At 63.9% G+C, this 111,749-nt stretch carries 119 protein-coding genes, 1 tRNA gene and 1 pseudogene (1 of these 121 only partly in view); 65 read left to right on the plus strand and 56 right to left on the minus strand.

All coding sequences use genetic code 11. The features are described 5' to 3' along the window. Positions 1–59: 59 nt before the first annotated feature. Positions 60–536 (plus strand): SH3 domain-containing protein, encoded by a 477-nt coding sequence (locus V474_RS02975; protein WP_059150042.1) that lies wholly within the window; start codon positions 60–62, stop codon positions 534–536. 94 nt (positions 537–630) lie between these two features. On the opposite strand, the gene V474_RS02980 is transcribed toward V474_RS02975, so the two are convergent. After that, positions 631–1,824, minus strand: coding sequence for an acetyl-CoA C-acyltransferase (locus V474_RS02980; protein ID WP_059150043.1), 1,194 nt, complete (start codon positions 1,822–1,824; stop codon positions 631–633). A gap of 480 nt (positions 1,825–2,304) precedes the next feature. Here V474_RS02980 and V474_RS02985 point away from each other — a divergent pair, with 480 nt between their 5' ends. Genes V474_RS02985 through V474_RS03080 form a run of 20 tightly spaced genes read left to right on the plus strand, consistent with a single transcriptional unit; the run spans position 2,305 to position 20,856 of the window. Next, entirely contained in the window at positions 2,305–2,679 is a 375-nt protein-coding gene (locus tag V474_RS02985) for an NADH-quinone oxidoreductase subunit A (RefSeq protein ID WP_043975220.1), read from the plus strand. Continuing rightward, positions 2,676–3,245: a NuoB/complex I 20 kDa subunit family protein gene (locus tag V474_RS02990; RefSeq protein ID WP_043975218.1), complete on the plus strand. Its 570-nt coding sequence runs from the start codon at positions 2,676–2,678 to the stop codon at positions 3,243–3,245. Before V474_RS02985 ends, V474_RS02990 begins: the two co-directional genes overlap by 4 nt. 7 nt (positions 3,246–3,252) lie before the next feature. Continuing rightward, positions 3,253–4,062: an NADH-quinone oxidoreductase subunit C gene (locus V474_RS02995; protein WP_059150044.1), complete on the plus strand. Its 810-nt coding sequence runs from the start codon at positions 3,253–3,255 to the stop codon at positions 4,060–4,062. Then, positions 4,059–5,270, plus strand: a complete 1,212-nt coding sequence (locus V474_RS03000; RefSeq protein WP_082057668.1) for an NADH-quinone oxidoreductase subunit D — start codon at positions 4,059–4,061, stop codon at positions 5,268–5,270. Before V474_RS02995 ends, V474_RS03000 begins: the two co-directional genes overlap by 4 nt. Continuing rightward, entirely contained in the window at positions 5,267–5,617 is a 351-nt protein-coding gene (locus V474_RS03005) for a nuclear transport factor 2 family protein (RefSeq protein WP_059150045.1), read from the plus strand. Before V474_RS03000 ends, V474_RS03005 begins: the two co-directional genes overlap by 4 nt. 13 nt (positions 5,618–5,630) lie before the next feature. After that, positions 5,631–5,834 carry a hypothetical protein gene (locus tag V474_RS03010; RefSeq protein WP_059150046.1) on the plus strand — a complete coding sequence of 68 codons (204 nt, stop codon included), beginning with the start codon at positions 5,631–5,633 and terminating at the stop codon, positions 5,832–5,834. Further along, positions 5,827–6,495 carry a complex I 24 kDa subunit family protein gene (locus tag V474_RS03015; RefSeq protein WP_059150047.1) on the plus strand — a complete coding sequence of 223 codons (669 nt, stop codon included), beginning with the start codon at positions 5,827–5,829 and terminating at the stop codon, positions 6,493–6,495. The genes V474_RS03010 and V474_RS03015 overlap by 8 nt, the downstream gene beginning before the upstream one ends. Then, the gene (nuoF, locus tag V474_RS03020; protein WP_059150048.1) at positions 6,495–7,805 is read left to right on the plus strand and encodes an NADH-quinone oxidoreductase subunit NuoF; all 1,311 of its coding nucleotides are present in this window, start codon (positions 6,495–6,497) and stop codon (positions 7,803–7,805) included. Before V474_RS03015 ends, nuoF begins: the two co-directional genes overlap by 1 nt. Next, positions 7,805–9,823: an NADH-quinone oxidoreductase subunit NuoG gene (nuoG, locus tag V474_RS03025; protein ID WP_059150049.1), complete on the plus strand. Its 2,019-nt coding sequence runs from the start codon at positions 7,805–7,807 to the stop codon at positions 9,821–9,823. The genes nuoF and nuoG overlap by 1 nt, the downstream gene beginning before the upstream one ends. Then, positions 9,820–10,866, plus strand: a complete 1,047-nt coding sequence (gene nuoH / locus V474_RS03030) for an NADH-quinone oxidoreductase subunit NuoH (RefSeq protein ID WP_059150050.1) — start codon at positions 9,820–9,822, stop codon at positions 10,864–10,866. Before nuoG ends, nuoH begins: the two co-directional genes overlap by 4 nt. Continuing rightward, positions 10,863–11,348 (plus strand): NADH-quinone oxidoreductase subunit NuoI, encoded by a 486-nt coding sequence (gene nuoI, locus V474_RS03035; RefSeq protein WP_043975206.1) that lies wholly within the window; start codon positions 10,863–10,865, stop codon positions 11,346–11,348. Before nuoH ends, nuoI begins: the two co-directional genes overlap by 4 nt. 29 nt (positions 11,349–11,377) lie before the next feature. Continuing rightward, positions 11,378–11,995 carry an NADH-quinone oxidoreductase subunit J gene (locus V474_RS03040; protein WP_059150051.1) on the plus strand — a complete coding sequence of 206 codons (618 nt, stop codon included), beginning with the start codon at positions 11,378–11,380 and terminating at the stop codon, positions 11,993–11,995. Next, the gene (gene nuoK, locus V474_RS03045; protein WP_043975203.1) at positions 11,992–12,297 is read left to right on the plus strand and encodes an NADH-quinone oxidoreductase subunit NuoK; all 306 of its coding nucleotides are present in this window, start codon (positions 11,992–11,994) and stop codon (positions 12,295–12,297) included. The genes V474_RS03040 and nuoK overlap by 4 nt, the downstream gene beginning before the upstream one ends. 4 nt (positions 12,298–12,301) lie before the next feature. Continuing rightward, complete coding sequence (gene nuoL, locus V474_RS03050) at positions 12,302–14,413, plus strand: NADH-quinone oxidoreductase subunit L (protein WP_059150052.1); 2,112 nt, start codon at positions 12,302–12,304, stop codon at positions 14,411–14,413. Between the two features lie 4 nt (positions 14,414–14,417). After that, on the plus strand, positions 14,418–15,953 hold the full coding sequence (locus tag V474_RS03055; RefSeq protein WP_059150749.1) for an NADH-quinone oxidoreductase subunit M: 1,536 nt from the start codon (positions 14,418–14,420) through the stop codon (positions 15,951–15,953). Further along, on the plus strand, positions 15,953–17,416 hold the full coding sequence (nuoN, locus tag V474_RS03060; protein ID WP_059150053.1) for an NADH-quinone oxidoreductase subunit NuoN: 1,464 nt from the start codon (positions 15,953–15,955) through the stop codon (positions 17,414–17,416). The genes V474_RS03055 and nuoN overlap by 1 nt, the downstream gene beginning before the upstream one ends. After that, positions 17,413–18,129, plus strand: coding sequence for a biotin--[acetyl-CoA-carboxylase] ligase (locus V474_RS03065; protein ID WP_059150054.1), 717 nt, complete (start codon positions 17,413–17,415; stop codon positions 18,127–18,129). The genes nuoN and V474_RS03065 overlap by 4 nt, the downstream gene beginning before the upstream one ends. Before the next feature lie 22 nt (positions 18,130–18,151). Continuing rightward, entirely contained in the window at positions 18,152–18,931 is a 780-nt protein-coding gene (locus tag V474_RS03070; protein ID WP_059150055.1) for a type III pantothenate kinase, read from the plus strand. After that, entirely contained in the window at positions 18,928–20,553 is a 1,626-nt protein-coding gene (locus tag V474_RS03075) for a ribonuclease J (protein WP_059150056.1), read from the plus strand. The genes V474_RS03070 and V474_RS03075 overlap by 4 nt, the downstream gene beginning before the upstream one ends. Positions 20,554–20,565: 12 nt before the next feature. Beyond that, positions 20,566–20,856: a DUF1467 family protein gene (locus V474_RS03080; RefSeq protein WP_059150057.1), complete on the plus strand. Its 291-nt coding sequence runs from the start codon at positions 20,566–20,568 to the stop codon at positions 20,854–20,856. A gap of 80 nt (positions 20,857–20,936) precedes the next feature. Here the strand turns inward: V474_RS03080 and V474_RS03085 are convergent, their stop codons facing one another. From V474_RS03085 to V474_RS03095, 3 genes are all read right to left on the minus strand, one after another. Then, a complete protein-coding gene (locus V474_RS03085; RefSeq protein WP_169795000.1) occupies positions 20,937–21,452 on the minus strand; it encodes an energy transducer TonB family protein in 516 nt (171 codons plus the stop codon). Between the two features lie 93 nt (positions 21,453–21,545). Continuing rightward, positions 21,546–22,742 carry an IS256 family transposase gene (locus tag V474_RS03090; protein ID WP_007684572.1) on the minus strand — a complete coding sequence of 399 codons (1,197 nt, stop codon included), beginning with the start codon at positions 22,740–22,742 and terminating at the stop codon, positions 21,546–21,548. Positions 22,743–23,179: 437 nt separating this feature from the next. Beyond that, the gene (locus V474_RS03095; protein ID WP_059150059.1) at positions 23,180–25,834 is read right to left on the minus strand and encodes a hypothetical protein; all 2,655 of its coding nucleotides are present in this window, start codon (positions 25,832–25,834) and stop codon (positions 23,180–23,182) included. 69 nt (positions 25,835–25,903) lie between these two features. On the opposite strand from V474_RS03095, the gene V474_RS03100 reads away from it, so the two are divergent. The 4 genes from V474_RS03100 (at position 25,904) to V474_RS03115 (ending at position 29,845) form a co-directional block, all read left to right on the plus strand. Then, positions 25,904–26,206, plus strand: a complete 303-nt coding sequence (locus V474_RS03100; RefSeq protein ID WP_059150060.1) for a hypothetical protein — start codon at positions 25,904–25,906, stop codon at positions 26,204–26,206. Positions 26,207–26,382: 176 nt separating this feature from the next. Continuing rightward, entirely contained in the window at positions 26,383–27,477 is a 1,095-nt protein-coding gene (locus tag V474_RS03105; protein WP_236710573.1) for a hypothetical protein, read from the plus strand. A gap of 35 nt (positions 27,478–27,512) precedes the next feature. Next, a complete protein-coding gene (locus V474_RS03110) occupies positions 27,513–28,469 on the plus strand; it encodes a hypothetical protein (protein ID WP_059150062.1) in 957 nt (318 codons plus the stop codon). After that, entirely contained in the window at positions 28,469–29,845 is a 1,377-nt protein-coding gene (locus V474_RS03115; protein ID WP_059150063.1) for a sensor histidine kinase, read from the plus strand. Before V474_RS03110 ends, V474_RS03115 begins: the two co-directional genes overlap by 1 nt. Before the next feature lie 41 nt (positions 29,846–29,886). On the opposite strand, the gene V474_RS03120 is transcribed toward V474_RS03115, so the two are convergent. From V474_RS03120 to gltX, 3 genes are all read right to left on the minus strand, one after another. After that, entirely contained in the window at positions 29,887–30,087 is a 201-nt protein-coding gene (locus V474_RS03120; RefSeq protein WP_059150064.1) for a hypothetical protein, read from the minus strand. Between the two features lie 148 nt (positions 30,088–30,235). Next, positions 30,236–31,519, minus strand: a complete 1,284-nt coding sequence (locus V474_RS03125; RefSeq protein ID WP_059150065.1) for a citrate synthase — start codon at positions 31,517–31,519, stop codon at positions 30,236–30,238. Between the two features lie 21 nt (positions 31,520–31,540). Further along, on the minus strand, positions 31,541–32,980 hold the full coding sequence (gene gltX / locus V474_RS03130) for a glutamate--tRNA ligase (protein WP_059150066.1): 1,440 nt from the start codon (positions 32,978–32,980) through the stop codon (positions 31,541–31,543). 29 nt (positions 32,981–33,009) lie between these two features. On the opposite strand from gltX, the gene V474_RS03135 reads away from it, so the two are divergent. Next, positions 33,010–35,226, plus strand: a complete 2,217-nt coding sequence (locus tag V474_RS03135) for a ComEC/Rec2 family competence protein (protein WP_059150067.1) — start codon at positions 33,010–33,012, stop codon at positions 35,224–35,226. 124 nt (positions 35,227–35,350) lie between these two features. Here the strand turns inward: V474_RS03135 and lexA are convergent, their stop codons facing one another. The 10 genes from lexA to V474_RS03185 form a co-directional block, all read right to left on the minus strand. Continuing rightward, entirely contained in the window at positions 35,351–36,043 is a 693-nt protein-coding gene (gene lexA, locus V474_RS03140; protein WP_059150068.1) for a transcriptional repressor LexA, read from the minus strand. Between the two features lie 112 nt (positions 36,044–36,155). Next, on the minus strand, positions 36,156–37,376 hold the full coding sequence (locus V474_RS03145; RefSeq protein ID WP_059150069.1) for a molybdopterin molybdotransferase MoeA: 1,221 nt from the start codon (positions 37,374–37,376) through the stop codon (positions 36,156–36,158). Next, the gene (gene moaC, locus V474_RS03150) at positions 37,373–37,858 is read right to left on the minus strand and encodes a cyclic pyranopterin monophosphate synthase MoaC (protein ID WP_059150070.1); all 486 of its coding nucleotides are present in this window, start codon (positions 37,856–37,858) and stop codon (positions 37,373–37,375) included. The genes V474_RS03145 and moaC overlap by 4 nt, the downstream gene beginning before the upstream one ends. A gap of 50 nt (positions 37,859–37,908) precedes the next feature. Next, on the minus strand, positions 37,909–38,700 hold the full coding sequence (trpC, locus tag V474_RS03155) for an indole-3-glycerol phosphate synthase TrpC (protein WP_059150071.1): 792 nt from the start codon (positions 38,698–38,700) through the stop codon (positions 37,909–37,911). Positions 38,701–38,711: 11 nt separating this feature from the next. Further along, positions 38,712–39,704, minus strand: a complete 993-nt coding sequence (gene trpD, locus V474_RS03160) for an anthranilate phosphoribosyltransferase (protein WP_059150072.1) — start codon at positions 39,702–39,704, stop codon at positions 38,712–38,714. Beyond that, the gene (locus tag V474_RS03165; RefSeq protein WP_059150073.1) at positions 39,701–40,312 is read right to left on the minus strand and encodes an anthranilate synthase component II; all 612 of its coding nucleotides are present in this window, start codon (positions 40,310–40,312) and stop codon (positions 39,701–39,703) included. The genes trpD and V474_RS03165 overlap by 4 nt, the downstream gene beginning before the upstream one ends. Beyond that, a complete protein-coding gene (locus V474_RS03170; protein ID WP_059150074.1) occupies positions 40,309–41,112 on the minus strand; it encodes a phosphodiester glycosidase family protein in 804 nt (267 codons plus the stop codon). The genes V474_RS03165 and V474_RS03170 overlap by 4 nt, the downstream gene beginning before the upstream one ends. Further along, positions 41,106–41,654: a YcxB family protein gene (locus V474_RS03175; protein ID WP_059150075.1), complete on the minus strand. Its 549-nt coding sequence runs from the start codon at positions 41,652–41,654 to the stop codon at positions 41,106–41,108. The genes V474_RS03170 and V474_RS03175 overlap by 7 nt, the downstream gene beginning before the upstream one ends. 1 nt (position 41,655) lies before the next feature. Further along, on the minus strand, positions 41,656–43,167 hold the full coding sequence (trpE, locus tag V474_RS03180) for an anthranilate synthase component I (protein WP_059150076.1): 1,512 nt from the start codon (positions 43,165–43,167) through the stop codon (positions 41,656–41,658). Positions 43,168–43,188: 21 nt separating this feature from the next. Continuing rightward, on the minus strand, positions 43,189–45,138 hold the full coding sequence (locus V474_RS03185) for a peptidylprolyl isomerase (protein WP_059150077.1): 1,950 nt from the start codon (positions 45,136–45,138) through the stop codon (positions 43,189–43,191). Positions 45,139–45,536: 398 nt separating this feature from the next. Between V474_RS03185 and tpiA the strand changes: the two genes are divergently transcribed. The 5 genes from tpiA to add all read left to right on the plus strand — a co-directional run bounded on the left by tpiA (position 45,537) and on the right by add (position 50,839). Beyond that, positions 45,537–46,292: a triose-phosphate isomerase gene (gene tpiA / locus V474_RS03190; protein ID WP_059150078.1), complete on the plus strand. Its 756-nt coding sequence runs from the start codon at positions 45,537–45,539 to the stop codon at positions 46,290–46,292. 138 nt (positions 46,293–46,430) lie between these two features. After that, positions 46,431–46,832 (plus strand): preprotein translocase subunit SecG, encoded by a 402-nt coding sequence (gene secG, locus V474_RS03195; RefSeq protein ID WP_059150079.1) that lies wholly within the window; start codon positions 46,431–46,433, stop codon positions 46,830–46,832. A gap of 141 nt (positions 46,833–46,973) precedes the next feature. Next, positions 46,974–48,608 carry a CTP synthase gene (locus V474_RS03200; RefSeq protein ID WP_059150080.1) on the plus strand — a complete coding sequence of 545 codons (1,635 nt, stop codon included), beginning with the start codon at positions 46,974–46,976 and terminating at the stop codon, positions 48,606–48,608. 10 nt (positions 48,609–48,618) lie between these two features. Then, on the plus strand, positions 48,619–49,647 hold the full coding sequence (locus tag V474_RS03205; RefSeq protein ID WP_082699629.1) for an oxidoreductase: 1,029 nt from the start codon (positions 48,619–48,621) through the stop codon (positions 49,645–49,647). Between the two features lie 154 nt (positions 49,648–49,801). Then, positions 49,802–50,839, plus strand: coding sequence for an adenosine deaminase (gene add / locus V474_RS03210; RefSeq protein WP_059150081.1), 1,038 nt, complete (start codon positions 49,802–49,804; stop codon positions 50,837–50,839). Here the strand turns inward: add and V474_RS03215 are convergent. Further along, positions 50,818–51,756, minus strand: a complete 939-nt coding sequence (locus V474_RS03215; protein ID WP_059150082.1) for an AEC family transporter — start codon at positions 51,754–51,756, stop codon at positions 50,818–50,820. The two genes, add and V474_RS03215, sit on opposite strands and share 22 nt — an antisense overlap. A 195-nt stretch (positions 51,757–51,951) precedes the next feature. Beyond that, positions 51,952–52,425, minus strand: coding sequence for an Hsp20 family protein (locus V474_RS03220; protein WP_059150083.1), 474 nt, complete (start codon positions 52,423–52,425; stop codon positions 51,952–51,954). A gap of 169 nt (positions 52,426–52,594) precedes the next feature. Between V474_RS03220 and grxC the strand changes: the two genes are divergently transcribed. The 4 genes from grxC (at position 52,595) to V474_RS03240 (ending at position 54,348) form a co-directional block, all read left to right on the plus strand. Then, a complete protein-coding gene (grxC, locus tag V474_RS03225) occupies positions 52,595–52,858 on the plus strand; it encodes a glutaredoxin 3 (protein WP_059150084.1) in 264 nt (87 codons plus the stop codon). A gap of 5 nt (positions 52,859–52,863) precedes the next feature. Beyond that, complete coding sequence (locus V474_RS03230) at positions 52,864–53,703, plus strand: carbon-nitrogen hydrolase family protein (RefSeq protein ID WP_059150751.1); 840 nt, start codon at positions 52,864–52,866, stop codon at positions 53,701–53,703. After that, entirely contained in the window at positions 53,700–54,206 is a 507-nt protein-coding gene (locus V474_RS03235; RefSeq protein ID WP_059150752.1) for a DUF1178 family protein, read from the plus strand. The genes V474_RS03230 and V474_RS03235 overlap by 4 nt, the downstream gene beginning before the upstream one ends. Positions 54,207–54,271: 65 nt before the next feature. Further along, a tRNA-Arg gene (locus V474_RS03240) sits at positions 54,272–54,348 on the plus strand. A gap of 344 nt (positions 54,349–54,692) precedes the next feature. Here V474_RS03240 and V474_RS03245 read toward each other — a convergent pair. From V474_RS03245 to V474_RS03280, 8 genes are all read right to left on the minus strand, one after another. Further along, positions 54,693–55,967 (minus strand): DEAD/DEAH box helicase, encoded by a 1,275-nt coding sequence (locus V474_RS03245; RefSeq protein ID WP_236710583.1) that lies wholly within the window; start codon positions 55,965–55,967, stop codon positions 54,693–54,695. A 181-nt stretch (positions 55,968–56,148) separates the two neighbouring features. Then, a complete protein-coding gene (locus V474_RS03250) occupies positions 56,149–56,778 on the minus strand; it encodes an NrsF family protein (RefSeq protein WP_059150086.1) in 630 nt (209 codons plus the stop codon). Beyond that, entirely contained in the window at positions 56,771–57,337 is a 567-nt protein-coding gene (locus tag V474_RS03255) for a sigma-70 family RNA polymerase sigma factor (protein ID WP_201785985.1), read from the minus strand. Before V474_RS03255 ends, V474_RS03250 begins: the two co-directional genes overlap by 8 nt. 53 nt (positions 57,338–57,390) lie before the next feature. Then, on the minus strand, positions 57,391–58,641 hold the full coding sequence (locus V474_RS03260; RefSeq protein ID WP_059150087.1) for a protein-disulfide reductase DsbD family protein: 1,251 nt from the start codon (positions 58,639–58,641) through the stop codon (positions 57,391–57,393). Between the two features lie 47 nt (positions 58,642–58,688). Then, positions 58,689–59,246 carry a peroxiredoxin gene (locus tag V474_RS03265; RefSeq protein WP_059150088.1) on the minus strand — a complete coding sequence of 186 codons (558 nt, stop codon included), beginning with the start codon at positions 59,244–59,246 and terminating at the stop codon, positions 58,689–58,691. A 272-nt stretch (positions 59,247–59,518) separates the two neighbouring features. Further along, positions 59,519–60,670 (minus strand): lysozyme inhibitor LprI family protein, encoded by a 1,152-nt coding sequence (locus V474_RS03270; RefSeq protein ID WP_059150089.1) that lies wholly within the window; start codon positions 60,668–60,670, stop codon positions 59,519–59,521. 30 nt (positions 60,671–60,700) lie between these two features. After that, entirely contained in the window at positions 60,701–61,309 is a 609-nt protein-coding gene (locus V474_RS03275) for a TetR/AcrR family transcriptional regulator (RefSeq protein ID WP_059150090.1), read from the minus strand. Between the two features lie 3 nt (positions 61,310–61,312). Next, on the minus strand, positions 61,313–62,452 hold the full coding sequence (locus V474_RS03280) for a sterol desaturase family protein (RefSeq protein ID WP_059150091.1): 1,140 nt from the start codon (positions 62,450–62,452) through the stop codon (positions 61,313–61,315). Positions 62,453–62,845: 393 nt separating this feature from the next. Here V474_RS03280 and V474_RS03285 point away from each other — a divergent pair, with 393 nt between their 5' ends. Continuing rightward, positions 62,846–63,367, plus strand: coding sequence for a DUF1993 domain-containing protein (locus tag V474_RS03285; protein WP_059150092.1), 522 nt, complete (start codon positions 62,846–62,848; stop codon positions 63,365–63,367). Here the strand turns inward: V474_RS03285 and V474_RS03290 are convergent. The 6 genes and pseudogenes from V474_RS03290 to nhaA all read right to left on the minus strand — a co-directional run bounded on the left by V474_RS03290 (position 63,339) and on the right by nhaA (position 69,034). Then, the gene (locus V474_RS03290) at positions 63,339–63,836 is read right to left on the minus strand and encodes a hypothetical protein (RefSeq protein ID WP_059150093.1); all 498 of its coding nucleotides are present in this window, start codon (positions 63,834–63,836) and stop codon (positions 63,339–63,341) included. The genes V474_RS03285 and V474_RS03290 overlap by 29 nt on opposite strands. Before the next feature lie 24 nt (positions 63,837–63,860). Then, complete coding sequence (locus V474_RS24770; protein WP_082699577.1) at positions 63,861–64,010, minus strand: HvfC/BufC family peptide modification chaperone; 150 nt, start codon at positions 64,008–64,010, stop codon at positions 63,861–63,863. Further along, positions 64,007–64,273: pseudogene (locus tag V474_RS26475) on the minus strand (multinuclear nonheme iron-dependent oxidase); the annotation flags it as partial. The pseudogene V474_RS26475 and the gene V474_RS24770, both read right to left, overlap by 4 nt. A gap of 351 nt (positions 64,274–64,624) precedes the next feature. After that, positions 64,625–65,875, minus strand: coding sequence for a DUF2254 domain-containing protein (locus tag V474_RS03300; RefSeq protein ID WP_059150095.1), 1,251 nt, complete (start codon positions 65,873–65,875; stop codon positions 64,625–64,627). 93 nt (positions 65,876–65,968) lie between these two features. Beyond that, positions 65,969–67,774, minus strand: coding sequence for an SLC13 family permease (locus V474_RS03305; protein ID WP_236710586.1), 1,806 nt, complete (start codon positions 67,772–67,774; stop codon positions 65,969–65,971). A gap of 66 nt (positions 67,775–67,840) precedes the next feature. Further along, positions 67,841–69,034 carry a Na+/H+ antiporter NhaA gene (gene nhaA / locus V474_RS03310; RefSeq protein ID WP_059150096.1) on the minus strand — a complete coding sequence of 398 codons (1,194 nt, stop codon included), beginning with the start codon at positions 69,032–69,034 and terminating at the stop codon, positions 67,841–67,843. A 2-nt stretch (positions 69,035–69,036) separates the two neighbouring features. Between nhaA and V474_RS25455 the strand changes: the two genes are divergently transcribed. Genes V474_RS25455 through V474_RS03345 form a run of 7 tightly spaced genes read left to right on the plus strand, consistent with a single transcriptional unit; the run spans position 69,037 to position 74,024 of the window. Further along, on the plus strand, positions 69,037–69,672 hold the full coding sequence (locus tag V474_RS25455) for a hypothetical protein (protein ID WP_148649271.1): 636 nt from the start codon (positions 69,037–69,039) through the stop codon (positions 69,670–69,672). Then, entirely contained in the window at positions 69,672–70,061 is a 390-nt protein-coding gene (locus V474_RS03320) for an EF-hand domain-containing protein (protein WP_148649272.1), read from the plus strand. Before V474_RS25455 ends, V474_RS03320 begins: the two co-directional genes overlap by 1 nt. Next, entirely contained in the window at positions 70,058–70,624 is a 567-nt protein-coding gene (locus tag V474_RS03325) for an RNA polymerase sigma factor (protein WP_236710590.1), read from the plus strand. Before V474_RS03320 ends, V474_RS03325 begins: the two co-directional genes overlap by 4 nt. Continuing rightward, positions 70,614–71,030, plus strand: a complete 417-nt coding sequence (locus V474_RS03330; RefSeq protein WP_059150099.1) for a hypothetical protein — start codon at positions 70,614–70,616, stop codon at positions 71,028–71,030. Before V474_RS03325 ends, V474_RS03330 begins: the two co-directional genes overlap by 11 nt. Then, complete coding sequence (locus V474_RS03335; protein ID WP_059150100.1) at positions 71,027–71,503, plus strand: periplasmic heavy metal sensor; 477 nt, start codon at positions 71,027–71,029, stop codon at positions 71,501–71,503. The genes V474_RS03330 and V474_RS03335 overlap by 4 nt, the downstream gene beginning before the upstream one ends. Further along, entirely contained in the window at positions 71,500–72,882 is a 1,383-nt protein-coding gene (locus tag V474_RS03340; RefSeq protein WP_059150101.1) for a DUF1800 domain-containing protein, read from the plus strand. Before V474_RS03335 ends, V474_RS03340 begins: the two co-directional genes overlap by 4 nt. 2 nt (positions 72,883–72,884) lie before the next feature. Continuing rightward, complete coding sequence (locus tag V474_RS03345) at positions 72,885–74,024, plus strand: DUF1501 domain-containing protein (RefSeq protein ID WP_059150102.1); 1,140 nt, start codon at positions 72,885–72,887, stop codon at positions 74,022–74,024. 50 nt (positions 74,025–74,074) lie between these two features. Here V474_RS03345 and V474_RS24775 read toward each other — a convergent pair. From V474_RS24775 to V474_RS03355, 3 genes are all read right to left on the minus strand, one after another. Further along, positions 74,075–74,907 (minus strand): IS5 family transposase gene (locus V474_RS24775; protein ID WP_236710762.1). Its coding sequence is split into 2 segments (ribosomal slippage): positions 74,075–74,373 and positions 74,373–74,907, totalling 834 coding nucleotides; the frame shifts between segments, so codons are not numbered across the junction. Positions 74,908–75,001: 94 nt separating this feature from the next. Further along, entirely contained in the window at positions 75,002–75,382 is a 381-nt protein-coding gene (locus V474_RS03350; protein WP_059150103.1) for a VOC family protein, read from the minus strand. Beyond that, positions 75,379–76,239, minus strand: coding sequence for an NAD(P)H-binding protein (locus V474_RS03355; protein WP_059150104.1), 861 nt, complete (start codon positions 76,237–76,239; stop codon positions 75,379–75,381). The genes V474_RS03350 and V474_RS03355 overlap by 4 nt, the downstream gene beginning before the upstream one ends. A 198-nt stretch (positions 76,240–76,437) precedes the next feature. Here V474_RS03355 and V474_RS03360 point away from each other — a divergent pair, with 198 nt between their 5' ends. Continuing rightward, the gene (locus V474_RS03360) at positions 76,438–76,851 is read left to right on the plus strand and encodes a winged helix-turn-helix transcriptional regulator (protein WP_082699578.1); all 414 of its coding nucleotides are present in this window, start codon (positions 76,438–76,440) and stop codon (positions 76,849–76,851) included. Between the two features lie 129 nt (positions 76,852–76,980). Further along, on the plus strand, positions 76,981–77,352 hold the full coding sequence (locus V474_RS03365; RefSeq protein ID WP_059150105.1) for a cupin domain-containing protein: 372 nt from the start codon (positions 76,981–76,983) through the stop codon (positions 77,350–77,352). Between the two features lie 10 nt (positions 77,353–77,362). On the opposite strand, the gene V474_RS03370 is transcribed toward V474_RS03365, so the two are convergent. Next, on the minus strand, positions 77,363–78,253 hold the full coding sequence (locus V474_RS03370) for an AraC family transcriptional regulator (protein ID WP_059150106.1): 891 nt from the start codon (positions 78,251–78,253) through the stop codon (positions 77,363–77,365). Positions 78,254–78,388: 135 nt separating this feature from the next. Between V474_RS03370 and V474_RS03375 the strand changes: the two genes are divergently transcribed. From V474_RS03375 to V474_RS03390, 4 genes are read left to right on the plus strand one after another with little or no spacing between them, the layout of a single operon-like run. Further along, positions 78,389–79,132 carry an SDR family NAD(P)-dependent oxidoreductase gene (locus V474_RS03375; RefSeq protein WP_059150107.1) on the plus strand — a complete coding sequence of 248 codons (744 nt, stop codon included), beginning with the start codon at positions 78,389–78,391 and terminating at the stop codon, positions 79,130–79,132. 16 nt (positions 79,133–79,148) lie between these two features. After that, the gene (locus V474_RS03380; RefSeq protein ID WP_059150108.1) at positions 79,149–79,544 is read left to right on the plus strand and encodes a VOC family protein; all 396 of its coding nucleotides are present in this window, start codon (positions 79,149–79,151) and stop codon (positions 79,542–79,544) included. Position 79,545: 1 nt separating this feature from the next. After that, the gene (locus tag V474_RS03385) at positions 79,546–80,535 is read left to right on the plus strand and encodes a saccharopine dehydrogenase family protein (protein WP_059150109.1); all 990 of its coding nucleotides are present in this window, start codon (positions 79,546–79,548) and stop codon (positions 80,533–80,535) included. 20 nt (positions 80,536–80,555) lie between these two features. Continuing rightward, the gene (locus tag V474_RS03390) at positions 80,556–81,122 is read left to right on the plus strand and encodes a DNA-3-methyladenine glycosylase I (RefSeq protein ID WP_082699631.1); all 567 of its coding nucleotides are present in this window, start codon (positions 80,556–80,558) and stop codon (positions 81,120–81,122) included. Positions 81,123–81,143: 21 nt separating this feature from the next. Here the strand turns inward: V474_RS03390 and V474_RS03395 are convergent, their stop codons facing one another. From V474_RS03395 to V474_RS03405, 3 genes are all read right to left on the minus strand, one after another. After that, entirely contained in the window at positions 81,144–81,599 is a 456-nt protein-coding gene (locus V474_RS03395) for a nuclear transport factor 2 family protein (RefSeq protein WP_059150111.1), read from the minus strand. A 111-nt stretch (positions 81,600–81,710) separates the two neighbouring features. Then, positions 81,711–82,184, minus strand: coding sequence for a nuclear transport factor 2 family protein (locus tag V474_RS03400; RefSeq protein ID WP_059150112.1), 474 nt, complete (start codon positions 82,182–82,184; stop codon positions 81,711–81,713). A gap of 126 nt (positions 82,185–82,310) precedes the next feature. Further along, positions 82,311–83,216: a LysR family transcriptional regulator gene (locus V474_RS03405; protein ID WP_059150757.1), complete on the minus strand. Its 906-nt coding sequence runs from the start codon at positions 83,214–83,216 to the stop codon at positions 82,311–82,313. Between the two features lie 533 nt (positions 83,217–83,749). On the opposite strand from V474_RS03405, the gene V474_RS26370 reads away from it, so the two are divergent. Both V474_RS26370 and V474_RS26375 read left to right on the plus strand, forming a co-directional pair. Continuing rightward, positions 83,750–83,941, plus strand: coding sequence for a glutathione S-transferase N-terminal domain-containing protein (locus V474_RS26370; RefSeq protein WP_201785987.1), 192 nt, complete (start codon positions 83,750–83,752; stop codon positions 83,939–83,941). A 128-nt stretch (positions 83,942–84,069) separates the two neighbouring features. After that, the gene (locus V474_RS26375; protein WP_236710592.1) at positions 84,070–84,369 is read left to right on the plus strand and encodes a glutathione S-transferase family protein; all 300 of its coding nucleotides are present in this window, start codon (positions 84,070–84,072) and stop codon (positions 84,367–84,369) included. A gap of 66 nt (positions 84,370–84,435) precedes the next feature. Here the strand turns inward: V474_RS26375 and V474_RS03415 are convergent, their stop codons facing one another. After that, the gene (locus tag V474_RS03415) at positions 84,436–85,278 is read right to left on the minus strand and encodes an AraC family transcriptional regulator (protein ID WP_236710593.1); all 843 of its coding nucleotides are present in this window, start codon (positions 85,276–85,278) and stop codon (positions 84,436–84,438) included. A gap of 205 nt (positions 85,279–85,483) precedes the next feature. Between V474_RS03415 and V474_RS03420 the strand changes: the two genes are divergently transcribed. Then, on the plus strand, positions 85,484–86,443 hold the full coding sequence (locus tag V474_RS03420; RefSeq protein WP_059150114.1) for an SDR family NAD(P)-dependent oxidoreductase: 960 nt from the start codon (positions 85,484–85,486) through the stop codon (positions 86,441–86,443). A 16-nt stretch (positions 86,444–86,459) separates the two neighbouring features. Here the strand turns inward: V474_RS03420 and V474_RS03425 are convergent, their stop codons facing one another. Further along, positions 86,460–87,314 (minus strand): LysR family transcriptional regulator, encoded by an 855-nt coding sequence (locus tag V474_RS03425; protein WP_236710596.1) that lies wholly within the window; start codon positions 87,312–87,314, stop codon positions 86,460–86,462. A gap of 94 nt (positions 87,315–87,408) precedes the next feature. On the opposite strand from V474_RS03425, the gene V474_RS03430 reads away from it, so the two are divergent. Together V474_RS03430 and V474_RS03435 are read left to right on the plus strand one after the other, a co-directional pair. Then, positions 87,409–88,443 carry a bile acid:sodium symporter family protein gene (locus V474_RS03430; RefSeq protein ID WP_201785997.1) on the plus strand — a complete coding sequence of 345 codons (1,035 nt, stop codon included), beginning with the start codon at positions 87,409–87,411 and terminating at the stop codon, positions 88,441–88,443. After that, the gene (locus tag V474_RS03435; RefSeq protein ID WP_059150116.1) at positions 88,440–89,210 is read left to right on the plus strand and encodes an alpha/beta fold hydrolase; all 771 of its coding nucleotides are present in this window, start codon (positions 88,440–88,442) and stop codon (positions 89,208–89,210) included. Before V474_RS03430 ends, V474_RS03435 begins: the two co-directional genes overlap by 4 nt. 64 nt (positions 89,211–89,274) lie before the next feature. Here V474_RS03435 and V474_RS03440 read toward each other — a convergent pair whose 3' ends face one another. Together V474_RS03440 and V474_RS03445 are read right to left on the minus strand one after the other, a co-directional pair. Continuing rightward, on the minus strand, positions 89,275–89,841 hold the full coding sequence (locus V474_RS03440) for a carboxymuconolactone decarboxylase family protein (protein ID WP_059150117.1): 567 nt from the start codon (positions 89,839–89,841) through the stop codon (positions 89,275–89,277). A gap of 91 nt (positions 89,842–89,932) precedes the next feature. Next, positions 89,933–90,826, minus strand: a complete 894-nt coding sequence (locus tag V474_RS03445) for a LysR family transcriptional regulator (RefSeq protein WP_059150118.1) — start codon at positions 90,824–90,826, stop codon at positions 89,933–89,935. 119 nt (positions 90,827–90,945) lie between these two features. Here V474_RS03445 and V474_RS26065 point away from each other — a divergent pair, with 119 nt between their 5' ends. The 6 genes from V474_RS26065 to V474_RS03470 all read left to right on the plus strand — a co-directional run bounded on the left by V474_RS26065 (position 90,946) and on the right by V474_RS03470 (position 95,308). Beyond that, positions 90,946–91,098 carry a hypothetical protein gene (locus V474_RS26065; RefSeq protein ID WP_169795001.1) on the plus strand — a complete coding sequence of 51 codons (153 nt, stop codon included), beginning with the start codon at positions 90,946–90,948 and terminating at the stop codon, positions 91,096–91,098. A gap of 1 nt (position 91,099) precedes the next feature. Next, complete coding sequence (locus tag V474_RS03450; RefSeq protein WP_059150119.1) at positions 91,100–91,732, plus strand: glutathione S-transferase family protein; 633 nt, start codon at positions 91,100–91,102, stop codon at positions 91,730–91,732. A gap of 15 nt (positions 91,733–91,747) precedes the next feature. Beyond that, positions 91,748–92,842, plus strand: coding sequence for an alkene reductase (locus tag V474_RS03455; RefSeq protein ID WP_059150120.1), 1,095 nt, complete (start codon positions 91,748–91,750; stop codon positions 92,840–92,842). A 111-nt stretch (positions 92,843–92,953) separates the two neighbouring features. Further along, complete coding sequence (locus V474_RS03460) at positions 92,954–93,628, plus strand: peroxiredoxin-like family protein (RefSeq protein ID WP_059150121.1); 675 nt, start codon at positions 92,954–92,956, stop codon at positions 93,626–93,628. 52 nt (positions 93,629–93,680) lie between these two features. Beyond that, positions 93,681–94,397, plus strand: a complete 717-nt coding sequence (locus V474_RS03465; protein ID WP_059150122.1) for an SDR family oxidoreductase — start codon at positions 93,681–93,683, stop codon at positions 94,395–94,397. Positions 94,398–94,537: 140 nt separating this feature from the next. Further along, positions 94,538–95,308: an enoyl-CoA hydratase/isomerase family protein gene (locus V474_RS03470; protein ID WP_059150123.1), complete on the plus strand. Its 771-nt coding sequence runs from the start codon at positions 94,538–94,540 to the stop codon at positions 95,306–95,308. A gap of 314 nt (positions 95,309–95,622) precedes the next feature. Here the strand turns inward: V474_RS03470 and V474_RS03475 are convergent, their stop codons facing one another. Then, positions 95,623–96,036: a winged helix-turn-helix transcriptional regulator gene (locus V474_RS03475; protein WP_148649274.1), complete on the minus strand. Its 414-nt coding sequence runs from the start codon at positions 96,034–96,036 to the stop codon at positions 95,623–95,625. Positions 96,037–96,135: 99 nt separating this feature from the next. Between V474_RS03475 and V474_RS03480 the strand changes: the two genes are divergently transcribed. Beyond that, positions 96,136–97,053, plus strand: coding sequence for an NmrA/HSCARG family protein (locus V474_RS03480; RefSeq protein WP_059150125.1), 918 nt, complete (start codon positions 96,136–96,138; stop codon positions 97,051–97,053). A gap of 240 nt (positions 97,054–97,293) precedes the next feature. After that, complete coding sequence (locus V474_RS03485; RefSeq protein WP_059150126.1) at positions 97,294–97,488, plus strand: hypothetical protein; 195 nt, start codon at positions 97,294–97,296, stop codon at positions 97,486–97,488. Positions 97,489–97,716: 228 nt separating this feature from the next. On the opposite strand, the gene V474_RS03490 is transcribed toward V474_RS03485, so the two are convergent. From V474_RS03490 to V474_RS03505, 4 genes are all read right to left on the minus strand, one after another. Then, positions 97,717–98,091: a nuclear transport factor 2 family protein gene (locus tag V474_RS03490; RefSeq protein WP_059150127.1), complete on the minus strand. Its 375-nt coding sequence runs from the start codon at positions 98,089–98,091 to the stop codon at positions 97,717–97,719. A 146-nt stretch (positions 98,092–98,237) separates the two neighbouring features. Beyond that, positions 98,238–98,957 (minus strand): helix-turn-helix transcriptional regulator, encoded by a 720-nt coding sequence (locus V474_RS03495; RefSeq protein WP_059150128.1) that lies wholly within the window; start codon positions 98,955–98,957, stop codon positions 98,238–98,240. A gap of 128 nt (positions 98,958–99,085) precedes the next feature. Beyond that, positions 99,086–99,514 carry a tautomerase family protein gene (locus V474_RS03500; RefSeq protein ID WP_059150129.1) on the minus strand — a complete coding sequence of 143 codons (429 nt, stop codon included), beginning with the start codon at positions 99,512–99,514 and terminating at the stop codon, positions 99,086–99,088. Between the two features lie 54 nt (positions 99,515–99,568). Further along, on the minus strand, positions 99,569–100,324 hold the full coding sequence (locus V474_RS03505; RefSeq protein WP_059150130.1) for an SDR family oxidoreductase: 756 nt from the start codon (positions 100,322–100,324) through the stop codon (positions 99,569–99,571). A gap of 130 nt (positions 100,325–100,454) precedes the next feature. Between V474_RS03505 and V474_RS03510 the strand changes: the two genes are divergently transcribed. Beyond that, entirely contained in the window at positions 100,455–101,348 is an 894-nt protein-coding gene (locus tag V474_RS03510) for an AraC family transcriptional regulator (protein WP_059150131.1), read from the plus strand. A gap of 472 nt (positions 101,349–101,820) precedes the next feature. Here the strand turns inward: V474_RS03510 and V474_RS03515 are convergent, their stop codons facing one another. The 4 genes from V474_RS03515 to V474_RS03530 all read right to left on the minus strand — a co-directional run bounded on the left by V474_RS03515 (position 101,821) and on the right by V474_RS03530 (position 106,642). After that, positions 101,821–102,945, minus strand: coding sequence for an FAD-dependent oxidoreductase (locus V474_RS03515; protein ID WP_059150132.1), 1,125 nt, complete (start codon positions 102,943–102,945; stop codon positions 101,821–101,823). Positions 102,946–103,219: 274 nt separating this feature from the next. After that, positions 103,220–104,215: an LLM class oxidoreductase gene (locus tag V474_RS03520; protein ID WP_059150133.1), complete on the minus strand. Its 996-nt coding sequence runs from the start codon at positions 104,213–104,215 to the stop codon at positions 103,220–103,222. Between the two features lie 2 nt (positions 104,216–104,217). Next, entirely contained in the window at positions 104,218–105,435 is a 1,218-nt protein-coding gene (locus V474_RS03525) for an MFS transporter (RefSeq protein WP_236710599.1), read from the minus strand. Between the two features lie 61 nt (positions 105,436–105,496). Then, the gene (locus tag V474_RS03530; protein WP_059150134.1) at positions 105,497–106,642 is read right to left on the minus strand and encodes an alkene reductase; all 1,146 of its coding nucleotides are present in this window, start codon (positions 106,640–106,642) and stop codon (positions 105,497–105,499) included. Between the two features lie 109 nt (positions 106,643–106,751). Here V474_RS03530 and V474_RS03535 point away from each other — a divergent pair, with 109 nt between their 5' ends. Beyond that, positions 106,752–107,648, plus strand: a complete 897-nt coding sequence (locus tag V474_RS03535; protein WP_059150135.1) for a LysR family transcriptional regulator — start codon at positions 106,752–106,754, stop codon at positions 107,646–107,648. Here the strand turns inward: V474_RS03535 and V474_RS03540 are convergent. After that, complete coding sequence (locus V474_RS03540) at positions 107,579–108,541, minus strand: AraC family transcriptional regulator (protein WP_082699580.1); 963 nt, start codon at positions 108,539–108,541, stop codon at positions 107,579–107,581. The genes V474_RS03535 and V474_RS03540 overlap by 70 nt on opposite strands. A 98-nt stretch (positions 108,542–108,639) precedes the next feature. Here V474_RS03540 and V474_RS03545 point away from each other — a divergent pair, with 98 nt between their 5' ends. Continuing rightward, positions 108,640–109,524, plus strand: a complete 885-nt coding sequence (locus tag V474_RS03545) for an NmrA family NAD(P)-binding protein (protein ID WP_059150136.1) — start codon at positions 108,640–108,642, stop codon at positions 109,522–109,524. 456 nt (positions 109,525–109,980) lie between these two features. Here V474_RS03545 and tnpC read toward each other — a convergent pair whose 3' ends face one another. Continuing rightward, a complete protein-coding gene (tnpC, locus tag V474_RS03550; RefSeq protein WP_059150137.1) occupies positions 109,981–111,582 on the minus strand; it encodes an IS66 family transposase in 1,602 nt (533 codons plus the stop codon). A 41-nt stretch (positions 111,583–111,623) separates the two neighbouring features. Next, on the minus strand, positions 111,624–111,749 hold the final stretch of the coding sequence (tnpB, locus tag V474_RS03555; RefSeq protein WP_059150138.1) for an IS66 family insertion sequence element accessory protein TnpB. The gene runs 228 nt beyond the window's last position; only the last 126 of its 354 coding nucleotides appear in the window; its start codon lies off the right edge, out of view; its stop codon occupies positions 111,624–111,626.

Raw genomic sequence — 111,749 nt, forward strand, 5'->3', positions numbered from 1 at the left:
CAGGGTCAGGGTCAAGAAGCCTTGAAGCGGTGTCTCGCCGCGCGGTATGGGCAGGTGTTATGAACGCCCGCAAACTCCTCTTGCCGCTGCTCGTTCTGGGCATTGCCGCAGCCACTCCCGCCCGCGCCGCGGACGACGACAAGGTGCCGTACTGGGCGTCCGTCGATACCGACATAGCCAACCTGCGGGTAGGGCCTGGCGATTCGTACAGGATCGACTGGGTCTACCGCCGCCCGCATCTGCCGGTGAAGGTCCTGCGCCGCGAGGGGCCATGGCGCCTGATCGAGGACCCGGACGGCGCCAAGGGCTGGATGCGCGACCTTCTGCTCTCTCGGCAACGGGCCGGGCTGGTTAAGGACGGCGGCCTGATCGAGATGCACGCGGCCGGCAGCAGTGCCTCGCCGATGCTCTGGCGCATCGAGCCGGGTGTGGTCGGCATGCTGGGGGCGTGCAAGGACGGCTGGTGCGGCTTCGATACAGCCGGCCACAAGGGCTTCGTGCGTGAGGACGCAGTGTGGGGGACGGGGGCGCCCTGAGCCTCCGAACGCTCTCCGTAGCGATGCGTGCCCCTCAAACGAAAACCCCCGCCGGTTAGGGCGAGGGTTTTCTTTTTTCTGCAGTGTAGAGCGATCAGACCAGTTCGATCGCCACTGCAGTAGCCTCGCCGCCGCCGATGCAAAGCGACGCGACGCCTTTCTTCAGGCCCTTTTCCTTCAGCGCGTTGACGAGCGTCACGATGATGCGCGTGCCCGAGGCGCCGATCGGGTGGCCGAGCGCCGTAGCGCCGCCGTTGATGTTCACTTTGTCGTGCGGGATGCCAAGGTCATGCATCGCGAACATGGCTACGCAGGCGAAAGCCTCATTCACTTCGAACAGGTCGACGTCGGAAAGCTGCCAGCCCACCTTGTCCATCAGCTTGGTGATCGCGCCGACAGGCGCGGTGGTGAACTTGGCAGGTTCATGCGCATGGGCCGAAACGCCGACCACGGTGGCGAGCGGGGTCAGGCCCTTGGCCTGCGCCACGCTGGCGCGGGTGAGGACGACCGCCGCAGCGCCGTCCGAGATCGAGCTGGAACTGGCGGCGGTAATCGTGCCGTCCTTGGCGAACGCGGCGCGCAGGGTCTTGATCTTGTCGGGGTTGCCCTTGGGCGGCTGCTCATCGGTGTCGACGATCACTTCGCCCTTCCGAGTCTTGACCGTTACGGGTACGACTTCGTTTTTGAAGGCGCCGCTGGCAATGGCTGCCTGTGCGCGGCGCAGGGACTCGATCGAATAGTCGTCCTGGCCTTCGCGGGTCAGTTGATACTCATCGGCGGTGACCTGCGCGAAGGAGCCCATCGATCCACCCTCATAGGCGTCTTCCAGCCCGTCAAGGAACATGTGGTCGTACAGGGTGTCATGCCCGGCGCGAGCGCCCGAACGGTGCTTCTTGGACAGGTACGGCGCATTGGTCATCGATTCCATGCCGCCGGCGATCACGACGTCGAGCGAACCGGAAGCCAGCGCCTCCGCGCCCATGATGACCGTCTGCATGCCCGATCCGCAGACCTTGTTGATCGTGGTTGCCTCTACCGATTTAGGCAGTCCAGCCTTGAGCGCGGCTTGGCGGGCAGGGGCCTGGCCCAGACCGGCAGGGAGCACGCAGCCCATGTAGATGCGCTCGATGTCTTCACCGGCGACTCCGGACCGTTCGACTGCGGCTTTGACCGCAGTGGCGCCCAGGTCAGTGGCGGAAACTTCGGCGAAGACACCCTGCAGACCGCCCATTGGCGTGCGTGCATAGCTCAAGATGACGATGGGGTCGGATGCGGAGATCTGGGCCATTAATATGCCTTTCGCATTGGAAATCGGTAAAGCGATTGACGCCCGGATAATGTTGCGATGCGTCAATTGCAATGATGCGACGCCTTGGTGACAACGTCGCGGCAGCGTTCATCGCCCCGCCGCGATTTGCCGCAGGCATCAGCGCATCTGCCCAGCCAAGATGGGATCGCCTCTCGAATTGCCAAGAGATGTCGCGAACGTTTCGCATTAATTACGCAGATGGTTTCGCATTAATTACGCAGATGATTGCGCAAATTGACGATGACGATTGCACAAACCGGCACCATGGCCGCTTTCTCCGGGAAATCCCGTGGGTGAGGACCTTCCCGTGTTGCAATGCAATGCAAATGGGCGGATTTATGCAACCGGACACCTTGCCTGCCGGGGAGGGCTGGCCTAAGAGCGCGCCAACTTGATGGCTCGGCCCATGACCTTTTGCCGAGTCCGTCAACGTCGCATCCGGTATGAGGCAAGAGACCATTGACCGATCTGTCACAATACCTGCCGATCCTGATATTCATCGTGATCGCGGTGGGACTGTCATCCGTTATCGTGTTGCTGCCGATGGGCGTTGCCCGCCTGACCGGTACGCACCAGCCGAGTGCTGACAAGAACAGTGAGTATGAGTGCGGCTTCCCCGCCTTCGAGGACCCGCGCAGCCAGTTCGATGTCCGCTTCTACCTGGTCGCGATCCTGTTCATCGTATTCGATCTTGAAGCCGCGTTCCTGTTCCCCTGGGCCGTCTCGCTCAAGTTCACCGGCTGGGCCGGTTGGCTGACGATGATGGTGTTCCTGGCGGAACTGGCAATTGGCCTCGCCTATGCATGGAAGAAGGGAGCTCTGGACTGGGAATGAGCACGCTCGTCAACAGCGCGGGTCAGCCTCTGGCCCCGACTTCGCCGGTCGGCGGCGCCATCACGGCGCCCGACCAGTCGTTTTTCAAGGATCTGAACCAGGAAGTGTCCGACAAGGGCTTCCTTGTCACCAGCACCGAGGAACTTTTCCAGTGGGCCCGCACCGGCTCGCTGTGGTGGATGACCTTCGGCCTCGCCTGCTGCGCGGTGGAGATGATCCACGTCAACATGCCCCGCTACGACATGGAGCGCTTCGGCGCTGCGCCGCGCGCTTCCCCGCGCCAGTCGGACGTGATGATCGTGGCCGGCACCCTGTGCAACAAGATGGCTCCGGCGCTCCGCAAGGTCTACGACCAGATGTCGGAACCCAAGTACGTCATTTCGATGGGCAGCTGCGCCAATGGCGGCGGCTACTATCACTACAGCTACTCGGTCGTGCGCGGCTGCGACCGGATCGTGCCGGTGGACATCTACGTGCCGGGTTGCCCGCCGACAGCCGAAGCGCTGCTCTATGGCGTGATGCAGCTCCAGCGCAAGATCCGCCGCGTGGGCACTGTCGAGAGGTAAGGACAAGATGCCCGTTCTGCATTCCGCTCCGAAGATCGCGTCCAACGAGGGCGTGCTTGACGCGCTCGTCGCCGCGCTCGGCTCGATGGTCGTGGCCTCGAAGGAGGAGCACGGCGAGATAGTGCTCACCGTCGCCCGCGCCGAGGTCGAGAACGCTCTGCGCGCGTTGCGCGACGATCACGGCTACCAGCAGCTCATGGAGATGGCAGGGGTAGACTACCCGTCGCGGCCTGAGCGTTTCGACGTCGTCTACATGCTGCTCTCGGTGACGAAGAACCATCGCCTGATGGTGAAGGTGACCGCTGCCGAAAACACGCCGGTGCCGACAGTGACCACGCTGTGGCCCAACGCTGGCTGGCTGGAACGCGAAGTGTTCGACATGTACGGCGTGATCTTCGCCGGCAACCCGGACCTGCGTCGCATCCTCACCGACTACGGTTTCGAAGGCCATCCGTTCCGCAAGGACTTCCCGCTCACCGGCTATGTCGAACTGCGCTATTCGGAAGAGGACAAGCGCGTCGTCTACGAGCCGGTAAAGCTGGCCCAGGACCTGCGCAGCTTCGACTTCATGAGCCCGTGGGAAGGTGCCGACTACATCCTTCCGGGTGACGAGAAGGCGGCCGAAGCCGCATCGCCGCCCCCGGTCGCCGACAAGAAGACGACCGAGACCAAGGCCGACACCGGCGCCGGTGACAAAGCGAACGACAAGGCCGCCGAAAAGGCTTCGGCACCTGCGCCCGCCAAGGCGGAAGACGGCAAGGCGCCCGAGGCTCCCAAGTCTACCGACAGCCGTCCTGAGAAGGGAGACGACAAGTGAGCATGCAGCTTGAGACGTCGCCCACCACCGGCGACGAGGTCATCACCAACTACACGATCAACTTCGGCCCCCAGCACCCTGCGGCGCACGGCGTGCTGCGCATGGTCATGGAGCTGGACGGCGAGATCATCGAGCGGATCGATCCGCACGTGGGCCTGCTTCACCGCGGCACCGAAAAGCTGATCGAGCACAAGACGTATCTTCAGGCGCTGCCGTATTTCGACCGTCTGGATTACTGCTCGCCGCTGGCGATGGAACACTCCTACGTTCTCGCGATCGAGAAGATGCTCAATCTGGAAGTGCCGCTGCGCGCCCAGTACCTGCGCGTCCTGTTCGCCGAGCTGACCCGCATCTGCAACCACATGATGAACATGGGTTCGCACATCATGGATATCGGCGCGATGACGCCGAACCTGTGGCTGTTCGAGGTGCGCGAGGACTGCCTCAACTTCTTCGAGCGTGCCTCCGGCGCGCGTATGCACTCGGCCTGGTTCCGCCCCGGCGGCGTACACCAGGACGTGCCGCTCAAGCTGCTGACCGACATCGCCGACTGGCTCGACACGCGTTTGCCCGAACTCTTCGGCGACGCGCTGAGCCTGGTGGTCGACAACCGCATCTTCAAGCAGCGCAACGTCGACATCGCGATCGTCTCCAAGGAAGACGCGCTGGCATGGGGCTTCTCGGGCCCGATGATCCGCGCGGCGGGTATCCCCTGGGACATCCGCAAGAGCCAGCCTTACGACGTCTACGACCGCATGGACTTCGAGATTCCGGTCGGCACCAACTCGGATTGCTACGACCGTTTCATGGTCCGCGCCGAGGAAGTGCGCCAGTCGATCAAGATCATGAAGCAGTGCCTGCGCGACATGCCTGAAGGTCCGGTGGCCTCCACCGACCGCAAGGTATCGCCGCCCAAGCGCGCCGAGATGAAAAGCTCGATGGAATCGCTGATCCATCACTTCAAGCTCTACACCGAGGGCTTCCACGTCCCGGCCGGCGAAGTCTATGTCGCCACCGAAAGCCCCAAGGGCGAATTCGGCGTCTATCTCGTCTCGGATGGCTCCAACAAGCCGTACCGCTGCAAGATCCGGCCTACCGCGTTCAGCCATCTTCAGGCGATGGACTTCATGTCCAAGGGTCACATGCTGCCTGACGCCACCGCGATCCTGGGCGCCATGGATATCGTGTTCGGGGAGTGCGACCGTTGAGCAATCTCGACACCGCCAAGGCCATGATCGCCGCCTACAACGCGCAGGACGCTGATCTGTACGTATCTTTCATGACCGACGACGCCTGCGAAGCGAACTACCGGGGCGCGGTCGTTCGCGAGGGCAAGGAAGGCACGCGTTCGGGGCTTGCCGCCGCATTCGTGCGCTGGCCTGAAAACAACGCCCAGATCGTCGAGGCTTCGCAGATCGGCTGCTATGTGCTGATGCGCGAGCATGTGACGCGCGGCCCGGCAACCGACGGTTCGGAATTGGTCGAGCCGTTCGACGTCGTCGCAGTCTACACGTTCGAGGGCGACAAGTGCGCCCGCGTCGAGTTCATTCGCTAAAGGAGCGGGGCCGATGGTGAAGTTCAACACAACCGAGATGATCCGCATCTGGGCGAGCCTGACGGGGCTGTTTCTCGTCTGTCTCTACTTCGCGGTGATATGGGCAGGGATCGAACCTTCCCCGATGATCGCGATGTTGGCCACCGCCATTGGCGGCTTCGAAATTTTCTTTTTCGGCCAGGATCAATGGCTGAGGCGCAGAGGTAAGCATGGCTGACCGCTATATCGAACCCGATACGCCCGAACTGCGGGCGCGCTGGGGCAATTTCGCCTGGACCGAGGCCAATGCGGCCAAGGCGAAGGAAGTTGTTGCACGCTATCCCGAAGGGCGTCAGCGCTCGGCGGTTATGCCGCTCCTCGATCTGGCCCAGCGCCAGGTCGGTGCAGAGCTGAACACGCAGGGCTGGCTGCCGATCCCGGTGATGGAATTCCTCGCCGAATATCTGTCGATGCCGGTTATCCGCGTGGTCGAGGTCGCCTCGTTCTACACGATGTACAACATCGCGCCGATCGGCCGGTTTCATGTGCAGGTCTGCGGGACCACGCCGTGCATGCTGCGCGGTTCGGACGACATCATCGCCGCCTGTAAGTCGCGCGGGATGAAAAAGGGCCACATCACCGGCGACGGCATGTGGTCGTTCACCGAGGTCGAGTGCATGGGCAACTGCGCATCGGCGCCGATGGTCCAGATCAACGACGACAACTACGAAGACCTGACGGCAGAGCGCATGGACGCCGTGCTCGACGCGCTGGCACGAGGCGAAAGCCCCAAGGCCGGTACGCAGGACCCGGCGCGTCACACCGTTGAACCCGTGGGCGAGCCGACCAACCTGGCGGCGATGGTTTCGGCCAACCATGACTACCGGAGTGAGTGGTAATGGCTCTCGCGGATAAGGACCGCATCTTCACGAACCTCTACGGCTATCAGCCGTGGAATCTGAAGGAAGCGCAGGCGCGCGGCGCCTGGGACAACACCAAGGCCCTGATCGAGCGCGGCAACGCGGCCATCATCGACGAGATGAAGGCTTCGGGCCTGCGCGGGCGCGGCGGTGCGGGCTTCCCCACCGGCATGAAGTGGTCCTTCATGCCCAAGCAGCCCCCGCTCGACCAGAACGGCAACCCGAAGCCCAGCTTCCTGGTCATCAACGCCGACGAATCCGAGCCCGGTTCGTGCAAGGATCGCGAGATCATGCGCCACGATCCGCACCTCCTGCTCGAAGGCGCGCTGGTCGCGGGCTTCGCAATGGGCGCGCGCGCGGCCTACATCTACATTCGCGGCGAATACATCCGCGAAGCAGAAACGCTTTTTGCCGCGCGTGACGAGGCCTACGCGGCCGGTCTGCTGGGCAAGAACGCCTGCGGTTCGGGCTACGATTTCGACGTCTTCGTCCACCGAGGCGCGGGCGCCTACATCTGCGGCGAGGAAACCGCGATGATCGAGAGCCTGGAAGGCAAGAAGGGCCAGCCCCGTCTCAAGCCTCCGTTCCCGGCCGGCGCGGGCCTCTATGGCTGCCCGACCACAGTGAACAACGTGGAGTCGATCGCGGTCGCCCCCACCATCCTGCGCCGAGGCGCGGCATGGTTCTCGTCCTTCGGGCGCGAGAACAACAAGGGCACCAAGCTGTTCCAGATCAGCGGGCACGTGAACCGTCCCTGTGTGGTCGAGGAAGAGATGTCGATTCCGTTCAGCGAACTGATCGAGCGTCACTGCGGCGGCATTCGCGGCGGCAAGGACAACCTGCTGGCGGTGATCCCCGGCGGTTCGTCGGTTCCGCTGGTTCCGGCCGCCGACATCTGGGACGCGCCGATGGACTTCGACGGCCTCAAGGCGGTCGGGTCGGGCCTCGGGACCGCTGCGGTCATCGTCATGGACAAGTCCACCGACATCGTCCGCGCCATCAGCCGCATCTCGTACTTCTACAAGCATGAGAGCTGCGGCCAGTGCACGCCGTGCCGTGAAGGCACGGGCTGGATGTGGCGCGTGATGGAGCGCCTGCGCACCGGCGACGCGCATGTCGATGAAATCGACATGCTCCAGCAGGTGACCAAGCAGGTCGAAGGCCACACCATCTGCGCCCTGGGCGACGCTGCGGCGTGGCCGATCCAGGGCCTGATCAAGCACTTCCGCCCCGAGATCGAGCGCCGCATCGAAGCGCGCGCCGGCTCGCTGCAAGAGGCTGCCGAATAATGCCCAAAGTCAAAGTAGACGGCATCGAGATCGAGGTCCCTGCAGGCGCTACCGTCCTGCAGGCCGCCGAACTCGCCGGTAAGGAAATCCCCCGCTTCTGCTATCACGAGCGTCTGAGCATTGCCGGCAACTGCCGCATGTGCTTGGTCGAAGTGAAGCCCGGACCGCCCAAGCCCCAGGCTTCGTGCGCGCTTCCGGCCGCCGACGGCCAGGAAATCCGCACAGATTCCGAAATGGTCAAGAAAGCGCGGGAAGGGGTGATGGAGTTCCTCCTCATCAACCACCCGCTCGACTGCCCGATTTGCGATCAGGGCGGCGAATGCGACCTTCAGGACCAGTCTGTGGCCTATGGCCGCGGTGGTTCGCGTTACCACGAGCACAAGCGCGCGGTGACCGAGAAGTACATGGGCCCGCTCATCAAGACCACGATGACGCGTTGCATCCACTGCACCCGCTGTGTGCGCTTCTCCGAAGAAGTCGCCGGTGTGGACGAGATCGGGGCGCTCTATCGCGGCGAATCGATGCAGATCACGACGTATCTGGAAAAGGCCGCTCATCACGAGATGAGCGCCAACGTGATCGACCTCTGCCCGGTTGGTGCGCTCACCAGCCGTCCTTACGCTTTCGAGGCGCGTCCCTGGGAACTGAAGAAGACGCTCGGTATCGACGTCTCGGATGCGACCGGCGCCAACATCCGTATCGACAGCCGTGGCCGTGAAGTGCTGCGTGCGCTTCCGCGCAATAACGATGACGTCAACGAGGAATGGATCAGCGACAAGGCGCGCTATCAGGTCGATGGCCTGACCAAGCGCCGGCTCGACAAGCCGTACCTGCGCCGTGACGGTAAGCTGGTCCAGGCCACCTGGAACGAGGCTTTCGCTGCGATTGCTACGCTGAACCCCGGCAACTCGATCGCTGCCGTCGCCGGTGACATGGTCGATTGCGAGACGATGTTCGCCGCCAAGGCGCTTGTCGGTGCGCTTGGCTCGACACTGCTTGAAGGTCGCCAGACCGGCATGGACTATGACACGTCCAGCCTCGCGGCCGTCAATTTCAACACCACGCTGAACGGTATCGAGACCGCAGACGCGATCCTGATCGTCGGCTCGATGGTCCGCTGGGAAGCACCTACCGTCAACGTCCGCCTGCGCAAGGCGGTCAAGCGCGGCGCCAAGGTATTCCTGATCGGGCCGGAGTGGGAAACGACTTTCGGCGGCGAATTCCTGGGTGACGATCTTTCGGCGCTCGGCAACCTGCCCGGCCACGTCGCGGATGCGCTCTCGGGCGCCAAGCGTCCGGCAGTGATCCTGGGCGGCGCGGCGCTGGGACGCGGTGGTCTCGAAGCGGCTCTGGCCCTTTCGGCCCAGTTCAACCTCGTTCGCACGCTTGAGGACGGTTCGGCCTGGAACGGCTTCAATGTCCTGCACATGGCGGCATCGCGCATGGGTGGCCTCATGCTCGGCTACGCGCAGAAGGGCGGCATTGCCGATCTCGTCGCCGCCAAGCCAAAGGTGCTCATCTCGCTCGGCGCCGACGAAGTCGACTATGCGAAGTTCGCCGGCTCGATGATCGTCTACATCGGCCACCACGGTGACAAGGCGGCGCACGCTGCCGACGTCGTGCTGCCTGCCTCGGCCTATACCGAGAAGGCCGGCACTTACGTCAACACCGAGGGCCGTGTGCAGTTCGCCGACAAGGCGGTTTTCGCCCCCGGCGATGCGCGTGAAGATTGGACGATCCTGCGCGCACTGGCCGATGCCTTCGGCGTTTCGGTGGGCTTCGACAGCTTCGACGCCCTGCGCGGCGCAATGATAGCGTCGGTGCCTGCGCTTGGCACCGAGGGCCTCGCCGATTACGGCAGCGCCCTGCCTGCCGGCGGTGGCTCGGTTTCTGGCCAGGTCGCCTATCCGATCAAGGATTTCTACATGACCAACTCCGTCGCTCGCGCCAGCGAGACGATGCAGCGCTGTTCGGCAGAACTGCTGCACGGCGTGGACTTCGCGGAGGCGGCGGAATGACTTCCTTCTTCCAGTCCCTAGGGATGACCCATGACTGGGCGTGGTTCGTCTCGACGATCTGCGGCATCCTGCTGATCGCGCTGCCGCTGATGCTCAGCGTGGCGATGATCATCTACGTCGACCGCAAGATCTGGGCCGCCATGGCGCTGCGCCGCGGGCCCAATGTCGTCGGACCGTTCGGCCTGCTGCAGTCCTTTGCGGACGGCCTGAAGGTTTTCCTGCAGGAAACAATCGTTCCCTCCGCGGCGAACAAGGGCCTCTTCCTGATCGCGCCGGTGCTGACCTTCAGCCTTGCGCTGCTGGCCTGGGCGGTGATCCCGTTCAATTCCAACGCGATCCTGGCGGACATCAACGTCGGCCTGCTCTACATTCTCGCGATCAGCTCCCTGGGTGTCTACGGCACCATCATGGCAGGCTGGGCTTCGAACTCGAAGTACCCGTTCTTCTCGGCGATGCGCGCATCGGCGCAGATGATCTCCTACGAGGTCTCGATCGGCTTCATCGTGATCTGTGTCGTCCTGTGGTCGGGCACGTTCAACCTCAACGGCATTGTCATGGCCCAGAAGGGCCACGTCTTCGGCATCATCAACGGTTTCGTCGCGAACCCGCTGCTCTTCCCGATGTGGGTGATGTTCCTGATCTCCAGCCTCGCGGAAACGCAGCGCGCACCGTTCGACCTTACCGAGGCTGAATCGGAGCTCGTCGCCGGTTACCAGACGGAATATTCGTCGATGGCCTTCGCCGCCTACTGGCTGGGCGAATATGCCAACGTGCTGCTGATGTGCGCGCTCAACGCGACCCTGTTCTGGGGTGGCTGGCTGCCGCCGCTCGACATCCCGATCCTGTACCTCGTGCCAGGCTTCATCTGGTTCCTGCTCAAGGTATTCTTCTTCTTCTTCGTGTTCAGCTGGGTCAAGGCGACGGTTCCCCGTTACCGCTACGACCAGCTGATGCGCCTGGGCTGGAAAGTCTTCCTGCCCGTATCGCTGCTGTTCGTCGTCATCGTCAGCGGCTACCTCATGGCAACCGGACACTTCGCATGACCGTCGCACATCTCATCAAGAGCTTCACGCTCTGGGAGTTCGTGAAGGCGCACTGGCTGACCCTGAAGTATTTCTTCAGGCCCAAGGCGACCATCAACTACCCGTTCGAGAAGAACCCGCTTTCGCCCCGCTTCCGCGGTGAGCACGCGCTTCGCCGTTATCCCAACGGCGAGGAACGCTGCATCGCCTGCAAGCTGTGCGAGGCGATCTGTCCGGCGCAGGCCATTACCATCGAGGCAGCTCCCCGCGTCGACGGTTCGCGCCGCACCACGCGCTATGACATCGACATGACGAAGTGCATCTATTGCGGTTTCTGTCAGGAAGCCTGCCCGGTCGATGCCATCGTCGAGGGGCCGAACTTCGAGTACGCGACCGAAACGCGTGAAGAACTGCTCTACGACAAGGCCAAGCTGCTGGCGAACGGTGACAAGTGGGAGCGGGCTATCGCCGCGAACCTTGAAGCCGATGCGCCGTACCGTTAACCGGCACGCGCAAGGACACAGGGCTTTCCATGATACACGTAATCGCCTTCTATCTCTTCGCGGTGATGACCGTCGCTTCCGGCGCGATCACCATCCTGTCGCGTAACCCGGTGCACTCGGTTCTCTGGCTGATCCTGGCGTTCTTCAACGCTGCCGGCCTGATGATCCTGGTGGGCGCCGAGTTCATCGCGATGCTCCTCGTCATCGTCTATGTGGGCGCGGTCGCGGTGCTGTTCCTGTTCGTCGTCATGATGCTCGACATCGACTTCGCCGAACTGCGCGCCGGCTTCGTACGCTACTTCCCGTTCGGTGCGCTGGTAGCCATCGTGCTGCTGGCCGAGATGGTCCTGGGCATCGGCGCCTACCGCGCCGGTTCGCTGACCCTCGGCACGCCCGACGGCACTGCCGCAGCGCCAGCGGGCGCTTCGAACATCGAGGCGGTCGGCGCGCTGCTCTACAGCCGCTACCTGTTCCTGTTCGAGGCCGCGGGCATCATCCTGCTCGTCGCCATGATCGGCGCCATCGTCCTGACGCACCGTCAGCGCGGGGGAACGCGCGGCCAGAACATCGACAAGCAGAACCGTCGCCGTCCCGATGAGGCGACCTTCAACGTCAAGCCTGAAGTGGGCAAGGGGGTCCAGCTGTGATCGGCGTAGAACACTATGTCGTGGTGAGTTCGATCCTCTTCGTGCTCGGCGTGCTCGGCATCTTCATCAACCGCAAGAACGTCATCGTCATCCTGATGTCGATCGAACTGATCCTGCTTGCGGTGAACATCAATCTCGTCGCGTTCAGCGCCTTCCTCCACGACCTTACTGGCCAGATCTTCGCCATGTTCGTGCTGACGGTTGCTGCCGGCGAGGCCGCAGTGGGGCTTGCTATCCTCGTGATCTACTTCCGTGGCCGCGGCACCATTGCCGTCGACGACGTCAACCGGATGAAGGGATAAGGCCTTGCAGTCGATCCTCATCATCGTTTTCCTGCCACTTCTGGCGTCGATCCTTGGCGGGTTCGCGAACAAGTCGTTCGGGTTCATTCTGCCCAAGGTTCTGACCACCGGCGCGCTTTTCATCGCCTGCGCTTTGTCCTGGCCGATCTTCATCAGCTTCCTCAGCGGTAACGCCGAGGCTACCGTCGTACCCGTTCTCAAGTGGGTGGCATCGGGCTCGATGACCTTCGACTGGGCGCTTCGGGTGGACACGCTGACGGCAGTCATGCTTGTGGTCATCACCTCGGTTTCCGCGCTCGTGCACCTTTATTCGTGGGGCTACATGAGCGAGGAGCCGGATCAGCCCCGCTTCTTCGCCTACCTGTCGCTTTTCACCTTCGCCATGCTGATGCTGGTGACGGCGGACAACCTGGTGCAGATGTTCTTCGGTTGGGAAGGCGTGGGCCTGGCCTCATACCTGCTTATCGGGTTCTGGTTCCGCAAGCCTTCGGCCGGCGCCGCCGCGATAAAGGCCTTCGTGGTCAACCGGGTCGGCGACCTCGGGTTCATGCTCGGTATCTTCGCCACGTATCTGGTGTTCGGCACCGTCTCGATCCCTGCGATTCTCGACGCAGCGCCTTCGATGGCAGGTTCGACGATTGGCTTTCTGGGCCATCGGTTCGACACCATGACGGTGATCTGCCTGCTGCTGTTCATCGGCGCCATGGGTAAGTCGGCCCAGCTTGGCCTGCACACCTGGCTGCCAGATGCAATGGAAGGCCCGACGCCTGTGTCGGCGCTCATCCACGCGGCGACGATGGTCACCGCCGGCGTCTTCATGGTCTGCCGACTGTCGCCGATGTTCGAGCAGAGCGAAACCGCGATGCACGTCATCACTTTCGTCGGCGCGGCCACCTGCTTCTTCGCGGCAACCGTTGGCTGCACGCAGTGGGACATCAAGCGCGTCATCGCCTATTCGACCTGTTCGCAGCTGGGCTATATGTTCTTCGCGGCAGGCTCGGGCGCTTACGGCGCGGCGATGTTCCACCTGTTCACGCACGCGTTCTTCAAGGCGCTGCTGTTCCTCGGTGCCGGTTCGGTCATCCATGCGATGCACCATGAGCAGGACATGCGCTTTTACGGCGGCCTGCGTAAGAAGATCCCGATCACCTTCTGGACGATGACGGCGGGAACGCTTGCCATCACCGGCGTCGGTATCGCTGGCATCGCGGGTTTCGCGGGCTTCCACTCGAAGGATGCGATCCTTGAGGCGGCGTTCGGTTCGGGTACTTCGGTCGGCACTTTCGCATTCTGGATGGGTATTTTCGCTGCGCTGATGACCAGCTTCTACTCGTGGCGTCTGGTGTTCCTCACCTTCTTCGGCAAGCCGCGCTGGATACAGTCCGAACACGTGCAGCATGCCGTCCATGATGCACACGGTCACGGTCATGACGATCATGCTCACGACGCGCACGACGCTCATGCTCATGACGATCACGCGCACGATGATCACGCCCATGCCGCACCTGACCTGGGTTCGCGCGGGCCGGACTATGCCGACCACGGCGACGGTACGGGTGGCTACCACCCGCACGAAAGCCCATTGGTAATGCTGGTGCCGCTGCTGCTGCTGTCGCTGGGCGCGGTCTTCGCCGGCTTCGTGTTCGAGCATTATTTCGTGTCGGACGGCGAGGGCGCGTTCTGGAAGGGCTCGCTGGTCTTCCCCGAACATCTGATCCACGCCATGCACGGCGTTCCTGTCTGGGTGAAGTGGGCGCCGTTTACGGTCATGGCTATCGGTTTCCTGACCGCGTGGTACGGCTACATTCGCAACCTCGACTTTCCCAAGGCGGTCGCCACGCAGCTCGGCCCGGTTTACGCCTTCGTGTACCGCAAATGGATGTTCGACGAACTCTACGACCGCATCTTCGTCCGCCCCGCCTTCTGGCTCGGACAGGTGTTCTGGAAGGTGCTCGACATCGGCGTCATCGACCGCTTCGGTCCTGACGGCGCTGCCTGGGTCGTGTCCAAGGGGTCGACTTACGCGCAGAGGGTCCAGTCGGGCTATCTGTACAGCTATGCTCTTGTGATGCTGCTGGGCCTTGTCGGCGCCATCAGCTGGGTGATCGCGGGATAAGATGATGAGTGGTTTTCCCATCCTCAGCCTGATGCTGGCCGTGCCGCTTATCGGCGCACTGGCCTGCCTCTTCCTAGAAGCCAAGGCGGCGCGCAGTGTCGCCCTGATCGCCACGCTGGTGGACTTCGCCCTTGGCGTCGTCCTCTGGATGAATTTCGATGTGGGCGGCGCCCAGTGGCAATTCACCGAACGTCTCGAGATCTTCTCGGGCTTCTCCTGGGCCCTGGGCATTGACGGCATCGCACTGCTGCTGATCATGCTCTCGGTCTTCCTCATGCCGATCTGCATCGGCGCGAGCTGGAACTCGATCGAGAAGCGCGTCGGTGAATACATGGCGGCCTTCCTGCTCGTCGAAACGCTGATGATCGGCGTTTTCGCGGCCCAGGACATCTTCCTGTTCTACATGTTCTTTGAAGCCGGCCTGATCCCGATGTACCTTATCATCGGCATCTGGGGCGGTACGGACAGGATTTACGCCAGCTACAAGTTCTTCCTCTACACGCTGCTGGGCTCGGTGCTGATGCTGGTGGCGATGCTGTGGATGGTCCACACCGCCGGCACCACTGATATCCCGACGCTGATGGCCTACGATTTCGATCCGCATGCCCAGACCTGGCTATGGCTTGCCTTCTTCGCCAGCTTCGCGGTGAAAATGCCGATGTGGCCCGTCCACACCTGGCTTCCGGCGGCGCACGTTCAGGCGCCGACGGGCGGCTCGGTGATCCTGGCCGGTGTCCTGCTGAAGATGGGCGGCTACGGCTTCATCCGCTTTTCGCTGCCGATGTTCCCTGAAGCCTCGGCATACTTCGCGCCGCTGGTATGGGGCCTGTCGATGGCCGCCGTCGTTATCACCTCGCTGATCGCGATCGTGCAGAGCGACATGAAGAAGCTGATCGCATATTCCTCGGTCGCGCACATGGCGATCGTGACGATCGGGCTGTTCGCCTTCAACACGCAAGGGCTGGAAGGCTCGATGCTGGTGATGCTCAGCCACGGCCTAGTTGCCGGCGCGCTGTTCCTCTGCGTCGGCGTCATCTACGACCGCCTGCATACCCGTGAGATCAGCCGTTACGGCGGTCTTGCCATCAACATGCCGCGTTACGCGCTGTTTTTGCTGCTGTTTACGATGGCTTCCATCGGTCTGCCGGGTACCAGTGGTTTCGTGGGCGAGTTCCTGAGCCTTGGCGGCATCTACCAGGTATCGACGTGGGCGGCGCTCATCTGCACCACCGGCATCATTCTGGGCGCTGCCTACATGCTCTACCTCTATCGCCGGGTCGCCTTCGGGGACCAGAACAACGCCGATGCCGCCGCAATGCCGGATCTCGACCTGCGCGAACTGTTGATGGTGGTTCCGCTTGGCCTCGCGGTCCTGTGGATGGGTATATACCCTGAGAGCTTCCTCGCTCCGATGCGCGCCGACATCGCCGCGCTCGATGCCCGCCTCGCCCGTGCGAAGCCGGTGGGGGACAGCGCGCCGACAATTGGAAAAGTTAAGCCTGCGCACGAAGAATCCGTTGCGCACGGGGGGTCACACTGATGGACTGGTCGCAGTCGCTGCGCCTGATCGCGCCGGAAGAAACGCTAAGCATTGCAGGCCTCGTCCTGCTCCTGATCGCCGCCTGGGGCGGTGACAAGGCAAGCCGCCTGATCTCGATCCTCGCCGTCGCGGTGTTGGTCGGGGCCATGGCGCTCGTCGCACCCGCACTTTGCGGTCAGGCGATGGGACCGGATACCTCGGCCTTCTTCGGCCAGTTCCGGGCCGATGCTTTCGCCAGCTACGCCAAGATCCTGATCTACCTCTCGGCCGCCGCCACCCTGGTGATCGCGCCTGCTTTCTTCGAACGCCTCGGAGCCATGCGTGCCGAATTCCCGGTGCTCGTGGTCTTCGCCGCGCTTGGCATGGGCATCATGGTTTCGGCCACCGATCTGCTCACGCTCTATATCGGCCTCGAGATGAACTCGCTGGCAGCTTATGTCCTCGCCGCGTTCCTGCGCACCGACGGACGTTCGGCCGAAGCGGGCCTCAAGTACTTCGTATTGGGCGCACTGGCTTCGGGCATCCTGCTGTTCGGCATGAGCCTGACGTATGGGTTCACCGGCACCACCTCGTTCAGCGGCATCAACGCTGCTGTGGCGGGCGGTTTGTCGCATGGCGCGCTGTTTGGTGTGATCTTCATGCTGGCGGGCCTGTCCTTTAAGATCAGCGCCGTGCCGTTCCACATGTGGACGCCCGACGTCTACGAAGGCGCACCGGCTCCTGTGACGATGTTCTTCGCCTCGGCTCCCAAGGTCGCGGCGCTGGGACTGACCATGCGTGTCCTGCTCGACGCGTTCGGCGATCAGGCACAGGCCTGGCAGCAGATCGTCGTATTCCTGGCGCTGGCTTCGATTGTCGTCGGCGCAATCGGCGCCATCGGCCAGAAGAACATCAAGCGCCTGATGGCCTACTCGTCGATCAACAACGTCGGCTTCATGCTGGTCGGGCTTGCCGCGGCGAACCAGCAGGGCGCTGCCGCCATGCTGTTCTACCTGACGATCTACGTGGCCATGACGCTGGGCGGCTTCGTTGCCATCCTGATGCTCAGGGACGAAGACGGGAACACAGTCGAGGACATCGCGAGCCTTGCGGGTCTGTCGCGCACTCGTCCGGGTCTCGCGCTCGGCCTAGCTATCATCATGTTCAGCCTTGCCGGCATCCCGCCGCTGTTCGGCTTCTGGGGCAAGTTCCTGGTCTTCCAGGCTGCCGTCGATGCCGGCATGATGCCGCTCGCCGCGATCGGTTTCGCTGCCTCGGTGATCGGCGCCTTCTACTACCTCAAGGTCGTCAAGGTGATGTACTTCGATGAACCGGCGGACGTGGTGAAGGGTGAGAGCGACGTGTGGCACAAGGCGATCCTCGCGGTTTCCTGCCTGTTCATCTCCCCGCTCGGTTACCTGTTGACCAAATGGCTGGGCGGACTCGCCGCCACCGCAGCGATGGCACTGTTTTTCGCGTCTTGATCCATAAGGTCGCGGAAACCGGGTCCACCAACGCTGACCTGGCCGCCCGGATCAAGGGCGGCGACTACTTGCCCGAAGGCGATTGGTTGATTGCCGATCGCCAGACGGCAGGAAAAGGCCGCTTGGGCCGCGCGTGGAATGACGGCTCCGGCAATTTCATGGGATCGACCGCGGTGCGTATCGCACCCGGCGATCCCTTGCCGGCCACCCTCGCATTGCTGACGGGCCTCGCGGTTCACGAATCGCTGTCCGGGTTCAAACCTCAGGGCAGGGGTCTTGTGCTCAAATGGCCCAACGATCTCTTGCTGGACGGCGGCAAGGTCGCTGGTATCCTTCTGGAAATGACCGCCGGCGTCGTCGTCGTTGGCATAGGGGTCAACCTCGCGAGCGCTCCCAAAATCCTCGGTCGCAAGGTTTGCGCTTTGGCCGACTACGGCGCGGTCCCGAGCCGCGATGATTTCGCCCGGGCGCTGGCCTCCGCTTTCGACACAGAACTGCAACGCTGGCGTTCGGTCGGCCTTGCCCCGCTCTTGCGTCGCTGGCAGAGTGCCGCGCATCCGAAGGGAACGCCGCTGACGGTGCTGCCGCCCGGAGAGGACGCGGTGCAGGGCACTTTCGCCGGGCTTGCCGATGACGGAAACCTTCGTCTCGCCCTGGCCGGCGGTTCGGTTCGCACGATCCATGCCGGCGATGTCCTGCTCGCGCAGACCTGAGTGTTGAGGAACGATACGTCCCATGCTGCTCGCAATTGACGCCGGCAATACCAATGTCGTGTTCGCCTTGCTCGATGGCAGCGCCATCCGGGGGCGGTGGCGCATCGCCACCGATCCGCGCCGCACCGGCGACGAATATGCCGTCTGGCTGATGCAACTCCTAGCCATTCGCGGGGTCGAGGCAAAGGCGATCGACCAGATCATCATCTCCACAGTAGTGCCGCGCGCGCTGCATAACCTGGAGATCCTGGCGCGGCACTACTTCGAGATTGAGCCGCTTATCGCCGGCGTCGGCAAGGCAGACTACGGTATCGATATCGACGTGGATGAGCCACGCTCGTTGGGCGCCGACCGCGCGGTGAATTCCATTGCCGCTCATGCCAAGCACGCGGGCGACCTCATCGTCGTCGACTTCGGCACCGCCACTACGTTTGACGTGATCGATTTCAACGGCGCCTACAAGGGCGGCATTATCGCCCCCGGCATCAACCTTTCGCTTGACGCGCTAGTAGGCAATACTGCGAAACTCCCGCGCATCGCAATCCAGGTGCCCAAGAGCGACAGCGTAGTCGGCCGCAACACGGAGGACCAGATGCTCATCGGGGTCTTCTGGGGCTATGTCGCAATGATGGAGGGCTTGATCGCCCGCATCCGTGCTGAAATCGGCCGTCCGGCCAAAGTCATCGCCACCGGCGGGCTCGCCGTGCTGTTTCACGAAGCAACCAATATCTTCGACGCCGTCGATGCGGATCTCACGATCGACGGCCTCGCCATTCTTGCGCAAAGGGCCGCATCTAAGTGATTCCAGGTAATGAACTGCTGTTCTGTGCGCTCGGCGGCTCGGGCGAGATCGGCATGAACGTCAATCTCTACGGCTGCCAGGGCAAATGGCTCATGGTCGATCTCGGCATGACCTTTTCGGGTAACGAGTATCCCGGCGTGGACCTCGTCTTTGCGGATCTCGAATTCATCGAGAACGAGCGGGAAAACCTGCTCGGCATCGTCCTGACCCACGCGCATGAGGACCACATCGGTGCGGTTCCTTATTTCGCGCAGGAGCTGGGCGTGCCGCTCTATGCCACCCCCTTCACCGCCAAGCTGGTCGCGGCCAAGCTTGAAGAAGCGGGCATCCTCGATGAAATCGAGCTGAACGTCGTCGACGATCTCGAACAGTTCCAGCTTGGTGCCTTCGGCATCCGCTATGTGCCGCTGGCGCACTCGATCGCCGAGGGCAATGCACTTGTGATTGAGACGCCGTACGGCCGCATCTTCCATACCGGCGACTGGAAGCTGGACGATGAGCCGCAGGTCGGCACTCCGGCGACGCAGGCGGAACTGACCGCCATCGGCGATGAGGGCGTGCTGGCGCTGGTCTGCGATTCCACCAATGTCTTCAATCCGGAAGCCTCGGGGTCTGAAGGCGAGGTTTATCGCGGGCTGATGGCCGAAGTGAAGCGCCACAAGGGCCGGCGCGTGGTGGTGACTACGTTCGCCTCCAACGTCGCTCGTCTGCAGACGCTGGGCGATGTCGCCAAAAAGACCGGGCGTCAGCTTTGCGTCGCCGGCCGTTCGCTTGATCGGATCATCTCCGTGGGCCAGTCCTGCGGTTATCTCAAGTCACTCCCCGAGATGATCGACGTCGAGACGGCGATGGGGCTGCCTCCCGGCGAAGTGCTGATCGTCGCCACCGGCGGGCAGGGCGAACCCCGTGCCGCTCTGGCCCGCATCGCCGACGGTAACCACCCGATCAAGCTGGCCAAGGGCGACGTGGTGCTGTTCTCCAGCCGTCAGATCCCCGGCAATGAGATCCAGATCGGCCGCATCCAGAACCGTCTTGCGGATGCAGGCATTGTCGTGGTCACCGACCGGCAGAGCCCGATTCACGTTTCCGGCCATCCGGGGCGCCCCGAACTGGAGGCGCTGTACAGCTGGCTGCGTCCGCAAATCCTGATGCCCGTTCACGGCGAAATCCGCCATATGAAGGAACAGGCGCGCCTCGGGATCGCCAGCGGCATTCCTCATGCGGTGTTCCAGAAGAACGGCGATCTTGTTCGACTGGCGCCCAAGCAGCCCGGCAAGTTCGGTGAAGTCCATGCGGGACGCCTGCTGCTCGACGGCGACATCATCTCGGCGGCCAATGGCGAGGCGATCACGATGCGCCGGCGGATTTCGCTCAACGGCGTTGTCTCGGTGGCGGCGAACCGCAAGGGCCATGTCGAAATCTCGGCTCTCGGCCTGCCGCTGGATGAGGACTACGATCAGTTCGTGGCCGAGGCCAAGCGCGATGTCGCGGACGCCCTGGGCCGCGCCAAGAAGGCGGACCGGCCAATCCGCGTCGAGGCTGCGCGCTTGGCTGCCCGCCGTGCCGCAACGCGCTGGTGCGGCAAGAAGCCGCAGGTCCAGGTCCTGCTACTCGAGGACTGACGCGAAATGGCGATGAACTGGACCTCGATGATCGCGATCTACACCCTGTTCTGGGTGCTCAGCGCATTTCTGGTCATGCCCTTCGGCCTGCGCACGCCGGACGAAGTGGAGGGCCACCAGGTCCAGCTCGGCCATGCAACCAGCGCCCCGGTGAACTTCCGGCCCAAGCTTATCGCGATGCGCGCAACGGTACTCGCGGTGGTGCTGTTCGGCGCCTATTATGCGAACTACGCCGAGCAATGGATCACGACCGACGACCTCAACTTCTTCGGCAAGCCGCCGGTGGATGATCTGGGGTACTGACCTCCAACCACGCGCCGCCGCAGCCAAATGCGAAGGGTCGATGCAAGCGACCCTTCGCCATTACGCCGGCGGCTAATACTTCAACTCCCCATCGGTGCGAGTTCCAGCATAGCCACGTTCCCGCTTCTGGTGAACCATGCGTTGTTGCGGGCAGCCTCGGCACGCATCTCAGCGCTTTTCCTTTGCAGATCCTCGGTAGAGTTCGCAAAGAGCACCCGAACGATGTACTTCTGGTTGTTCGAAAGCCCCCTTGGCAGAGGGTGGAGCGTGGAAATGCGCTTTACTGCCCGCATGGTGGCATGATCCAGATCGCGATGGCCAGATGATTTCTGAATTTCAATTCCTACCGGCGCGCCTGTTTCTTCGTTGCAGTTGAATTTTACGGCCACCACTCCGGTATGGGTGGGCATCCCGACGAGGCTCGACGGATATCGCAGGCCCTGGTCCAGATCCTTAAATACTTTTGCCGACCATGCCTCCAGGGAGGGCGAGATGACGACAATCGCATTGTCCCTCGGCGGATTATTGGCAGCAGAGGCTAAACCAGACGACAGTATACTCAATGCCGTCCCAGCCAGAATGATTTGACGTTGCATTTCAGTAACCTCCCAAAGTAGCGCCATCGGCAAACTTCGAGGAATGGCGGGTTGTGTGCGTCAAGTTCTGCAAATTGGCGGTCATGGTGCTGGTCATGCGGCTTTGCGTAGTTCGGTTTTCTTCTGCTCGCGCAGTTCGTCCATATTGAGGTAGCGGTTGGCTTCGAGCCAGTTTTCGTGGGTTTCGACGGCGAGTGCGCGGACCAGGCGCAGGCAGCTGGGGGCGTTGGGGAATATCCGCACGACATAGGTTCGCCGCCGGATTTCCTCATTGAAGCGTTCGAGCATGTTGGTGCTTTTCATGTGCTTGTGATGCCTGCGTGGCAGCCGGTAGAAGGAGAAGGTCTCCTCGATCGTCTCCTCGGCCCAGTCGGTGAGCCTGGGATATTTGGCGCTCCATCGGGCGAGCCACTGGGCGAGATCGGCGCGGGCCTCGGCGAGGTTGCGCCGGTCGTAGAGCCAGCGCAGTTCCTGCAGGCAGTCGTCGTCGGCCTTCCTTGGCAAGTGATCGAGCGCGTTCCTCAGGAAGTGCACGTAGCAGCGCTGGTATGCGGCGCCGGTCAGCACCTCGCGGATCGCCGCGCGCAGGCCGGCATGATCGTCGGCGACGACGAACTCGGTGCCATGCAGGCCCCGGTCACGCAGGCGCAGCAGGAAGTCCTTCCATGACGTGGCGCTCTCGCGATTGGCCATCTCCACGGCCAGTATCTGCCGCCTGCCGTCCCAGTCGATGCCGATCGCGATCAGCACCGCCTGGCTTCCAACCACGCCGCCTTCGCGCACTTTCTCGTAGCGGGCATCAAGGATCAGATAAGGGAACGGCTCGTCGAGGCGGCGCTGGGCAAAGGCCGCCAGGCTGCCATCGAGCTTCTTGTTGATCGCCGAGATCGTCGAGGCCGAGAAGGCATGGCCGCACAGCTCTTCGGTGATCGCCTTGACCTTGCGCGTCGAAACGCCCTGGACATACATCTCGGCCAGCGTCGCCACCAGCGCCTGCTCCGACCGCTGGTAGCGCTCGAACAGCTCGGTCGAGAAGCGCCCGGCACGGTCCTGCGGCACCCGCAGCTCCAGCTTGCCGACCCGCGTCACCAGCGTGCGCGGGTAATGCCCCGAACGGTAGCCGAGCCGCGCATCGCTGCGCTCGCTCTTGCCCGCGCCCAGCGCCTCGTCCATCTCGGCTTCCAGCATCGCCTGCATCACGCTGCGCACAATCTCGCGAAGCGCATCCGGCTCCTGCGCCAGCAACTCTTTGACAGCGGATACAGCAGGCTTAATCTCGGTCCTGGTCATGGCGGGTCTCCTCGGTGACGTTGAACATCACCAGCCTGCCATGACCGCCTCGCTCCTCAAGCGATTTTGCAGAACTTCACGCACACTACCGAATGGCGCAATTACCATGACTGTTATGGTCAATAGTTTAATAGACTCTCGTTGGTGGAGTCGTTGGCGGCCGGATTGCTGATTGGACCCATGTTCAATAAGAGTCTACATCATCAAAACAACTGTGAGTTGTTAATGAAACAAGGCAATGAAACTGCGCCGATGTTTTTTGATATCTTGCCGCGCTCTGTTCGTCTGTCGCAAAGCGGGGCTCTGGCTTCCAGCTATTCGTGCACCGCTTGCGGCGGTAACATTTGGTAAGCCACAGCAAAACGCCTGATCAGTATCTTGGATTGAAAGGCGCGGGAGCGCGAGGGCGTTCGCCCTCACATAGTCCCTTCGGCATTTCAGTTGCGCAAACGCTCAATACCCTGGGCCAAGGCAACATAGAGCTTGCCCATATCCGAGGATAGTAAGGTGACGCCCAGCGCATTGCCATCGCGGGTGGAGAGGACTTGCCTGAGGATCGCTTCAAAGTCGTGAATGTAACGGCTGACGTTGGCGCGGAATGCCTCGTCGCGTTCGAAGACCTGCTGGATCGCCTTGGCCTCGCCCGCATCCAGCAGGCTGACTGCGCGGCGGGTGAAGATGCCGCGGTCGCCGCGCAGATAGGCTGCCCAAGCGGTGTCTGCGATGTCACTGGAAAGCACCGAGGCGATGTCGATCGCGTTTGAATTGAGCGATTCGGTGATGACCGCGACGCGGCGCGAAAAGTCATTGTCGACCTGTTCCTCGGCGCGGCGGCGCGCTTCGGTGATACGGCCTTCGAGGTTGCCGACCAGTTCGTCGACCTTGGCGACTTGCTCGCGCAGCTGCCCGGTCGCTTCGCGGGTAACGCCGGCAGAATGGGCGACGGCCTGTTCCAACTGGCCGGAAATCTCGGCTACCTTGGTACGCATGGCCTTGTCGATGGCCGACGCGCTTTCAGTAGCCAAGGTCTGCGCGACGTGGGCGATGCGGTTGGTGCTGTCGCCTTCGATTGCGGCGACCGATTCGATCAGGCTGCTATCGAGTGCAGCTATGGCCTCACTGAGCACACCCCCGGCCTTGTCGGCTGCGGTCTGGGTGGCCTGGTCGATTTCGGTAACTGTGGTGCGCAGTTCAGTGAGCAGTACGGCATGGTCAGCGCCATGTGAGGCGATATCTGCCTGGGCCTGCGCGAGGCCGGTCATCAGTTTGTCCAGGTTGCGGCCCGACGCGTCGATCCCGGTTGCAACGCTTTCACCGCCTTGAGCTGAAAGATGAAGCTGCGCGATCAGGGCGGCAACGCCTTCCTGCAACCGTGCGATACGGTCTTCGGATAAGGCAAGGGCTTCGGGCAGGGCGGTGTGTGTCTGCCTGGCGCTCGACTGGATCAGCTCGAGAAGGCGCACACTGTCGCTCGTCAGCTTCTCTACGTCGCCGTCGGTGGCGGTAAGAGTGGCGCGCGCAGCGGTCAGACGCTGGGTCAGCGTGCCAAGGCTGGCTGTCAGGCGGCTTTCGGCTTCGCCTGTATGGTGGACGATGGCTTCAAGCCGGGCTTCGAACTCCGAAAGCTCACCGGTAACGGCCGAAGCGCGTTCGGCCAGTGTAGCGGCTTGGATGCGGTGGCGTTCGAGGCGCTCGGCGATAGTGCCGTCAAGTTCGCCCAGCATGTGGTCGATGCGGGCGACGGCATGGCGTTCCTGCTCGATTTGCCGGGATTGACGGTCTTCGGCCTCCATAGACAGGCGCTCAGCCCTCAGTCCGATCGATTCGTCTACCTGCCGCGCCTCTGCAGCGATTGCAGCGACACGGCCGGCCAAGGCGTCAATGGCAGTCTGCTGGGCAGCGGAAATGGCCTGGGTGGTTGCCGCCTGTTGCTGGGACAGCCCGGTCAGCGCCGCGCGAAGCGCTTCGCCGGCACGGTCTTCGGCCTCTCGCAGCGCGCGGCTGACGACATCGCTTTCGTCGCGCAGCGCGACCAAGCGCGCTCGCAGTGAGGTCAGGCTCTCCGCCTCGTGGCGGTCTAACTGATTGCCGGTCTCGTCGATTTCGTCGGCCAACGCCTTGGCACGGGTACGGATTGCGGTAAGCGCCTCCACCTCATGGCCGTCGAGCCGGGTGCGGAAGTCCTCGCTGCGCTGGGCAAGTTCCGCGAAACGGGCGGAAGCCACGACGTCGATCTGCTCGCACTGGCGGGTAAATCCGTCCAAGGTTTCACCCACCTGTTCGCGCAGCATCGCAACCTGCCGGGTACTGGCAGAGCCGAACTCGTTGAGGCGGTTGAAGCCTGAAACCATGTCTTCAAGCTGGGCATGCGCGGTACGACCGGCATTGGCGATATTGTTGGTGACGTCCTTGGCGGAGCTGGCGATGACCGGCAACTGCCCGCGCAGCTTTTCCATGTTCTCGAGCGCGGCGTTGCTGACGGTGCTGATCGAATCGACGCGCAGGCCGTTTTCGCGCACCAGTTCCTGCAATCGCTCGGCGTTGTGAGAGAGCCGCTCGGCGGCGATGCGACCTAGCGATTCAAGGTCTCGCGATTGTGATGCGATGAATTCGCGCGCAAGGCTGAGTTCGCGATTGACCGTGGTCAGGCGTCGTTCGAGCAGCGCGGATTCGCTCGACAGCGTCCTGGCAATCTCGCCGAAGCGGCGGCCTTCTCGGCTGCTGTGGCGCATGACCAGAAGCCAGACGAGGCCGACCAGCAGGACCGGCGCGCACCATTGGGTTACGAGCGCTGGAACCTGGGCGAGTGGCAATCCGGCGCTGAATGCAGGTAGCAGCGCGGCGAAAAACAGCACGGTCCAGGCAATAACCACCGCGCCTGCCACAGCGGGCATGAGGGGTACGCGCGGTGCGGTAGGGGGCGGAACATCGCCATCTTCCTCGGCCGCGACCCAGGCGTCATCCCAGTTTTCCTGGGGTAGCGCGCCGGATGCGGTGTCGACAGGCCTGTCGGTATCGGCTTGCGAATTCTCGCCTCCGGAATTCTTGCCGCTGCCTGCACCTAGTGCGACGATCCTGTTTTCCCCAACCATCGGCGCAGGATATCACGTGGCGAGCGGCAATAAACCCCACCTTAAGACCTTGCCCACTATTCTGGGGAAATGGCGTATGAAGCAGGTGCCCTCGAAGCGACTCTGGCCGCTGCAGCAGGCGGCGATCCCGTGCTTATGGCGGAACTTCGCGGCGCTTTCGTCGAAAGCGTGATGCGGCAGGTTGATCTGCTTGAACGCTCGCGCTGTGACGGCAACTGGGTAGTCGCGGCGATGCGCCTGAAGGGGCTCGCGGCGAGCTTCCATTCGTCTCGCCTTCTGGCGCTGGCCGACAACGCGCTAGACGCTGCCCCCGGTGAGCCGACCGTTATCCGCCGGCTGAAGGCTTATCTCTCAGAGTTTTCCGTCGGCTGATTGTCCGGTTCCGCTTGGCACCCGCCTCCCGCTTGCCTACATCGGGATGTGGGTGCTGGAGTTCTTACTTGCGAATAGCATTGCTTGCCATGACGGAGCCTGCCGGAGCAGGGCAGCCGTACCCGCGCGCGTTCCTGCGTGTTGCGGGGGCGAGCGTTGCGCAGCACCAACTGGGCATGGCGCTGGCGCTCGAATGCCAGCGCGTGATCTGTATGGCGCGTGGGACCTCACCCGAATTGATCGCGCTTCAGCATGATGCCGAGCATGCCGGCCTGCAGTTCACGATCGCTACCGGACCGGGGCAGCTTGCCGGGCTGGTGACGGCTAGCGACGAACTCATCGTGATTTCAGAAGGACTTTTCGCCGATTCCGCGCAGGCAGTTGCTTTGCTGGATGGCCGTGCGCCGGTCGTGCTGGTGCAGCCGGTCGAGGGCGCGCTCGTCGCCGGCTTCGAGAGGATCGATATCAACCGCGCCAGCGCCGGGCTGATGCGGCTGCCGGGCCAGATGCTTGAGCGGCTGCACGAATTGCCGGCCGATTGTGATGTGATATCGGCTCTCACTCGTATCGCGCTGCAAACCGGGGTCGCCATGCGCGAGGTTTCGGCCTCGGCGCGCGCGGGTTCGGGCTGGCGCATGATTCGCAGCGAGGCTGAAGCCTATGCGCTGGAGGACGAATGGTTGCGTTCCCGCTTTGGCGAAGGAAGCTGCAGTTCTCCGGGCCGGGCGGCGGCGCGCTTTGGTGTGCTCAGTTTCGGCACGTCGCTGCTTCATGCGGGCAACGCCAGTAATGCGGTTTCCGCGGCGGTTCTCGTCTGTGTTGCCATCGCGGCAGGACTGGGATGGTTCGGCCTGATTTGGGGCGGGTTCGTCTTCGCCGCGATCGGTTGGCTGCTGGTTGAAGCGAGCCGGCTGCTGCGTGCTGCCGAAAGGCACGCCTTGGGGCAGCCTTCCCCTGCGATTCCGCGCGCGGATGCGATGGTTTGGCTGGTTGACGCCATTTTTGCGGCGCTGATCCTGCTCGCCACACCCCGTTTTCCGGGAGAACCCGCGATCGCCTGGCTATGCGTGCCGGCAATCCTGATGCTGCTGCTGGTACTGTCGCCGCGTATTACCGGCGGCCCGTTCACCGGATGGATCGCAGACCGGGCCTTGTTCGGTCTGATTCTGGCCGTGGCTTCGGGTTTTGGACAAGTGCTGCTGGCCGTGCGGCTGCTTTGTGTAGGCTTGGTGCTTGCGGCGTTGCTGCTGCCGCCCCGGCGGCACGGCTAACTTCGATTTAACCAAATGCCGGTTATACGGGTCAGATGATCGATCAGGCCGCTCCTCCGGCAACCAGCGAAAGCGTAGAGGCCGCACTGCGAGCCGAACTGGCGCGGGCCGACGCCATGGCCGGAACGGCAGCCCCGATCCTGCGGCACCTTGTCGCTGCGCGCGACATTCCTGTCTTCAGTGAAGAGATGCTGGCGCGAATCCGCGCCATGCTGGCCAGTCTCGCGGGGGAACTGCTCGACGCACTAATCGGAGCTGATGGCCGCCGTGCGCATTCACCTGCCGAGGTCGAAGTGCTGGGCGGCGCGCTACTCGATAATCCGGCGCTGCTTGCGCACCTGCATGGATTAGCGCAGGAATGGCAGCTTACCGAACGCCTGCAGGCACGTCTCGCGCTTGATCCGGTGGCATCGCCGATGCTGCGAAGCTTGATCCACGGACCTGACGGGGCGCCCAAGGAACTGGCCATGGCCTTCCTCGCCGCCCAGGCCCGCTGGTGCCAGGCACAGCGGCGGATGGAGTTGCCGCTGGGCGAACTGCCCGCCGACCTGCTGAATGTTGCACTTTACACCCTGCGCACGCTGGCGGGCATCGAACCGGCGCTGGCCGAGCGCGCGGGCGTCGTCGAGGGCAAGGTTCGCCAGACGTATGACGAAAACGCGACCCGTATCGGCCTCGCCGAAAGGCTTGTAAAAAGCCTTGGCGACGGCGTTCATGCGGCGCTGAGGGTCGATAATGCCGGCGCGGCGCTGTTCCTGACCGCGCTCGCGCTGGGCTCGCGGCAGCAGCGTGACGCTGCCGTGCATTCCACCCACGACACCCAGATGGCGCGACTTGCGCTTGGCCTTCGCGCCTCTGGCCTGGGAGCGGTCGCGGTGGAGGAGCAGTTCCTTGCGCTCCACCCCGAAGTGACCTTGCCTGCCGGCTTCGAGCGGCTAGACGCGGAGCGAGCGGCAATGCTCCTTTCGTCGCCTGTGGGATACCGCTCTTGATGTTCGATGACGGCACCATCCTGGCCCTGGCTACAAGCGATGCTGAGGACCGGTTGCTGAGTGCGGACGAGCCACTATCCGGCCTGCAGGTGCGCTGCGGCGGAGAGTTGCCCGGCATGATCGCAGTGCCCGAATTGCTCGAACTGGTGCGCAAGGCCCGTCTGTCGCGCTTCCGCCTTGCCCGGGCGATCAATGCGCAGGATGGTAGCGATGCGATCAGCGCATGGGTCGAATGCGAACCTGCGCAGGACAGTCAGGGCTGCACGATCCGCGTGCGCACCTGGCAGACGGCGCAGATCCTACCCGAGGACGGCGAGATTGCCCAGCAGCGCCGGGCTGTGACGGACCGTCATATCGCCGAACTGTCCGCCTACCTCGACGCAGGCCAGCGTCTCCTCGCGGTGACGGCCGATTCCAGGGAACTGGGCGAAGTTGCAGCAGCCATGGCAAGCGGCACCGGACAGGTCTGGACCGATTTCCTCGCACCGGAGAACGTCACCCACCAGCAGCCGCTCCACTGGCGCCTGCTTGACGGCACGCGCGTGATCGTGCCGGGCTCGCAGCGTTCCTGGCGTGTTTCACTGATCCCGCACATGACCCCCGGCTTCGAGCCCGCTGGCTTCGAACTGCTGCTGCTGTCCGATGAGCCCGCGCCAGAGCCGCCCATCGCAGTGGAGCCGAGCCCGAAAGCGCCACGCCGCAGTCTCGTCGGGCAGGATCTGGCGCCTGTGCTCAAGCAGCCGATTTCGCGTATCATAGCAAATGCCGAAACGATCCGCACGCGCCTCGCCGGTCCTTTGCCCGATGCCTATGCAGAATATGCGGGCGAAATCGCCAGTGCGGGCACACTTCTGCTGGGTCTGCTGGAAGACATGGCCGATCTCGAAGTGGTCGAATCGGACAGTTTCACGACCAGCCCCGATCCTATCGACTTGTCCGAAGTGGCGCGTCAGGCCGCCGGCATCCTGGGCGTACGGGCGCGTGAGAAGAATATATTCCTCGACGTTCCACCGCCGGAATGGACACTGCCCGCCCGAGCGGAGTTTCGCCGCGTCTTGCAGGTGCTGCTGAACCTGATCGGCAATGCCATCCGCTATTCCCCCGAAAATTCGCGCATAGTGATCCAGCTGGAGCATGCGGGCGAATGCGCTCGCATCGCCGTAGCCGACCAGGGTCCGGGCCTGAGCGACGAGGATCAGCCGCGTGTTTTCGACAAGTTCGAGCGACTTGGTCGCAGCGGCGACGGCGGGTCTGGCCTTGGGCTTTACATCTCGCGAAGCTTGGCAAGGGCGATGGGCGGCGATCTGACCGTGCAAAGCATGCCCGGATACGGCGCTCGCTTCATCCTTGAAGTTCCGGCCGACCCGGACGCCTGATTACGCCCTGAAATAGGCATGTAGCCCGTCTCAGCGATCCCCTAGCACCCGCGCCGCGCCAGCCAGACTACGATTCCGCCGACTACTGCCAGCACTGCGCCGCGCACGGCCCAGGCTTTGTCCGCCATCATGAAACTATCGGCTGGCCACCGTACCACCCCGGTTCCTTGTCCGACAAAGAGCAGCCCTGCCGCGATGGCGAGCAGGCCCAAGATCATCGCCATGATTCGAATGAACAGCATTGTCGTCGCGCCCCGTACTTTGCCCAAGGGTGATCTCAGGATGCGGCCGGATTGTGGCGCAGATCGCCTCTGAGCGCCAGCCGCAACAAAAAAGGCCCCCGCTTTCGCGAGGGCCTCCTTCGGATACCGCGACTGCTTGCGGATTTCGTTAACGCTGGCCGATGGCCAGGTAGTCGCGCTGCGTCGGACCCGTGTAGAGCTGACGCGGACGACCAATCTTCTGGCCTGGATCCGAGATCATTTCGTTCCACTGCGCGACCCAGCCCACGGTGCGGGCCAGAGCAAAGAGAACGGTGAACATCGTGGTCGGGAAGCCGATTGCCGACAGGATGATGCCTGAATAGAAGTCGACGTTCGGGAACAGCTTTTTCTCGACGAAATACGGGTCGCTCAGTGCCAGTTCTTCAAGGCGCAGCGCGGTTTCGAAGAGCGGATCGGTAACCTTGAGCGCGTCGAACACCTCGCGCAGAGTCGACTGCATGACCGTCGCGCGTGGATCGTAGTTCTTGTAGACGCGGTGACCGAAGCCCATCAGACGGAACGGATCGTTCTTGTCCTTGGCGCGCTCGATGTAGTGGGGGATGCGATCGGGAGTGCCGATTTCCTTGAGCATGTTGAGCGCGGCTTCATTGGCGCCGCCATGCGCGGGGCCCCACAGGCAGGCGATGCCGGCGGCGATGCACGCGAACGGGTTCGCGCCCGACGAACCGGCAAGGCGCACGGTTGAGGTCGACGCGTTCTGCTCGTGGTCGGCGTGAAGAATGAAGATGCGGTCCATCGCCTTTTCGATGGCGGGGATCACTTCATACTCTTCCGCAGGCACACCGAAGGTCATGCGCAGGAAGTTGCCGGTGTAGCTCAGCGAGTTGTCCGGATAGACGAACGGCTGGCCGACCGAATACTTGTAGGCCATCGCGGCGATCGTCGGCATCTTCGCGATAAGGCGATGCGAGCTGATCTTGCGATGCTCGGGGTCCGCGATATCGGTCGAATCGTGATAGAACGCCGAAAGCGCGCCTACGACGCCGCACATGATCGCCATCGGGTGCGCATCACGGCGGAAACCGCGATAGAACGTCGCCAGCTGCTCGTGCAGCATGGTGTGGCGCGTGATGGTGTTTTCGAATGTGGTGAGTTCGCTTGCGCTCGGCAGTTCGCCGTTGAGCAGAAGGTAGCTCGTTTCCATGAACGAGGAGTGCTCGGCCAGCTGACCGATCGGGTAGCCGCGGTGCAGCAGCACGCCTTCGTCCCCGTCGATGTAGGTCAGCGCCGACTCGCAGCTTGCGGTCGAAGTGAAGCCTGGATCGAACGTGAACTTGCCGGTCTGGGCATAGAGCTTGCGGATGTCGACGACATCCGGGCCAACGCTGCCCTTAAGGATCGGATATTCGAAGTCCGCGCCACCAGCGCTCAGTTTAGCCTGATCACCCACCAGTTATATCTCCTTATGAGGTTACTCGACTGGAACGTCCGCCTGCGCACCGATGCGTGCGAGGCTCTCTTCCCGTCCGAGTAATACCAGTACGTCGAAAATCCCCGGCGAGGTCGTCTGACCTGTCAGGGCCGCCCGCAAGGGTTGTGCGAGCTTGCCGAGTCCCAGTCCCAGTTCTTCGGCCATTGCCTTCAGGTTTGCTTCCAGTTCCTCCAATGTCCAGTCGGTGAGACCGGACAGGCGCTCGCATATCACGCCAAGGCGGCCACGCGCCTCGTCGGACAGGAGGCCAAGCGCCTTTTCGCTCATCGCGAGCGGACGCTTGGCAAACAGGAAGGCGGAGCCCTCTGCAAGTTCGTTGAGGTCCTTTGCTCGGACCTTGAGAACGGGCATGGCGCGCGCAAGCAGATCGAGGTTCGCGTCGGCGATCCCTTCGAGGCGCGGCAGTACCAGGCCGGCAAGGCGATCGTCGTCGGCCTCGCGCAGGTAATGCCCGTTGAGATTTTGAACCTTTGCGAGATCGAAGCGCGAAGGCGCCTTGCCCACGCCGACCATGTCGAACCATTCGACGGCCTGATCGCGGGTGATGATCTCATCGTCGCCATGACCCCAGCCAAGGCGGAGCAGATAGTTGAACAGCGCTTCGGGCAGGATGCCAAGGTCATCACGATAAGAATCGACGCCGAGGGCGCCGTGGCGTTTGGACAGCTTGGCCCCGTCGGCGCCGTGGATCAGCGGCACATGGCCATAGACCGGCACGTCCCAATTCATCGCGTGAATGACGAGAAGCTGGCGGAATGCATTGTTGAGGTGGTCGTCGCCTCGCAGAACGTGGGTTACGCCCATGTCGTTGTCGTCGACTACCACGGCCAGCATGTAAGTCGGCGTGCCGTCACTGCGCAGAATGATGTAATCGTCGATCTCGACGTTCTGGACCGTAACGGTGCCCTGAACGAGGTCCTCGATCGTCGTCTCACCGTCACGCGGTGCCTTCATGCGCACCACGTAGGACTTGTCGGCCGGCCAGGTTGAAGGCGCGGCGTCGCGCCATTCGCTGTTAAGGCGGAACGGCCGGCGTTCTTCCTGTGCCTTCTGGCGACGCTCGGCGAGTTCTTCAGACGTCAGATAGCACCGATAGGCATGGCCACTATCCAGCATTTGCGCGGCAACCTGCGCGTGGCGGTCAGAGCGCGCGAACTGGAATACGGGGGCTTCGTCGCCTTCAAGGCCAAGCCAGGTCAGACCGTCGAAAATAGCCTCGATCGCCGGTTCAGTCGAACGGGCCCGATCGGTATCTTCGATGCGCAGCAGGTATTTGCCGCCATGATGGCGCGCGAAAAGCCAGTTGAATAGCGCCGTACGGGCACCGCCGATATGCAGGAAACCCGTGGGCGAGGGGGCAAAGCGCGTGACAACGGCTTTCGAGCCCGCCGCTCCGCTCGTTGCACTGCCGCTTGCCATCAATACCACCTTACTATCCTAATGCAGCCATGGGGACCCAAGCCGCACCTCTCGAAAATCTGCCTCCGGCCCCCCGGGGAGCCGCTGCATTGCAGCATGGGCCATGGAACAGCGAGAGCCACTTGTCGAGGGGTTTGGCGGCTCTCGAACGATTTCTTTCAGAGGCCGGATTCGATCGTGGCCCGTGGCTCACCGTAGCCTTCGGAACCGGCATAATTGCGTGGTTTGGACTGCCGTCCGCAGGCTGGTGGCTGGGCTTTTGCGGACTGCTCTGCGCACTTGCAGTTGCAAGTTTTGCACTAGCGGCGAGGTGTCGAGCCTATCCGCATGTTCGGAGGGCGATTCTGGTGCTGCCGCTGCTCATGGTAGCCGGGTGTCTGGCGGTATGGGCGCGGTCGGAAATCGTCGGCGAATTACCGTTGGAGCGGCCGATCGCGGGCACGTTCACGGCCAAGGTGCTGGATATCCAGCCTCAGCCCGCGCTTGAGCGCGACCGTTTGATCCTGGCGATGCGTGAGCCGGGCAGCGGACGGGCGATCAAGGTCCGGGTTAATGTTCCGGGTTCGGGTATCGCTTCCCGCGTAAATGCCGGCGATGTCTTGCGGTTCAGAGGGCGTCTGATGCCGCCGGCTCCACCGATGTTGCCAGGCGCTTACAACTTTGCGCGGACCGCCTGGTTCTCGGGCTTGGCCGGAAGCGGCACGGTGACGGGCGAAGTGGAGGTGGTTCAGCGGGGATCGCCGGGCGGTGGGTGGTTATCAGGTTTGCGCCGCAAATTGTCCGCTCACATCCGCACGCGAATCGGAAAGGACGGTGCCGGTATCGCCGGGGCATTGGTGACCGGTGATAGGGGCGGAATCGCCGAGACCGACGATCAAGCCATGCGCGACTCCGGTTTGGCGCATTTGCTGTCGGTAAGCGGCCTCCACGTCAGCGCGGTGGTTGGCGCTGTCTATGTCTTGTTCGTGAGAGGGCTTGCTCTGTTTCCTTGGCTGGCGCTTCGGGTGCGGCTGCCGATCGCGGCTGCGGGCGCTGGCGCGCTGGCTGGGGTCGCTTACACTCTGATTTCGGGGTCGGAAGTGCCGACTGTTCGTTCCTGTATCGGCGCGCTTCTGATCCTGGGTGCGCTTGTACTGGGGCGGGAGGGCCTGTCGCTGAGGATGCTGGCCGTCACGGCATTCTGCGTCTTGTTGCTCTGGCCAGAAGCCGTGACCGGACCCAGCTTCCAGATGAGTTTTGGCGCGGTTCTGGCGCTGGTCGCATTAAGCACAGCCGAACCGATACGGCGGTTCGTCGCGCCGCGGGACGAGTCGCTTGCGATGCGGATGCTGCGTCATGTCGCGATGCTGCTGTTAACCGGCTTTGTGATCGACCTCGTCCTCATGCCGATCGGACTTTTTCATTTCCACCGTGCAGGACTTTACGGGGCGCTGGCCAATGTGTTCGCGATTCCGCTGACGACCTTTATCATCATGCCACTGCTGGCCGGGGCTCTCTTACTTGACATAATAGGCGCCGGTTGGCCGCTTTGGTGGCTCGCAGACGTGGCGATCGACTGGCTGATGGGAATTGCCCACTGGTTCGCGTCCCGCCCAGGCTCGGTCACGATCCTCCCATCGGGCGGGACGGGTGCGTTTCTTGTGTTCGTCGCGGGAGGCATTTGGCTCGGGCTTTGGAATGGGCGGATACGCTGGCTGGGCCTTCCATTCGCCATAATGGGCGCAGGACTTCTGGCCACGGCGATGCCACCGGACATCCTCGTCTCAAGCGACGGCCGCCATGTCGGGCTGGTAGAGTCCGGAGGCGCGCGTCTCTTTGTCCTTAGACAAGGCGGAAAAGGCTATGCGCGTGAGAATCTGATGGAACTGGCCGGCATGGAGGGCGAGCCGGTGGCACTCGACCGTTGGCCGGGCGCGCGCTGCAACCGCGATTTTTGTGCCTTCGTGATAAAGCGAGAAGACGCAAAGTGGCGCCTGCTCATCTCCAGAGGCCGCGATGCCGTGCCCGAACGAGCTTTGGCTGCAGCCTGCGACCGCAGCGACATCATCATTGCCGATCGCTGGCTTCCAAGCAGTTGCCGTCCCCGCTGGTTCAAGGCCGATCGCGATATGTTGCAGCGTACCGGAGGACTCGCGGTGCACCTTTCGTCACAGCAGGTCGATACGGTTGCCGATAGCCAAGGCGCACACGGTTGGTGGCGGCCTGTAACGCCGACGGCAGCAAGATTTTCCCCCGAGCCTCGATAACGGATTATCGAGGCGTTCACCTGGAAGATAACCGTTGCAACCGGATGGAATCTATCCGAGTCGTAAACAGGTGCCGTCTTGCTGCAGCCGGATGTCAGTTCATCCTTGGGGGCAGGCAAAGCCCTCAATGATATCGACGCAGCAGGCCTGCAAGCTTGCCCTGGACCTCGATTTCGTCGGGTCCGTAGATCTGTGGTTCGTATGCAGCATTGGCGGGGTCGAGGCGGACCATGCCGTTCTCGCGGCGCAGATACTTGAGAGTCGCTTCCTCGCCGCGCACCAGCGCGACAACGATCTCGCCGTCGCGGCAGGTGTTGGTACGCTTCACCAGCGCGAAATCACCGTCAAGAATGCCTGCATCGACCATCGAGTCGCCCGACACCTCCAGGGCATAGTGCTCGCCGGATCCGAGAAGTGCGGCAGGCACCGCAAGCGAGGACTGACCTTCGAGTGCTTCGATAGGAACGCCAGCGGCAATGCGCCCGTGAAGCGGAATTTCGATGACGTCATTGGCCGGTTCCGGTGCGAGTTGCGGAACACGAGCGCGGGCGGAATCGTCATTGCTGTTGGCCGGGACAGGGCGCTGGGGTTTGATGCCCGCATCGTCGGGTTGACGCAACACTTCCAGTGCGCGGGCGCGATTAGGGAGGCGGCGTATGAAGCCGCGTTCTTCAAGCGCTGAAATCAACCGGTGAACGCCCGACTTCGACTTGAGGTCCAGCGCTTCCTTCATTTCCTCGAAGCTGGGAGAGATGCCGCTCTCCTCAAGCCGAGCCTGAATGAACCGGAGCAATTCGTGCTGCTTGCGCGTCAACATTGTCGCTGCCTCTTCGTTGCGGCCCGGCAAAGCCAACGCCGACCGGGAATGTTCTTGTTGTGAACATTGAGAGAACAATTAAGCAACGAAATTCATCGCGTCAAGCGAAGCCTCAAGCAATACCGCCATTTTCGAGCAGGAATACACGCACTGGATCACCAACCTGCGCTGCGGGTGCAAAGCTGGGACGGTCGATCAGGACGTTGCTCGCCGCGAGCGCGGCGAGGGCGCCGCTGTCTTGGTTCGTTTGCGGCACGACGTTCTCGCCGTCCCAATTGCCCCGCAGAAATTCACGTCGAGGTCCGTTCGCCCGCAAAGGGGCGGCGAGGTAGGTCGCGATTTGGAGCGGCGTTGCCTGGCTTGAACCGAGCATGCGCCGGAGCAGAGGCATGAGGAAATGATAGGCAGTTACGAAACTTGACACCGGATTGCCTGGCAGTCCGAGGATGATTTGTATCCTCCCGTTCCGCTCGCGGGTGGCGACGAGGATGGGTTTTCCCGGCTTGATTGCCACGCGCCAGAAATCCAGGTTTGCGCCCCAGCCTTCAAGCGCCGGGAGCACGAGATCGTGGTCGCCGACGGAGGCGCCGCCGCTGGTCACGATGACGTCCGAGTCGGCAGCGCCTTCAAACGCCGCAGTTAACGCTGCGAGGGTGTCGGCTACGGGACCGATCCGGCTCGCCGCGATCGGGAGCGAGCGGGCAAGCGCCATTAGCATTGCACCGTTGCTGGCCGGGATCTGGTGAGGCGCGCAGCATTCGGGATCGGCGGCAAGTTCATCGCCGATGTCGATAACGGCGAGGCGCGGTATGCGCCGGACCGGCAGATGCCTGTACCCACAAGCAATGGCGAGAGCCGCCTGCGCCGGGCCGATGCGGATGCCGGCGGGCATAACTTCGCTATTCTCGAAAAAATCCATACCGCAGTGACGGATGTGCCTGTCGGCAGGTTCGGGCGGCTCGCCGGTTAGCGTAAGGTTGGCTGCTTCGCGCGCGAGGTCTTCCTGCAGGATCACTGCTTTGGCGCCCATCGGCAGGATGGCGCCCGTCGAAATGCGCACGGCCTCTCCGCTATGGACAGTACCGGAATAGGGATGCCCGGCAGCGCTTTCGCCGACCACGCGCCAAGGGCCGGAGAGATCGCCAGCGGTCACCGCGTAGCCATCCATCGCCGAAAGGTCAGTGGGGGGGTGGGTCCGGCGGGCATGAAGCGATTGCGCCAGATAGCGGCCGAGACAGCCTTCCGCATCGACGTGTTCGACGGGCAGCAGTGGCGCCAGTGCGAGAAGGCGATCCCGCGCTTCTTCCAGCGTTATGGGCGGAGGCAAGCTCATGCCTGGCAACTCTCAGCGACCCAGTGGCCTGACTTGCCGCCGCGCTTTTCGATGAGGCGAATGTCGCCGATCACCATCCCCTTGTCGAGCGCCTTGGCCATATCGTAAATTGTCAGAAGTGCGATGGAAGTGGCTGTTATCGCTTCAATCTCAACACCGGTCTTGCCGGTGAGAGAGGCGGTTGCGGTGGCACGGATGGCACCTTCCTCAAAGGCGAAATCCACGTTTACCGAGTCAATCATGAGCGGGTGGCACATCGGGATGAGGTCCGACGTGCGTTTGGCGGCCATAATGCCGGCGATGCGGGCGGTGCCGAGCACATCGCCTTTGGGCGCGTCGCCGGCGCGGATGGCGGCGAGCGCCTTGCGGGTCATTGTGATGCGGCCTGAGGCGACGGCGAGGCGAGGTGTTTCCGCTTTAGCGCCGACGTCGACCATGCGAGCGGTGCCGTCTAAATCGATGTGGGTGAGGGATTTGCTCATGTCAGCTTCCAGTCATCACACACCGCAACTTGGCGGCTCAGGTTTGGGTGTCAGGCCCCGGTAAGGAGCATGCGTGTCGCGGCTTCGACGTCGGCTTCGCGCATCAGGCTTTCACCGACGAGGAACGTGCGCGCGCCGCAAGGGGCGAGGCGCAAAAGGTCGTTATGGCTGTTGATACCGCTTTCGCTGACCAACAGCGTGCCATCGGGTGCGAGCGGAGCCAAGCGCTCCGTCGTGGCGATGTCGGTGGCGAAGCGCTTCAGGTCGCGGTTGTTCACGCCGATAAGCCTTGATTTCAAGCGGCTTGCGCGCTCCATCTCAAGTTCATTATGAACTTCAACGAGGCAGTCCATGCCGCGTTCCAGTGCGGCGGACTCGATCTCTGCCATCAGAGCATCGTCCAAAGCGGCGACGATTATGAGGATCGCGTCGGCGCCAATCGCGCGTGCTTCGGCGACCTGCCAGGGGTCGATCATGAAGTCTTTGCGGATCACCGGCAATGTGCAGGCGGCGCGGGCTTCTATCAGGTAATCCTCGTGGCCTTGAAAATAGGGCGCGTCGGTGAGGATCGACAGACAGGCGGCGCCACCTTTCTCATAATGCCGGGCGTGATCTGCCGGGCGGAAGTCGGGGCGGATCAACCCCTTGGACGGGCTGGCCTTCTTGATTTCGGCGATGAGCGCGAAGCCTGTTTGCGCCTTAGCGCGAAGCGCGGCTTCGAAGCCGCGCGGCGCGCTCTGGCGGGCGGCGCGGGAGTCGAGGTCGGCGGTCGTGGCGGCGGCCTTGCGCGCCGCGACTTCCAGGCGCTTGGTGTCGCAGATTTCGGTGAGTTTGTCGGTCATGCTTGTGTCTCTCAGGCGCGCGTTGCCGCGATCCAGCAGTCGAGCAGGGCGTTGGCAAGGCCCTTGTCGATGGTTTCGGCGGCTTCCTCGGCGCCTTCGCTCCAGCTTTCCACCTCGCCCGCGACGAGCAGGGCGCCGGCTGCGTTGAGGATCACCGCGTCACGGTATGCCCCGGGTTCGCCCATCAGAAGCGCGCGTAGAGCCTGAGCGTTATAGGCCGGATCGCCGCCTCGGATGGCGTCGACGGGGGAATTTGCGAGGCCGGCATCCTGCGGGCTGACGCGGCGCATCGACAATTCGCTGCCGCGCACTTCGGCCACTTCGTTGCCGCCGGCAAGGCTCAGTTCGTCGAGGCCTTCGTCGCCCGAGATGACCATCGAATGCTCCGTACCCAGGCGTAGCAGGGCGTCAGCGTAGATCGGCACGTATGCGGGCCGGGCAATGCCAACCAACTGGCGCGAGACTTGCGCGGGGTTGGCGAGCGGACCCATCAGGTTGAATATCGTGCGGCGGCCCAGCGCCTTCCTGAGGGGCATGAGGCGGCCCATCGTCGGGTGATGGCGAGCGGCGAAGAGGAATCCGATGCCGATCTCGGACAGGGTCGATTCGGCGGTTTCCACTGCGCGGTCGAGGTCGAGCCCGAGGGCTTCGAGAGTGTCGGCAGCGCCGGCTTTTGAGCTGGCAGCGCGGTTGCCGTGCTTCGCGACGGGAACGCCGGCTGCAGCGACCACCAGCGAGACGGCGGTGGAGACGTTGAGGGTGTGGAACCCGTCGCCGCCGGTGCCGCACACGTCGATGGCGTTCGCGGGGGCGTTCACCGGGATCATACGTGCACGCATGGCGCGCGCGGCGCCAGCGATCTCGCTGGCCGTCTCGCCCCGGTCGGCCAGGGCGACGAGAAAGGCGGCGATCTTTTCTTCGGGTACTTCGCCGTCGAGGATCGCAGCGAAGGCGGCCTCGGCTTCGTCCTCGGCAATCGGGTGCAGCGGATCGGGGAGCGTCATGCGGCCTTCGCTGCGGAGATTATGCGATCGGGGATGTGGGCATCGATACCGCAGACGCGCAGGAAGTTCGCCAGCATAGCGTGACCATGCTGGGTGGCTATGCTTTCAGGGTGGAACTGGACGCCGTGGATGGGAAGGTCGACATGGCGGAAGCCCATGACGTGACCGTCGTCGGAGCGGGCGTTTACCGCCAGCGCATCGGGAATGTTCTCGACGATGAGCGAATGATAGCGCGCGGCCTTGAGCGGTGAGGGGATGCCCTCGAACAGGCCGGTGCCGTCATGGTCGATCATTGAGGTCTTGCCGTGCATCAGTCCGCCGCGCACGACTTTGCCGCCGAAATACTGGCCGATCGACTGGTGGCCCAGGCAAACCCCCAGCACCGGGATACCTGCCTTCGCTGCCGCGCCGACGAGACCGAGGCTGATGCCGGCCTCATTCGGGGTGCAGGGGCCGGGCGAGACGAGGAAGCCCTGCGCGCCCATGTCCATCGCCAGGCTGACGCTCAGCGCGTCGTTGCGCACGACCTGAACTTCTGCGCCCAGTTCCATGACGTAATGAACGAGGTTCCAGGTGAAGCTGTCGTAGTTGTCGATAACGAGGATCATCTTTTCGCCCCAATTTTCCCGCCCATCGCGCTTTTTTCGACAACGATCAAGGGGCCGAGCGGAGGACCACCATCTACCCGTCCATGTTCGGGATCCCACAAAGAGGAGACGCTGCCGTCGAGGAACAGCGCGTTGGGGCATTTCAGAGTGTCGCGAAAGTAGCGCGCGAGCTTGCCGAACGAGACCGGCTCGTCGGAAATAACGAAGTGGGCGCGGCCTTGGGCATCCACGCCGACGCCGTTGCGCAGCTTCAACGATTTGCCGTCCGCGTCAATGCCAGGATGCAGCTTGCCGGCGATAACAAGCATCGGGCCGGACTGGGTGCCGAAATCGGGTCGGTCGGTGACGTCCTTTTCGAAGTCCTGCGCGGTGCTTACCCGCCAGTTGCCTGTGGCATCGCCGTAGAACACGCCGTTGGGCAGGAGGTGGAAGTTGCCCCAGCCCGGCTTGGTGCTGAGTGCGTGGCGCTTTTCGCCGTTCTCGACGTAGTAGCCGATTGGTAGCCCATTAGCATCGAACATGCCGCCGTTGACCGCGAAGGCGACTTCGTGGCTTTTCGCCGGGCGATCGACCGCAAGCTGCGAAAGGCTGCGATAGGGGGCGCCGTCCTTGGGGCCGAGGACGGTGTGGACGGTGTGGCGACCGGGAACGGCGGTGCAATGGGTGAAACTGACGCCTTCGAACATCGCGCCTTGGCAGGGCGGCGGAGGCGGTGCCTCCGGCTTCGGCGCGGTATCGGCGGAGCAGGCGGCGAGGAGGAGCGAGGCCAGCGCAGCGAAGCTGCCAGCGCGGGTTACCATTTTGTGGGAACCGCGCCGCCGGTTATCGCACGGCGCAAGGTTTCAAGCGTTTCGGCGGCGACTTGTGCCTTGGGGACGGGGTAGAACATCTGGCTGGTGCGAAACAGCAACAGCACACGCTCGTTCTCGGCCCAGCCGGTGAAATCGCTCCAGAGATTGGTGCTCTTGCCGAAGCGATTGCTGCTTTCGATCCCTTCTGGCGAGAAGGTGAACAGCGAATCCACGCCTTCGAACTTGAGTTGGCGGTAGGTCTTTCGCGCCGTGCGGGGAATGCGCCAGAGCAGGGCGAGTGCGCCCAGAGCGGCGGCGACCGCCGCGGAGCCAACTCCGATGGCGAAAGCGAGCGCGACCGACGTGAAATCGATGCTCTTGCCATCGATCAGGTCGATCACGGAGAACAGTACAGCGTAGGCCGCGCTTAGAATGCCGATGAACCGCGCAAGGCCCTTCCACAGCCAGCGGCGGCGGATCATCAGCCAGTTGCAGGCGAGGTAGTCCTCGTAAGACAGCGCGACCGTGAAAGTGCCGCCAGGTTCCGCCATATTACTGGCCGAACCCCGGCTCCCCCGCGACACGCACGGCCTCTCTTGCTGCTGCGAACAGGGCGCCGCTCTTGGCTTCGCATTCGCGCTGTTCGTAGTCCGGGTCGCTGTCTGCGACGATGCCGGCGCCGGCCTGGACGTGGAGAATGCCGTCCTTCAAAAGGCCGGTGCGCAGAACGATGCAGCTGTCCACCGAGCCATCGGGGGCGAAGTATCCAACACCGCCGGCATAGGGGCCGCGCGTTTCGGGTTCGAGTTCGGCGATTACCTGGCAGGCGCGGACCTTCGGCGCGCCGGAGACGGTGCCGGCAGGGAAGCCTGCCAGCACAGCGTCGATCGCATCGTGATGCGCGGTGTCGAGCCGGCCCACCACGTTCGAGACGATGTGCATGACGTGGCTGTAGCGCTCGATCGTGTAGCTGTCGGTCACCTTGACGGTGCCGGCCTCGGCAACGCGGCCGACGTCGTTGCGGCCGAGGTCGAGCAGCATGAGGTGCTCGGCGCGTTCCTTGGGATCGACCAGCAGCGCGGCCTCGTTGGCCTTGTCCTCGGCCGGGGTCTTGCCGCGCGGGCGGGTGCCGGCGATCGGGCGGATGGTGACTTCACCTTCGCGGACGCGCACGAGGATTTCCGGGCTGGACCCGATCAGCGCGAAACCGGGCAGGTCGAGGAAATAGAGGAACGGCGAGGGGTTCACGCGGCGCAGCGCGCGATAGAGCGCCAGCGGCGGCAGTGGGAATTCGCAAGTGAAGCGCTGTGCCAGCACCACCTGGAAGATATCGCCCGCCTCGATGTATTCCTTGGCCTTGAGGGCCATGGCCTTGTAGTCCTCGGGCGCCATGACGGCGGTTCGGACCGGCTCGGGCAGATCGACCTGTGCGGTCGCTGCGGGAGCAGGCGCAGCGAGGCGGCGCAGCGCTTCGTCGATGCGCTCGGAGGCCTTCAGCACGGCCTGTACCGGGCTACCGCTACCGGGCCATACCGGCGCAACGCAGAACAGTTCGTCCGAAAGACGGTCGAAGATCAGGATCAGCGACGGCCGCACGAACAGCATGTCGGGCAGTTCCAGCGGGCTTTGGGCTGCGCGCGGCAGCTTTTCCACAAGGCCGATGGTCTCGTAGCCAAAGTAGCCGACGAGGCAGGCCAGCGCCTTGGGGAGCTGCGCCGGGACATCGCAGCGGCAGCTTTCCACCAGCGCACGCAGTTCGGTCAGGCTGTCGCCTTGGAGCGGAGTGAAAGTCCCGCGGTCTGCCTGCCAGTTGCGGTTGATCTCGCAGGCGGTGCCACTGGCACGAAACACGAGGTCGGGATCGAGCCCGACAAGGCTGTAACGCCCGCGCGTTTCGCCGCCTTCGACCGATTCGAGCAGAAAGTCGCCGCGGCTGTCTTCAAACAGCTTGAGTGCTGCGCCCACCGGCGTTTCGGTGTCGGCGACTAGGCTGCGCCAGATCAGCGCAGGCTTTCCCTGGGCAAGCTGCTCCAGCGCTGCCGAACGATCCGATTCCCGCTCCATGTCCTGCCCCAATCTACGGTGTCAGTTCGCCGACGCGGTGCCGGCGAGCTGGTCGCGCACTGCCTTGATCGCGGCATCGTTGCGCTTCACGCCAACAGCCTTTCGCACGGCATGACCCAGCGCGTCGGCATAGGCCTGGCCCAGCTGCTGGCCGAGTTCGTTCTGTGTGCTCTTCACCATGTCCTCGGATTCTACCTTGCCGGGCACGATGTCCTTGAGTTGCACCACGAACCAGCCGCGCTCTCCCTCAGCCGACTGCACCTTTACGGTAGTCTTGGCCATATGAAACATCAGCGATACCGGCGGCGGTACCTGGCGGCCCGAACGCAGCGCAGCGGCCAGCGTCGCGCGCGACATGGCGACCTGCTGCGGCGGTGGCAGCTTCTTGCCCGAAGCAGCAATGACCTGCTCGACCGTCCTGCCCTTGCGGATATCGGCCTGCATCTTCAGCGCCGCAGCCTTGGCGGCCTTGGATCCGATGTCCACGGCCCATGCCAGCTTCACGTCGTCCTTGATCTGGGCGAGCGGAGCGGGCGCGGAAGGCGCGATCGCGGTCACGTCGTAGATCACGAAGCTCTTGCCGCGCTCGACCTCAGCAACCTGCGGCTGCTCCTGTTCCATCGAGAAGGCAGTGGTCAGGACCGGGCGAAGCTGCTCGGGCAGGGTCTGGCCGGGCTTCATGTAAAGTCCGCCATCGGCGGTGACCGGCTGGGTCGTCTGGACCTGGCCGCCAATCGATTTTGCGACTTCGTTGAGGTTGGAGCCGTCGGAGAACTGCTCTTCGATGGCCGCCAGTGTGTCGGAAAAGGCCTTGCGACGCTTGTCGGCGGCGACCTGGGTGGAAAGCTCGGATTTGACGTCTGCCAGCGTACGGGCGGGGGTCTTCTGTTCCTCGTCGACGCGGATCACGTGCCAGCCCAGCACGCTCTTCTGCGGTGCGGCAAGCTTGCCGAGCGGGGCTGCGAAGACGGCCTGGGCGACGGCGGGCGAGAACTGGGTGGAAAGGTCTTCCTGGCTGAAGAATTCAAGCTTCGCGGCGGACAGACCCTTTTCCTGAGCAGCCGCCTCGAGGCCCTTGCCCTTTTCGACCTCGGCGACGACTGCCTTGGCAGCAGCTTCGGTCGGCACGATTAACTGGGTGATGCGGCGATTGTCCTTGGCGGCATAGGCGGCCTTGTTTGCCGTGAAGCGCGCGGCGATCTCCGCGTCGGTCGGCGGGGCGGCGGCCTTGAGCTGATCCTCGGTTACGACGGCATAGCGGATCGTGCGGCGCTCGGGACGGATGAACTGTGCGGAATGACTCTTGTAGAAGGTGGCGAGATCGGCATCCGTCGGCTGCTTGTCCGGTGCGAACAGCAGCGAGGGCAGGGCGATTACGGTGCCGTTGCGCGTTTCGTCGAGCAGCGAGGCATAACGCTTCGCAGCGAACTGCGACATCGTCGATCCGATCTGCGCCGGCGTGACGAGTTCGCGGGCGACAAGGCTTTCGCGGATATCGTCGCGCAGGGCCGGCTCGGAGATGCGCTGCTGGGCCAGGGCCTGGCGAAACACGGTCTGGTCGAACTTGCCGTCGACGCCCTGGAACGCGGGGATCTGCGCGAGTTCGCTGTCGACCAGGCGGTCGCTGATGGTCACGCCGTTCTTGGTGCCAAACGCGAAAAGGGCGGTGCGGTCGATCAGTTCGCCCAGTACCTGTTCGAGGCCGCCCTGCTCCAGCAGGACCTTCATCGTCACGTTCGGGCTTTGCTGGCGAACGCGTTCCAGCGCGCGCTTGGCACCCTGGTCGAGGGTGTCGGCATTGACGCTTTCACCGCCGACAGTGACGACCGGGGTGCCGGCGCTCACGCCCGAAGAAGAGTTGAAGCCGGCAATGTCGCCGCTGGCGAAGGCAATGGCGATGACGCCCAGCACCAGCAGGCCGATGATGGCGCCGAACTTGGACTTGAGAAACGAACGAAAGAAATTGAGCATGGACCCAGCCGATCAGCGATAGCCTGCGCGAAAACGCAGGCTTTACGCCCGCGTTTTGCGTATGAAACGGGGGGTGGCTTTAGGGGGCCTTGGCGCATCCTGCAATGCCGGTTCGCGCGGGGTAGGGGCAAAACTCCACCCATGCGGCGAACTGTGAAGAACGGGCCGTGCTCCCGGCGCAATCCTGTGGCATGAGGGTCACGGCGGGGGGTATCGTCGCGCTGAACGGGTGATGAATTTTGACAAGCCGGGGCGCGCTGTCCTAGCTGCGCCGCAACAAGAGACGACCTGATTCTCCGCGCCGTGATCGCAACCGTGGTCTTCGGCCTAAGGGAATCTGCAGGGGGATCCGTGGGGGAACCTCCCCAGGTTCGCCAGGATTTGATCAAGGGATTGAAATGGCTGCATTGCCTTACATCGTCGGAAACTGGAAAATGAACGGCACGCGGGGGATGCTCAACGAGGCCCGCGCGATCGATCGTTCGGCCGCACGCTTTCCCAAGGTGCAGGTTGCGATCGCGCCGCCCGCCACGCTGCTTTATCGCACGCGCGAAGCAGTGGAATTCATCGGTGTTGGCGGTCAGGACTGCCACGCCTATGACAGTGGCGCCTATACCGGCGATATTTCCGCGGTGATGCTCAAGGATACCGGGGCGGATTTCACCATCGTCGGCCACTCGGAGCGCCGGGAATATCACGCCGAAAGCGACGAGGAAGTAAGGGTCAAGGCAGAGGCGGCGCTTTCCGCCGGCCTCGCGGTGATCCTGTGCGTGGGTGAAACCGAAGCCCAGCGCGATGCCGGCGATGCCGAAGCGGTCGTCGGCAGCCAGCTCGAAGGTTCTTGCCCGCGCACGGAAGGCGCAGTCGAGAAACTGTCCGTCGCCTATGAGCCGGTCTGGGCCATCGGCACTGGCCGCGTCCCTTCGGTGGAAGACGTTGCCGCGATGCACAAATCGATTCGCGCGAAGCTCGTCGCGATCTACGGTGATGCGGGAGCGGAAGTGCGCATCCTCTACGGCGGTTCGGTCAAGGCGGAAAACGCTTCCGAGCTGCTGGGCATCGCCGATGTGGGCGGCGCACTGGTTGGTGGTGCCAGTCTTTCAGCCGAGAGCTTTCTGGCGATCGTCGGCGCTGCAGCATCGCTGAGCGACTGATCCTTATCCGGGTAAGGCGGGGCCTGATGGGCCCGCCGACCTCGAACAACACGCTGCGGGTTGCGCGCCCGCGTGCTAGCGCCTATCTGCGCGGCGAACCAAAGCGGGGCCAGACCCTGCCAGAAGGCTGAAACGAAGATGTTCCTTTTCCTGACCGTGGTCCAGGCCCTTGTCGCCGCTCTGCTTGTGGGCGTCATCCTGGTACAGAAGTCCGAAGGCGGCGGCCTCGGCGTTGGCGGCGGCAGTCCCTCGGGGCTGATGTCGGCGCGCGGCGCGGCAAACTTCCTCACCCGGGCTACCTCGGTTTTGGCGACTCTCTTCGTCGTCCTGAGCATCGTCCTTGCCGCCATGGCGGTGAATGAGACGAGCGGCCGTGACATCGATACTTCACTCCAGCGCAGCACCGCGCCTGCGGCTCCGGCTCAGCCGGCAGACCCGCTCGGAGCTTCCGCGAATCCCGGTGCGACTCCGGCAGCGCCGCAGAGTGCTCCGACGCAGTCCGCTCCGGCCGATCCGCTTTCGGGTGCTGCCAAGCAGTAACCCACCAAAGCGCATTTAAGCGCTTCACCGTAACCGGAATGCCGTCTGGCGCTGTCAGACGGCATTTTGTTGTATTGACCTGTGGAATGAGGCTCCGGGCGCTTGCCTGAGGGCCCCCATACAATTTAAGGCCCGACTCCCATGGCGCGGCACATTTTCATCACCGGCGGCGTGGTCTCCTCGCTCGGCAAGGGTCTCATGGCGGCAAGCCTGGCAGCATTGCTGCAGGCGCGCGGCTACAAGGTGCGGATTCGCAAGTTCGATCCGTACCTGAACGTCGATCCGGGCACGATGAGCCCCTATCAGCACGGCGAAGTCTACGTCACCGACGACGGTGCCGAGACTGACCTCGACCTTGGCCACTACGAGCGCTTCACCGGCGTTTCTGCCCGCCAGGCTGACAACATCACTTCGGGCCGCATCTACCGGGACATCATCGCCAAGGAGCGCCGCGGCGACTACCTGGGCGCGACCGTCCAGGTAATCCCGCACGTCACCGACGCGATCAAGGACTTCGCCCTGGCGGAAACCGAGGATCTCGATTTCGTGCTCTGCGAAATCGGCGGCACCGTCGGCGATATCGAGGGCCTGCCCTTCGTCGAGGCGATGCGCCAGCTGCGCAACGAAATGGGCCGCGAGCTGACCTGTTTCGTTCACGTCACGCTGGTTCCGTACATCGCTGCCGCCGGCGAGCTGAAGACCAAGCCCACGCAGCACTCCGTCCGCGAGCTGACGGGTCTGGGCATTCAGCCCGACATCCTGCTGTGCCGCTGCGACCGCGAGCTGCCCGAGGGTGAGCGCCGCAAGATCGCGCTTTTCTGCAACGTGCGCCCGCAGGCGGTCATCCAGGCGCTCGACGCGCCCAACATTTACGCCGTCCCGCTACAGTATCACCGCGAGGGTCTCGATGCCGAAGTGCTCCACCATTTCGGCATGGCGGAAGAAGCCAAGGCCCCCGTGCTGGACCGCTGGGACGACATCACCGATCGTTATCAGAACCCTGAGGGCGAGGTGAACATCGGCGTGGTCGGCAAGTACATTGGTCTCCAGGACGCCTACAAGTCACTCAACGAAGCGCTGGTCCATGGCGGCATGGCCAACCGTGTGAAGGTCAACATCCGCTGGATCGATGCCGAAATCTTCGAAAAGGAAGATTCCGAGATCGCCGCCGCACTGGAGCCGATGGACGGCATCCTCGTCCCCGGCGGCTTCGGTGAGCGCGGGACTGAAGGCAAGATCGCTTCGGTCCGCTTCGCGCGCGAACGCGGCGTGCCGTTCTTCGGCATATGCTTAGGGATGCAGATGGCCTGCATCGAGGGCGCACGCTCGGCTGGCATCGCCAAGGCCAGCTCCACCGAATTCGGCCCGACTGAAGAACCCGTCGTCGGCATCATCACCGAGTGGATGACCAAGGACGGCCTTGAGACCCGCGCCGAGGGCGGCGATCTTGGCGGTACGATGCGCGTGGGTGCTTACCCGGCGAAGCTTTCGGCCAACAGCCATGTCGCGGCCATTTACGGGGCCGACGAGATCAGCGAACGCCATCGTCATCGCTATGAGGTGAACGGGTCGTACCGCGAGGCGCTGGAAGGCAATGGCCTGATCTTTTCCGGTATGTCACCCGATGGCCTGCTGCCCGAGATCGTCGAGCGTCCGGACCATCCCTGGTTCGTCGGCGTGCAGTTCCACCCGGAACTGAAGTCGCGTCCGTTCAATCCGCATCCGCTGTTCTCCGGCTTTGTCGCGGCGGCGCTACGCCAGGCGCGCCTGGTCTGAGTTCTGGGGCGTGAACAGGATCGGCGTCGGCATCATCGGCAACGGGATGGCGACGCGGGTCTTCCATGCGCCTTACATTCAGGCCTGCGACGACCTTGAACTCAAGTCCATTGTCGATCGGAAGGCTGGCGCGGTTTCGCCGATCGAGGGCGCCCGGATCGTCCCGGATGTGGCCGCACTGTTGGCTGATCCGGCGATCGGCCTCGTCGTCATAGCGACCCCCAGCGGCACCCATGCCGCCCTGGCCCGGCAGGTGCTGGAGGCAGGGCGGCATGTCGTCGTCGAAAAGCCGTTCACGCTGGCCCTCTCCGAAGCGCGCGACCTTGCCGCGCTGGCGCGAGGCCGTGGCCTTACCCTCAGCGTCTTTCACAATCGCCGCTGGGATACCGACTTCCTCGCCGTGCGCTCCGCCCTCGAGGCGGGGCTGATCGGCCGTGTTGTCCATTTCGAATCGCACTTCGACCGTTTCCGCCCGCATGTACGCGAGCGGTGGCGCGAGGATGGTAGCCCTGGCTCGGGCGTCTGGTATGATCTTGGCCCGCACCTTATCGATCAGGCGCTCGTGCTGTTCGGCCGCCCCGATGCGGTAAGCGCGGATATTGCGGCTTTGCGCGAGGGCAGTGGTTCGCCGGATTATGCCCATGTCGTCCTGCGCTATCCGGGCAAGCGGGTGATCGTTCATGCGAGCATGCTCGTCGCGGGTGGAGAGCCGCGTTTTCGCGTTCATGGCACTGGCGGCAGTCTGATCAAGCAGAACCTCGACCCGCAGGAAGCGCAGTCGGTGGCCGGTCTGCGCCCCGGCGAGGCGGAGTGGGGCGTCGACCCCGACCCGCTCGTCCACCATGACGGGGAAGGCGGGGTACGTTCGATCCCTGCACCCAGAGGCTCGCAGGAGCGCTTCTACGCGATGATGGCGCAGGCGTGCCTCGGCACCGGCCCCACGCCTGCGGGGCTGGACGAGATCGTCTGCGTGCAGGAGGTGCTCGAAGCAGCGCTGGTCTCGGCCAAAGAGGGCCGAGTGGTGTCGCTGCTGCCCTGAGAAGGGCATCGGGCGAAGTTCCGTCGCTACCGGACCGTACGAAAAAACGCGCCTCCCCGCTGCAAAAATGCCGCTTTGCGCCGGGCATCGGCGCGGTACTCTCAGCCGGGACCAGCGCGCCGCCCATGCCCGCGCGGCTGCCTGAGGAGACGACATGCAACCGATCGCGCAGTTCATCGCGGGCCTGCCCAAGGCCGAGCTTCACGTTCATCTGGAAGGCACGCTGGAAGCGGAACTGAAGTTCGAACTGGCCGCGCGTAACAAGCTGGACCTACCTTACGCCGATGTCGCCGCGATGCGTGCAAGCTACGTCTACCACGACCTGCCGAGTTTCCTGACGATCTTCTACGAAGGCAGCGAGGTCCTGCTGCATGAAGCCGATTTCCGCGACCTGGTCTATGCGTACCTCAAGAAGGTCGCCTCCCAGAACGTGCTTTACGCCGAGATGTTCTTCGACCCCCAGCAGCATACCGATCGCGGGGTGCCCTTCGCCGTCGTCATTGAGGGCCTGACGCAGGGCCGGCTTGAGGCGGAGCGCGACTTCGGTATCCGCTCAAAGCTCATCATGTGTTTCGTGCGGGAACGCAGCGCGCAGAACGCGATGGCGGTGTTCGAGATGGCGCTGCCCTACAAGCACCTGATCGTGGGGCTTGGCCTCGATTCAGACGAGAAGGACAATCCGCCCGCCAAGTTCGCCGAAATTTTCCGGCGCGGCCGCGAGGAGGGGTTTCGCCTGACGATGCACTGCGACGTCGACCAGTTGAACACCCACGAACACATCCGCCAGGCCATCGAGGTTATCGGCGTCGAGCGGATCGACCACGGCGCCAACCTGCTCGACCGCCCGGAACTGATCGCAGCGGCGCGCGAGAAGGGCGTGTTCTTCACTGTCTGCCCCTTCGCCAACGAGATGATGCGTCCAGGCGAGAACCAGTCGATCGCGCGCAGGATGCTCGACCTTGGCCTCAGGCTGACGCTAAACTCTGACGACCCCGCCTACATGGAGGGCAAGTACATCAACGAGAATATGCTGATGGCCCACGAACTGGCCGATTTCGGCCCGGAAGACTTCATTGCCGTCAGCCGCAATGCCTTCGACGCGGCATGGATCGACGAGGATCTGCGAGACGAATTGCATGGGTGCCTCGAGGCTTACGCGCTGTCCAGCATTCAGCCAATGGCAGCGAGATAGACCGAGATCGTCGCGATCGACAGCACCGTCGAGACGAGAATCACCCGCGCCGTTATGCCTGCTTCGCGGCCGTAGAACTCGGCAAGCATGAAAGGGCCGGTGCCGGTTGGCAGCATCGCCAGCAGCACGGCGGCGTGGCGAGCCGGGGCAGAGAGCGGGAACAGAGTGGTCGCCAGCAGCCATGCGAGCGCTGGATGGACGACCAGCTTGAGGGCGACGAGCAGGCCGGTAAGGCGAGCGTCGCTGCGTTCCTCTGTCGGCCGCTTCTGCGCGAGGAACAAGCCCAGGCCCACCAGTGCGCAGGGCGAGGCAGCAGCCCCCAGCAGCTTGAGGAACACTCCGACCGGGTGCGGCACTGCAAGCCCGCCGGCGGGGAAGAACGCGGCAACCACGGGTGCGACAATGAGCGGGTTCTTCGCCAGCGACTTCGCCACTTTGGCCGCGACCTTGAGCGGATGGCTGCCGACATGGAGGCGAACCTCGATCATCACGATGGCGCCTGCAAAAAGTACGCAGGCGACGATGATCGTCGAGATCAGTGTCAGCGTATTGCTCGATGGTCCAAGCGCAGCCAGCAGCAGCGGGAAGCCGAGATAGCCGGTATTGGGATAGGCGCTCGCCAGCCCGAGCACCGGACCGTCGGCATCCAGCCCGGATTTGCGGGCATGCAGAAGGATGGTGAGGATAAAGACGACCATAGTACTGATCGTGAAGACGGCCACAAAGTGTAGCTGCCACAGGTCCTTCCAACTCGACCCGGCGACGATGTCGAACAGCAGCGCGGGCAGGGCGAGGTAAACCACGAAGCGATTGAGTTCGCTCGATGCTTGCGGGCCCATTACGCCGATGCGACGTACCAGCCACCCGGCGAAAATCAGCGCGAAAATGGGCAGGACGATCGCCAGGATCGAGGTCACTTGCGCACTCCCAAGCGTAAAACCGCTCGGCTATAGCCCTGGCCGAATGCGAGCGAGAGAAAATAGCGTCTTAAAGGGTGCGTGAAACGCAACCGGATATGCGAAGAGGGCGGCCCGGTCACGCGGGCCGCCCTCGGGGACGGAGCAGTCAGGACATGCGCACAAAGGGACCAGCGCGCATACCGTCCACCCGCCTTACGCTGCGGCGGTAGTATCTTCGCCGGCGTTGGTTTCCACCACGGTCAGGCGGTTGCCGCCGATGGCGATCTTCTTGGGCTTCATCGCTTCGGGAACTTCGCGCACAAGGTCGATCACCAGCAGGCCGTCGGCAAGCTCGGCGGCGTCCACGCGCACGTAGTCGGCCAGTTCGAAGCGGCGCTCGAAACCGCGCTGGGCAATGCCGACATGCAGGTATTCGCCTTCAGCAAGTTCGTCGGGCTTGTTGCCCTTGACCACCAGAAGATTGGCCTGCGCGGTGATGTCGATATCCGCCGGCTTGAAGCCTGCGATGGCCAGCGTGATTCGGTAGGCATCCGCGGCCCGGCGTTCGATGTTGAAGGGGGGGTACTTGTCGCCAGCCTGCGCGCGGCCCTGGTTCTCGATCATGTCGAACAGACGGTCGAAGCCGACCATGGTGCGGCGGTAGGGCGAAAAATCGATACGGTTCATGACAAAAATCCTCAAATGAGCAATCTTCGTAAAAGTAAGGCCCGGCAGCCCGGCGCCTCGTCGATGAGCCATCCCCATGGCGGGCCATGACTCGTGACACTAGATATGTTAGCGGCCCGCCCTTTCAAGGGTCGCACCTTGAACCAGAGCGTTCTTGAAGGAGTATCGCATGAGCAAGCCCAGGATCGAGATCTACACCAAGTGGGGCTGCCCCTACTGCGTCGCGGCCAAGGGCCTGCTCGACGGGAAGGGCGTGACTTACGAGGAATACGACGTGACGATGGGCGGCCCCAAGCGCGCCGAGATGGTGAGCCGCGTACCGGGCGCCGCCACGGTCCCGCAGGTGCTTGTGGACGACAAGGCCTATGGCGGCTTCGACGACATCAACGCGCTCGACCGCGAGGGCAAGCTCGACGCCATCCTCGGGCTTTGATGCAAATGACACGCGCCGCGCTGCTGCAGATGACCACGGGTATCGACCCGCAGGCCAACGCCGCCACGATCGCCAACGCGGTCGCAGAGGCGCGGGCGGGCGGGGCGGCGATGCTGTTCACGCCCGAGATGTCCGGCCTGCTCGACCGCAAGCGCGAGCGCGGGAAGCTGTCCATCCGCAGCGAGGCGGACGACGTGGTTCTTGCCGCCGTGCGGGCGGCGGCGCAGCGCGAGGGCATCTGGGTACACATCGGCTCGCTCGCCATCGAACGCGAGGACGGGAAGTGGGCCAACCGCGCCTTCGTGATCGACGACGAGGGCGAAATTCGCGCGCGCTACGACAAAATGCACATGTTCGACGTGGATCTTGCGACAGGCGAATCCTGGCGCGAATCGAACGCCTACACTGCTGGCGATGAAGTGCTGATGGTGGAGACGCCGCTCGGCCGTCTCGGCCTGGCGATCTGCTACGACGTGCGTTTCCCCGCGCTGTTCGAGGCGTTGGGCCGTGCCGGCTGCGATGTGATCGCGGTCCCCGCCGCCTTCACGGTGCCAACCGGCAAGGCTCACTGGCACCTCCTGCAGCGCGCCCGCGCAGTGGAGGCGAGCGCCTTTGTCCTTTCCGCGGCGCAGGTCGGCATCCATGAGGATGGGCGCGAGACCTATGGGCATTCGCTGGCCGTCGATCCCTGGGGTGAAGTGCTGCTCGACATGGGCGGCGCGGATGACGGGGGCAGCGCCGGACTCGCATTCGTCGATCTCGATCCCGAACGGATCGCGGCGGTAAGGGCGCAGTTGCCCAGCCTTGCCAATCGCCGCGCTATCCCCGCATGGCGTTCAGCATGATCGTCTACGACCTGGAATGCCGCGAGGGGCAGCATCGATTCGAGGGTTGGTTCAAGTCCTCGGACGATTTCACGCGTCAGCAGGAAAGGGGCTTCGTATCCTGTCCGCAGTGCGGATCGGGAGATGTCGGCAAGGCCGTGCAGGCCCCGCGCCTCGCCCGCAAGGGCAACCAGTTGGCAGAAGCACCGCCAGCGCGCCGCGAGCCGCCGGTTCCGGCCGTTCCCTCGCTTCAGGCGCCCGCACCTGTAGCCAACGCACCGCTACCGCCCCAAGCGATCCAGATGATGCAGGCGCTCGCGAAGATGCAGGCCGATGCGCTCAAGTCCTCGCGCAATGCTGGCGAGAGTTTCGTGAAGGAAGCGCGCGCCATGCATTACGGTGAGCGTGATACCGAGACGATCCACGGCCAGGCGACTTTGGGGGAAGCGAAGGAACTGCTGGAAGAAGGGATTGCGGTGATGCCGCTACCGTTTCCGGTGATACCGCCCGAACAGGCGAACTGAACCGCGCCGATCTCGCTTTCGCACGATTGCCAAGCCGCCGCACGCAAGCTAGGAGGCCACGGCGTGCACCCGTAGCTCAGCCGGATAGAGCACCAGATTCCTAATCTGGGGGCCATGGGTTCGAATCCCGTCGGGTGCACCAACTTTCCGGTATGAACAGCACGCTTGCCATGCTGCTTTGACCGAAGAAAATCCGCCTCAGTCATGATGAAGCCAGTCGACCCGGCGGGGCCGATAACAGAGGCTTGCGCGGGAGATGGTTGACAGAAACCAGCACATCGACCGAGCGAGCGCGCTAGGTTGATCTAGTTGAACGAATGGTCTCGCTCGGGCAGGGGCTGGCAAGTCAAACTGCGCCGGCGTTCCGGTATTCTGCCGCTCGATAATCGTAATCGTGCAAACCGGGGTGGCTTGAAGGCTTGCTTCGCTTCGAATTTCCGCCGGGCATTGCGCAAATTGCCCTTGCCACCCCAATCCAGGTTCCTGTCAGGCTGCCTTTGCCGCTGCTCGCGCGGCGAGCTTCTCTTCTTCGGTCCAGACTTTCCGCACGCGCTCTTTCTGCGGTTTGATTTTCTTGGCTGGTCCGCCTCCCAGAACGGGTGCGCGCATGGTCGAGTGCCGCGCGGTTTCCGAATGCCACTGGTGATCGGCCTGAACCGTCAGAGTTCGGCCGATTTCCCGCTCCACATCGTGCAGCCAGGCACGCTGTTCGGCATCGCACAGCGTGATGGCAAAGCCGCTGCGTCCGGCGCGGCCGGTGCGGCCGATGCGGTGGACATAGCTTTCCGGCAGGCTGGGGAGGTCGTGATTGAACACATGTGTCACCGTGTCGACGTCGATGCCGCGCGCGGCGATATCGGTCGCCACGAGAACCTGTACGGTCCCGGCGCGGAACGCGTCCAGCGCGCGCTCTCGTTGACCCTGCGACTTGTTGCCGTGCAGAGCCTCGGCGGTGATGCCGGCCTCGCTGATGAAAGCGCAGACTTCGTTGGCGATGTTCTTTTGCAGGGTGAAGACCACGGCCTGGCCGATGTCCTTTGCCTGAAGCAAAGTCAGCAGCGCCGTCTTCTTGTCGGCTGCATCGAGGAACATCACCGACTGCTCGATCCGATCGACGGTTGTAGAGGGAGGTGCGATCTCTACCTTTGCCGGATCGTTCAGAAGGCTGTCGGCCAGTGCGGCGATGGATTTCGGCATCGTTGCCGAAAACAGCAGCGTGTGCCGATCCTTCGGCAGCGCTTCGACAATGCGCTCGATCGGCTTGGCGAAGCCCATGTCCAGCATCTGGTCGGCCTCGTCCAGTACCAGCGCTTCCAGCGTCGACAGGTCGCAAAGGCCCTGTTCGATCAAATCCAGCAGACGCCCCGGCGTCGCCACGATGATGTCTACACCGGCCTTGAGTGCATTGACCTGGTGGAATTGGCTGACGCCGCCGAAGATTGTTGCCACTTGCGGCTGCAGATGGCGGCCGAAGCTCTCGAAGCCGGCGGCGATCTGGGAAACCAGTTCGCGCGTGGGAGCGAGGACAAGGACGCGGGCACCGCCCTCGGGCGCCGGGCGGGGATCCACGGCGAGGCGGTGCAGCAAGGGCAGCGCGAACGCGGCGGTTTTTCCAGTGCCCGTCTGCGCCATGCCGAGCATGTCACGCCCTTGCAGCAGCATCGGGATGGATTGGGCCTGGATGGGAGTAGGGCTGACATAGCCTTCCTCTGCTAGCGCCTGCAGCAATAACGGTGCCAAAGACAGATCGGCGAAAGTCATGTTCATCGTCACGCGGCGCCTCCAGCGCTGAGCAAGGCTGCGCCTGATAGGGCTTAGCGTATTGAGAGCGCGCGCTGTTAGGTGTGATGCTGCACCGCGTCAATGCGGAAAGCTGGAAGGGTTTTAATCCGGGACTAGGTATTTTCTGCCAGGGTCCGAAACGAGCGTTTAACCGTGCACCTCAGGCCGCAATCGACTTTCGGCCAAGCAGAACCGTGACCGCGCCCAGCAGCACGCCGGCGCCAAGGTGCCCCATGAAATCCATCGCCGACATCTCGATAGGGTGGCAAAAGGCCAGCAGAGCAAAAGACAGGAACGCGATCCCGGCTCCGGCCAGGGTCAGAGAGCGAACGGGCGTCAAAGACCGTGTCCGACGCAGCGCGAGGATTGTGACCAAGATCATCGGAATCCCCGCCGCCAGCACGAAGGTGAAGCAGTAGCTGCCGTGCCCTAGTTCGCCTCGTGGATGGCCCGAAATGCTGATGCTGTAGAGAGCCAGGCTCAGCCAGCTCGCCGCGCCTGCTACGATAAAAAGGTTGAGCCGTGCTGCACCGCCTGCCACGCTGACGGACAGCGCGGCGATAAAGGCAGCAAGACCGAGCATGAGGGAAAGAGCGATATTGGCGGCAGCAATCCCCGCCATTGGCCCCGCCCAGTCAGTCCCGGAGCGGTGGATGAACTGGGTCGCCAGATAGCCGGCGCCCAGCGCCACCGGCGCCCAGGCGAGAGCCCGCCGCCATGCCGGAGCCACGCGGCGGACGGGCGAGGCTTCGTGGCAAAGGGTGTCGATCAGGGCGTCATGATCAACCATGTGTCTGATCTCCATGTTCACGTAGTCTCAGGAACGCGCGGTGCAGCAGGGATTTCACGGCGGAAATGGAGAGCCGGCTTTCCTGCGCGGCGTCGTCCAGCGACATTTCCCGCAGCTTCACCATTTCCACCATCTGGCGCTGGCGTTCGGGCAAGATGCTCAACATTCCTGCCACCTCCCGCTCTGTGGCCATTGTCTCGAACGCGGATGATGCTCCGACATCGACGGCGGCGCCAAGCATGTCTTCATCGTTTACCTCCCGTCCGCGCGACCGGCCCTGCCTGCGCAGCGCATCAACAGCGCGGGCCGAAACGATGGCCGATACCCATGGCGACAACGGCAGTGCCGGGTCGTAGGTATGCCGCAGCCGGTGGATCGTCATCAGCACTTCCTGCACCACATCCTCGGCCAGAACGTCATCGAAGATCCGGCGTCGGACCCGCACGCGGACGACTGGCACCAGCGCGCGCAGCACCAGTCGGTAGGCGCGCTGGTCACCGTCCTGCGCCTGCGCCATCAGGCAAGGCCAGGCATGTTCCAGAGGCAGGTCGTCCGCCACGCGGGTGCTACGAAGCCTCTGGCGGCGACATTCGAAATAGCATCATTGCTTCGTCAAACCTTCTTGCCTGAGGCGGTTTTCAGGGCCGCAACAGCCGTCTTCGTGTCGAGCAGCTGCGGCAGGATTGCCGGATCGCCGCCCTTGGCCGGATAGACGAGGTAAAGCGGCAGCCCGGATCGTCCAAGTTCCATCATAGCCTGCTCGATCCGGGCATCATAGTTGGTCGAGTCCGCCACCATGTAAGTCGTGCCGGTCTCGGCGATGGCGGCCTTGAACGCAGCGGTGGAAAGCACGGCTTTCTCGTTCACCTTGCAGGTGAGGCACCATTCCGCTGAAAAGTCGACGAATACGGCGCGTCCCGCCGCACGCTCTTTGGCGACCGCTTCGGGCGACCACGGTACGGGCTTGATCTCGGCCGATGGCGTGGATGCTTCGGCGAGGGGAGCGGTAGCCGGCGCGCGCAGGGCGCTGCCGGGCGAGGCACAAAGTACCCCGATAGCCACTAAGCCGATGGCCGCCATGCCGTGCAGGGTCTTCGCGGGTCGGCCGGACATGCCGCGCCTTTGCGCAATGCCGAAGATCCAGCACGCGAAAGCCAGCAGCAGCGCGCAGCCGAGCATCAGGGCCAGGCCTGCGCTGCCCGTTTGCTGGGCCAGTACCCACAGCAGCCACGCGGCAGCGGCGAGCATCGGGAAGGCCAGCGCTTGCTTGAGTGTCGTCATCCATGCGCCGGGGCGCGGCAGCTGCCGGGCAAGTCCCGGGCTGAAGGACAGCAGCGTGAACGGCGCCGCGACGCCGGCGCCCAGCGCGGCAAAGATGGCGAGCGCGGACAAGGGGGGCTGCACCAGGGCAAAACCGATGGCTCCGGCCATGAAGGGGCCAGCGCAGGGCGTCGCCACCACAACCGCCAGCGCGCCGGTGAGTGCCGCGCCCAGGAGCCCGTCCCTGTCGTCCAGCGTCTGGCCCATGCGCTGCAGGCCAAGCCCGAATTCGAACAGGCCGGTAAGGTTGAGCGCGGAACCCAGCAGCACCAGGATCAGCAGGCCCACGACAAGCGGCGACTGGAGCTGGAAGCCCCAGCCCACCGCTTGTCCGCCGGCACGCAGCGCGATCAGAGTGCCGGCAAGCGCCAGCATCGCGAGCAGGGTGCCGGCGAAAAAGGCCGCCCCTTCCTGCCGCATGCGCTTCGGGTCACCCCCTTGCCGTGCCAGCCCGAACGCCTTGAGCGAAATGATCGGGAATACGCAGGGCATGAGGTTCAGGATCAGCCCGCCCAGAAAGGCGGACAACAGGGCAACAAGCATGATTAGGACTCACAGGGACTGGGGACGACCGAGAGCGACTGGCCGGATCAGCCGTGCTTGGCTTTCCATGCGCGCACCGCCGCCATCGTCTTCTCTATGTGCGCCTGGGGGTTCATGTCGGTATAGCTGAGCAGGATGGTGCCGTTGGGGGCGATCACGAACGAGGTACGGTTCGAAATCGTCTGCTTGGCGCCTTGCATCGTCGTGTCGAATTTCGCCGCGACTTTGGCGCCCGGATCGGCGGCTACGGCGAACTTGTTGCGGCATTCCGACTTCGAGAATTCTGCCACCCGCTCGACGTTGCCTGCGGTGACGCCGATGACGCTGGCACCCAGCTTGTTGAAGTTGCCCGTCGCCTCGGCGAACATATGCGCTTCCACTGTGCAGCCTGAGGTGAAGGCGGCGGGGAAGAAGTAGAGCACGACCGGGCCCTTTTTCAGTGCCTTTGCCAGTGACAGATTGAAGGACTTGCCGCCGAGCGCCGCATTCAGCGTGAAATCGGGTGCCTTGGCGCCTTGCGGCAGCGCTGCGAAACTCGGCGTGGGCACTGCCGCCATCAGCAGTCCACAGGCCAGCGACAGGGGGACATTCTTCCGGATTTTCATTGGCTCAGCTCCGACACGGATTGTAATGAAAGGCGCGCCGATCGGGTGCCTTCACAACCGTGTTCGCTGTCGCTCGGCAAAAAGTTGCGGTCCTGCATGAAAGGTCGCAATTTTTCTTGGAAATGGATTCCAGCGGGCGATAGCACTGAGCAATAGATCTGCAATGCCGATCTACTTGGTGGCGAGGTGGCGAGGTGGCGAGGCGAAAGAGGAGCTATTTCACCGAAATCTCCCCTTTCACGTCTGTGTGTGGCCGAATTCAGGTTTGAATCTCAGGTGCCGCAGCTGTGGGCGGCCGACAGCAGGGCGGCGATGGCGTCGTTGGCCGTGATCGTTGCATCGGAGGAAGACTTGCCGAGATAAGTGGCATAGTATCGCACCAGTTCGCGGCGGGCCGCGTCGATCTCGGCAAGGGACACGCGGTTCGGAGCGGCGGCATCTGGTGCGCCGGCGTGGTCCGTCCGCCCCAGGCGCGCGGCGCTGAGCGCATTCCCATAGGAACGGTAGGCGGCGAAGCGTATGGTTCCTTCGCATTTCGGCCAAGTGTCGTTGATCTTGCTGTCGAGAGCGCTCAACGCGGGCGCGGGAGGCAGGGTCTGTTCGCAGTCGCTGCGTAGCACGAAGTTGTCCATCGTCGAACCGAACACAGAATCGGTAGCCTCCAGCAGGGCAGGATGGCGCACGATCGCGGCGCATGGCAGGGTGCGGGTGATCACCGTGCCACTATCTTCAGGAAGATAAGGGCCGAGGACGTTGAGCAGCGCCGCGAAATGGCGGTCGGACAAGAAAATGTCCTCGATACGGGCAACGGTTGGCGCGCTTACCCCTGGGTTGGACAAGATCGACCAGCCGAACGACTGGTCTTCGTTTGTGCGAAGCTTGGTCAGGTAAGGCTGGAGCAGTGCCATGATGCGTTTCTTCTTGGCCATCCGTTCAGGCGCTGACCACTTTGCATTCACGGGCTCGCCGGCCCATAGCGCGGTTGCCTCCAGCACGGGCGCAAAGCCCGCATCGACGCGTCGCAGTATCGGCAGAGCCGTTTCCGGCGCCCGCATCAGGACGGCGGTGGCCAGTTCGCCGTTGCGGTTCCGGTAGATCGCAGCCAGGCACTTCGACATGAGCACCGTACCGACGGTTTTTTCGCAGTCCCGCATGTCCTTGAGGGTCTGGCGCTGGGTGACCAGTTCATTCGACGGGCCGGAGCCGAACGCACTTTGCCGGGCAAGGGCGAACAGCGCGGCCATATCGCGGTCGGCCGCCGCCAGCGCAGGATCGGCGCAGATCGCCTTTTCGACGGTGGATTGCGCGGATGCGCACGAAAAGCTGGGACTTGCCTTGTCGGCAGGGTCGGTTCGCGCCTGAGCCGGGCCTGCCGTGATGATTGCCAATCCCCAGATCATGGCAAGGTGCCTGCATACATTCATCGAGCTTCTCCGCTTTCAAACTTGTCCTCTTCAGGAGACTGTCAGCGCACCTCTCGCGCTAAGTGTCTCCATGATGCGCGCCGCTGCGAGTTCGGCGGGCTTCTCGACGCCCATCAGCGTGAACGTGCCGCCGAGCTGGAATGCGCAGTGTCCGTGTACTGCGGCGATCATGGAACTGGCGAGTGCCGAAGCATCTGCCCTTCCGTTGCCGGGAAGCACTGCTGCGACTTCGCGTGTGATGACGTCGGTGAGGTGTACCCGCTCGCTGGCCAAGGCTGTTTCCATGAGCATGCCTTCGGGGACGCGGAGTTCATCGATCGCCGCCCACAGGTTGCGATGTATCTGCGCGAAGTCGAAGTAGCCCTGCACCAAAACAAGGATGCGTTCGCGCCCCTTTGCGCCGTCCAGACGGTGTTCCAGCCATTCGGTCCACAGCCGGAACGTCCGCGCATTGATTTCCATGACAAGCCGGTCGACGTTGCCGAAGACGTGCATCACCGTGCCGACCGAATATCCGATGCGCTTGGCCACTTCGCGGGCGGAGAAGCGAGCATAGCCACCCTCGGCCATGATCTGCCGTCCGGTATCGAGGATCAACGCCTTGAGCTCATCGCGGCCGTGGTCGGATCGCCGTGCCACTGTTCAATCCGCCTTGCGCACAAACGGATAGCGCATCTGCGCAAGGTAGCCGGCGGGCACCGCTTCGGGCACGCCGTAGCCCAGCGGCCATTGGCCCTTGGGGAAGTAGTGGGTGCCGAACAGGCGGTCGAGCCAGGGGAAGTGGATGGCAAAGTTCTTGTCGATACCCTCCGCCTCCAGCGCATGATGCCAGTGGTGAAAGCGCGGCACCACGATGAAGCGGCCCAGCCGGTTGAAATTCCCGCGGATGTTGGCGTGAACCAGCGAGGAATAGACGTAGACCATGCCGATGTACGCCTGCATCACAGAGGGCAGGAAGCCCAGCGTCAGCAGCGGCAGCGAGGTAACCCCGCGCAGCAGCACGACTTCCACGAAATGCATGCGTCCACCCGCTAACCAGTCCATCGATCGCGCGGAATGATGCACTGCATGAAAACCCCACAGGAAGGGAATGCGGTGAAACAGCCGGTGGAACCAGTATTGCGCCAGATCGGTGAGGAACATCGCCAGCAGGAACTGCACCGCCCAGGGCAGCCCCGCGACTACGGCGCGGATGCCCGAAATTCCGGTGCCGTGGGTGTTCAGGTAGCTGGACGGCGCGAGCGCAAGGAACGTGATGAGCTGGACCAGCATCGAACTGATCAGGAAGTAGAACAGGTCTTCGCGCCATTCAGCGCGGAACAGGCGCTGTTTCGAGCGGTGCGGAACAAGGCGTTCCAGCGGGGCGAACATGAGGCCGGTGGCGATCAGGTTCACGGCAAAGAAGTCCACCCCGAAGAATATGCCCCAATCGTGCATCTCGCGCGGCTGCACCGAGGCGCCGCCCAGGATCGTGCCAGCCAGCGCCACGACCAGCGCGGTCAGGCCCAGCGCCTTGCGGGGGCGCAGCAGCAGGCTGAGCAGCGCCAGTGCATAGGCGCCCAGCAATGTGGCATGAACGACTATGCGAAAGACCGGTAAGCCAAGTACGCGCGCCAATTCGGGAGTAGAAAGCCAGTCGGGCCATCGCAGGGCTGCGACGAAGCACAGTCCGGCTGCAGCCAGCAGCAGCGCGAAGAATCCCGAAAACCAGCCCGTGCCGAAGCCGCGAGCTTCGATCGGCGCTTCAAGATCGCGCACCAGCCTTTTCAGATATCCCGACATGTTCATTCCCCAGAAGATCGAGGCACTTCTATCGGCGAAAAATAACGATGTCTAATTATTTATTAGACAGTGTTCGATTGGGCTGCCCAAGGGCGACAAACCTGATCTAGAGGGCATATCAGCGCGGAGGAACGCGGCGCTGTTTGCCATGACCGGGACTTTGCCGCGAAAGGGGCCGGATAGGGCCAACACTACGATCTCGTCGCTGAGCCTTGGGTAGCCGATGTGGGAAACACGTTCGGTGAAGGTAAGCCAGTCATCCAGGTCTTTCCTGTGCCGGGAAAGGGGCTTTCGGGTGCAGCGACGTTTCCGAACCACCGGGAAGCGGTGCGGCAGCACTGGTCCATGCGGCTCGAGCTTGCTATCCATGGCTGAAGATCATGGGAGATAGACGTGCCGTTGACCCTCTATGCCGCGACAATTCCATCGTATCTGCAAATTCTCGGCTCAGTCGAGCGGCTTGTTGGTACGGCAGAAGCCTATTGCGATGAAAAAGGTTGGTCTCCGGAAGCTCTCATCGATGCGCGGCTTGCTGACGACATGCAGCCTTTCGCGTATCAGGTAAAGTCCACGGCGGTCCATTCCTTAGGCGCGATCGAGGGCGTTCGCAGGGGTAGTTTTTCGCCCGACAGCTCGCCGTTGCCGACCACGTTCGAGGCGCTGCGCCAGCGGGTGGGCGAGACGATAGCCAACCTGCAAGCCATCGAGCCCGACGAGGTGGAGAGCTTTATCGGGCGGGACATACGCTTCACCTTCGGCGAGAGCCATATCGACTTTCTAGCCGAGGATTTCCTGCTGTCGTTCTCGCAGCCCAACTTCTATTTTCACGCGACGACCGCGTACGACATCCTGCGGATGAAGGGTGTGCAGATCGGCAAGCGCGATTTCAACGGACGGGTCCGCAAGAAAGCATGACCATCGGCCAGGTGCGACACTCGGGCGAGTGAGCGTGTGTGGCGACAATCAGCCCATCGGCAACCCATAGACCCAGCAGGGCTCCCGCACCAGCGACGCCCGCGGTTTCCCCGGAGCGCTCAACCAGGGCGGCGCACAGTGTCGCGAACGAATTTCCCGCCAGCATCTGCGCGATGGCGCTGCGCTCCACCATGTCAACGGTCCGAAAGCACGGCGTGAAGTCCTTCCGCCAGACCATCAGTGCGGCCCGTTCGGGCAGTCGCTGCGCCGGCGGGGGTGTATACCCCGCAACCAGGGCAGACCAGATCGCCGTAGCGTTCGTGAAGACGTCCAGCGTCGCCAGGGAAGGCGCGAATTCGATTCCGGCCCGATCCCAATCGACCTGGGCAATCGCTGCCGGCGTCAGGGGAGCGATACCGCACGCCGTGAAGGCCTGCGCCAATGCCCATTCGATTCGGGCGAGTTCCACTATCTCGGGATCGTCGGGATATAGTCACTCCAGTGTCTCGGGGAACCCTGTCGAATAGGCGTCCAGTGTCCAGTGCCGGGACGGTTTCGCGTCGATATGGGTGATCGCAGCCGCCAGGAATGCCTTGTCGCCCAGCCAGGAATGCACTCGCTCGAACGCTTCGGCGAGGCTCATGCCACCCTCCGACTCATCTCGCCGCCGATGGCGCGCGCGATGTCCAGTTCGGTGAGCAGGTCGCCCAGCGGAGGGATGGCGTCGTCCCGCTCGATCATCGTTTCTACCGGACCGAGGCGGGCCATGACCGCTTCGTACAGCCTCCATACCGACGGCGGGACGGGCTGGTCGTGCGTGTCGATCAACATCTGCGGGCCTGGGGTGTGTCCGGCCAGGTGGACCTGGCGCACGCGGTCTGCGGGGATGCCTGCGACATAGGCTTGTAGCGCTGCCCTCGAGCAACATGCAGGTGAGGTCCAATCAAAAAAAAACCTGCGGCGCCGAAGGCGGCTGAATAAGTGCCGGACACGCTTTGGAGCGAGGAGAACCGCCTCGCGGTGTTGCGTCGGCGGTAGATCCTCGCCCCGCCCCCCGGAGCCGGAGTTCGACGTTGCCATCGCTCTTTCAAAGATGATTTGTCGAACGCCGATTACCCTGATTAGGGTGCCCGCCGAGGAAGGCACCCACGGCTTAGAATTGCTGCGCAAACTCTATTCAGTGGCCGAACTGTCCGCAGTTCTCACGCAGATCATGCGCGGGAAGGCGACAACGGCTACATATTGCGATGAGGCGGGCTATCGATCGGCATGCTGCCTAATTCGATCGTGCACCGTGCGTAATCTGTCTGCATCTGTGGAACTCGCCAATTGAGATTGCGCTCTCGCCAGGGCGTCGTCGGCCTCCAACATGCAGTCTTGCCGTGCCCGTGGCTCGATGGCAGCAAGGGCCGCCAGAGACTTCTGCAGGCGGATGCCCAATTCGACGGTGGCCGACCCGTCACGCGCAAGGGGTCTGTAAAGGTCCTCCAGCAAGTCCGGGAATGCGAACGCGGGCACATGGACGCCAGGGAACGGATCGTCTCTTTCCTCGGGGTCGTGACGGAGAATGGCTGCCAGCACACGCGTGCCCGCTTCCAGCACCGCGATCGCCGTTCCCGGGTCGTTGACGGCGGGAGACAAGGCGCGCGAGCCGATCTCGGAAAGCACGACGAGCCCGAAACGCGGATCGTGGTCGAACGCGCGGTTGTTGGAAACGGTAAAAGCCTCACGGATGCGTCGCATCTGGCGATCATCCAATCGCACGGTCGTCCAGGCGATAACCCGTGCAGGATCGACGAACGTGCCAGGGAGAGCAGACAGCGTGATTTCGCCACCTATCTCCTTGGCGACCTCGGCGAGTTGGGGCGTGTCGACATGGGTGATCCTGCCAATGCCGTTATGGTGGATGCACGTTGCCCCCGAAGGAACGGCACGGCGCTCCTTCTCACCGAACCGAGGCCGCTGAGCCATCGCACGCACTGCCTGCGTGGCGGCGTGCTCCACACGTTCGATGGTGTCGCCGACCCGGCCAAAGCGCGTGATGTGCTCGATCCAGCGCAGGAACGTCACGACGATCAACGCAATCACAAGGATCGTGCCGGCGAAAAGGATCACGCGTCCTGTTTCGCCATAGAGCCCGGTCGACAGGGCGATGATCCCGACCACGGCGAAGAGGAAGCTGCCGAGAAACGTCGCGAGCGCATTCTGGGCGGTCGTATCGTCGATCAGCAGCTGGACGGCCCGCGGTGTGATGTTGCTCGTCGCCCCGGCATAGGCAGAAACCATTGCGGTCAGCGAAAACGTTGTCACGGCCAACATGCTCGAAGCGAGGACATTGAGAATATTGTCGACGGATTTGGCACCGACCTTACCTGCGAAATCGTAGGAAATCGTGTGCCCCAGCAGGGCTCCGGCCATGGCGAGGGCCACGGCGAAGACGCAGAACAGAGCGGCCCGGAACCACATGCGCCTTGTGAGCAGGCGCACGGCCCACTGCCATCGTTTCATTGGCTCTTTCCCGTCCGCCTGAAGGTCAAACGGGAAGCGACGGCGGGGCCTGATGTTCCATAGGTCGTTGAGCGCCGCAAAAGATCGAGCGAATCAGGTAAGCGCGTAAATCGCCGCGCACGTCGCCACGCCGACGATGATGTTCATTGGCAGGCCGATCTTGACGAAATCGGCAAAGCGGTAGTCGGCGGCGGCATAGACCATAGTGTTGGTCTGGTATCCTATGGGGGTCGCAAAGCTGGCGGAGGCAGCGAACATCACGGCGATCACGAGCGGGCGCGCATCGACGCCGCTTTGCCCGGCGATGCCGATCGCGATCGGGGTCATGATGACGGCTACCGCGTTGTTGGTGACCGTCTCGGTCAAGGCGGACGTAGCGGCGTAGATGGCAAAAATCAGTGCCAGAGGCGGTAGGCCGTCCATCCATGGCGAAAGGGTATCAACGATCAGCTTGACGCTTCCGGCTTTCTCTAGTCCGAGCCCGAATGCCAGCATCGCAAAGATCAGGACGATGACGTTGCCGTCGATGGCCGCCCACGCCTCTTCGGCATCCAGACATCTCGTCGCGAGCACGATGGCCACGCCAAGCAGCGCAAAGGCGTAGACCGGCATCACGTTGAACGCGGCGCCAAGGATGACAAGGGCCAGGGTCAGCGCGGCGATGGGCGCCCGGTGGCGGCGGTAGCGCCGCACCCCGCTGGTATCCTCGGCGATGAAATTGGCATTTTCCCGCAACTCCGAAGCCGCCTGGTCGTCTGCGGCGACCAGCAGGCTGTCGCCAGCCCGCAGACGCGCGTTTGCAAGGTCCGGCCCGGCGAGATGGCGCGGACGGCTAAGGCCAAGAACGCGCACGCCAAGGTTGGACAGGAAGGGTATCTCCCGCATCCGGCGACCGATCGCCGGGTGGGTTGGCGCCAGTGTGATCCCCACCATTCTTACAGCTTCGTCGCGTTCGTCATGGGCAAGCCTGATCGGTCGGCCGACATTCTGCAGCCCGACCATGAAATCGTGGGACCGCGCCAGAGCATCCAGTTCGTGAGCGCTCGTGGCCACAATGATTCGGTCGGACGATAGAATCTCCTCACCTGCCGACACGTTGCGAACGACCTGCGAGCCGCGCTTGATCCCGACCACCTTCACGGCGCCGCGCCGCAGAGCACCGAATTCGCTGAGCGGGCGGCCCGCGGCGCCGTGGAACGTCGGAAGGAGCTCAGTGATGTACTGGCGATCGCTATCCACATCGAGTTCGTCGTCGGGCCGGTTGGGCAGGAGTTTGGGTCCAAGCAGTAGAAGTGTGAGGCCGCCGCTCAGGAGGGCGACCGCACCCACGGCGGTGATTTCGAAAATGCCGAAAGGCGCAAGACCGCTTTCTTGGGCAACGCCGTCCACCAAAAGGTTGGTGGATGTACCGACGAGGGTCAGCGTGCCGCTCAGTATCGCGAGGTAGGACAGCGGGATCAGCAACCGGGTCGCGGCGATGCCCACGGTGCGGCCCAGCTTCTTGACCAGCGGGATCAGGACCATGACGACCGGCGTGTTGTTGATGAACGCCGGCGCGAGCATGGCCGTGCCCATCAGTTCGGCCACCGTTCGTCGCGGCCGCTCCCGCGCGCGGGCTATCATGAGGCTGGCCAATGCTTCGATCGCGCCCGTCCTGATCAAGGCGCCGGACAGGATGAAGAAGGCGGCGATCGTGATCGGCGCTGGATTGGAGAAGACGGTGAGAACGTCCGCTGGGGCCAAGATTCCGGTCCCGAGCATCAGTGCGGCGCCGATCAGGGCGATCACGACAGGCGGGAAGCGCTCGAGGGCGAAGGACACGAACAGCAGCACAACCATGACGAGGCCGACAAACGGCTTGGCGTCGTGCCAGATAGACATCAAACCGTCGGGGGACATCTTGGCTCCTTGCTAACCGTTGGGCGAGAGGTGAAACGCACGACCTGTGAGTGCGGCTTCAGGCCATCACCATACGCTTGCCGCAGCCTTTGACTTTTCCCGGTCCGCCAGGCGCAATACGGTATAGCCCAGAAGCCCCGAGAGCAGGGAGCCTGCCATGATCCCGATCTTTGCCTCGGACTGGAGGATAAGGTCTCCCGGAAAAGCAAGAAGCGCGATGAACAGGCTCATCGTGAAGCCAATCCCACATAGCAAGGCGATGCCGAACATTTGCAGCCGGCTCGCATGAGCGGGCGCATCCGCCAGGCCAAACCGGATGGCAGCCGCCGACATCCCAAAGACGCCCACCGGCTTGCCAAGCAGCAGGCCGAGCGCCACGCCAAGGGTTACCGGCGCCGCCAGCGCCTCAGCGGGCAACTTCAGCACGGGTACGCCAGCGTTGGCGAGCGCAAAGAGTGGCACGATCAGGAAGCCGACCGGCAGGTGGAGAAAATTCTCGAGCCGGTGAAGCGGGCTGGTCGCATCGACGTCGGACCGGCTCGGCGTAATCTCCATCGGGATTGTCAGCGCCAAGACGACGCCGGCCAGGGTCGCGTGAATTCCGGAGCGGAACACGAATACCCAAAGCAGCGCGCCCAGCAGGAGATAGGGCGTCAGGCTCCTCACTCGGAAGCGATTGAGCGCGACGAGCGCCGCCACTACTCCGCCCGCGCAGGCAAGGTCGACTACCGAAAGATCGGCGGTATAGAACATTGCGATGATGATCACCGCGCCTAGGTCGTCGATGATGGCGAGTGCGGCAAGGAAGATGCGCAGGGAGGCCGGAACCCGATTCCCCAACAGTGAGATGACCCCTAGCGCGAAAGCGATGTCGGTGGCGGCCGGGATCGCCCATCCGCGCGCCGTCGCGCCGGTATTGAAGGCATAGAACAGCAGCGCTGGCACCGCCATTCCTCCTGCGGCGGCGATCCCGGGCAGGATCCGACGCGACCACGTGGACAACTGGCCGTCGAGCATCTCGCGCTTGATCTCCAGCCCGACCAGCAGGAAAAAAACTGCCATCAGGGCATCGTTGATCCAGTGGGCCAGAGAAAGCGGCCCCAGATAGATGTGCAGAACCGCCTCGTATGTCCTCGCGAGCGGAGAGTTGGCGAGCACGAGCGCCACTGCTGCCGTAGCCATGAGAACAAGACCGGCGGAAGACTGGCTGTGCAAAAAGCGACGGATTGCGCTGATGCGCATGCGTGGGGTGATGGCCATTGGTGCTCCGGGCGAAGTTCATCATGCGCTGGCGGCCCGACCAACGCTACGATACCTGCCCGCCTCTGAAAACGAACACCCGAAGCTGCCTATCGCATTGGAGTGAGCATGCGGCAACCTTGAAGGATCATTCCGAGATGCGCCCGATGCCGGTCGAAAAGCGCCGGATTTCGCGACCGTTGTGTGGGATTGTGAAAACGCCGGTCGACCCCACGAACCGGATTTTTGACGATCGAAGCGACGGGTTTTCGATTTTCCCGCGTTCAAGAGCTGTCGCGCAGCAGCGTGGCATGTTCGATCAACCCTCACGAGGTGAAGTCATGAACGTCAAGAAGCTTTCGACACGCATGGGCGCGACCCTGATGGCCGCGACCATGATCGTCACTCCGGCCATGGCAGGGGTCAACGGACGGCAGGCGAACCAGCAGCAGCGCATTGCGCAAGGGTGGCGCTCGGGTGAGTTGACCGGGCGTGAGACGGCGCGACTGGAACGCCAGCAGCATCGCATCCACCGCACCGAACATCGCATGCGCGAGACCGGCGGGATGAACCCGCGCGAGCGTGCACGGCTGCATGCCCGTCAGGATCGGGCAAGCGCCAACATCCGCCATCAAAAGCATGACGGGTGGCGGCACTGATGCGCCGCCTGGCCATCCTTGCCCTCCCGGTCGCGCTGCTTCCTGTCGCAGCTCTGGCCGCTCCCGCGTCCGCCAAGGCCGAAGGCATTGGCAAGGTCGAGTTCCAGACCGCGCTGCGCAGCCGGATGATGCGGGCGGATACGGACGGTGACGGCCGTGTCAGCGCCGTTGAATGGTCCGCCGCCGCCAAGGCGCGGGGCAGGGGAGCAATGGCGGATCGCGCCTTCGCGCGAATGGACGCGGACGGCAGCGGCTTCCTTGAAGCCACGGAACTGGATGCGCTGGCAACGAAGCGGTTCGACCGGCAGGATGCCAACCACGACGGTCGCCTGTCGGCCGACGAGCGCAAGGCGATGATGGATGCCATGCGGGAGAAGGCTGGCGATTGAGCGGGATCGGCGACAGCCACGATCCGGATGCGGAACTCGTCCGGCGCGTCGTGCAAGGCGATGCGGCAGCGGCGCGGCGCATGGTCGCGGCCAAGCTGCCCCGCCTGCTCGCGCTGGGGACCCGCATCTTGGGCGATGTGGCTGCGGCGGAGGAGATCGCGCAGGAAAGTCTGCTGCGATCATGGCGGCAGGCGCCGGGCTGGCGCTTCGGTGCAGCGCGGTTCGATACCTGGCTCCATCAGGTGGCGCTCAACTTGTGCCGCGACCGGCTGCGCAAGCGGAGGCGCGAGACGCTGACCCCGGAGCCGCCCGAGCGTATCGACCCGGCACCGCTGCCGGATCAGGCGCTGGCGAGCATGGACGAAAACCGGCGTATCGAACGCGCGCTGCAGGCGCTGCCGCCGCGCCAGCGCGAGGCGATCGTGCTGCAGTATTATCAGGAACTCTCGAACGCGGATGCGGCGGCCTTAATGGAGATAAGCGTGGAAGCTCTGGAAAGCCTGCTGTCGCGCGCCCGGCGCGCCTTGCGCGAACTCTTGCTGGAAACGGACGATGACGCCTGAACGCCTGTCACGCATATTGGCCGCCTACGGCTCCAGCCCCGAGCGCTGGCCCGGCGATGAGCGGGAGGCGGCCACGCGGCTGCTGGCGCAGGTTCCCGATGCGCAAGCTCGCGCGCGAGAGGAACAGGCGCTTGATGCTCTGCTGGCGCGACATCGCATCCCCGCCCCTCACGCAGCGCTGGTCGGGCGGACGCTGGCGGCATTCGCGCCGGTTTCCGGGCTTTCGGTTCTGCGCAGCTGGTGGGCGCGGCTGGCCCTGGCGGGCGCGGCGATTGCTGGCATTGCTGCAGGCATGCTGACGCTCGACGTGCAGCATGGACGTGTGGCGAACCGGCAGATGCTGGCCTTATCCGACGATCAGGACACGATCTTCGCATCGCTCGATACCGGCGAGGTCACGCCATGAAAGGGCGCGGTTTCCAGATCCTGCTGGTCTGCTCGCTGGTCCTCAACGTATTCATGATCGGCGGGCTGGTCGGCGCGGGTGTCATGTGGCAGCGCGCCGAGGTGCAGCCTCCGGTGAACGGCCTGGGCCGCGCCGGGCGCCTGCGCATGGCGGCCCAGGACCTGCCTCAACCCTATCGCCGAGACCTGCGCCGCACGGTGGTGGAAACCATGCGCACGCTCAAGCCCCAGCTCGGCGAGGCGCGCGCGGCCCGGCGGGAGGCGGCCCGGCTTCTTGCACAGCCCACGCTCGACCAGGCTGCGCTGGATGCCACGCTGGCGCGCGGCCGCGCCGCAGACAGCGCCGTACGCACCCGCTTGGAGGCAAGCATCGCCGGTTTCGCTGCTGGATTGCCGCAGCAAGAGCGCTTGCGGCTGCTCGAGGCGTTGACACGCCAGCAGCCGCGATCGCCCGGACACGAGAAGCGGCCATGACCATTGCCATCGCGCTTAACCGCTTTGGACTCGGCGCACGTCCCGACGAGACCTTGTCGCGCGACCCGAAGGGCTTCCTGCTCGACCAATTCGGCCGTTACGAGGCACTCCCTCCGGCCTGGGCGACCTTGCCGGGCAGCCAGGCGATCGCGGCCGGCTATATCGCCGAGCGACAGGAGGTGCGATCGACGCAGGGCGACGCCAAGCAACGCGCCCGCATCGACCTGCGCAAGGATGGCCGCGATATCCTGCGCGTTGCCGCGAATGCCCGCGCGGTCAGCGCGCTGACGACGCCGACCCCATTCGTCGAGCGGCTGGTGCATTTCTGGTCGAACCATTTCGCGATCTCGGCTGACAAGCAGACGGTGATCCCCTTCGCTGGCGCATTCGAGGCCGAGGCGATCCGTCCGCACGTGCTGGGCCGGTTCGAGGACATGCTGCTCGCGGTAGAGCGGCATCCGGCGATGCAACTCTTTCTGGATCAGGCGCAGTCGGTTGGCCCCGGCAGCGCGTTCGCTCGCCGTGCGACTAGCCGCGATCCGAAGAAGGCGCCCGGGCTCAACGAGAACCTCGCGCGCGAGATCATGGAGCTTCACACGCTGGGCGCCCGTACCGGATACACCCAGGCCGACATAACCGAGTTCGCCCGTGCTCTCACGGGATGGAGCAGCGTCGGGCTGGGCCGGGGCGGCAAGGTGCGCGCGGGGGCCGGGGATCCGGGCAGCTTCGTGTTCAGGCCAATGCTGCACGAACCCGGGACGCGCACGATCATGGGCCGCAGTTACGCCCAGCAAGGCGAGGGGCAGCCACTGGCGATCCTTGGCGAACTTGCCGCCGCGCACTCCACGGCCGACCACATTGCGACGAAGCTGGCGCGGCATTTCGTTGCGGACGAACCGCCACCTGCATTGGTCGCCCGTCTCTCCGCTGCGTTTCGCGAAAGCAGTGGCGACTTGCCGGCCGTCTATCGTGCGCTGGTGGTAGCGCCTGAAAGCTGGGCGCCCACCCTGGCGAAGTTCAAGACGCCGTGGGAATGGCTGATCTCCTCGATGCGCGGCCTGGGTATGAGTGATGCCAACGAGATTCAGGTCGCGGGCGTTATGCAGCAACTGGGGCAGCCGGTGTGGCGCCCCGGATCGCCCGCCGGGTTCGACGACGTGGCGGCCAGTTGGGCCGCGCCCGATGCGCTCGTGCGCCGCGTCGAAATGGCGCAGCGCCTGACGGTGCGCGCAACTGGAGCAATCGATCCACGCGAACTGGCGCCAAAACTTCTGCCCGGAAACCTGGCCCCCGCGACGGCGCAAGCGATCGCGCGGGCGGAAAGCCTGCCGACCGGCCTGGCGCTGCTGCTGGTATCGCCGGAATTCCTGAGGAGGTGATCATGACGTATTCGCGCCGCCATGCCTTGCGCAACATCGCCGCCGTCGGAGCGGGGGCTCTCTTCTGCCCGCGCATCGCCTTTGCAGCCGTGCCGGGAGACCGGCGTTTCGTCTTCGTGATCCAGCGCGGCGCGGCGGATGGGCTGAACATCGTCGTGCCCCATGGCGATCCCGGCTATGCGGCGGCGCGGGGCGCTCTGGCCATAGACCCGGCAAATATGATCAAGCTCGATGGCATGTTCGGGCTTCATTCGGCGCTGAAGGAAACCGGCAGGATGTACGCCGACGGGCAGGCGCTGGCGCTCCACGCCGTCGCCTCGTCCTATCGCGAGCGGTCGCATTTCGATGGGCAGAATGTGCTGGAGACGGGCGGCAATCGGCCCTACGCGATCAAGGACGGGTGGATGAACCGCCTTGTCAGCCTCATGCCGGGCACCCATGCCGAGCCGATCGCGTTCGCGCCGATTGTGCCGCTCGCCTTGCGCGGCGCGGCGCCGGTTACCTCCTATGCCTCGTCGAGCCTCCCGCGCGCGACCGACGACCTGATGGCGCGGGTGGAGGGCCTTTATGCGAGCGATGCTGCGCTCCACGCCCTGTGGTCCGCCGCGATGGCGACGCGCGCGCAGGCGGGCGAGGATGCCGGTGGGCAGGACCCGGCCGCGCTGGGGCGCCTTGTCGCGGGGTTCCTCGCCCGGCCCGATGGCCCGCGCGTGGCGATGATCGAAACCGGCGGCTGGGATACACACAGCGGCCAGGGCGGGCGAATGGCGACGCAACTCAAGCGGCTGGATGCGATGCTCGCCGCCCTTCGCGATGGCATGGGAACTGTTTGGAGCAAAACCATCGTGTTGGTGGCCACCGAGTTCGGGCGCACTGTGGCGGCTAATGGAACCGGCGGTACGGACCATGGCACGGCCTCCGCCACGCTGCTGGTTGGCGGTGCGGTGCAGGGCAGGAAAGTGCTGGCGGACTGGCCGGGGCTGTCACCCGGCGCGCTGCACGAAGGACGGGACTTGCGCCCGACTATGTCGCTGGAAGTCGTTATCGGCAATGTGCTCGCGCAAAGCTACGGCATCGATCCAGGCAAGCTCTTTTCGGCCACTAAGCCGATAGAGCACATCGGTGGTCTGTTGAGGAGCTGAGCCGAAACGCCGGAGTAGCAAAAATTATAAGTGTCTGACTCAGAAGATAATCAAGCAAAGCAATACCTTGCAGTTCGCCGGGTAAGCATGCGGATCGAGGCGATGGTCGCCCATGCGATCGAGGACGCGACGGTTGTCTCCCAATCCTTGGCGAGCCGGCGGCATCTGCCGAGCCATGCGAAAGTCCGTTCGACGACCCATCGGCGGGGGAGGACGTGGAAGCCCTTGGCCTTGTCGGACCGTTTGATGATATTGATCGTCCACGCTCCCGATCCGGCGAGTGCATTCCTGAGTTTGTCACCGGCATAGCCCCCATCGGCAAAAACATGCCGCAGCCACGGGAAGCGTTTCGCACGGCCTTGAGGACATCGACGGCACCGTCGCGGTCTTGGATGTCGGCGGTGTGGACGAGGATGAAGATGAGAAAGCCGCAGGTGTCGGTCAGGATATGCCGCTTGCGGCCCTTGATCTTCTTGCCCGCGTCATACCCGCAAGGGCCGCCGCTTTCGGTGGTTTTCACTGACTGGCTGTCGATCACACCGGCGCTCGGCGAGGCTTCGCGCCCTTCGATCTCGCGTAGGTTCATCACGAGCACCGTGTTCATGGCCTCGAGCAAACCGGTGTTGCGCCAAGCGTAGAAATAGCGCTGCACCGTCGATACCGGCGGAAAGCACTTGGGCAGAAGCCGCCAGGCGCAGCCACTTGCCGCGATATAGAGCAAGGCATTCACAACCTCGCGCATGTCCGTCGTCCGACGACGGCCTCCACGCTTGGCCGGTGGGATAAACGGCGCCGCCAATGACCATTCACGGTCCGTCATATCACTGGAATAGCGCAATCCTTTCCGGCTATGCTCCTGCCGGGCAATACCAGTCCATGTCATTGATCGCTCCATCTCTCGCAGGACGGACTGAATCACAACATACTGGTATTGCTCAACAACTTTCGGGGCGGGCTCTAAGGATTGAAGACGGATCTCAGCTGGCGACGCCATAGACGTCGAGCTTGCTGCCATCGGGATCGCGGGTGTAGGCGGCCAGGGCGCCGGGTGCCCATGGCCGGGGGCCAACCGCCCCCTCGTCGGGCGCGCCAAGTGTCAGCGCGGTTTCGTGAAATACGCGGACGGCAGCCTTGTTCGGCGCCGCGAAGCTGATCGTCACCCCGTTTCCGACGGTTGCGGGCTGTCCGTTGCGGGGCCGGGTGACCATGAAGCACGGTTCGCCATCCCCCCACATCGATGCGTTGTCCTCAAGATCGAGGAGGCGGGTCCAGCCAAGCGTGGCCAGCACCGCGTCGTAGAACCGGCGCGACCGTTCGATGTCGTTGGTGCCGACGGTGATATGCGTGAAGCCGCTCATGCCGCCTCCGCGATCAGCGCTTCGGCTAGTACGGCTGACAAGTTACGCGGCTTGCGCCCGGTCAGGCGTTCGACGTCGCCCGACAGATAGTCGTAATTGTGCGAAGCGGCCTCGCGCTTGCCTTCGACGATGGCGTCGACAAAAGTTGCGGGGATCCCCGCCTGGTTCAGCCCGTCGCGCAGGGCCGCCTCCTCCATGACGATAAAACCGATCTCCCGCCCCAAAACGGCGCTGACGTGCGCGGCCTTCTCCCGGCCCGTCAGCCGTTCCGGCCCGCTGATCTGATAGATGGCGCCGTCATGCCCCTCACCCGTCAACACAGCCGCGGCGGCGGCGGCAAGATCGTCGCGCGAGACATAGGCAACACTTTCCTCACCAAGGCCGGTCAGCACGCCATGCGCGGTAGACAGTTGCGCTTCCTGCGCCATCGCTTCGGCGTGGAAACTGGGGCGCAGGATCGTCCAGTTCGGCGCGTTGGCGATGAGGTGCTGCTCGCCGATCCAGTAGTCATTGGCCATCGACGGGGTCATCACCTTGCGCGTGCCCTGCGCAGAAACCATTACGATCCGGCCAACGCCAGCGGCGACCGCCGCATCGATGGCGCGGATGAACTGAGGGCCGCGAATGTCGGGGCGAAGGTCCGCGCTCGGGATGATGAGCAGGCTGTCCAGACCGGCATAGGCCCCGGCCAGGCTCGCCGGGTCGTCATAATCTCCGAAGCACGTGGTGACAGCTGCGGTGGAGATAGCATCAGGAGTACGCGAAATCGCGAAGACCTCGTGGCCATCCCGCGCGATCAGGTTGGCGATTGTGGAACGCCCGAGCTTACCGTTCGCACCGCTGACACCGATTTTCATGGCTGCTTCCTTCACAAATATAATGTTCGTCCCGGAAGTAGGACGCGGCACAATTCGCACAAGAATGCACTTTTCTGTGCGCCACGATCACGGATGTTCGTGCCAACGCCATAGGCACATTTGAACGTGACGCACTTTTTGTTCATGCCGGGAGATGCTATCGGGGTCGTCTTCCTTTGGAGATACCATGAGGTGTCCATGCCCATTCCGAACGCCACGCCGTCCTCGCCTCGCCTCCATCTTGTCGCTGATGATGAGGATCATTCCGGCTGCCGGGCGCTGCTGCAGGTGCTCGATCGCATCGGCGACAAGTGGACGGTGATGGTGGTCGGGACGCTGGCCAGGGGCCCGATGCGCTTCAACGCGATCCAGCGCGCTATCAATGGTATTTCGCACCGCATGCTCACGCTGACGCTGCGCGGCCTCGAACGCGATGGCATGGTCGAGCGCCGAGCCTTTGCGACGATCCCGCCTAAAGTCGAATATGAACTGACTCCGCTCGGCCGATCGCTGATCGCCCCACTCGATACACTGATGGGCTGGGCGCAGGAGAACCGCCCGACGATCGAGCAGGCGCAGACCGGGTATGACGGACGGCCGCAGGGCGACTGACCGAGGTTTCACGAACATCCGTGATCGTGGCGCACAAACTTGTGCATTCTTGCGGCGGATCGGATGCCCCATATCTCTGCAACCTGCCCGGCGACGCTCGCATTGAGCGCGCGCAACAGGATTTGCAACATGACCGACCAGCCCATCATCGAGACATTCGAGAGCGTCGAATGGAAGGATTTCCCGAACGCACCTGGTGTGCAGTATGTCGATGTCGAAGGCTCGATTTCCTCACCCGGTCCGTTTCTCGCGCGGGTGCGCTTTCCTGGCGGGACCGACACGCCGCCGCATCGGCATGAAGCGCCCTTCATCGACCGCAATACCGTGATTTCAGGTACGCTGTTTGTCGGGATCGGCGAGACGTTCGACAAGTCTAAAGGCATTGCGGTGCCCCCGGGCGGGGTCGTCGCCATTCCACCTGGTGTCGCACATTTTGCATGGTCGGACGAAGAGACAGTCGTACATGTTCATGGCGAAGGGCCGTGGTTGCCGACTGCCTGACTGCGCCCTTTTATGGCGCCAGGTGACTGCCGCATACAATCTGCAGCGTATCCTTCGACGGAGGCAGGCCGAAGAAGCGCGAATATTCTCGGCTGAACTGCGTGGCGCTTTCATAGCCGACACCGAAGGCGACCGAGGTGGCATTGCCTTCGCCTGCTATGAGCAAGGAGCGTGCGTGCAGCAGCCGGATGCGCTTCTGGTACTGGAGCGGGCTGAGGGCTGTTACCGCCTTGAAGTGCCGGTGAAACGCGGACACGCTGAGCGCAGCCATCTGTGCCAGCGCCTCGACCCGCAGCGGAAGGGTAAAATTCTCGCGGATCCACTGGATTGCGATGCCGACCCGCGACAGGGCGGTGCCCGGCGCGGCGATGTCGCGCAGCATCCAACCGTGCGGGCCTTGCAGCACGCGGTAGAGGATCTCGCGCTCATAAGCCGGGGCGAGTGCGGCAACGTCGGCGGGGCGCTCCATCAGGCGCAGCATGCGGACCCAGGCGTCGAGCAGTTCGTCGGTGACGGGCGCGATCGAGAAGCCCGGGCTGTAGAGATCTCCTCCGGCAGGTTTGGGGATGTCGGCGAGCAGATTGGCGACGATCGTCGGCTCCAGCGTAAGGCTGACCGCAAGATAGGGCTCCCCGGTCTCCGCGGGATGCACCGAGCCGACGGCGGGGAGGTCGACCGACATTACGAAATAGGTCGCCGGGTTGTAGCGCAAGGTGCGCTCGCCGACCGTCATCGTCTTTGATCCCGTCAGGATCAGGTTGATCATGGGATCATAGACCGCCGCGAGCTGATGCTCGGGAATTTCGCCCTGGACCATCGCTACGCGCGGAATGCCGGTATCGGTACGCCTGTTCTCCGCATGGGCGGCAAGACGGCGCAGCTCTTCGAGGTTCGCGTTCATGCGGATGCTCATCCCATGAGAACCCGGTGCAGCCAAGCCAAAAGCAGGAATAGGCATGGATTGAAGAGGATCCGATGAGCGGCGGCCGCGCCGCTGACGTAGCTCAAGGGTCGACAGCAACCCGAGGAGTTCCAAATGAAGATCGTCATCATCACTGGCGGCAGCCGAGGTATCGGAGCGAGCGCTGCCCGGCTTTGCGCACAGCGCGGCATGGGCGTCATTCTGACCTACAACAGCAATCCCGCCCTGGCCGAAACCGTCGTTGACGGGATCGAGGCGGACGGCGGCAAGGCCGTCGCGCTGAAACTAGACGTCGCCGACACGTCTGCATTCCCCGCATTCCGCAACTCCGTCAGCGCCGCGCTCAAAGCGCACTGGGATCGCGAGACCTTCGACGGCCTCGTCAACAACGCAGGCTATGGCCTCTACAATCCGATCGCGACCGTGACGGAAGCGGAGTTTGACGGACTGTTCGCCGTGCATCTGAAGGGGCCGTTCTTCCTGACGCAGACGCTGCTGTCGATCATGGCCAACGGGGCCCACATCGTGAATGTCGCCAGCGCCACTGCCCGCGTCGCCACCGCCGGTGTCGCACCTTATGCCAGCTTCAAGGGAGGCCTCCAGGTCCTTACCCGCTATATGGCCAAGGAGTTCGGGGACCGCGGCATTCGCGCCAATTCGATCGCCCCCGGCGCGATCCGCACCGACCTTGGTGGTGGCCTGAACGACGAATTCGAGGCTATGCTTGCCGGACAGACCGCCCTTGGCCGGGTCGGCGAGCCGGACGATGTCGGCGCCGCCATCGCAGGACTCCTTTCGGAGGATAGCCGCTGGGTGAATGCCCAGTCGATCGAGGTCGCTGGCGGATACATAATCTGAAACGGGAGAACGACGGATGCTCGATCATGTCTTTATTTCGGTCAGCGATCTCGATCGCTCGATCGCCTTCTATACCGCTGCGCTGACGCCGCTCGGGATCACCCAGCGGGTCGATTACGACGGGAAGGATGGCCCTCCCGGTCATCCTGACCTCAAGGGCTTCGGCAAGAACAACCGAATTTTTTTCTGGCTTAGGCCCGGCGTGGTCGAGGGAGGAGCTGCCCATGTCGGCTTTGTCGCCTCGTCGCAGGACGAGGTGGATGCGGCCTATGCCGCCGCGATCGTCGTCGGTGCGACCGACAACGGACCGCCCGGCGCGCGGCTCCACTACGACCCCCGCTACTATGCCGCGAGCGTGTTCGATCCCGACGGATACAGCCTGGAATTCACCTACAAGAGTTGGCAGCACTGATATGACGAAACTGATGATTTATGGCGCCGCCGGATATACCGGCCGCATGGCATCCACCAACGCCAAGGCGCATGGCTTGGATTTCGTGATCGCCGGCAGGGCGAAGGATGAAGACCGGCTCGCTCCCATCGCCAGGGAACTGGGTGTGGAATACCGATTGTTCGCCGCTGACGATCGGACCGCGACCGAGGCGGCGCTGGCCGATGTCGGCGTGCTCCTCAATTGTGCCGGTCCTTTCATGCATACAGCCGAACCGCTGATGCGTGCGTGCATTGCCACCGGCACCCACTACCTTGACATCGCGGCCGAGATGGACAGCTACCACCTGGCCGAAGCGCTGGACGAGGAGGCGAAGGCTGCAGGGGTAATGCTCCTTCCCGGCAGCGGCGGTAGCGTCGCCATGCTCGGATCGCTCGCAGGGCATGCAGCAAAGCGTGTGACGGCGCCGACAAAGCTGAGCATCGCCATGCAAATTGCCGGCGGCTTTTCGCGCGGTTCGGCGGTCAGTGCCAGCGAAAATGTTACGACCGAGACGCTCCACCGCGTCGATGGCACGCTGATCAGCCGCAGCCCCGAAGAGGTCCGCCCCTTCGACTTCGGCAAAGGCCCCGCCACATCCTTCCCGGTGACGCTGCCCGACCTCATCACCATCTGGCGCGCCACGCAAATCCCCAATATCGAGACCTTCGTGCATGTGTCGGAAGGGGCTTTCCCGGAGGGTGATCTCGCCGCGATGCCCGATGGCCCTACGCTCGAACAGCGCGAGGCCAACCGCTACTACGCCGCCGTCGAAGTGACGGGAGAGGACGGCACGGTCGTCCGCTCGGTGCTTGATACGGTGAACGGCTATACCTTTACGACGATTGCTGCAGCCGAAGCCGCACGGCGGGTCGTTGGCGGCGAACAGCGCCCTGGCTTCCAGACCCCGGCAATGCTGTTCGGTGACGGCTTTGCCGAAACGATCGCCGACACCGTGATCGAAGATCTGTGACAAAACAGGATAGCCCGGTCCTGAACGGCAGGCATCGTTGCAGCTGGGCGGGCTCGAACCCGCTCATGAGGCACTATCACGACACGGAATGGGGCGTGCCAGAGCATGATCCTCGGATGCTGTGGGAGACGCTGATGCTCGAAGGCTTCCAGGCCGGGCTTTCCTGGGAGATTATCCTGCGCAAGCGCGAAACCTTCCGTGCGGCCTTCGCCGGGTTCGACCCGGCCAGGGTTGCCCGGTTTGAAGAACAAGATATCGAACGCCTGATGGGCGACCCCGGCATCGTGCGTGCCCGCGCCAAGATCGAGGCCACGATCAGCGGCGCGCAGATCTTCAACGCCATGCAGGACAGCGGCGAGGACTTCGCCGCGTATTGCTGGTCGTTCACGGATGGTCAGCCGATCACGGGCAATGTCCACGACACACAGACACCGCTATCGGCTGCCATTTCGAAGGATATGAAGAAGCGCGGGTTCAAATTCGTTGGCCCGACCATCGTCTATGCGTGGATGCAGGCGGTTGGCATCACCAACGACCATGTGTCGGACTGCTACCGCTGCCGTGAAACCGCGCCGCACAGGCGCTGATGCGCGCCCTGGTCGCCCGGATCAGAGCCAGGTCTCCTCGACCCTGATCCGGGTGACGACGCTCTTGCGGATTTTCCATGATCCGCCGACTTTCACATAGTCGTCATGATAATGCCCCCAGCCTCTGAAGATGTAGTGCGGGGCGATGAGGAGATCGTGCAGCGCCCAGATACCGGTCGCCGTCGTATCGCTGGTGATCGTGATCTCCGGCAAGGATAGCTGGTGGATCGGCTGAATGTCGGCGACCATCGTCATGGCATTGGCGACGAATGCATCGGCACCATGCACTTCGTAGGCGTTCGGATGATCCGCCGACGAGCGCGGTGCGCCGGTCACGAGGCAATGGTAATCATCGGCCAGGCACGCTCGGAAAGCGGGCCAGTCCTTTGTATCGCCGAAACGGGCGTAGCGGGCTTTCAGCGCCTGGATGGCCAGAATGTCGGCAACATCACGCGGATCGCGTGCCTTGGGCGTCATGTTTGGTGCTCCTGATTATAGCGTGGCGAGGCACTGGCGCCATCGAAGGTGGGCGCGCTTGAGCGTCCGTTCCCACCTCCGGCGGCTTTTTCGACGGACCGAAGTCACGCCTCAGATATTGGCGAGCACGCTCGGATCACCTGTGCGCCAGACGTTATCGATGATCTGATGGGTGATGACCCACACCGGACCCTGCCGCTCCAGGCGCGTGTCGTAGCGGTTCTTCATGAGATAGTGACGGGCGGGATCGGCCGAAGGGACATGCTGGGCTTCGACAAGCGCATCCATCTGCGCCGTGTCGCCATCTACGGTGACGCGCGGGTTGCTGACCGAGTGTGTGGTATCGATGCCCGCCAGCGAAGTGGACAGAGCCTGCGTGACGGTATCGCGCCCTTCGATGACCGGATAATCGAAGCCCGCCTTTGCGCCCGCAGGCCGGAAATCGAGGATGGTGTCCTCGGCAAAGGATGAGGCGAGGAGCGCCTGGTCGCGCAAGTCAATGCCGGCGCAATAGCGGTAAAGCGCTTCGACTACGGCCAGCTTGTCGGCCGCTTCGCCCGCGGCGGTGTTTTCAATGTCAGACATGATGTTTCCTGAAAAAAGGGATGAGGCCTTCCACGAAGGCACACCCTTTAATAAGTTCATCGATACCGCCGCTGTAGGCCACCCACCCGCATAGCATCCATGCCGCAGGGGAATGCGGCGCTCTACTTAATCAATTCGAAGACCTGGCTCAGCAGCGAAGGCGGCTGCGAGGAAATCCACTAATACGCGCACTCGCTGGGGCATCTCGCGCCCGCTGGAGCAGACGGCGTGGATCGGAACTGGGGCTGGCGTGAAGGCATCAAGAATGCGCACAACACGTCTCTCCTGAAGGTCGGGCCGGAAAAGGGCGCTCGGACCATGGGTAATCCCAAGTCCTGCCAGCACCGCCGCTCGCAGATCCTCGCCATCATTCGACCTGACGGCGCCATTCGGCACCATGGACCAGGGGCCGTTTTCGCCCCCGAACCGCCACGGCAGCACCTCGCCGTCGGTCTGGCCGCTCACGAGCTTGTGATGGACCAGATCCTGAGGATCGGTCGGGGTGCCATGAGTGACGAGATATTCTGGCGCCGCCACGGTCATCGTTTGTATACTCCCGATCCGCCGCGCGACGAGGCTGGATGACTCAAGGCTACCAACCCGAAGCGCCACATCGACACCTTCCTTCACGAGATCCGCCAACCGCTGGGCGACGGAGAACTCAACGCTGATCTCGGGGAACTGGGCGATGAATGCTGGCAGCCTTGGAATGATGTACATGCGGCCGAGGACTGGCGGCGTGGCGATACGAACAAGCCCGACCGGGCCTTTGCTCGCGCTCCGAATGCGAGCCTCCGTCTCCTCCATGTCAGCCAGCAGGCGTATCGTTGAATTGTAAAGGTCCAGGCCCGCTGCCGTGGCGCGCAGTCCACGCGACGTCCGGTCCAACAAACGCGCCCCGAGATGGGCCTCCAGCGCGGCGATCTGCTTACTGACGGCAGGCTGGCCAATGCCGACCTCTTTCGATGCACGCGTGAAGCTGCCCAGTTCGACGACCCGGGCGAAAAGCTGCAATGACGAAAATCGGTCCATAACCATTCTTAGCAGGAATGAGTGGAAATGCCGATTATGTGTCTCTACCCGGCAAGATAGTCGTTCGATCTATATCTCAGGGCGCGTGCGCTATGGCTGCTTTGGCCCCATTTTTCGCTGTTCATCATTGCTGGCCATCGCGACCGATTTGTCCCAAAGCCGGGCCTTCCGGTGTCGACCCTTCCCGGTCACTCAGCGCCACAATTTCGCTCCCCAGGTGCGGACCGGCAGCTGTTCCAGCAGCTCGCGACCAACTCAGCCGTTCCGATGTGGTGGCGGAAACGTCCGCTCACGCCGGAACCCGCCGTTCACAACGCCGATAGCTGCCGACCAGCAACGCGCCAAATGTCGCCTTTGATTGCGCGATATGCTGATCCCGAGACCGGCCGTCGGTTCACGGCCGGCGCGGCGGCGGCGATGCTCTTACGTCGGAGATTAGGGGCGCGGCCCAGGCGGAAGGGCAGCGCGCGATCCGTTTTGCGTTGCGTCACAGCCTGTGCTCTGCGAGCCATCGCTTCGGCAGGATTTCGAGGATGGTCATCATGCTCACCGTTTACGGCGAAGGCCGCGGATTTCGCGTCGTCTGGTTGCTCGAGGAATTGGGCTTGGCGTATCGCTTACATCCAGTCGACCTGATGGCCGCCGAACCAGATCCTGACTTTCTTACGGTCAGCCCGGCAGGGTTCATCCCGGCGTTGCAAGATGGCGCAACGATCATGGTCTAGTCGATCGCTATCCTCCAGTATCTGCTCGCCAAACACGGTCCGACGTCGCTCGCCGTCACGCCCGAGGAGCCACCTTCGCCGCCTATCTTCAGTTCCTCCCTATGGGTGAGGCCGGACTCGCCGGACCGATGAACGCGGTCCTTGTCGGCCGTAACTTCGCACCCGAAGCCGAGCGTGATGGCTATGTCACCCGTTGGGCAGCGAAAACCTTCGAGAGCAGGCTCGGCTGTGTGGTCCGCCGTCTCGCCGATCATGCCTACCTTGCCGGCGACCGGTTCACCGCTGCCGACATCTCGGTGAGCTACGCGCTGTTGCTCGGGCTGCGTAGCGGCAATTATATGCCCGGTAGCACCGAGCGCGCCTATCTCGGAAGGATGAGGACGCGCCCCGCCTATTTGCGCGCGATGGAAACGTGTCAGGCGAACTAAGGCCTGGGCGGCGCGATCACCACAATTATAGGTCGACACTAAATAACGATCCGGGCGGGGGCTGCCTCAGATCGCACCGATCGTGTCGGCGGTGACCATCCGCCGCCGCGCACCGTCCTGCGAGGGTGGCGCTCCGAAAAAGCGCGCATATTCGCGGCTGAAATGCGAAGCGCTTTCATAGCCCACCGCATAAGCGGCTCTGGCCGCATCGGAGCTGCTCGCCAGCAGGCGGCGAGCAGCCTGCTGGCGCAGCGTCTTCTGATATTGCAACTGGCTCATCGCGGTCGCGGCCTTGAAATGGCGGTGGAAGGACGGGACGCTCATCCCCGCAATCTCCGCCAAGGTTCCGATCGGCAGCGCCTGATCGTAATGGCGGCGGATCCAGTCGATCGCGCGGCGCACCTGCGACAGCCGGCTGTCCGCCCGCCCGACCTGGCGCAGCATCGCGCCATGCCCGCGCTGCAGCAACCGGTAGAGCACCTCGCGCTCGCGCGCAGGTGCCAGATAGGGAATGTCGTCCGGTGCGTCGAGCAGCGCGAGCAGATGGTCCCAGGCGTCGAGCAATTCCGGCGTGACCGCGGCAACACCGAACCCCGCCAAGGGCGGCGACGGTGGCGCGGGAGGCAATTCGGCGAGGAGTGACGAGAGCGCATCGCCGTCAAGCGAGAGCGTGGCGACGACATAGGGCCGCTCGCTCGAGGCTTCCATCACGCATCCGGTCGCGGGCAGCTCGACCGACGCTACGAAGCAGCTTGCTGCGTCGTAGCGCAGCAGTTGGTCCCCGATCATCACCTGCTTGGCACCCTGCAGCACCATGCAGACCATCGGTTCATAGACCGTTCTTACCGGAGTGCCGCGCGCACCGGAAACGCCGAGCGCGACGCGCGGTGTTGGCGTCTCGAGCCCCATGCCCTCGGTATGGCTTCGCACGCGGCGGCACAGGCGATCGAGTGTCTCTTGCATCGGGCAAAGATCGGGCCTGCGTAGGAGCATAGCAAGCCTGCCGATAGGATTGGGCAAGCCATCGATATGATCGGGCACCGCGCGCCGATGCCGCGTCGCTATGTCGCTGCGTAAGGGCGTTGTTGCCAGGGCGATGTGCAAAGATGCAACTATGAGCAGCAAATTCGGCGCGACCTCGACGACGGACGAGGTGCTTTCAGGGATCGACCTGACCGGTAAACGTATCCTCGTGACTGGCGCTTCCGCCGGGCTGGGTGTGGAGACATGCCGCGCGCTGGTCGCGCGCGGCGGCGCGGTCGTCGGTGCGGCGCGCGATCTCGGCAAGGCCGAAAAGGCGACCGCCGGCGTGCGCGCTGCGGTCACCACCGGCAGTTTCGAACTCGTCGAACTGGATCTGGCCTCGCTGGCGAGCGTTCGCGCCTGCGCCGACCGGCTCGTCGCCGAAGGCAAGCCGCTCGATATCGTGATCGCCAATGCCGGCGTGATGGCGCCGCCCTTCGGTCACACCGCCGATGGCTTCGAACTGCAGTTCGGCACCAACCATCTCGGACATTTCGTTCTCGTCAACCGCATCGCCGGACTGATCCGCGACGGCGGCCGGCTGGTTACCGTTTCCTCCGCCGGACACCGCTTCGCCGACGTCGATCTCGACGACCCGAATTTCGAGCACACCGAATATGATCGCTGGGTCGCTTATGGCCGTTCAAAGACCGCCAACATCCTGTTCGCCGTTGCGTTCGACCGTCTGCACAAGGTGCGCGGCGTTCGTGCCGCGGCAGTCCACCCCGGCGGAATCCGCACCGAGTTCCATCGCCACATGAGCGAGACCGACGAGGCGGTAATGATCGCTGCGATCAATGCCGCGAACGCCGCGGCGGGCCTGCCGCCCTTCCAGTACAAGTCGATCGCGCAGGGGGCGGCGACCTCGGTCTCGGCAGCGGCGGTGCCGGATGGCGATGCCGTCGGCGGTCGCTACTGCGAGGGTTGCCATGGCGCCGAGGCGCAGGAAGGCGAAGGCCTTCGCGGCGGCGTGCGCCCTTATGCGCTCGACGCGGAGCGTGCGGAGGCGCTGTGGGCCAAGAGCGAGGCATTGGTCGCGGAGACCTTCTGACCTCGATCCTCGTCGGTCACCCGCGAATCGCCGCCCAGTCCAGGACGGCGGTGATGAGCGCCTGGGCGACCGGCTGGTGACCGCCCGGCCCGAGCACGACGAACTCAATCTCGGGGAGCGTCGGCAGCCCTGGATCGGGACCGAGCAGCGCGAGTCCGGCCGGCATCAGCCGCGCCGAATGCGGCATCACGCCGAGCCCGGCGCGGGCGGCGGCGGTCAGCCCGGTCAGGCTCGCGCTGGTGAAGGCGACGCGCCAGCGCCAGTCGACCGCCTCGAGCGTCTCGATCGCCTTTGCGCGCGTCACGCTCGGCGCCGGATAGAGCAGGAGCGGTAACGGTTCGTCGGGATCGATCCGCAAGTCCGCATGCCCGACCCACCGGATCGCTTCGCGCCACACGCGCGTGCCGCGGCGGTCGCCGGTGCGCCTTTTGACGAAGATGACGTCGAGCCGCCCGGCGTCGAACGCATCGTAGAGATCTTCGCTCAACCCGGCGCGCAACTCGAGATCCACTTCCGGGTGCCGGCGCGCGAAGCTGGCCAGCACGTCGGGTAGCGCCGACAGCACGAAGTCTTCCGACGCGCCAAGCCGGAGGCGGCCGCGCAACGGCGTGTCCGTAAGGCTCCGCTCGAGCCGGAGATGCGCGTCGATCACCGTGCGGGCGTGCTCCAGCAAGCGCTCGCCATGGAGGGTGAGCGACAAGCGGTGCGTATCGCGATCAAGCAGCCGCCGCCGCGTCGCCGTCTCCAGCCTCGCGATCTTCTGGCTGACGGTGGACTGGCGCACGCCCAGCGCGCGCGCCGCGCCCGTGAAGCTGCCCGCGTCCACGACGGCGACGAAAGCTTCGAGCAGGTCAACGGGAATCAGGTCCATGGTCATCACGATATATGATGAGCGTTATCGTTTCTATCGGGATTGCGGACGATCGCTAGCGGCGTACATCGGCCGGACCTTATCGAGGACGCCGATGATGCCCCTTCCCAAGATCGGATCGATCCTGCTCCGGCTCGATCGCTATCTGCTGCTGTTGATCGCGACGGTCGCCCTCGCCGCCTTGCTGCCCGCGCGGGGCGCTGCGACGGGATGGGTCGAGCATCTCGTCGTCGTTGCCGTTGCGCTGCTCTTCTTTCTCTACGGCGCGCGGCTGGCGCCGGACGCGATCTGGCGCGGGCTCGCGCACTGGCGCTTGCAGGCGCTGATCTTCGCCAGCACCTATCTGCTGTTCCCGATCCTCGGCGTCGTCGTCACGCTGTTGCTGCGCGGACATCTGCCGCGCGACGTGCTGACCGGCCTGCTGTTCCTGTGCCTGCTGCCGTCGACCGTGCAGTCGTCGATCGCCTTCACCTCGATCGCGCGCGGCAACGTGCCGGGCGCATTGTGTGCCGCCTCGCTGTCGAACGTGCTGGGTGTGGTCTTGACGCCAACCCTCGTGTCGCAATTGCTGCCGGCAGCGAGCGGCGGCTTCTCGCTCTCCGCACTCGAGGACATCGCGACGCAGATCCTGCTGCCGTTCGTGCTCGGCCAGGCGGCGCGGCCGTGGATCGGCGCGTGGCTGCTGTGGCACCCGCTGCCGACCTCGATCGTCGATCGCGGCTCGGTGCTGGTGGTGGTCTATGCCGCGTTCAGCGCGGGGATGGTCGCCGGGATCTGGCACCAATTATCGCTCGGGAGCCTGGCCGCGGTCCTCGCGATCGATCTGGCGATGCTGGCACTGGTGTTGCTCGCGACGACGCTCACCAGTCGCACCCTCGGCTTTTCGACCGAGGACGAGATTGCGATCGTCTTCTGCGGCTCGAAGAAGAGCATGGCGGGTGGCATTCCGATGGCGGCGATCCTGTTTCCCGGCCACGCCGTCGGTCTGATCGTGCTGCCGCTGATGCTGTTCCATCAGGCGCAATTGTTCGTCTGCGCGACGCTCGCGCGGCGCTATGCCGGACGTGACGATCCTATCCCTCGCGCGTGTCGCCCTGCGGTGCGCCCAACGCTCGGAGATCCCGCATGACCCCGTTCCGCTCGATCCTGTCCGGCCTGCTGGCCGGCGCGGCCACACTGGTAGCCACTGCCGCATCGGCGGCGCCGCCGATCCGCGACATCGTCCTAGTGCACGGTGCGTTCGTCGACGGATCGGGCTGGCGCCCGGTCTATGACATCCTCACCCGCGACGGGTTCAAGGTCAGCATCGTCCAGGAACCGCTTACCGGGCTCGACGCCGACGTTACCGCGACGAAGCGGGTGATCGACCAGCAGGACGAGCCGGTGATCCTGGTCGGGCACAGCTATGGCGGCGCGATCATCACCGAGGCGGGCAACGATCCTCGTGTCGCCGGACTGGTGTATATCGCAGCGCACGCGCCCGATGCGGGCGAGACCGAAAGCGGCAACGGCAAGCGCTATCCGGCGATCGGCCGCGACGCGATCACCAAGACGGCGGACGGCTACACCTATATCGATCCGGCACGCTATGCGGCCGAATTCGCGGCCGACCTCCCGCCCGCCGAAGCGGCGTTCGAGGCCCGTTCGCAGGGTATCACGGCCGCTAGCGTTTTCACCACGCCGATCGTCGATCCTGCGTGGAAGAACAAACCGGTGTGGTACATGGTCGCCAAAGCCGATCACATCATCAGCCCCGATCTCGAACGGATGTACGCCGCGCGGGCGAAGGCGCAGCAGGTGGTCGAAATCCCCGGCGCCAGCCATTCGGTGTACCGATCGCACCCGCGCGAGGTGGCGGCGCTGATCGAGGCCGCCGCGCGCGGCAGCGCGCTCTGAGCAGCGCGCAAGCGAACGGGCGCCCGGCGCGAGGCCGGACGCCCGTCTCTTCAAACGGCGTCGATCAGGCGGCGACGCCAACCGGCTTCGACCACGCATTGCCCTTCATGAAGCCATCGAGCGGCGTGTGGACGATATGGTTGGTGTAGTTGCTCATTACCTTGGTCGCGACGCCGAGGATCACATCGAGCACGTTCTGCCGGGTGAAACCCGCGGCCAGGAACGCGTCGACATCGGCATCGGCCACCCAGCCGCGCTGGCGCACCACCAGCGTCGCAAAGCGGTGCAGCGCCTCGAGCCGGGCGTCCGGCAGCGGCGTGCCGGCGCGTAGCGCCTCGATCACCGCCGTTTCCATCTTCTGCAACTTGGCGAGCGTGGTGTGCCCGGCCATGCAATAGTGGCACTCGTTCTCGAAATTGGAGGTGAGATAGACGACCTGCTGCTCGTGCGGCGTCAGCGTCGTTTTCGAGAAGAGGTCCCACAGCGCGGTATAACCGGCGAGCAGCTCGGGCGATTCCGCCATATAGGATTGCAAATTGGGCACGAAGCCGAACGCGGCTTGCACCCCTTCGAAGATCGGGCGGGCGGCGGCGGGAGCAGTGTCGGCGGTATAGGCGGTGAACTGGGTCATGATCGGTTCCTTCGGTCAGGTCGGTAAAGTCGACGAGCCGGAACCTGATCGATCGGCGGCTACGCTCGTAGCCGGCGCGATCGACTAACGCTTATGCCGCGCCGGAATGGCCGGCGAGCGCCTGCTCAACGAAGGCAGCGAACTGGCGCGCCTTGGCGCTCATCATCCGGCCGGCCGGGAATACCGCCCACAGGTCGATCGGCGGGAGCGACCAGTCGGTCAGCACGCGCCGTACCGCGCCGCTCTCGATCTCGCGCGCGAACATCCAATCCGAGGCGATGGTCAGCCCCATGTCGGCGAGCACCGCCTCGCGCAGCCCTTCCGCCGCGCTCACGCGGACGCGGCCGTGCACGGTCACCGAGGTCTCTGTGCCGTCGCGGCTGAGCGCCCAGACGTTGGCGGTCTGGCTGTAGATAACGACGTCATGCCCGGCGAGCTCGGCCGGCGTCCTGGGCTCGCCGGCGCGCGCGAGATAGCCGGGGGTCGCCAGCACCGATCGGCCGCCAGTGGCGAGCTTGCGCGCGACCGCCGCGGAATCGGCGAGCGTCCCCATCCGCAGCGAGAGATCGACGCCCTCGGCGACCAGATCGATCACCCGATCGTCGAGGATGACGTCGATCTCGAGCTCGGGATTGTCCGCCAGGAAGCGCGGCAGCAGCGGCACGATGTGCAGCCGGGCGAAGGTGGTGGCGGCGGACACGCGCAGGCAGCCCGACAGCCCCGCACCCGCGCCGCGCGCCGCAAGCTCCGCTTCGTCGGCTTCCTGGATTGCCACTTTCGCGCGCTCGAAGAAGCGCTGGCCCGCTTCGGTCGGCGAGAGACCATGGGTGGAGCGGATCAGCAGGCTGACCTGCAACCGGTTCTCAAGCTGCGCGATCGTCTTCGACACCGCCGGCTGGCCGACGTTGAGCTGACGCGCAGCGGCCGAGAAGGAGCCCGTCTCGACCACCCGCACGAAGGTCGTCATCGCCTGATATCGGTCCACGTCATTCCTCCTTGGAATGGGCGTTATTGCCGCGTGGCGGCTGCCATGTCGAGCGGCGGGGGAGCATTTCCCGGATCGCGCTTCGGATCGGCCGGGGCGCGCAACCCAGGGAGACCGTCATGATGGCATGGCTGATGCGCCTGCATCCCGCGCCGACCGTCATCGACGGACTGCTCGCCTACCAGCTCTCCGGCAGCCCGATCCCGGCGCTGATCGCGCTCGCCGCGCCGATCCTGCGCCGCCGGATCACGCGCACCAACAAGGACCAATGACATGCTAGACGTCTATGCCTTCGCCACGCCCAACAGCATCAAGGTGCCGATCGCGCTCGAGGAACTCGGGCTCGACTATGCGCTGCACTCGGTCAACGTCCGGCAGGGCGAGCAGAAAGCGCCCGCGTTCGTGGCGCTCAACCCCAATGCCAAGGTGCCGGTGTTGGTCGATACCGACTCGGACGAGCGGCTGGTGCTGACCGAATCCGCCGCGATCCTGATCTACCTCGCCGAAAAGAGCGGCAAGCTGCTGCCCGCGTCCGGCCCGGAGCGGGCGCGGGTGTTCGAGCAGCTCTTCTTCCACGCTTCGGGGCTCGGGCCGGCGTTCGGCCAGGCGGGCTTCTTCCAGCGCCAGGCGTCCGAGCCGCAGCCGCTCGCGATCCAGCGTTTCACGGCCGAGGCGGCGCGCACGCTCGCGGTGCTCGACGGCGTGCTCGGGACGCGGCGCTTCGTCGCCGGCGACGCCTTCTCCATCGCCGACATCGTCCATTTCGGCTGGCTGTGGCGGCGCGCCTTCGCTGGTGTCGACTTCGCGCAGAGCCCGCATGTCGCGCGCTGGTACGCCGAGGTCGAGGCGCGTTCCGCCGTCCAGCGCGCGATCGCCCGCGTCAACGCGCTCCTTCCCCAAGCCTGACCAAAGGAAACTGTCATGTCGAAACTGTTCACCCCGGTTCGCGCCGGTGCCCTGGCGCTCGGCCACCGCGTCGTCATGGCGCCGCTCACCCGGATGCGCGCCGATCCCGGCGACCGGCCGAGCGCGCTGATGCTGGACTATTACACGCAGCGCACCACCGCTGGCGGGCTTATCGTCTCGGAGGCCACGCCGATCTCGCGCCAGGGCTATGGCTATGCCGGCGCGCCCGGCATCTATGACGATGCCCAGATCGAGGGCTGGCGCGCGATCACCGATGCGGTCCACGCCGGCGGCGGACAGATCGTGCTGCAACTCTGGCACGTCGGCCGCCAGTCACATCCCGACATCCGGCCGGGCAGCGGGGCGCCGGTCGCGCCCTCGGCGATCCAGGCGGAGGGGCATGGTTATGCGCCGGCCGGGGAAGTGGCGTTCGCGATGCCGCGCGCGCTCGACCGGGCCGAGATCGCCGACATAGTCGTCGAATTCGGTGCGGGTGCGGCGCGTGCCCGGGCGGCGGGGTTCGACGGGGTCGAGATCCACGGCGCCAATGGCTATCTGCCCGACCAGTTCCTGCAGGACGGCACCAACCACCGCACCGACGACTATGGCGGCCCGATCGAGAATCGCGCGCGCTTCCTACTCGAAGTGACGCAGGCGGCGATCGACGTGTGGGGCGCCGACCGCGTCGGCGTGCGGCTCAGCCCGAGCGGTAGCTATGGTGACATGTCGGACAGCGATCCGCAGGCGACGTTCGGCTATGCCGCCGCCCGCCTCGACGATCTCGGGATCGCCTGGCTGCACGTCGTCGAGCCGCGCATCAGGGGCACCGAGCTGATCGCCGAGGCCGAACCGGTCGCAGCGCGGCATTTGCGCGCGATCTTTCGCGGCACGCTGATCGCGGCCGGCGGCTTCGACGGCGCCAGCGCGGAAGCGATCCTCGCGAGCGGCGACGCCGATGCGGTGGCGTTCGGGCGCGCGTTCATCGCCAATCCCGACCTGCCCGAGCGGCTGCGGCTCGCCCTGCCGCTCAACGCTTACGACCGCACCACTTTCTACGGCGGCGATGCGCGCGGTTACACCAACTACCCCTTCTATCGCCGCGCCGCCTGACGCCTTTCCCCGCATTCCGGACGGGAATGACGGTTAGTCGCACCCGCCATCTGCAGCCTCCGGCCGGAATGCCGCATCTTCCAACCACCCGTTTTATCAAGGAGACCTATCATGACCCTGCAAGCCAAGCTCGACGCCTTCAAAGCCGATTTCGAAGCCGGCAAGCCGCCCTACAACGTGCCCCATTCGGTGATCGAGACGATGCACCGCGCCACCGCCGAGCTGATCGCCTCGGGCGCCGCCGGTCGTGCGCTGAAGGCCGGCGACACAGCGCCCGCCTTCACGCTCGACGATCCCGACGGCCGTCCGGTCGCCTCGACCGACCTGCTCGCCAGAGGGCCGCTGGTGGTGAGCTTCTATCGCGGCGTCTGGTGCCCTTATTGCAACATGGAGTTGCAGGCGCTGCAGGCGGCGGTGCCTGCGTTCGAGGCGCTCGGTGCCGGGCTGGTCGCGATCTCGCCGCAGACCGCGGTCAACAGCCGCAAGTCGGTGCGCCAGAACGACCTCGGCTTCCCGATCCTGTCGGACACGCATAACGACGTCGCCGCCGCCTTTGGCCTGCGCTTCGCGATGCCCGACTATTTGATCGAGCTCTACCAGGGCCTCAAGAACGACCTGCCGGCGTTCAACGGCGACCCGAGCTGGACGCTGCCGATGCCCGGTCGCTTCGTGATCGGGCAGGACGGCACGATCCTCTACGCCGAGGAGAACCCGGACTATACCCGCCGCCCCGAGCCCGAGGACATGCTCCCTGCGCTGCGCCGCGCCGCCAGCGTCACTGCCTGACAGCCAGCGCCGGCCGCCATGCGCGGCCGGGGCCTTTTTAGAGAGGGCCTCCATGTCCCGCACTTTCCTCGTCACCGGCGCCAGCAAAGGGATCGGCCTCGCGCTGTCCCACCGTCTCGCGCGCGATGGCCATCACGTCGTCGGCATCGCCCGGCATAAGGTCGATACCTTCCCCGGTACGCTCGTCCAACTCGACCTGGGCGATACCGACGCCACCCAGGCGCGACTGACAGACCTCGGCCGCGACTTCGCCTTCGACGGCGTCGTCAACAACGTAGGGCTGGTCCGGCCGCAGCGGCTGGGCGCGGTCGAGCTGTCGGCGCTCGACGACGTGCTGCGCGTCAATCTGCATCCTGCGCTTCAGGCGGTGCAGGCGTTCCTGCCCGGCATGACCGATCGCGGCTGGGGCCGGATCGTCAACATCTCCAGCCTGACCGTGCTCGGCGCGGTCGAGCGCACCGCTTATGCCGCGGCCAAGGCCGCGCTGATCAGCTTCACGCGCAGCTGGGCGCTAGAGCTCGCGACCAGCGGCGTGACCGTCAATGGCGTGGCGCCGGGGCCGACCGAGACCGAACTGTTCCGCGCCAACAATGCGCCGGGTAGCGACGGCGAGCGGCGCTATCTCGCCGGCGTGCCGATGGGCCGCTTCGGCGCGCCCGACGAGATCGCCGCGGCGATCGCTTTCCTGTTGTCGGACGATGCCGGCTTCATCACCGGCCAGACGCTGTTCGTCGATGGTGGCGCGTCGGTTGGCAAGTCTGCCTTCTGACCCCCGGGGGGCTTCGGCCGCCGCCCATTCCCGCATGGCATAAGCCTTATCGCCTCGCGCGGCCGTCCGCCCGCCACCGCGCGGGTCTACTTCATAGTCATGCCAACCGCTTCCGGTCGGCCCCCACAAGGACATCCATCATGGCCCGCTTTGAAACCTATCGCGACGCTTTCTCCAACGCTCGCTTGACCCGCAAGGCGAACGGCGTGCTCGAGGTCACGCTCCACACCGACGGCGGCAAGCTCGTTTTCGATGGCCACACGCACGAGCATTTCGTCGGACTGTTCCACGCGATCGGCGAGGATCGCGAGAATCGCGTCGTGATCCTGACCGGATCGGGCGACGCCTTCATGGACACGATCAGCCCCGAGGGCTTCGATTTCTTCACGCCCCAGGGTTATGACAAGATCCTGCGCGAAGGCCGCAAGATCCTGAGCAACCTGCTCGACATCGAAGTGCCGATGATTAGCGCGCTCAACGGACCGGTGCTGCTCCACAGCGAACATGCGCTGCTCACCGACATCGTGCTGGCTACGCCGGAAACGGTGTTCCAGGACAAGCCGCACTTCGACTTCGGCATCGTGCCCGGCGACGGCGTGCACGCGCTGTGGCCGCACGTGATCGGCTCGATCCGCGGGCGCTATTTCCTGCTCACCCGGCAGGTGCTCGACGCCGAAACCGCGAAGGAATGGGGCGTCGTCAATGAGATCGTCGCGGCGGATCGCCTGCTCGATCGCGCGCACGAGATCGCGGACGGCATTGCGGCACTGCCACCGCTGACCAGCCGCTATACCCGGATCGCGCTGACGCAGGGCCTGCGCCGGTTGATCGAGGCGGACGGTGGCTATGGTCTTGCGCTCGAAGGCATCAGCGCCGCCGATGTCGCCCGGACGATGGCAGCACAGGCCTGACTATGAAACGCCGCCCGATCACGATCGGGCGGCGTCGTTTGTTGGTGGCGCCGCGCAGGCCGGGTTCACCGGCGACGAACGACTCGCGGTGATTTTTCGGAGGGGGTGAACGGCAAGTATCCGGGCGCCCGCTCGAAACCGTTCAGACCCTAATCGGCCACGTTTGCCCGGTCTGGGGCGGATCTCAGACAGGCCTGGAGTGTCTGCCCCTGCCGTGAGCTGACATTGAGCGCTGGGGCAACGAACGACGGCATAGTCCCACGATCCGGAGTTCTGTGCTGGCGCGACTGTCCGCAAGGGTCTCAAGACCTGGATCAGCCATGTTTTATTTTCGCCGCGTCGAAGGCCTGTCGGCATTCCTCCATGTGAGGCCAGTTGTCCCGGATCCAAGACGTAAAGCCTTCGAGGGCGGGTAACATACTGGCGCCCATGGCAGTGAGTTCATATTCGACGCGTGGCGGCACTTCGGGGAAATAATGACGGTTGAGCAGCCCGTCGCGTTCCAGATTGCGAAGCGTCAGCGTGAGCATGCGTTGGGTGATGCCATCGATTCCGTGCTTCAGCTCAGAGAAGCGAAGGCGATGCCCGGTGGCGATGGCCAGATGCGACATCACGAGGATCGTCCATTTGTCGCCAAGCCGGGCAAGGACACCATGCGGTGCGCAAGGCCGAAAACGCGGCCCGTCGTTCGTCTGCTCGTACGGCCGCCCGTGAATGGCGTGATCCAACGGTATCATCCTTGTGCCTGAGGCTGAAAGATGTGCCGTCTTTCAGCAGGGTCGCATGAGTATATATGAGTAACTCACGTCAAACGCATCGAGGAAAATATGTCGCACAGCAAACAGCCGATCGTGGTCTTCGGCGCAACCGGCCAACAGGGCGGCTCGGTTGCTGCCGCGCTTCTGAAAGCGGGTTGGCCCGTGGTCGCTCTCGTGCGGGACCCGACCTCGGCACGGGCGCTCACGCTGCGTGCTGCCGGCGTCGAACTCGTCCAGGGCAGCTACGCCGATACCGACGCCATCCGCACGGCCATGCGCGGCGCGTACGGCGTCTTCAGCGTCCAGCAGAGTTCGCCCAGCGGGGGTGTGACCGATGAGGAAGAAGTGCGCTTTGGCATTTCGATCGCCGACCTCGCCGTCGAGGCCGGAATCGCTCATCTGGTCTATAGTTCTGGCGGGGCGGTCAGCGAAACGCCGACCGGCATGGGTCATTTCGACAGCAAGATGCGCATCGAGGCGCATATCCGCACGCTGCCGATCCGATCGACGATCATTCGCCCGGTCGCTTTCGTCGACATGCTCGTTATGCCCGGCTTCGGGCTGGACACCGGCCATTTCAGCTTCTTCATGCACCCCGATCAGTCGATCCAGCTTCTGGCCGTCGAGGACATCGGCAAGTTCGTCGAACCGATCTTCGCCGACCCGGAGCGATTCGCCGACCAGACTTTTGAAATCGCCAGCGACTCGGTGACCGGCGAGGACTTGGGGTGCTTGTTCAGTGAGGCTGCAGGACGTCCGATCCGCTATGCGCGTTTCTCGGACGAGGTTCTCCAGGAAAGCCCGTTCCTTGCCGGACTGACGGCGCTCATCGATCAAGGGCCGCTCGCCGGGAACGCTGACCTGGACGCGCTGCGCAAGATTAATCCGGCGATGCAGTCCGTTCGGGAATGGCTCGCCGGAGCCGGTCGAGCGCCTTTCCTCAAGGCGTTGGGCGCCTCGGGAACATGGGAGTACGACCGTGGCTGATGAAACGGCAGCTCTTGATCCGTTCTGATGAAGCCGAGCGGCCACCCATGATTTCCTCAATCTTATCATCGCGGAATTGGGCTGGGGCTTGTCTAACGCTCCGGCACCGCTTTCTACACGCTGACCAGCCGCGGACAGAGCCTCACCTTCGTTGGCGACATCATCCACGTGGCTGCGGTCCGGGCGCCGGATACTGGCCTGACGATCGCATAGGACGCCGACACCGCCAAGGCGGCCGCGGTGCGTCGGGAAGCCTTTGCGCGCTTCGCAGGCGAGCGGACGCTGATTGCGATCCCGCACCTGTCCTTCCCCGGGATCGGGCATATGCAGCACGTCGGAGCGGGGTTCGCGTGGGTGCCGATACCCTATACGAACCGCGCGCCCGCGAGCGATGCCCCCTTCGCCGATCCGCGCAAGAATGGCGACAAACCGTGAGATGAGGTGAACCGCTTCGGCCGTTTCCTAACGCTGGCTCGGTCGTGAAGTTCGTCTGCGTTCAGAACCTCTACACCGTGGGGCATCGCGACGACGATGCACTGGTTCCGATCTCTTGCATCGCGACGAGCGGCGGGGGCCGAGAGATCGGAACGGTGTGTCTCCTTCAAGGCTCGTTTGCGGAAAAGAAATCTTGATCGTGACGGGCAATGCCCACCGAGCTTTCAATCAGCCCGGATCTGTCGCGAACGGTGCGAACGTGATGATCTTCGAGATTTTGCCGTCGCGACCGACGGTGATCTGATCTCCGCCCCGTGCGAACTCGGTACCGTCGGCCTGGATGATTACCCACAGCAGCAGCGACACGTTATGGTGGGTGGAGACGCCGCCAATCTCGAAGTGCCCGCCTGGAAACTTCTCGTGGAATGTAGCCATATCGTCGATGACAAGCGATCTACCTGTCGACCAATCGTGTCGTGCGGTGTGGTATTCGATGTCGTCGGCGAGAACGTCATGTGCGATCTGTAAGCGAGTCCCAACGTCGGTCGTGTTCCAGGCGCTGAGGTATCGCTTATAGATGGTCCAAGCCTCTTGATTGTTCATCGCCGATGATCCTTGCTTTGTCGTATTTGATGTTGCTGGCGCAAGCGCCGAGAGCGACACAGCAGCCAGCCCTGCCAGGGTATATGCTATCCGTATCATCGCTGCCGCCTTCGCCAGGGCACCAGGAATGGTGCGCCAACCGGGCCTTAGCCGAGCGGATTGTCAGAAACCGTCAGGAGCGAGCGCCAATCGCGATCCTGCTGTCGCCACCGTATTAGCATCGCCTGGCGGCGGCCGGGGTAGCGGTCGTCTAACATCGTTGCATCGTGCACGCGGTCGATGCGGAAATGGCGGAACGCAGATCGCTGTTCGCACCACGCCGCCAACACCCGCACGTCATCGAAATAAACGATGGCAATCGGCCATATGATGCGCTCCGATACGGCGCCGCGAGCATCGGCGTAGTGGATGCGAGCCTTGCGCTGCCGGCGTATCGCGTCACGCATTAGGGCGGCCTCTGGAGGGTCCATCCGCTCGGAAAGCGAGGCCGCCGAGGCGAGCACGGGTGGCCCATCGTTCGTCGCTGAGCCACCGCTCCTTGCGGCCAATATCTTCGCGAGTGCACTTTCGCTGGACTGCGCAAGGGCGGGATCGGCGCGCTGTTGTACCCATCCCAGACCAAGGGCCAGCGCGTCCAATTCATCGAGAGAAAAGGCGAATTCGGGAAGGAAAAACCCTTTGTTCAGGCAGTAGCCTACACCTGCCTCCCCGACGATTGGCGCGCCTAAGCCGCGTAACGTCTCGATGTCGCGGTATATGCTCCTTTGCGAGATACCCACAGCCTCCGCCAGATCGAGCGCCGTGGCGGGCGTTTTGCGAACACGCAGGATTCCGATCAGCTCAAATAGCCGGTTCGCCCTTGCCATCTACTATAGCCTTATCAGCAAGCATGAACGACAAAGCCTAGCCGACTGCAAGATTCCCACAACCCGTTCCCATTTCGATAGTGCCCCGGCCATCTCGATCGCCGTTCGGTATCGGGAGAACTCCAACGTCAGATTGCCGGTGCATCGGAGGCGCTTGTGCGCAGTGCGGCGAGATCGGCTTGCCGACCGAAGATACCCCAATCCTCTTCCGCGACCTCGTGAATGACCACATATACAGGCGCGACCGACGTTCCGTCCTGGCGTCGATCTAGGATGGCGGTTGCGCCTTCGATGAGCCGGCGCTTGCCGGCTGCATCCAGCCCGCCGACCAGGGCGTATATCTGGAGCGTGACGACCGGCAGCCGGGCGGATTCATTGCCCATGAACACGGCATCGACCGCATAGTCGGCGAAGTAGGTCCATACCGTGCTGCGTACCATGGGCGAGGAGGGCAGCCCCTCGCAATCAAGGCCCAGCGCCGTCAGGGCACTAGCGACGCGCTGCCGATCGGCCGCATCGAACGTGCCAGTGGGTGAATGGATGATGAGCTTCGGCATGGTGCAGCCTCCAGTATGAGTGCGGGTGCCGCACAGCGGCACCCGCCGATGTCGTCAGATGGTCTGGCCGCCCGACACCTCGAGGCGCTGGCCGTTAACCCAGCGGTTGTCAGGGCCGAGCAGGCTTGCGACCATCGGGCCAATATCGTCGGGCAGACCGACGCGGCCGAGTGCGGTCATGCCGGCGAACGCCGTGTTGTAGTCAGGAATGTCGCGGACCGCGCCGCCCAGGAAGTCGGTCTCGATCGCGCCGGGGGCAACAGTGTTGGCGGTAATGCCGCGAGCGCCCAGTTCCTTTGCCAAATAGACGGTCAGAATTTCCACCGCGCCCTTGGCGGCCGAGTAGGCCGAAAAGCCGGGGAACGACACGCGGGTCAGGCCCGACGAGAAGTTGATGATGCGCCCGCCATCGGCCAGTATCGACAGCAGCGCCTGCGTCAGAAAGAACACGCCCTTGACGTGGACGGCGAACAGCTTGTCGAACTGCTGCTCCGTCGTGGCGGCGAAGTCCGCCATTTCGCCATGGCCAGCGTTGTTTACCAAATGATCGATCGTGTCGCCGCCGAATGTGGCGCTCAGCGTGCCGCGCAGGGCGTCGGCAAAGGCGGGGAAGGTGGACACGTCGCCGGTGTCGAGCTGCAGCGCCACGGCCTTGCGGCCCAGCGCCTTGATTTCGGCCACCACGGAATCGGCATTGGCCTTGCCGCTATGGTAGGTGAGGATCACATCTCCGCCGTGGCGGGCGATGCTGATCGCGGTGTTGCGGCCGAGGCCACGGCTGCCGCCGGTTACAAGAGAAATGGTGGTCATGGATGCCTCCGATTGGTGTTGCCAGCCCTATGCATCGAACCGTGGCAACGGTGTTGCGTGATACTCCGTAAAACTTGCCTGATCGTCCAAACGCGTTGTCGCCTCGTCGCGTCTCCTTTATCAGGCCCCCATGACCGACCAGCTTCTCGACTATGCCGGACGCTACGCCGACGCCCATGCCGACCGGACCGGGGTCGCGGTCACCCCGGTCGACGGACTGGTGGTCCTGCGCGAGACGGCGCCGACCATGCTGCAATATGCGGTCTCGAAGCCGCTGGTGGCGCTGGTGCTGCAAGGCGGCAAGCGCGTGACGATGGGTAGCAGCACCTTCGACTTCGGCGCGGGCGACTCCCTGCTCATCACCACCGACGTGCCGACCGTCAGTCAGATCACGACAGCCAGTCGTGCCTTGCCTTATTATTCGCTCGTTCTCGAACTCGATCCGGCCATCATAGCGGATCTTGTCGGCGAAATCGGCCCGGTGCCGTTCGAGGCGGACCGGCCGGTCAGGATCGATCCGACCGAGGCGGAGGTCGCTGACGCGGCCTTGCGCCTGCTTCGGTTGCTCGACCGCCCCGGCACGTTGGCAGTGCTCGGACCGCAACTCAGCCGCGAGCTGCACTATTGGCTGCTCAGCGGACGGCATGGTGGCGCGATCCGGGCGCTGGGCGTCACCGGCAGCCACGCCCAGCGGGTCGCGCGCGCCGTCGTCATGCTTCGCGCGCACTATGCCGAGGCCATGAAGGTAGAGGCTCTCGCCGAGGCAGCAGGGATGAGCCTGTCCGCCTTCCACGTCCATTTCCGCAGCATCACGTCGTTGTCGCCGTTGCAGTTCCAGAAGCAGCTCCGACTCATTGAAGCCCGGCGCCGAATGCTTGCGTTAGGCGAGGCGATCAGCGACGCCGCCTACGGCGTGGGCTATGAAAGCGTTCCGCAGTTCACGCGGGAATATGGTCGTATGTTCGGGCAGCCTCCGGCGCGCGATATTCGACAGGCGCGAACGCAAATGGGCGCTGCTGCGTAGGCCGACCCAGACTTACCAAAAGCGCTGCTTGAGCGGCTTCCAAGAAGCCGCTGCCATTCCCCATCGACCATCGGTTTCGGACGGGCCGGCGAGGCGACTATCCACGGCATCGCTAAGCCTCGTCCGGAATGACGGCTCTCGGTCGAACTTGCCGTTCGGCGAAATCTTTGCGGATGGCAGGTCTTTCCCAGAAGCCGCCGCGCGGGAACGGCGGGTAAGTCCCATTTTACGGCGATGAATGAAGGTCGGGAATCAGGCGACCCATTTTGTCTCGGGAACGTCCACTATCAGGGCGAAAATTCTAACCGGGTAGGGGGGTAGAGGCAGGTCGCGACCGGGTTGAGACGTTCACGCCAGCTGAGCGAAGGTCTCTTTCCGACGAAACCGGCATCTCCCCTAGGGGTCGACCCGCGGCCCGGCTAGCGGGAGACAACTGGTGCGGTGTTTGAGCGCAGGTCGCTGATCCGCATCACTATGCTGCGCCGCCAAAGAGGCCAATCACGCCACTCGGCGTGTCCTCGCCGAAGAAGCGCTCGAGATTGTCGGCCGAGGCCTGCGCCACAGTTTCCGCGCGCGGAAACAGGTCGCGCTCAAACGTAGCAAGCGCGGCCTCGACGTCTTGTGGACAGCGGACGATCGCCTCCGCTAGTCTTGCGCCGTCATCCATCGCAAGGTTGGCACCTTCACCGGCGAACGGCGACATGAGATGGGCGGCGTCTCCGATTAGCGTCACACCCTGCACACGGGGCCACGACATGCCGATCGGGAGTGCGAAGATAGGGCGGGGAACAGGATCAATATGGCTGTTGCGAATAAAGGCGGTCAGCGTCTTTGCCCATCCATCGAACTCGTTCGCGATTTGTCCAAGCGCGGCCGCGACGTCGGCAAAATCAATAGTGCCGACCCAGTCCTCAGGCTTGTTGAGCGCGGCATATCCGCGGGCAGTCCCGTCTTGGTTCCGGTGGACCATGATCCCCTTGCCCGGCGCGAACGCCATCAGAGTTCCCCTCCCGATCGCGTCGATCGACGCTGCATTCGTCCCGGCGTCGAGCAGCGCAATTTCGATGAAGCAGGTGCCAGAGTAACTTGGCTTCGCAGAGGAGAGGAGCGGCCGAACCTTCGACCAGGCGCCATCAGCGCCGACTAGCAGATCGACCGTGGCTTTGGTCCCGTCGCTGAAGGCGATAGCGTGCCGTCCCTCGCCGAGGGGAGTCAGTGCAGTCGCTTTTCGATCCCAGCGGATCGCACCGCCGGGCAGCGATCCGATCAGCATCGTGCGAAGATCAGTGCGGTCAACTTCCGGTCGCGGCGAAGCCGGATCGCCCGGTTTGTCGAACAAGAGACTGCCGTCCGGTTCGACGATACGCTTGGCGTCCTCGCCGGGACGCACAAGGCGCAGAAAGGCGTCGTGCAGGCCTGCCGCCTTCAGCGCGCTCTGGCCGCTATGCTCGTGGATATCGAGCAGGCCGCCCTGCGTCCGTGCCAGGGCAGATGCCTCCCCCTCGAAGATTGTCGCCTTGATCCCGTGCTGATGGAGCACGCGCGCGAGCGTCAAGCCGCCGAGGCCTGCGCCGATGATGCCGATGGTATGATTCACGATAGCGCTCCCGTGGACGCATCGGCCATACCGACACGTATGATGGTTGGGGACGCTGGTCGGTCTTGCCTGGACATGTCCGACTTATGCGCGACCAAGCAGGGCTTGTTCGCCTCGCTCAGTCGTTTTTCGCGACGGGCGCTAAATATTCTTTGCCACTAAGTATAGCAAGAGCCGACCAACTCAAGCCGTTTCCCGGCCCACGCGGAGCCGCTCGTGCCAGAACCCGCCGGCCTGTAATTGAACGAGCGACGCACGGAAGCGGTTCTGGCGGTCAGCCAGCGAAGACCGGCAGGATATGCTCTGCGATTTCGTCGATCGCCTCGCCATAGGGGCGGCGGAGCGGCTTCATGTTGAGCGCGACGTGGTTGACGCCTTCGTCGCGCTGGCGCTGCCAATGCTCGATCAGCGCAAGGCGACCGCCGCGCATGCCCGAGCGATTGATCTCGAGCGGGGCATGAGGATCAGTCAGAAGATCAAACATCGTACCGTAGCCGTACGGCCGGAACGCCGAGCTGCCGGCGCGCCACTCCTGGAGCACGGCTGGAAGTCGATTCGGATCGCTGAGGTGCCAAATCCAGCCATCGGTATTGTCACCGATCCAGTTGAAATCCTGACCCGCGCGTCCGATGGCCAAGATCGGCAAACGCGGTGCGACGGGTTTAGGCAACAGGTCCAGCGTCCCATCCAACGCGCCGTAGAAGCGGGATTGGTGACGCGGAAACGCGGTTTCCGTGGCTGCGCGAATGACTTCGAGGGCATCGCGGTACCGCTCCACCCGGTTGCTAATGTCGCTGCCGAAGGCGGCGAATTCGGACGGACGGTCTCCCGTGGCGAGACCAAGGATAAAGCGCCCGCCGGTCAGACGGTCGAGGCTGGTCGCCTGCTTTGCGACGATCAGCGGATCACGCAGCGGTGACACGATGCCCGCCGTCCCGATCGCGATCCGATTGGTCTGCGCGGCGAGCCAGCCAGCATACACGAAGGCATCGATCACCTGGCCGGTATCGCCGAAGCTGGGATCGTAGAAGGGTACGTCGCGAAGCCAGATCGCCGCGAAGTCGAGCGCGTCGACTTGCCGTGCTGCGGCGACATGGTGTTCGAGCGTGGGCCAAGGCGCATCGGGATAGCCTTCGAGCGGCGCGATCAGCCCGAAGGTCAGCCGATCCGGTTGGAACACCCGGGCATAGCCGGGATGGTCTGAGACCGAGTCGAGGCCGGTAGGACCGACAGCGCCGGTCCGAGACAGCGTATAGGGCGTGTCGGTCATGATCAGGCCTCCTTGCGCGACAGGCGCGCGACGACCGGAACCAGCAGCATCGCGACCACGGCAATCGCGCTTGCGACATAGCCGATGCGAGCTATGCCAATCGTCTCGATCACTGCACCACCGATGATGGCGCCAAGCCCGATGCCGGCGTTAGCCATCGACACGTTGAGCGTGCCGGCGAGCGCCTGGGCGGCGCCAGCCGCTCGCATCACGCGCACCTGGCAGATCGGGTAGAGTGCGGTGTTCGCGAGGCCCCAGACGCCGAGTGCGATCGCCAGCCAACCGTGGTTGCCGGCGAGCGGCACGGTCGCGGTCATGCCGACCGCGAGCAGGACGACCGCACCGAACGTGGCAACGAGCGGACTGCGGTCGACCAGACGTCCGCCTAGCCAGTTGCCGCCGAGACCGATCACGCCGAAGCCCATCAGCCACCAGCCGACCGCGCTCGACGGGATGCCGGCGATCCGCTCGAGCAGATCGGCGAGATAGGTGTAGGCGGTAAACATCGCGGTGAAGACCGCGACCGACAGCACGAGATTGCCGAGGAAAGCGCGATCCTTCAGCGTACGCAGTTGGTCGCCTAGCTCGATTTTCACTGGCTTGGCAATCCGCGGCATGACCCAGGCGAGCAGCCCGGCCATCAGCAAAGACAGCGCGGACAGACCCCAGAACGTCCCGCGCCAACCGAACGCGTCGCCTGCAAGCGTGCCGAGCGGAATGCCGAACACCATCGCGCCGGCAATGCCCATGTAGACGTTGGCGACGGCCTTGGCCGCCTTTTCGGGGCCAGCGAGCACCCCTGCGGTTTCACTGGCCGTGCCCCAGAAGACCGGAAGCGCCAGCGCAGGCAGCAACCGCCCGAGCCCGAGGATCCAGATATTGGGTGCAGCCGCCGCGAGCGCGTTAGAACCGGCGAAGACGAGCAAAAGGAAGACGAACAGCCGTTTGCGATTGAAATGCGCAACGAGACCGGTGAGAACCGGTCCGCACAGCATCACGGTGAAGGCGAACAGCGTCACCAGCCAGCCAGCGGTGCCGATCGATACTCCGAGGTCGCGCGCCAGATTGGGAAGCAACCCGACGATGATGAACTCGGTAGTGACGATGATGAACGCCGAGATGGCGAGCAGGATAATCGCAAGCGCACTGCCGGCTGGCGATTGATGTTGCGCCGGGATCGGGCGCGCGCCAGGGTAGTCGTGGTCATGGGAGACCTCCAAGGGTCGAGCGACGTCGCGGAGCGACGCCGAAGAGAAGGATTATGCAGCGGGCGCGTTGTGGTCAGTCAGCCGCCGGGCGGTAGGCCGGATAATCGGCAAAGCCCGCAATGCCACCGCCGTAATAGGTATCGCGGTCGGGCATCGCGAGCGGCCAGTCATGGCGCAGACGCGCGACGAGATCGGGGTTGGCGATGAACGGCTGACCAAAAGCGGCAAGATCGATCGTGCCATCGGCAAGCAATGCCTCGGCACGCGCCTTGGTCATGCCGCCCGCCAGGATGATCGCGGTTTGCGGAAGATCGCGGCGGAACGCAGCAAGGAGGCGCGTGAGCCGATCGGCCAGGCTATTGGCTTTCGGCTCTCCCTGCGTGTCGCTCATCGAATAGCCCGACTGGTCCATCACATGGACGTAGGCGATGCCGCGCGTGCCTAGCGTTGCAACCAGGGCGGTATACGTTTCGTCCATGTCGGCGTAATGCGGCATGTCGAACAGCTTGCCGTAAGGCGAGATGCGAATACCGACGCGCTCACGCCCGATCCGCGCGACGACCGCGTCGACCACTTCGAGCGCGAAGCGCAGCCGGTTGTCCATCTTGTCGGCCGCATAGCGGTCGGTGCGATCGTTGACCTCGGGGTTCAGAAACTGCTCGAGCAGATAGCCGTTCGCGCCGTGGATCTCGACGCCATCGAAGCCGGCCTCCACCGCGTTGGCGGCTGCCTGGGCGAAATCTCCGACAACGCGCGCTACCTCGTCGGTCGACAGTGCCCGTGGTTCGTGCGCCTCGACGAAGCCGGGCTTGCCGGCCTCGTCATAGCCGAAGGCGGTCGCGCCCTTGGCGAGCTTCGACGTCCCGCTGACGGGCGGGCGGCCGTTCTCCTGGATCGACGCATGCGAGACGCGGCCAACGTGCCAGATCTGCGCGAAGATACTGCCGCCGAGTGCGTGTACCGACTCCGTGGTCAGCCGCCATCCGGCGATCTGCGCAGGCGAGAAGATGCCGGGGTTGAACAGATAGCCCTGACCCTCGCGCGAGATCGGCGTGCCTTCGCTGACGATAAGCCCCGCGGTCGCGCGCTGCGCGTAGTAAAGCGCGATCGTCTCATCGGCGATGTCGTGCGGCGCGCGTGACCGCGTCATCGGCGCCATCGCGACGCGGTTATGCAGGGTGCGGCCAGCAAGGGTGAAAGGCATGAACAAGGTCGACATGGGTGCTCCGATCGCGGCTTCTCGCGCCGCTGAAGCCGCCCAGATAGCAATTGATCTGCTTTAGGATAAGAAGGCTGGAATTCCGATCATAGCGGAGTAAACGTTGGCAATGACGATCCAGGTCGATAGTTTGAGCGGACTGCAGGCATTTGCCGCAGCGGCCGAGGCGCGGAACTTCAGAGTCGCCGGGCAGGCACTCGGTATCTCCTCTTCTGCGGTGGGAAAGGCGATCGCCCGGCTCGAAGAGCAGCTATCCGTCCAACTCTTTCATCGGACCACCCGCACGATCTCGCTGACCGAGCCGGGCGGCCTTTTCTTGGCGCGGGTGCGGAGCCTCCTCGAAGGGCTCGAGGAGGCCGAGAACGAGATCGCGCACGCCTCGGCCAAACCACGCGGTCGTTTGCGCTTGAGCTTGCCGCTCACCGGCGCGGTCCACACCCGGCCGCTTGCCGAATTCATGGCGCTGCATCCGCAAATCGAGCTCGACCTGGATTTCAGCGACCGGCTGGTGGATGTGATCGAGGAAGGGTTTGACGCCGTCATCCGCACGGGCGAGCCTGCCGACAGTCGCCTGAAGCATCGCAAGCTCGGGCGCTTCCGCTGGCTGCTGGTCGCCGCGCCAGGCTATCTCGAGCGCTCAGGGACTCCGAAGACCGCCGACGACCTGCTCGAACACGCCTGCCTAAGGCAAAGACTGTCGACCGGACGCGTTGCACCTTGGCCGATCGCGGGCGCACCGGAGGCCATTGTTCCTGCTACCCTGGCCGCGAGCATCATCGACCCGCTCCTCGACCTGGCATTGGCGGGGGCTGGCATTGGCGCCTTCCCCGACTTCATGGTGCAATCGCATATCGGGGATGGGGTGTTGCAGGTCGTCCTGGAAGGACTTCTCGACCGACGGGGAACATGGAACATTCTATGGCCCTCTGGCCGCTTTCAAGCACCCAAGACACGCGCTTTTGTCGATTTCATGGTTGGCTGGGCCGAAAACATATTCGACGAATGAGGATAACGACGCGGTGAGCAGCCCATCACGCGCCGGAACGCCGTGTTGAAGGCATTCTCGGATTCGTAGCCAAGCGCATTTGCAATGCTGCCGAGCGGCTCCCGCCCATTTGCCAGCCGGTCGGTTGCGAGCATCATACGCCACCGTGTCAGATAGCCGATTGGTGTCTCGCCGACCCTGGCCCGGAACCGCTGCGCGAAGATCGACCGCGACAGCCCGGCCCGGCTTGCCAGTTTTGCCAACGTCCAGCGATGGGCGGGCTCTGCGTGCATCGCCTCGATCGCTTCGCCCAGATGCGAGTCCGCGAGCGCATACAGCAGGCCGACGCGGTCGCCGGCCTGCCGTGACAGATGAAGCCGAAACGCACGCAGCAGCATCAGATGCGCCAGATGCCGCGCGGCGAGCCTGCCGCCCGGCCTTCCGTCGCGCATCTCGATCATCAGCTGCGTGATGCACCACCGCATGGCGTCGCGATCGTCGGCCTCGTGGAGATGGATGAGCGGCGGCAGCGCTCCGAGCAGCGCACTCGCCTTCAGCCCGTCGACCTCAAAGCGGGTGCCAAGGAGCGCGAAGCTGCCTCCATCCTTGTGCACGATGACATCCCCGGGACGGGCGTGGCTGAGCACGTCGTGCGCGTCGACCGGGGCCAACGTCAGGTCGCTCGCCAGCGTGAAGGACCGCCCGCTCGGCAGGATGATGCAATCTCCCGCGACGAGCTGGACGGCGTCGATCCCGTCGACCGCCAGCCAGCAGGTTCCGGCGGTCACGATGTGGCATTTGATCGTTCCGGGACGATTGCCGAACCGGATCGCCCATGCGCCGCCGGCGTCGAGGCCAGCCGTGAGGTAGCTTTCGGGTTTGAGGATCGAAAGGATGTCGGACAGGGGATCCATGGCAATTCCGGACGATGGCGAAGGAATGGGCGACGATCGGATATAGCTCGTTCTGATGCCTCCGACTATCTCGTTAAGCGACCAACTGGAGTGTTGCCATGATCGTCGTAACTACGCCCACGGGCAACATCGGCCGCCACGTCGTCCGGCATCTGCTCGATGCCGGCGAGGCGCTGCGCCTGATTGTCCGTGATTCCTCGAAGCTCGCGCAGGAAGTGCGCGACCAGGTGGAGGTGGTCGAAGGATCGCACGGCGATGCCGCCGTGGTCGATCGCGCGTTTCGGGGAGCGGACGCGGTGTTCTGGCTGTGCCCGCCAACGCCAGCGGCGACGCCTGCGGCGGCTACGGTCGATTTCGCCCGACCGGGCGCAGCGGCGATGCGCCGGCACGGCGTGCGCCACATCGTCGCCGCGACGACGCTGGGGCGCGATACGACGTGGCATGAGCGGGCCGGCAATGCGACCGGCTCGATCCACATGATCGACCTGTTGCGCACGACGGGCGCCGCCGTGCGGGGGCTCGCTCTGCCGGCCTTCATGGACAATGCGTTGCGGCAAGCCGGTGCGATCCGTCAGGGCAAAATGTTCGGCCCGATCGATCCCGACAAGAAGCTGCCGCATACGGCCACGCGCGATACGGGCACTGCCGCGGTCGGCCTGCTGATCGACCGCTCATGGTCCGGACAGGAAGATGTGCCGGTGCTCGGTCCCGAAGAACTGTCCTATGCCGATCTTGCGGCGATCGTGTCGGACGTCATCGGCCGTGAGGTGCGGTACGAGCATCAGACCTACGACGCGTACAAGGACGCTGCGATGGCACGCGGACTGACCGACGAGTTCGCGCAAGGGTATGTCGATATGCTGCGCGCCAAGGAGGAAGGCATGGACAACGTCGCCTCGCGCGCCACCGCCATAATCGGCGCGACGAGCTTCCGACAATGGGCGGAGGAGGCGTTGAGACCGGCGATCACTAGCGGACCTTGAGGTGGCCCGCCGCCGACCCCCCGTTTCGCTTCCCAGAAGCTGCCTATCGCGTAGTGGCTAGATTCGCTCGTTCGACGCCACCACGCGGCGAAGTTCGCGAATGTCGGTTTATATCTGAAGCAGCCGTTTGGGACCCGATCGCGAAATGACCGCAGCGTCCCAAAGCCGGGCCTTCCCGCAGCTCTGCAGACGCACAAAAAACAGTCGAAGACATCATGGGAGAAGGCATAAGTTCTAAGCCGCCTCGTCCCTGTCGGCACGATCATCGGCCGCGGTGCTTTCACTCAACTCGTTGATCGCAGCGAACCAAATGCCTCAGCTAGCCAAAAGACAATAAAAGCCGCTGCAGAGCCAACTGAGGGTAAGCGCGCATTTCGTAGCACGTTGCTTCCGGAGGCAGTGCGGCCATCATAGTTGACGCTGGACGAGCCAGGCCACCGCAACGACGTCGGCGGGTCAGGCGGGTCTTTCGAAGTTGAATGGCAGCAGGTCGTCGATATCGGCGTCGTGAGGTCGCTGGGGCAGTTCAGTGAGGACATGGCGTAGCCACGCGAGAGGCTCGACGCCGCAGGCGCGGCAAGTCAGCATCAGGCTGTAGGTGACGGCGCTCGCCCGTGCGCCGTCCACTGTGTCGCAGAAAAGCCAGGATTTTCTTCCTGTTGCAAAAACCCTGATGTCACGTTCGAGAAGATTGTTATCGATCGGCATCCTGCCGTCTTCGACGTAGCGCGTCAGGTATTCCCACTGGTTGAGGGTGTAGGATACCGCATCACCAAGCTTGGTTTCGGGCATGACCTTCGGTGCGATCGCATCGAGCCACGCCTTGAGGGCATCCAGGACCGGGACGCTATGTTTCTGGCGGAAGCGGCGCATGTAGCTGGCCTGCGCTTCCCCCTCATCGGGTATTTCGTCCCGCGCCTGCCTTTCGATCCGGTAGAGCTGGTCGAAGAACTTGAGCGCCTGTGCGGGCGGCCCGCCTTGTTTCTTCCTCGCCTTGAGGGCGTCGGCAAAGCGCCGTCTGGCGTGGGCCATGCAACCCAGATGCGTGGCGCCTTTCAATGTGCGCCATGCCGTATAGCCGTCACTCATCAGGATACCGCGATAGTCGCCGAGGAAGGCCTGCGGATGTTCCTGCCCGCGACCGGGTTGATAGTCGAACAGCACGATCGGCTGTTTGCTGTCCTCGCTGCTGCGGTAGGCCCACATATACGAGGTGCTGGTAGGGGCCTTGCCCTCTTCCTTCAGCACTTGAACCGTAGTCTCGTCGCCATGAATGACGTCCTGGGACCGGAGCCGCAGCTTCAGGGCGTCATAGATGCGATACAGATGCCTCTCGCTCGAACCAATCACCCAATGGCCCAGAGCACCGCGGCTAACGGGTACACCTGCACGCTCGAAGGTTTGCGCCAGACGATAGAGCGGCGTGCCATCCACGTATTTGTGGACAAGGGCAAAGGCCAGCGTCGAGGCCGTGGCAATGCTCCCCGGCAAAGGCTGGGCGGGCATTGGCGCAAGGACGATCGGCGTGGCGACCCCGGTGCGGTCGCAATTGCGGCACGCATATTTGGCGCGGGCATTCTGCAGGACCGTGGCCTTCACCTCGATGTGAAGCTGCTCGGTTACCACTTCCCCCATGCGATGCAGCCGTTCGCTGCAGCACGGGCAGACCTTCTGGTCGTGGGCGAGGTCATATTCGACGCGCTGGCGTGGCAGGCCCGCAGGAAGTGCCTTGCGCCCGCGCTTCTTCCCTTCTGGTTTTTTCGCCTCCGGCAATCCCGTGTCGGGAAGATCGGCAGCGCCCGGCTCGTCGATATCGTCGTGATCTTCGTCTGCATCGTCCTCAAGGGCGGCCTGCTCGGCTTCATTGAAGACGCGATCCATGTGCTTTTCGCTGCGCGGCGCAAAGCGGTGCAACCGCGCCAGCGCCAGTTCCTCCTCAAGCTTCAGTATGCGCCGGGCAAGGGCGTCCCTCTCGGCCGCCAATGCCTCGACCTCGGCGGCTTTCGTCGCCAGAAGCGCCATCAATTCCGCAATAGTGGGCACGCCGCCTCGATCCATCGCAGTCTTGAATCGAAAGCCCGTTCCCGCGTCAACAGCCTTCAGCCGACAAACTGATATTGCCGCACCGGATGAGGGACCATTGCGTCAATATCGATCCCGTCGAGCAGCCATCGCAATTGCTCGGCGGTGAGCGCCACCACCGTTTCCGCTCGTTTGGGCCATCG

It is taken from the genome of Novosphingobium barchaimii LL02 (assembly GCF_001046635.1).
GTDB lineage: Bacteria > Pseudomonadota > Alphaproteobacteria > Sphingomonadales > Sphingomonadaceae > Novosphingobium > Novosphingobium barchaimii.

Bases quoted from the DNA above. Each gene is read 5' to 3' on its own strand.
- V474_RS02975 (WP_059150042.1), top strand. From the start codon at position 60: ATGAACGCCCGCAAACTCCTCTTGCCGCTGCTCGTTCTGGGCATTGCC.
- V474_RS02980 (WP_059150043.1), bottom strand. From the start codon at position 1,824: ATGGCCCAGATCTCCGCATCCGACCCCATCGTCATCTTGAGCTATGCA.
- V474_RS02990 (WP_043975218.1), top strand. From the start codon at position 2,676: ATGAGCACGCTCGTCAACAGCGCGGGTCAGCCTCTGGCCCCGACTTCG.
- V474_RS02995 (WP_059150044.1), top strand. From the start codon at position 3,253: ATGCCCGTTCTGCATTCCGCTCCGAAGATCGCGTCCAACGAGGGCGTG.
- V474_RS03010 (WP_059150046.1), top strand. From the start codon at position 5,631: ATGGTGAAGTTCAACACAACCGAGATGATCCGCATCTGGGCGAGCCTG.
- V474_RS03015 (WP_059150047.1), top strand. From the start codon at position 5,827: ATGGCTGACCGCTATATCGAACCCGATACGCCCGAACTGCGGGCGCGC.
- nuoF (WP_059150048.1), top strand. From the start codon at position 6,495: ATGGCTCTCGCGGATAAGGACCGCATCTTCACGAACCTCTACGGCTAT.
- nuoG (WP_059150049.1), top strand. From the start codon at position 7,805: ATGCCCAAAGTCAAAGTAGACGGCATCGAGATCGAGGTCCCTGCAGGC.
- nuoH (WP_059150050.1), top strand. From the start codon at position 9,820: ATGACTTCCTTCTTCCAGTCCCTAGGGATGACCCATGACTGGGCGTGG.
- nuoI (WP_043975206.1), top strand. From the start codon at position 10,863: ATGACCGTCGCACATCTCATCAAGAGCTTCACGCTCTGGGAGTTCGTG.
- V474_RS03040 (WP_059150051.1), top strand. From the start codon at position 11,378: ATGATACACGTAATCGCCTTCTATCTCTTCGCGGTGATGACCGTCGCT.
- V474_RS03055 (WP_059150749.1), top strand. From the start codon at position 14,418: ATGAGTGGTTTTCCCATCCTCAGCCTGATGCTGGCCGTGCCGCTTATC.
- nuoN (WP_059150053.1), top strand. From the start codon at position 15,953: ATGGACTGGTCGCAGTCGCTGCGCCTGATCGCGCCGGAAGAAACGCTA.
- V474_RS03070 (WP_059150055.1), top strand. From the start codon at position 18,152: ATGCTGCTCGCAATTGACGCCGGCAATACCAATGTCGTGTTCGCCTTG.
- V474_RS03080 (WP_059150057.1), top strand. From the start codon at position 20,566: ATGAACTGGACCTCGATGATCGCGATCTACACCCTGTTCTGGGTGCTC.
- V474_RS03085 (WP_169795000.1), bottom strand. From the start codon at position 21,452: ATGCAACGTCAAATCATTCTGGCTGGGACGGCATTGAGTATACTGTCG.
- V474_RS03090 (WP_007684572.1), bottom strand. From the start codon at position 22,742: ATGACCAGGACCGAGATTAAGCCTGCTGTATCCGCTGTCAAAGAGTTG.
- V474_RS03095 (WP_059150059.1), bottom strand. From the start codon at position 25,834: ATGGTTGGGGAAAACAGGATCGTCGCACTAGGTGCAGGCAGCGGCAAG.
- V474_RS03100 (WP_059150060.1), top strand. From the start codon at position 25,904: ATGGCGTATGAAGCAGGTGCCCTCGAAGCGACTCTGGCCGCTGCAGCA.
- V474_RS03105 (WP_236710573.1), top strand. From the start codon at position 26,383: ATGGCGCTGGCGCTCGAATGCCAGCGCGTGATCTGTATGGCGCGTGGG.
- V474_RS03110 (WP_059150062.1), top strand. From the start codon at position 27,513: ATGATCGATCAGGCCGCTCCTCCGGCAACCAGCGAAAGCGTAGAGGCC.
- V474_RS03115 (WP_059150063.1), top strand. From the start codon at position 28,469: ATGTTCGATGACGGCACCATCCTGGCCCTGGCTACAAGCGATGCTGAG.
- V474_RS03120 (WP_059150064.1), bottom strand. From the start codon at position 30,087: ATGCTGTTCATTCGAATCATGGCGATGATCTTGGGCCTGCTCGCCATC.
- gltX (WP_059150066.1), bottom strand. From the start codon at position 32,980: ATGGCAAGCGGCAGTGCAACGAGCGGAGCGGCGGGCTCGAAAGCCGTT.
- V474_RS03135 (WP_059150067.1), top strand. From the start codon at position 33,010: ATGGGGACCCAAGCCGCACCTCTCGAAAATCTGCCTCCGGCCCCCCGG.
- lexA (WP_059150068.1), bottom strand. From the start codon at position 36,043: ATGTTGACGCGCAAGCAGCACGAATTGCTCCGGTTCATTCAGGCTCGG.
- V474_RS03145 (WP_059150069.1), bottom strand. From the start codon at position 37,376: ATGAGCTTGCCTCCGCCCATAACGCTGGAAGAAGCGCGGGATCGCCTT.
- moaC (WP_059150070.1), bottom strand. From the start codon at position 37,858: ATGAGCAAATCCCTCACCCACATCGATTTAGACGGCACCGCTCGCATG.
- trpC (WP_059150071.1), bottom strand. From the start codon at position 38,700: ATGACCGACAAACTCACCGAAATCTGCGACACCAAGCGCCTGGAAGTC.
- trpD (WP_059150072.1), bottom strand. From the start codon at position 39,704: ATGACGCTCCCCGATCCGCTGCACCCGATTGCCGAGGACGAAGCCGAG.
- V474_RS03165 (WP_059150073.1), bottom strand. From the start codon at position 40,312: ATGATCCTCGTTATCGACAACTACGACAGCTTCACCTGGAACCTCGTT.
- V474_RS03170 (WP_059150074.1), bottom strand. From the start codon at position 41,112: ATGGTAACCCGCGCTGGCAGCTTCGCTGCGCTGGCCTCGCTCCTCCTC.
- V474_RS03175 (WP_059150075.1), bottom strand. From the start codon at position 41,654: ATGGCGGAACCTGGCGGCACTTTCACGGTCGCGCTGTCTTACGAGGAC.
- trpE (WP_059150076.1), bottom strand. From the start codon at position 43,167: ATGGAGCGGGAATCGGATCGTTCGGCAGCGCTGGAGCAGCTTGCCCAG.
- V474_RS03185 (WP_059150077.1), bottom strand. From the start codon at position 45,138: ATGCTCAATTTCTTTCGTTCGTTTCTCAAGTCCAAGTTCGGCGCCATC.
- tpiA (WP_059150078.1), top strand. From the start codon at position 45,537: ATGGCTGCATTGCCTTACATCGTCGGAAACTGGAAAATGAACGGCACG.
- secG (WP_059150079.1), top strand. From the start codon at position 46,431: ATGTTCCTTTTCCTGACCGTGGTCCAGGCCCTTGTCGCCGCTCTGCTT.
- V474_RS03200 (WP_059150080.1), top strand. From the start codon at position 46,974: ATGGCGCGGCACATTTTCATCACCGGCGGCGTGGTCTCCTCGCTCGGC.
- add (WP_059150081.1), top strand. From the start codon at position 49,802: ATGCAACCGATCGCGCAGTTCATCGCGGGCCTGCCCAAGGCCGAGCTT.
- V474_RS03220 (WP_059150083.1), bottom strand. From the start codon at position 52,425: ATGAACCGTATCGATTTTTCGCCCTACCGCCGCACCATGGTCGGCTTC.
- grxC (WP_059150084.1), top strand. From the start codon at position 52,595: ATGAGCAAGCCCAGGATCGAGATCTACACCAAGTGGGGCTGCCCCTAC.
- V474_RS03230 (WP_059150751.1), top strand. From the start codon at position 52,864: ATGACACGCGCCGCGCTGCTGCAGATGACCACGGGTATCGACCCGCAG.
- V474_RS03235 (WP_059150752.1), top strand. From the start codon at position 53,700: ATGATCGTCTACGACCTGGAATGCCGCGAGGGGCAGCATCGATTCGAG.
- V474_RS03245 (WP_236710583.1), bottom strand. From the start codon at position 55,967: ATGACTTTCGCCGATCTGTCTTTGGCACCGTTATTGCTGCAGGCGCTA.
- V474_RS03250 (WP_059150086.1), bottom strand. From the start codon at position 56,778: ATGGTTGATCATGACGCCCTGATCGACACCCTTTGCCACGAAGCCTCG.
- V474_RS03260 (WP_059150087.1), bottom strand. From the start codon at position 58,641: ATGCTTGTTGCCCTGTTGTCCGCCTTTCTGGGCGGGCTGATCCTGAAC.
- V474_RS03265 (WP_059150088.1), bottom strand. From the start codon at position 59,246: ATGAAAATCCGGAAGAATGTCCCCCTGTCGCTGGCCTGTGGACTGCTG.
- V474_RS03270 (WP_059150089.1), bottom strand. From the start codon at position 60,670: ATGAATGTATGCAGGCACCTTGCCATGATCTGGGGATTGGCAATCATC.
- V474_RS03280 (WP_059150091.1), bottom strand. From the start codon at position 62,452: ATGTCGGGATATCTGAAAAGGCTGGTGCGCGATCTTGAAGCGCCGATC.
- V474_RS24770 (WP_082699577.1), bottom strand. From the start codon at position 64,010: ATGAGCCTCGCCGAAGCGTTCGAGCGAGTGCATTCCTGGCTGGGCGAC.
- V474_RS03300 (WP_059150095.1), bottom strand. From the start codon at position 65,875: ATGAAACGATGGCAGTGGGCCGTGCGCCTGCTCACAAGGCGCATGTGG.
- V474_RS03305 (WP_236710586.1), bottom strand. From the start codon at position 67,774: ATGTCCCCCGACGGTTTGATGTCTATCTGGCACGACGCCAAGCCGTTT.
- nhaA (WP_059150096.1), bottom strand. From the start codon at position 69,034: ATGGCCATCACCCCACGCATGCGCATCAGCGCAATCCGTCGCTTTTTG.
- V474_RS03320 (WP_148649272.1), top strand. From the start codon at position 69,672: ATGCGCCGCCTGGCCATCCTTGCCCTCCCGGTCGCGCTGCTTCCTGTC.
- V474_RS03330 (WP_059150099.1), top strand. From the start codon at position 70,614: ATGACGCCTGAACGCCTGTCACGCATATTGGCCGCCTACGGCTCCAGC.
- V474_RS03335 (WP_059150100.1), top strand. From the start codon at position 71,027: ATGAAAGGGCGCGGTTTCCAGATCCTGCTGGTCTGCTCGCTGGTCCTC.
- V474_RS03340 (WP_059150101.1), top strand. From the start codon at position 71,500: ATGACCATTGCCATCGCGCTTAACCGCTTTGGACTCGGCGCACGTCCC.
- V474_RS03345 (WP_059150102.1), top strand. From the start codon at position 72,885: ATGACGTATTCGCGCCGCCATGCCTTGCGCAACATCGCCGCCGTCGGA.
- V474_RS03350 (WP_059150103.1), bottom strand. From the start codon at position 75,382: ATGAGCGGCTTCACGCATATCACCGTCGGCACCAACGACATCGAACGG.
- V474_RS03355 (WP_059150104.1), bottom strand. From the start codon at position 76,239: ATGAAAATCGGTGTCAGCGGTGCGAACGGTAAGCTCGGGCGTTCCACA.
- V474_RS03360 (WP_082699578.1), top strand. From the start codon at position 76,438: ATGCCCATTCCGAACGCCACGCCGTCCTCGCCTCGCCTCCATCTTGTC.
- V474_RS03365 (WP_059150105.1), top strand. From the start codon at position 76,981: ATGACCGACCAGCCCATCATCGAGACATTCGAGAGCGTCGAATGGAAG.
- V474_RS03370 (WP_059150106.1), bottom strand. From the start codon at position 78,253: ATGAACGCGAACCTCGAAGAGCTGCGCCGTCTTGCCGCCCATGCGGAG.
- V474_RS03375 (WP_059150107.1), top strand. From the start codon at position 78,389: ATGAAGATCGTCATCATCACTGGCGGCAGCCGAGGTATCGGAGCGAGC.
- V474_RS03380 (WP_059150108.1), top strand. From the start codon at position 79,149: ATGCTCGATCATGTCTTTATTTCGGTCAGCGATCTCGATCGCTCGATC.
- V474_RS03385 (WP_059150109.1), top strand. From the start codon at position 79,546: ATGACGAAACTGATGATTTATGGCGCCGCCGGATATACCGGCCGCATG.
- V474_RS03395 (WP_059150111.1), bottom strand. From the start codon at position 81,599: ATGACGCCCAAGGCACGCGATCCGCGTGATGTTGCCGACATTCTGGCC.
- V474_RS03400 (WP_059150112.1), bottom strand. From the start codon at position 82,184: ATGTCTGACATTGAAAACACCGCCGCGGGCGAAGCGGCCGACAAGCTG.
- V474_RS03405 (WP_059150757.1), bottom strand. From the start codon at position 83,216: ATGGACCGATTTTCGTCATTGCAGCTTTTCGCCCGGGTCGTCGAACTG.
- V474_RS26370 (WP_201785987.1), top strand. From the start codon at position 83,750: ATGGTCATCATGCTCACCGTTTACGGCGAAGGCCGCGGATTTCGCGTC.
- V474_RS26375 (WP_236710592.1), top strand. From the start codon at position 84,070: ATGAACGCGGTCCTTGTCGGCCGTAACTTCGCACCCGAAGCCGAGCGT.
- V474_RS03415 (WP_236710593.1), bottom strand. From the start codon at position 85,278: ATGGGGCTCGAGACGCCAACACCGCGCGTCGCGCTCGGCGTTTCCGGT.
- V474_RS03420 (WP_059150114.1), top strand. From the start codon at position 85,484: ATGAGCAGCAAATTCGGCGCGACCTCGACGACGGACGAGGTGCTTTCA.
- V474_RS03425 (WP_236710596.1), bottom strand. From the start codon at position 87,314: ATGGACCTGATTCCCGTTGACCTGCTCGAAGCTTTCGTCGCCGTCGTG.
- V474_RS03430 (WP_201785997.1), top strand. From the start codon at position 87,409: ATGATGCCCCTTCCCAAGATCGGATCGATCCTGCTCCGGCTCGATCGC.
- V474_RS03435 (WP_059150116.1), top strand. From the start codon at position 88,440: ATGACCCCGTTCCGCTCGATCCTGTCCGGCCTGCTGGCCGGCGCGGCC.
- V474_RS03440 (WP_059150117.1), bottom strand. From the start codon at position 89,841: ATGACCCAGTTCACCGCCTATACCGCCGACACTGCTCCCGCCGCCGCC.
- V474_RS26065 (WP_169795001.1), top strand. From the start codon at position 90,946: ATGATGGCATGGCTGATGCGCCTGCATCCCGCGCCGACCGTCATCGAC.
- V474_RS03450 (WP_059150119.1), top strand. From the start codon at position 91,100: ATGCTAGACGTCTATGCCTTCGCCACGCCCAACAGCATCAAGGTGCCG.
- V474_RS03455 (WP_059150120.1), top strand. From the start codon at position 91,748: ATGTCGAAACTGTTCACCCCGGTTCGCGCCGGTGCCCTGGCGCTCGGC.
- V474_RS03460 (WP_059150121.1), top strand. From the start codon at position 92,954: ATGACCCTGCAAGCCAAGCTCGACGCCTTCAAAGCCGATTTCGAAGCC.
- V474_RS03465 (WP_059150122.1), top strand. From the start codon at position 93,681: ATGTCCCGCACTTTCCTCGTCACCGGCGCCAGCAAAGGGATCGGCCTC.
- V474_RS03470 (WP_059150123.1), top strand. From the start codon at position 94,538: ATGGCCCGCTTTGAAACCTATCGCGACGCTTTCTCCAACGCTCGCTTG.
- V474_RS03480 (WP_059150125.1), top strand. From the start codon at position 96,136: ATGTCGCACAGCAAACAGCCGATCGTGGTCTTCGGCGCAACCGGCCAA.
- V474_RS03490 (WP_059150127.1), bottom strand. From the start codon at position 98,091: ATGAACAATCAAGAGGCTTGGACCATCTATAAGCGATACCTCAGCGCC.
- V474_RS03495 (WP_059150128.1), bottom strand. From the start codon at position 98,957: ATGGCAAGGGCGAACCGGCTATTTGAGCTGATCGGAATCCTGCGTGTT.
- V474_RS03500 (WP_059150129.1), bottom strand. From the start codon at position 99,514: ATGCCGAAGCTCATCATCCATTCACCCACTGGCACGTTCGATGCGGCC.
- V474_RS03505 (WP_059150130.1), bottom strand. From the start codon at position 100,324: ATGACCACCATTTCTCTTGTAACCGGCGGCAGCCGTGGCCTCGGCCGC.
- V474_RS03510 (WP_059150131.1), top strand. From the start codon at position 100,455: ATGACCGACCAGCTTCTCGACTATGCCGGACGCTACGCCGACGCCCAT.
- V474_RS03520 (WP_059150133.1), bottom strand. From the start codon at position 104,215: ATGACCGACACGCCCTATACGCTGTCTCGGACCGGCGCTGTCGGTCCT.
- V474_RS03530 (WP_059150134.1), bottom strand. From the start codon at position 106,642: ATGTCGACCTTGTTCATGCCTTTCACCCTTGCTGGCCGCACCCTGCAT.
- V474_RS03535 (WP_059150135.1), top strand. From the start codon at position 106,752: ATGACGATCCAGGTCGATAGTTTGAGCGGACTGCAGGCATTTGCCGCA.
- V474_RS03540 (WP_082699580.1), bottom strand. From the start codon at position 108,541: ATGGATCCCCTGTCCGACATCCTTTCGATCCTCAAACCCGAAAGCTAC.
- V474_RS03545 (WP_059150136.1), top strand. From the start codon at position 108,640: ATGATCGTCGTAACTACGCCCACGGGCAACATCGGCCGCCACGTCGTC.
- tnpC (WP_059150137.1), bottom strand. From the start codon at position 111,582: ATGGATCGAGGCGGCGTGCCCACTATTGCGGAATTGATGGCGCTTCTG.